This is a genomic window from Wenyingzhuangia heitensis (assembly GCF_011762155.1).
Classification (GTDB): Bacteria; Bacteroidota; Bacteroidia; order Flavobacteriales; family Flavobacteriaceae; genus Wenyingzhuangia; species Wenyingzhuangia heitensis.
Map to the genome: position 1 here is coordinate 403,701 of NZ_JAASQL010000002.1, position 107,256 is coordinate 510,956.

A 107,256-nucleotide genomic window follows, 5' to 3' on the forward strand; every position below is an offset into this window, starting at 1 on the left:
AGTGTTGCCGGTTGGAGGAATTAAAGAAAAAATATTGGCTGCCAAAAGGGCTAATATTAAAGAACTTATTTTGTGCGAAGCGAACAGAAAAGATATTGAAGAAATAAAAGAATCTTACTTAAAAGGTTTAAAATTTCATTACGTTACAGAAATGAAAGAAGTTATAGAAATAGCTTTAACCAAACAAAAAGTTAAGAAAACAGTAGTAAAAGCAGAAGCTTAAAGTCTTTTGTTATAAAGTTTAAACCCGATACTTATTAAGTATCGGGTTTTTTTGTGCTGAATTTTAGGGTTATTATTTCTTTATTTTATAAGAAATCCATAAGGTTAAACTAGATAAAGTAATCCAGAATGCATCTACAAAAAAGAGATGGTATTGTTGGTTTAGTAAGGTGATCCAAAGCCAATTTCCTGTAACTATTCCGTTTGCAATAGGAATACACAAACCTAAATAGCTCCCTAATTTTAAAGTCCAGTTATTGATAAAATAAATGTCCTTTTTTAGTATAAAAAAGATAGAAAAAAGCAACCATCCTATAAAGTAAAAACTATAAATAAAGGTTTGACTTACTTGTATAGCAAATACTTTAACCGCTATAAAAGATAAAGCTGTTATAGGATACATACTTAAACAAATTGCCAAATAAATAACAACCACTCTATGGTTAAAACGTTTTCTTTTTTCAGGAACATTTTTTTTGTCTCTAGCAACCAACCAAATCATAACTCCAGAAATAATAACAAAGCAAGAAGTTAAGCCAAGTAAAAAACTTATTATTTTTAACAAATAACCTCCGTAATCTCCATAGTGGATTCGGAATAAAATATTTTTAACACTTTCTACATACGATGTTGTTTGTGTAGGTTGTTTCTGAGCAATTATTTTATGAGTGTCTACCTTGTAGGTTCTTTTTCCAAAACCATTAAATTTTAGTTTTAAATTGTCATGCCCTTCAAAAGTTAGATGTTCATTGGTGTCTCCATAGTTTTGTATGAGTACTTTAGTTACTTTAAAATTGGGCCAATTAGCAGTAACTTCTTTTAGATAAGCATTGTAATTAATTGTTTTATTCAATTTCTGTTGATCTAGTTGGTAATCAGTTGGAGTATAACCTAAATCTTTAAACAGCTGTTGTTTGTCACCATTATAAAGAACCATAATGTTTGGAGCAATAAGTACGGCTTTTATCATAAAAAAAGCACCAGTAACGGCATATACAAACTGAAAAGGCAAACCAATCATTCCTAGAGCTGTATGCGCATCTGTCCACAATGCTTTAAGTTTGGCCATAGGTCTAAACACATAAAAGTTAGAAACTATCTTTTTCCAATGAACTAAGACTCCTGTAATAATAGCAAACAAGAAAAAGAAAGCAGTAAATCCTGCTAAATAATAACCAATAGGATATTTAATTTGCGCTAAAAAATGCAGTCTGTATAAAAATTCTCCTAAAGAATAAGATTCAATATATTGATGTTTGCTAAAATCTTTGGTATCTAAATAATAAAAAGCTCTGGTATTTTCTTTTTTAGAGACTAAAGTATCTTTACTTGCGGATATGGATACATTTATTCTTCTTTGCGAACTACTTTTTACTAAGGTTAAATCACTCCCATACAGGTTTTTATTTGCTTGAATAGAATCTATAGCTTTGTTTAGGTTTATGGTAATGTTTTCTGAAGTACTAGGACTTTGATTTCTTTCCCAATTGATGATATCATCTCTAAAAAAGGAAAAAGATCCTGCAAAAAAGATAATGTACAATACCACACTAATAATAATACCACTAACGGTATGTGTGTGAAATAAAATGTTATGTTTTCTTTGATCCATAAGTATTGTTAAATAGGAAAGTAAATTTTACTGATGTAAATTATTGCTGAAAATAATAGCGTAATAAAAAGGTATAAGCCCCATATTTTCCATCCGTTTTTGGCTAAAAAAGCCAAGACTAGTAAAGTTGCCCAAAGAATAAAACCTGTAAAAGCAGAGGTAATAATTACGTTTACATGATAGAACCAGTAGGAGAGAGCCAGATGAAAGGTAACGGAGACTAAATAACCTCCTAAAATTCCGGCAGATATTTTAGCAAAACGTTGCCAGTTAGACGTGGTTAAATGTTTTGGATTTGCAGGCATTTTAAATAGGGTTTAAATGATGAAACCATTCAGCTATGAATAATAAAACACAGACGATAACAAGGTTTTTATAAGTAATAAGTTGTAAAGGTGCGAGCATAATTATAAAGCCGCCAAGAGTCATAAGTCCTAAACAGATAAATAAAACACCTACACCCAAACCAAATAAGTAAATGGCCAGTACTGTACTAACTACTAAGAGTAGCATTGCTATGTATTTAGTTAGTTTTATGTTTTTTTGAAGCTTGGTTTCAAAACCTAAAGTAGTATGAACCTTTATTCTATTTGTAATTGTGTAGAGTAGATAAAAACCAAAAAATAAAATAATAAGTAGTATAGAAATCATTCTGTTTTAAAATTAGAAATATCCCTAAACAACAAATATTGCTTAGGGATATTAGATTGGGTTTATAAACTTATAAAATGGTGTAGGTTACACAATGCCAAATAAATTCATAATCTTTTTGGTTGTATGTCCCAGGCACTTCTTCTTTGTTTGTAATTTCTACAATGTATTTTGTATCCCAAGGCATATCAAAAGAAACATAACCGTTTTCATCAGTTTTTAAGGTTTTGGTCCACAAATCTGCTACAAATACTTTTACCTCATTTTTAGCCAAGGCTTTGTTTTTAAATAGTACTTGTAATTTGATCGTTTTTTTGGTTTCAGACACATCTTTAACTGTAATTCCGTTTGCATTTACGGTAGCTGTAGCATTACTTTTTTTACCTACTTGCACTTTGGCTACAGAATGATAGTGTGTTTTAAAAATTCCAAAATCGTATTTGGTATAATCAATCACGTCAATTTTATTGTTGTCTAAAACAACGGTATAAGTTCCTTTGTTTTTTGGAGAAAATTTAGCAACATAAAAGTTTTCTTTAGGGCTTGTTTTTAAGGCTGATTTATTTCCTTGAGCATCTATCACCCAAAGTGTAAAATTTTGTACTTTATGAAAAGCATCACCCTTTACTTTTTCTGTGACTCCGTAAGTGTATTCTCCAAAGTAAACTTTTACTTCTTGAGATTGCCCAACTTTTCCTATGGAATTGGTTTCTATCCACATATAATGCGCAAAACTGTTAAAGCTTGCAAGTAGAAAAATGCTAAATATTAATAATTGTTTTTTCATGATGTTTTTATTTTTAAGGACTAGTTGTTTAACTAGTTTTGTTAAAATTTATAGGCAATAGATAATTTTGCATTGGTACCAGGTTCTGTTTGCCAGTATAAATAATCTCCATATCCAGCTCCAGAATATAAGTATTCATCTAAAATGTTATTTACGTTTAGCCTCACGTTAACTTTATCATTTCTCCAAGAAATTCCACCATCTAATCTAAAGTAATCTGGTAATATTGGGCCTTGTCCATCTGTTGCCCATGCCCAAGAAGAACGGTCTACTAAGTATTGATACCCTAAAGACAGTCCAAAGCCTTTTAATTTTGTTGCTGCATTAAAATTATAGTTAAACCAACCGTTTGTAATATGTTTAGAATGACCAGCAACTTTAGTTCCTACAAGTAAAGGGTCAGTATCTTTGGTAATTTCTACATTGGTGTTAGAGTAATTTAACACAACATTTAATTCTGGAGTAATTTGTCCTTGTAAATCAAATTCTAATCCTTTAGATTGTACTTGCCCTAGTTGAACAGAGAAATTAGCATCTGTAGGATCGGTCACTAAAATGTTGTCTTTTGTAATTTGAAATACAGTTAGAGAGGTATTCAATTTCCCATCAAACCAAGTTTTTTTAAGACCTCCTTCAATATCTGTTGCTATTTCTGCATCAAATGTTTCATTGGTTTTGCTAGCACCTGTTTGTGGTTTAAAAGCTTGGTCATACAATCCATAAACAGTAAAGTCAGATAAAATATCAAAACTAAGTCCAACTCTAGGCGTAAATAAAGAACCTTTGTCTTCTGTAGCACCTTGAGATATGTCTGCATCTGTATACCTACCTGCTAAAGAAAGTCTTAACCTATCTTTAAAGAAACCAATTTCATCTTGTAAATAATACCCTTTTGTAAGTGCTGTATATTTTACCAAACCATCTCTCTCTTTTATGCTTTTGCTTCTGTCAAAATCTGGAAAAACAGCATTTCCATATACGGGATTGTAAATGTTAAAAGGAGTTTCATCAATAACGGCTGATTGACTCCAATCGTGCCAAGAAATTTTATTATTATAATCAACACCTGCTAATATTTTATGGCTGATGTTACCTGTATCAAAACTTCCGTTTACAAATAATTGAGTGGCATTAATTACAATTAAAGCATCAGAACTACTCACATATCTTGTGATATCACCATTTTCTTTTACACTACCCCATACAGCCCAAGGAGACATTCCTTCTTGTTTATAGTTTAAATTTGAATATTGTGCTTGAAGCTCCCAATTGTCATTAAATTTATGCGTAAAGTTTGTGTAAAATTGATTTTCTTTCATATCAGTTTCTTGAAAATCTTCTTCAATAGCTGAAAAATCTCTATCTAAACTAGCAAAGCCAGCAGATGCAGGACCAAAGACATAAGCACCTCCGTAAGGCATTTTTACTTTTTGATAAATATATTCTGCAGATAAAGATGTTTTATCTGTAAATAAATATTTTAAGCTTGGTGCAAAAGAAGTTCTGTCTGTTTTTTCAAAATCACGATGAGAACCTTGTGTACTTTTCATAAAATTAACTCGGTACTGTAGTTTACCATCTACAAGCGTATTTCCATAATCTACAGCTCCTCTATACGTGTTATAACTTCCCACAGAAAAATTAACTTCTGCAATTCTATTGCTGCTAGGTTTTTTAGTTACTACATTATAAAAACCACCTGGCTCACCAGAAGCAAGCATATAAGCAGCAGGCCCTTTAACAAACTCAACACGCTCTACTATACTCATGTCTTCTGCTAACGGTCCCCAAGAAGTGGTTAGGTTCATTCCGTTTCTCATAGGAGCAATTCTAAAACCACGCATGTTTATACGCGAAAAACTTCCCCAATGTTCTATCATTTGAGCACCACTAACGTTACGTGTAATTCCGTCCATCATTGTAAATGATGCCTGATCGCTAATCAATTCTTTATTTACAACTTGAATGTTTTGTGGTATTTTGATTAATGGAGTTTTAAATCGTAAACTTTCTGAAGGTGCTTTTGCTACATAAGTGTTTTTTTTATGTCCTTCTAAAACAACCTCTTTTAAGTTTTCTTGATTCTCAGTTAATAAAATATTTAAGACTGTTGTTTGGTTAGGCTTTACACTAACTTTTTTAGTACTAGGTTTGTACCCTATAAATTTTACAGTAACATTGTATTCACCTGTTTCTAAGTTGTTTATTACATATTCTCCAGATTGATTGCTTAAGGTTTTGTAGTTGCTATCATCAATACTGATGTTTGCATACGCTAAAATAATTCCATTTTTAGAGCTTATTTTCCCTTTTAAATTTCCTTTTTGTGCGTAATTATTTAAAGATGTCAGTAGTATTATTGACAACAGTAATAGTTTTTTCATTTTATAGTTATTTAGATTAGTTAAAAACAAAGCAAATGTATTTACTGTTTTTTGTTTTACAAAACTTATTTAGACTTATTATTGATAATAGGTATTTTGTAATAAAATGAATAATATTTAAAAATATCTATAGTGTTGTAATGGTAATTCAACAGTTAATTCAATAATTACATTAAACCCTTAGAGATTTATAAAGTCCTATATTTTTAATTATTTAAGATATTAAACAAAACACTGTTTATTTTTGCAAACAGAAAGCCTAAAAAAGAATTATATTGAATCCCTCCATTACTACTTACAATAAGATTGCAGCCCTAGAAGATATTAAAATAGAACCTTTTGATGTAAATAAACGATACACCAAACCCCACAGGCATAACAAATATTTAGAGTTAGTTTATTTTACCAAAGGAACAGGATATCATCATATGGATTTAAATAGTTATGAAATAAAGCCGCCAGTGGTGTTTTTGGTTCGTAAAGAAGAGGTGCATCATTGGGAAATAACTACAGAACCTAAAGGATATGTAATTATTATAAAAGAAGGTTTTTTACAAAAAACATTAGACAAGCATATCAATACGCAATTGTTAAAATTAGGCGAAAATCAAAAAATAGATTTGCTTAAAAAAGACAAAACAATTGCGGCTCTTTTTAAGTTGTTGACTAAAGAGGTTAAAGAAAATACAACTCCTATAGAAGTAATAGAAGGAATGTTAAAATCTTTATTTGCTAAAATTCTTACCTATTCACAGGCTCCTAAAAATAAAGAGTTAATTACAGAAGATAAAGTAACTCTGTTTGTAAGTATGTTGGGAGAAACGTTAATGAATAATGTTTCTTATTATGCAGATCAGTTAAACGTTTCTTCTCAAAACTTAAATCAGTTGTGTAAAAAAAAGCAAGGAAAAACAGCCTCTCAAATCATTGCTTTTTACATGGTACAAGAAATTAAAAGATTGCTTATTTATACCGATAAATCTGTAGGAGAAATTGCCTATGATTTACACTTTAAAGATGTGTCTCATTTTGTGAAATATTTTAAAAGACACACAGGTATGACTCCATTGCAATTTAAAAATACTTCGATATAATAATTATACCTTAGCTTTTTCAAATACACCATACTTTAGGGGATAACATAATGTATTATTGTACTATAATTTTTTAGAAACATTAAAAAGAAAATAAATTGAAACAGACTAAAATGAATTTTATGAAAAGTGTTTTTACACTTCTAGTAATTGCAATGTCGTCTAATTTTGCCGCTGCACAAATAACAGGTAAGATTACAGACCAAAATAGCAAAGAAGCTCTAGAATATGCTACTGCAGCATTGTATAATAAAGAAACAGGAAAGTTAGTTACTGGAGTTGTTACAGAGCAAAACGGAGAATTTTTAATTAAAGGTATTAAGGCTGGAGATTATAAATTAGAAGCTTCTTTTATGGGATATAAAACTCAAAATATTTTAGACATTAAGATTCCTAAAAAAAATGCTTTTGTAGACTTAGGAACTATTGAATTGTCTATTAATAGTAGTGAGTTAGATGCTGTGGTTTTAACAGGCGAGGCTGCTACGGTAGTTCATAAAATTGATAGACAGGTTTTTGATACAGATAAATTTCAAAACAGTCAAGGAGGTAGTGCTGTAGATGTTATTAAAAACTTGCCTTCAGTAAGTGTAGGGGCAGAAGGTAATATAAACGTTAGAGGTAGCAACAGTTTTGCGGTTTTATTAAACGGTAAACCAACACAGGGAGATGCTGCTTCTATTTTAGCACAATTACCCGCAAATGCTTTAGAAAAAGTAGAATTAATTACAGCACCATCAGCTAAGTATGATTCTGAAGGAGCAGGAGGGATTTTAAATATAATTACCAAAAAAGGAGCCGTTAACGGAGATTATTTACAAGTAAATGTTCGTGGTGGTTTGCCAGCAATTCAAGATTACGATACCAAAGAATATCCACATAGATACGGTGCCGATGTTACTTACAATACAAGAACAGATAATTGGAATTTTTCTGTAGGAGCTAGTTATCAACGTAACGATATTTCTGGTAGAAGAGAGGGTGGTTTAGATATTATAAACGAAGCAAACAACACACACAGGTATTTACCGTCTGATGGAGAACGTAGTTTTGACGATGTAAGCTACAATGCAAGATTTACAGTAGACTACACACCAAATGATGCTGATGAGTTTACATTAGGATTGTACGGTGGTAAAAAGAAAAAAGATAGGTTGGCAGATATTTATTACGATAATTACACAGTACCTGCCGTGGGTAGTGGAGCTAAAACAAACGAATTTGCATATTACAATCATAACTTAAGAACTCGTAAAGGAGATTTTGCCTTAGCTAGTTTTGATTATGCTCACAAATTTGAAGACAAATCTAAATTAGCTGCTTCGGTTTTATATGAGTATACATTTTTAGGAGGTCCTACAGAAAATGACAACGTAAGTGATATTGATTATACAGAAGTTTATCAACAAGAAAAAAACACCAACGACAACCCATTAAATGGTGTCCGTTTTAATTTAGATTACAAGTGGAAACCAATGAGTTTTGGTACCATAGAAACAGGATATCAGTTTAGACATTTAGACCATACCGGAGATTTTACTTATGAACGTAAAAATGTAACTTTAGGAGATACTCAATTTAATCCTGTACCTGAATTTTCTAGTGATATTGCTTTAAAAAGAACCATACATGCTGCGTATGCACAAATATCTGGCGGGAAAGAGAAATGGAATTATGCAGCAGGAGTACGTGCAGAATCTATGGATAGAGAATATAAAGAGAAATTAGCATCAGATACTAATAAAAACACTTATAAATATGATTATTTTAAATTGTTTCCATCAGCCTCTTTACAATACAAAGTAAACGATAAAACAAACGTAAAAGCAGCCTACAGTAAAAGAGTACAACGTACTACAACTTTTAAAATGAACAGTTTTGCAGAGCGTGAGCACTCAGAGGTTTATGAGCAAGGAGATAACGAATTAAAACCAGAGTTTATTGACTTGGTAGAATTGGGGATTAATAAAAGATTTAAAGGAGGAAATTCTATATATGCAACGGCTTATTTTAGACATACTAAAAACGTAATTAACCGTGTGAATGCATTGGTGTACGAAGATGGAAATACTGATGGAGATAATAACTCTGTAACAAATCCAAACCCAGTTGTTAATGATAGTATTTTAAATCGTGTATATTCTAACGTAGGTAAAAGTAACGCTGTGGGTATTGAGTTGGGAGCAACTTTTAAACCTTCTAAAAACTGGACCAACTTTATTGGAGCAAACATTTACAATTATGCTATTGATGGTGCTTTAAGTTTTGATCACAGAAATGGTAAAGGAGAAAGAATTTACGATATCAACAGTGAATCTACTATTTATTCATTCAACGTAAACTCTACCTATTCTTTCTGGGAAAATGCTTCTATTCAGTTTGCTTTAAATTACATTTCTGATAGAAACACAGCTATGGGAGAGGATTCTAGATTTTACACTCCAAACTTAACGTTTAAAAAATCATTTATGGATGACCGTTTAATGGCAACCCTACAATGGCAAAACATAGATATGGGCTTATTAAAGTCTAACGAGCAACGTATTTCTACTTGGAGACCCGATGAGTTTTATACAACTACCAATTATGTGTATGAAGTAGATATTGTATCGTTAAACTTAACCTATACCTTCAATAAATTCAAAAATAAATCTAAGTTTATCGATAGTGAATTTGGTAAAAGTGAATTTTAAAAATATAGTTTAGTTAGTTTTTTTATTGAAAAGAGCACATTGCTGTAAAGCATGTGCTCTTTCTTTTTTATCAAGATTTAAGAATGTCGATCCGAGTGTTTTAAGGCACTAAAAAGCACATCGAAAATTTGTTTAGAGCTCAAATTCAGAACGTATTATTTATAGCTGTTAGTATGCTAATCAATTAAACCTTCAATCCAATCTCCTACATAGTAAGAAACCAAAGCTGCCAATAAACCCAATACCAATGTTTCTGTAATTCCTTTCCATATGGCTTTGTGGTTAATGTAAGATTTTAAAGAGCCTACCATAATAAAACCAAAACCAGTAGCTAGAGCCGAATATAGAAATACTGATTTGTCTAAAGGGTGTAAAAAATCAATAACGTAAGATAGTAATGGGAAAATCCCTATTAATAAAAAAGAAATATACGTAACAGTTCCTTTGGCAATAGGATTAAAGTCTTGTTCTATTTTTGTTTTATCGTTTTCTGTAATCGCATGTTTTAAAGCATTGTCTTTTTCTGTTTTTGCGGAAAGATAAGCACCAATAGACATGGCAAATCCATCGGCTAATAAATTGGCAAATCCTAAAATAATAATAATAGAACTATTTAAATTTGCTCCTACAGAACCTGCAACTACAGCAAAAGTTGTCACACAGCCATCAATACCACCGTATACAAATTCACCTAAATATTTTTCTGTTTTTTGATATATTTTAGAGGTATTAGCAGCCATGTTTACGTAATTATTCTATTGATTAGGTTAAAATTAATAGAATAAACATTTAGAAACTAACTAAAAAGAGCGGAAATAATTGTTTAAAACAGGATTAGATAAGTTTAGACTTAAACATTTTTGCAGCAGCTGTATAACCACCTTCTGTACCGTCAACAAAATGATTGTGGTTGTCGCTTCTATCTTTTACATAACAGGATAGAATGGAAGCTTTGGTTGTGTGAATTCCGTAAATTAATAAATTGTCTCTTTCTAAGGAGTCTAAAAAAACGATCAATTTTTGAATGTTTTCTTCGGAACCAGAAAACACGGTGTTAATAGTACCATCTATCATTAAGGTGTGAGAAAGTTGACTAATTTCTTTGTAAAACTTTGGCCCTTTTTTAGAAAAGTTTAAATAAAAATTAACAAATACAGTTCCCAGCCAATTTAGGATAAGATACAATCTGCTAAAACGAGTAAGTTTAATTTTCATCTCGTTTTTAATTTTTTGTAAGGTAGTGTCTAAATGTAAGTTTGTAGGAGTAATGGGTTTTCTGTTTTCAAAAGATCCAAATAGCAAGTTTATTTGACTAAGAACACTAGCATACACATTGTTCTGTTTGTTTTCTACGGAACAATGTGCTAACAAACAAACAATTTTTTTCGTTCCCTCTGGAGCTGCTATTTCTTGCCACCTACATTCCATTCCTTGTAAATTTACAGGAGTATGTTTTTTATGTGATGAACTTTCTTTAAATGTTTTTTTAACCAAATCTTCGGCATAATTTAAACCAGTACCTAATATGATAGGAATGGTTAATTGTGCGGTTAATTTATGCTTTGCAATCTTAATTTTTTTGCCTTGTTTGTAAAGTTGTTTAACAGAAACAGAACCTACTCGAAGAATTAAATTAGCATTGTTTTTAATATGAATGCTATAATTGTTTAAAACTTTTAAAATTCTTTTTAAGAAGGTGTCTGGAACAAGAAAAGTACTTCCATCACCACCAAAAAAATAAGGAACTCTTATCTTTTTATCAATTTTTTCTAACTCATTTAAAACAACAATAATACTTCCTGTTGCCGATAAGTTTACATCGTGATGGTAGCCGTTTTGTACAGCAATACTAGAATTTTCAATATCTACATTTACCACGTGCCAATTTTCGGGAACGTTTTTAAACAAAGCAGGATTGATTAATAAATCAGCCAAATCAAGAGTTTGTTTTGGTAGTTTTTTATAAAAATCGGCATTGTTTACCATTGTTAAAAAAAAATTAAAATTTTAGTTAAAAATAGACTAATACGTATCTTGTATTCTTTGAGAAATTATTTGCATAATTCGTTTAGAATATTCTCCCATATTGGTTAAATATACAGCAAATTCTTCATCGGTAAACATTCCAATTATTATTCCTACATATTGATTTCTTAAATGTTGATTTCTTGAAGCTACCGTTTTTAAAAACTCTAATTTTTTAAGGGTGTCAAATTTATGAATGTCAAAATCAGAGTGTTCTAAATAATTATCAAACAAAGCAATAATAGTGTTGTGCTGTAATTTAATAATAGGTCTTATAACAAGGTTCTGAAATTGTTCTTCTGTAGACATTGTATCATCTACTTTGGCAGAAGGAATGTTAGGTCTTAGTTCTTTTTTATTCATACAATTTTAAATTACTAAAGAGATAGTTTTAAATAAGTATTAATCTTTTTGCTTGGGTTCGTAAAATATGATGATTTGTACTAAAATGGCCATTACTACTAAAAATATAATTTCAAGGTGCGTAAATATATTAATAGTTTTCATGGCATTGTTACTTGTAAACATCTGTGTTTTACTCTCATCTAATTGAATTTTAGATAAGTTTTGAAGTTTTAATGTAATCTTTTTAATGTTTTGTAATAACTGATTTTTATGAGTGATAGATTTAGATAGGATGTATTTTTCTTCTATCTCTTTTAGTTGTTTAATATCCTTTTTAAGATCATTAAAAAGGGTATGTTCTTTTTCGGTTAATTTTGTTTGGTCATACCTGGTAATATAGTTTGAAATCTCAAGGTTGTTTGTTCTGTTTTTAATCTTAAAAAAAGTAGAATCTAAAGATATAATGGCAACTTCCTTTTGATGAATTAGCATGACTGTTTCAAAAAGTAAATCACTAGCAATAATTCTATCTTCGTAAATATTTGTTACCGATTCTCTAAGTTTATTGTAATTGTCTTTATCTACCAAATTGGTACTTAACACGATAAAAAACACTAAAAGAATACTGGCAACTTTTTTTATTTTATTAAAATTAATCATAAGGCTAAATTTATTATATCTGTAAAAAACAGTATGAATATATACATTTTATTCGTGAAAAATAAAGGATATTTATAGACTTGTAATTGTTTTTTAGATTTTAACAACTCTGTTACTAGCGTTGTTTTTTACTGTTTTACTTGTTTTGTAAAAAGAGATTTTTTTTGATAAATTCACTATAGAACCACAATTCTTAACTTAGTTTTTCTTTTAGAAATTGCCCAGTATAAGATTCTTTATGTCCTGCTAAAGCTTCGGGGGTTCCCATAAACAAAACATTTCCTCCATTTTTACCTCCATCTTTTCCAATGTCAATAATATAATCAGCACATTTAATAAAATCAATATTGTGTTCTATTACAATTAAAGAATGTCCGTTGTTGATTAGGGCATTCATAGATGTTAGTAATTTTTTAATATCGTGAAAATGCAATCCTGTAGTAGGTTCATCAAAAATAAAAAGTGTTGGCTCTTGACGACTTCCTTTTACCAAAAAAGAAGCTAATTTTATGCGTTGTGCTTCTCCACCAGATAGAGTAGAAGACGATTGTCCTAAAGCTACGTAACCCAAACCAACATCTAACAAAGGTTGTAGTTTTTTGCTGATTTTAGTTTGTTTGTGTGTTTTAAAAAAGTCCAAAGCTTGGTCTATAGATAGATTTAAAATATCATCTATATTTTTATCGTGAAACTTGACCTCTAATACTTCTTTCTGAAAACGTTTTCCGTTACAGGTTTCACAAGGCAAATGCACATCTGCCATAAATTGCATTTCTATGGTAACTTCTCCTTCACCTTTACAAGTTTCACATCGTCCGCCATCTACATTAAAAGAAAAATGTTTAGGTTGATAGTTTCTCATTTTAGCTAAGTTTTCATGCGCAAACAAAGCACGAATATCATCATACGCTTTTATATAGGTAACAGGGTTAGAACGAGACGATTTACCAATAGGATTTTGATCTATAAACTCAACGTTTTTAACCGCATCTAAATCTCCTTTTACGTTGGTAACTTCTCCAATTTTGTTTCCTTGACCAAACAAGTGTTTTTGCAAAGTAGGATAGACAATATCTTTTACCAAAGTACTTTTTCCACTACCCGAAACTCCTGTAATTACAGTTAAACCGTTTAAGGGAATGGTAACATTTATATTTTTTAAATTATTTTCTCTAGCACCAATAATTTCAATTTTATTTTTAGAAATTCTTCTTTTTTTAGGAACTTCTATTAAATCTTTTCCGCTTAAATAATTGGCAGTATGTGTAGTTGCTTTTAAAAGCTCTTTATAGGTACCTTCTGCCACTAATTCACCACCAAAAACACCCGCATCAGGACCAATGTCAAAAATATAATCAGCCTGTTTCATAATGTCTTCATCGTGTTCTACCACAATTACCGTGTTTCCTAAATCTCTTAATTGTTTTAAGACTTCAATTAGTTTTAAACTATCTTTTGGGTGTAAACCAATACTAGGTTCGTCTAAAATGTACATAGAACCCACCAAACTGCTTCCTAAAGAAGTGGCTAGGTTAATTCGTTGACTTTCTCCACCAGATAAAGTGTTAGAGGCTCTGTTTAAGGTTAAGTACCCTAAACCTACATTGTCTAAAAATTCCAATCTATTGTTAATTTCTACCAACAATCTTTTACCAATAACGGCATCGTATTTATCAAGTTCTAACTGTTTCATAAATACAGTTAACTCATCAATAGGTAAATTTATTAGCTCATTAATGGTTTTATTACCTATAAATACATGGTTGGTTTCAGGTCTTAAACGGGTTCCTTTACAGGTAGTACATTTGGTTTTTCCTCGGTAACGAGACAACATTACACGGAACTGAATTTTATAGCTTTTTTCTTCTAAATATTTAAAAAAGTCATGAATTCCATCAAAGTTTTTTGTTCCATTCCAAACCAATTCTTTTTGAGCTTCCGTCAATTCAAACCAAGGTTTGTGTACGGGAATGTCGTACTCAAATGCATAATTTATCAACTGATTTTTATATTCAGAACTACTTTCACTTTTCCAAGGAGCAATACAATCTTCATAAATAGAAAGAGAGGTGTTTGGAATTACCAATTCTTCATCTACACCAATTACATTTCCGTAACCTTCACAAGTAGGACAAGCTCCATAAGGATTGTTAAAACTAAAAAAATGAGTATTGGGTTCGTAAAAAGTCATACCATCTAACTCAAACTTATTGCTAAACTCACGCGTAGTGTTATCTGATAAATTTTCTAACACACACAATCCTTTTCCTTCGTAAAATGCGGTTTGTATAGAATCTGCCAAGCGGTTGTAATAATCTTCATCGTCTTTTACTACAATTCTATCAATTACTAAATTTAATTCAGTTTTAGCAGTAATGTTTTTAGATTCTACCTCTTCAATTCGTAAAGTTTCTTTATCCACTTTAATTCTAGCATAACCTTGCTGTACTAAAATTTGCAAGGCTTTGTCAGCATCTCTATCACCTAAATCATAAGGAGCTAATAGCAGTAACTTAGTTCTTTCTTCTAATTTTTTTAGATGATTGATAACATCAGAAACCGTTTCTTTTTTTACTTGATTGCCAGAAATAGGAGAGATGGTTTTTCCAATTCGGGCATATAACAATTTTAAATAATCATAAATTTCTGTAGTAGTTCCTACCGTAGAACGTGGGTTAGATGAATTTACTTTTTGTTCTATAGCAATAGCGGGAGCAATACCTTTAATATAGTCTACCTTAGGTTTGTTTAGTTTTCCTAAAAACTGACGAGCATATGAAGAAAGACTTTCTACATATCTACGTTGTCCTTCGGCATACAAAGTATCAAAAGCTAAACTAGATTTTCCAGATCCAGATAGCCCTGTAATAACAACCAGTTTGTTTCTTGGAATGGCTACATCAATATTTTTTAAATTGTGTAAACCAGCTCCTTTTATTAAAATATATTCTTTTGTTGATAAACTATCTAGTTCTTTGCTCATAATACATATTGTCTTGCACCGTAAAAATAAATGATTTGTTGTGGTTTTTAGGTTATCTATTCTGTTTTATTATCTAATTGATATTTAGTTTTGATAATGAACATTTTAAACTAAACTTTAAGTTGATGAAATTAAATAATATAAGAGTATTTATAGGATGTATAGCGCTTATTGCTTGTGGAACTACTAAAAATAAAGCTACAGCTACACTAGATGAAAAAGTAAGTAATCATAAACATACTTTGGAATTAATTCCGTTACCCAAGCAGATTACGAATGAAGAAACATGGGAGTTTCAGGCTGATATTTCGGATGATTTTAATTACACATATGAGGCAACAAACTCTTTAACTACATTTGGACAAAATAAATGGAAAAATTTTTATCACGCAGCTTGGGATGGTCCTGGAGTTACGTATTGGAAATATGATAAGATTTCTGTAGATGGAAATGATTTGATTATAAAGACAGACAGATGGAATTCTGAAAAAGAATCGAACCCTGTTTCTAAGAGAGGGGTTAAAATGAATATGCCCAATAGCGGAATTAGTACAGGTTGTATTGCATCTACAAAACCAGTACAATATCCCGTGTTTATAGAATCTAAAGTAAGTGTTACCAATTTAGCTTTGGCTTCGGATGTTTGGTTGTTAAGTCCAGATGCTACACAAGAAATTGATATTATTGAATGTTACGGAGGTAAAGATCCAGGAAACGCATATTTTGCTGAATTTATTCATGTGAGTATTCACTCTTTTATAAGAAAACCTTTTACAGATTATCAGCCTAGAGATAAAGGATCTTGGCTTAAAAAAGAAGGAGTAAAAAGTTGGGGAGAGTATTGTGATGTAAATGGAGAAAGAAAATATGTAACCATGGGAGTGTATTGGAAAAGCCCTGTACATTTTGAGCATTATATGGATGGTGAGCTAATGCGTGTTTTGTATGACAAATCTGTAGCAACTAAAATAAATGGAGTTTGGGAATATGGGTATCCAACCATGACTAATGGAAAGTTAGATGTGAGTAACGGAAAACAAAAAATTACACAAACAGGAACATCATCAGAATATGATTTTAACATGTTAGAAAAAGCAAATAAAATGTCTACGGTTAGTATTGTAGACCCTTATGAATATCAAGGAGGAAAAGGCTTTACCAAAGCTATGGATATTATTATAAATGTAGAAGCACAAGATTGGCATGCCAAAGCAGGAAGAATGCCCAGAGATAGTGATTTAAAGGATCCTACAAAAAATAACGATATGAAAGTAGATTGGATAAGAGTCTTTAAACCAAAAAGCTAAAAAAACATTATTATAATAACTTAAAAACCAATCTTATATAAGGTTGGTTTTTTTGTTTAAAATGTATTTTGTTTTTATTTTGGTATGTTTTTTGTGAAATATTTCTTAACTAAATTAAAACTTTTGATTGCCTATACGTTCTAAAACTACCTAACATATTTAAAAGATTTATAAATGAACTTGTTACAATCAAAAAGCGATGCTCAGTTGGTTTCTGAGTATATAAAAGGAAATGAATCTTGTTTAGCTGTATTAATAGAAAGACATCAACAAAAAATATTTGGTTTTATCCTGTCCAAAACAGGAGATAGAGATTTAGCAAACGATCTGTTTCAAGATACGTTTATAAAAATAATACATACATTAAAGCGAGGGGCGTACAATGAAGAGGGGAAGTTTTTACCTTGGGCAATACGTATTTCTCATAACCTAACAATGGATTTTTATAGAGATAAAAAACGTAAAAAAACAAAATATGCTACAGATACATATGATGTTTTAGACTTTATAGGAATTGAAGATGTTCCTGTAGAGAGTAAAATTGAACAGGAGGAAACTTTGCGAAAAATAATAAGTTTGATTGCAACACTACCCGAAGATCAACAGCAAGTATTAAAAATGCGCATTTTTATGGGGATGAGTTTTAAAGAAATAGCAGATCAAACAGAAGTAAGTATTAATACCTCTTTAGGTAGAATGCGTTATGCTTTAATTAATTTAAGAAAAGTGATAGAGGAAAAAGAAATATTTATTTCTTGATAGTATACTAAAAATAGATTTTTATCGTTTTAGGATAATTAAACGATATACTACATGATAAAAAATTACTCAACGTCTTCTTCTGAAGAAAAACAAATGGAAAAAAATAAACCCAATACAGAAACAATTTCTTTTTTGTTAGCGTATTCAAAATCCTTTCATATTCAAAAAGGAAAAATGATTAAAGAATTAAGGTTTGACAAAAATTAATGTCAAACCTTTTTTATATTTTAAGCCATAGATAATATTAAATTTTAGCAAAATAAATAACAATGCGCGTATATTTGTGATACAGAATAATGGATTATGAGTAAAAAAGTAACTTTTAAAGAGGTAGCAGCATTGGCTGGAGTTTCTACACAAACAGTTTCTAGAGTTACCAACGGAGGAGACAATGTAAATTCAGAAACATTAAAAAAAGTTCAAGCAGCTATAGATACTCTTGGTTATGTTCCTAACAAAGGAGCTCAGTTATTGGTTCGTAAAAAAGCTAAAATATTTGGGGTTATTTCTCTTGAAATGACGATGGAAGGAGCCATGAATATTGTAGAAGGAATTAGATTAGAGAGTAAAAAAGAAGGGTATTCTATATCTATTAGTGTTTTAGAAAATGGAGAAGATAGCTTAGAGCAAACAATAAGAGAGTTATTATCACAACAAGTAGATGCTATTTTAATAAACTTAGCTGTAACAAAAAATATGGCAGAAAGTATTGTAAAAAAATATGCTCACATCCCTTTTTTGTTTATTGATGTTCCTGTAGAAGCTCATGTAAATCAAGTATCAGCAAACCATTATGATGGGGCTAGTAAAATGGCCAAATTATTATTAAGTCAAGGACATTCTCGTTTTGCCTTGCTTAATGGACCTGCTAATTCTTGGGCAGCAAATCAAAGAAAATTAGCTTGGGAAAATGAAATAAAAAAAGAAAATGCTAAAATAGTATTACAGGCAGAAGGAGATTGGAGTGCAAAAAGTGGCTATTTAGAAACCACGAAAATGCTGTTACAACCTATACAAATAGATGCATTGTTGGTTGTGAGTGATCAAATGGCTTTAGGTGCATTACGTGCTTGTTCCGAACAAAAAAAAGCCGTTCCACAGCAAATAGTTGTTAGTGGTTTTGATGATACTGCTGATAGTGCTTATTTTAATCCTCCATTAACAACCGTTAAACAAAACTTTTTAGAAATAGGAAAACAAGCGGTTCAACAAGTATTATTACAACTAAATGATGATACCCTAATTTCTAAACAATTTATTGATGTTGAACTTGTAGAAAGACAAAGTACAATGTTGATAGAAAAAGAATCTAATGCAGTACAAAAAATAGAAAACTTGTTGCAAGAAATTCAGAGTATATTACCCAGTATTCCTGAAAAATAAAATCTATTCCTCTTTTGGATGTGTATATCTATTTTTGAGTTAATAATAGATAATTATGTGTTAATAACGTATAATTTTATAAACACAAATCACCTGTATCTTTGTATTTATAGGTTTTAGTAGCTATTACTTAAATTGTAAAGTGTCTAAATCTATTCCTAAAAAATAAAGAAGATGAATACAAGTGAAATTTCAGATCCGTTTAAAAAGGCACGTATAGAGAGTGGTTGTGGTCATATGGAAGATCAAAATGATCCAGCAACTATGTTGTTACGTTTAAAAGATGTACGTAAAAGTGCTCATAATTGGAAAACTTTTCAATCTGGAGCTGCACCTGGTAGAATTGTAATTCCATCAGAAGTACATATTAGAGAAACAAGACAAATTCCTTTTGAAGTAGATCCACCAGAACATAAAGCTTATAGAAATTTAGTAGAAGCTTGGTTTAAAAGACCTCTAGATGAAGCGTATCAGCAAAAATTAACAACTATAGTAGAAACTATTATTGATGAGGTTTTAACTAAAGATAACATAGAAGTTGTTGAAGATTTATCTTTAAAACTACAATCTAGAGCTTTAACTCTATTATTAAACACTCCTTTTGAAGAGTCTGAGAAATGGATTTCTTGGGGAACGCATGTGTTTAGAAGTGAAGGATCATCATTAGATGGAGATAAAGCAAATATTTTATACGATTATATTGATGCCGAAATTGACAAGGCAATTGCAAAACCAGGATGCGATTTATATTCAGTATTGTTAGCTTCAGAAATTGATGGAAAAAAACTATCAAAAGAAGAAGTAAAAGGGGTGATGATTTTAACTTTTGCAGGTGGTCGTGATACGGTTATCAATGCCTTAACCAATTCGGTAGCTTACTTTGCAGACAACCCAAAATCGATACAATATATTAAAGAAAATCCTGAGTATACTGGAAAAGCTGTAGAAGAGTTAATTCGATATTTTTCTCCATTAACACAAATGGGAAGAGTGGCTACTGAAGATACCGTAGTTTGTGAACATGCAGTAAAAGCTGACACAAGAATTTCTTTGTGTTGGGCATCTGCTAACAGAGATGAAACCGTATTTGAAAATCCAAATGAAGTAGTATTGGATAGAAAATTAAATCCGCATGTAGCCTTTGGTTTTGGAACTCATAATTGTTTAGGTGCAACACATGCTCGTCAAATTATGAATATTTTTTTAACAACAATAGCAAATAAAGTTGCTTCTATAGATATTATTGAAGCAAAAGAAAATATAGAGGATCTAGGAGATTTTAAAAGAAAAGTAGGATATGATAGTTTAACTGTAAAGTTTCACAATCACTAAATAAAACAAAACAACTAAAGAACAATAAAATGGCTAAAATAACTTTTATAACAAGCGATAACGAAAAAATAGAATTAGAAGCAACATCTGGTTCTGTAATGCAATTGGCAGTAGATAATGGAGTGCAAGGAATAGATGGTGATTGTGGAGGTGTATGTTCTTGTGCAACGTGTCATGTACACGTTTTGCCAGAACACGTATCTAAAACAGGAACAGCTAGTGAAATAGAACAAGATATGTTAGAACTAGATGATAATGTAAGTGAATATAGTCGTTTGTGTTGTCAGTTAGATGTGTCTGATGCGTTAGATGGAGTTGTTTTACAAGTAGCTAAATAATATACGTATGTCTGCAAACAAAACGTGTGTAGTTATTGGAGCTAGCCATGGAGGAGTAAATTTTGGAACAGCTTTGCGTAAAGAAGGTTGGGAAGGTAAAATTATTTTGATAGACAAAGATCCTGAAATTCCGTACCACAGACCTCCTTTGTCTAAAGCTTATTTAACATCTCCTTTGGGAATTGAAGCTTATCAGTTAAAGTCTAAAGAAAGTTATGTAAAAGATAGTATTCAGCTAAAATTAGGAGTATCAGTAAATAGTATTGATAAAGAAAAACAGGAATTAACCTTAAGTGATGGTTCTGTTCAGTCTTATGATATTTTGGTAATGGCAACAGGAGCAAGACCTATCATTCCACCAATAAAAGGAATTAAAACAGCTACTAATTTATATCCATTAAGAACGGCAAAAGATGTAGAAAATATTCAGACAGCTTTGTTAAACGCTAGCACTAAAGATGTAGTGGTAATTGGCGGAGGTTATATTGGACTAGAAACGGCAGCTTCTTTAAAAAAAATGGGAGCAGAAGTGACTGTTTTAGAAAGAGAAGAAAGAATTTTAGCAAGAGTTACGGCTCCAGAAATGTCAACTTTTTTTGAGGAGTTACACAGTTCAAATAATGTGAGTGTGTTGACCACTAAAAATGTAGTGGCTATAGAAACAGAAAATGGTATAAATACCGTTGTTTGTGCCGATGGTACTTCTTACAAAGCTTCTGTTATTGTAGTGGGAGTAGGTATTTTGGTAAATACAGAATTAGCTAGTTCTATTGGATTAACGCTAGAAAATGGAATTAAGGTTGATGAAACAGCTAAGACTAGCAATGCTACTATATATGCTATAGGAGATTGTAGTTATCATTTCAATCCGCACTACAATCGCTATATAAGATTAGAATCTGTGCAAAATGCAGTGGATCAAGCAAAAGTGGCTGCTGCTGCTATTTGTGGAAAAAAAACTGTATACAACACAATTCCTTGGTTTTGGTCAGATCAATACAACGTAAAGTTACAAATGGTTGGTTTGTCTCAAGGATACAATCAGGTATTGATGCGTAAGGAAGAAGATTTGAAGTTTTCTATTTGGTATTTTAAAGATGAGACTTTATTAGCTGTAGATGCAGTAAATAATGCCAAAGCTTATGTTGTTGGAACTAAGTTTATTAAAGAAAATGCAACAATAGATAAAGAGAAGCTAGTAGATACTTCTGTGGTATTTAAACCTGCAGAATTATTGAAGTCTTAATATAGTGGAGTAAATCACAAAAAACAGCCTTTTTTCTAGATAAGAAAAAAGGCTGTTTTTTGTGATTCTATATTTCTCTAAAAAAGAACGCTACTAATAGTGAGATCTAAATTCTTTAGCGGTTAATTGTGTGTGTTTTTTAAAAAACTTTTGAAAATTAGTAGGTTCATCAAAACCTAATTGATAGCTAATTTCTTTTACAGTATCTGTTGATGCTACTAAATACCTCTTTCCTTCTAATATAACAAAATTATCTATAAATGCTTTAGCTGTGTTTTTTGTAATTGCTTTGCAAATAGTGTTTAAATGCTTGTAAGATATATGTAAATCACTTGCATATTTTTTAGCATCTCTCGTTTGAGTGTAGTTTTTTTCGACTAGTGCTCTAAACTTATTAAAGACTTCTTGATTTTTATCCAATAAAATTGGATTTACATCTTTGTTTTTAACCAATAATTTTAACAAGTAAATAGAAAGTAATGATGATGTTAAATCTGCAGCAATTTCTTTAGGAGCAGAATTTAACTCAGTATTTAATACATTAATAAGAGTATTGTTTTCTGTAGGAGAATGAAAACTTTTAATTCCAGAAAATGTATCAAAAAGGTACTCTAATTTATGAAGCATAGAGTTTGATAAGTGCTTTAACAAAAAAGCATCTGTAAATACGACCAGATATCCTTGGTAATTAGATTTTTTATCAAAAGCATGTATTTGACCTTTTGAAACTAATAAGCTATCTCCTGTTTTAAGTTGACAAGAATTAAAATCAACCCAATGTTGAACCTCACCTTGAGTAATGATAAAAATAACATAAAAGGTAAGTCTATGGTAAGCGTATGGATCGTGATCTGAGTGTTTGTTTTTTATTTGTAAAGTTTCTAAATCTAATACCTCAAAACCTTCAATTTTACTTGGTTTTAACCTGTTAAATTCTATATTTGGGATATTATTCATCTTACTTATTTAAAAAGAATGAATTTAGAAAAAAGCTTTAAATAATCTTTGGTATATCTATAAAATTAAACAAAAAAATCTGATGAAATTTATAAATTTTATCAGATTTTATGGTAAACAAATACAAATCTAGAAGATAGTATGTTTTATTTAGAGAGAGTTAAATGATCTATGATTCCACTTTTAAATACAGTTCTTAGTTTTCTGTTAGGCTTGTTTTCATAACCAACAATAATAGAACTATGTATTGTCATTTTGTTAAAATCAAAAACAATAGTTAGGTAGTCTTTTATTTCTGTTTCGTGCCAGTTAACCAAATAAATATTGTTTCCTAATTTGCTAGAACGATAAGGAATGTCTTTGTTTCCGTGTCCTTTTCTAGGTCTATTAATCCATTCGTAACTAGCTTTTCCGTCTTTAAATTCCATATGTATAGCTGTACCATTTTGGTACTGATAATTTAAAGAGTAACCATCAATAAAGTGTTCAGGCTCGTTAAAATTAAACTTATAGTCTTCTGCTTTTTTGTTTTGTGCAACACTAATTCCTATGCTAAATAGAAAGGCACAAATAAATGTAATTATTTTTGTCTTCATTTTATTTTTTTTAAATGATTATACCACAAATGTCTAATTTATTTAATCGTATAAAAAGGTAGATGTGTTACTATAAATGGTGAAAAGAGGAAAATTGATTGTTATTTAGAAAAACAAGATGCAACTTGAATTTTAACCAAATCAAAAACATTAGAAAAGTTACTATTATAAGCCAAAGAAAGTTCTGTACAGGCTAGTATTACATTTGTTTTAGTTGCATGTTTTTTAACAATTGTGTTAAAATTATTTATAGTATCTGGAGTCGCTGTTTTGTTATAAACGGCTATTCTATATGTTTCAATTTGTTGATAATCTTTTGTGGTTGGAAAGCTACATTTTATTCCGTAATTTTCTAGTAAACTAGAAATATAGCCTGGTTGCATGGTGTGTTTAGATCCAAAAATAACTACTTTATTTTGATCTACTTTTTTTAAATCATGAACCAGTTCTATAATAGGATGTATTAATTTAAACTTAAAAGTTTGTTCTTTAAACAGTTCATCAAGAGTTTGATGAATGGTAATATTAGGAACTATTAAATAATTTACATCTTTAATTTTGTCTAAATAGTTGACTAATAGTTTTTTTAATTCTTTTGAAGGATGGGGTAGTAAATTGTTGATTTCATCAAAATAGGTTGGGTAGAAGCTAAAATTAGTAGTATTAAAATTACAATGATTAGAAAGCATATTTAAATACAAATTATTAGAGTCTTTAGACATTTCTAGTATTCCTATTTTACCCAATCCCATTAGCTTTTTTTTTCTAGAATGTAGTCGGCAAAATACTCGCGTTTGTCCATTAATTTTCCAATAGTTTTTAAGCCTGTATTGGTACAGATTTTTTCCAAAATTACATCATCATATTTTCTAGAAATTTCTGTATGAATTGTTTCTTTTTCTTTAAATGATACTGTTAAATTAAGACTGTTTATAGGGATTTTTTGGTCTATTTTACTGCGGATTCTACTTTTGGCAATTCCTTCTAATTCATCATATTCAGGCACGTGTTCAAATTGGTTAATATCAAAATTTGCATCCAATTCTCGATTAATCCTTTCTAATAAATTTAAGTTAAAATCTCTTGTAATCCCTTTGCTATCATTGTAGGCAGGTAATACGATGTCTTTTTCTTTTTTTAAATCTGTACCTAAAATAATTTTATCTCCTTTAGATAAATTTTTGCTTAGTTTTTTTAAAAAAGAATTCGCCAAAGCATCTTCCATATTACCAATATTAGATCCTAAAAACAAAACAACTTTAGGAAAAGGAGAGTTTTTTAGCTCGTTTAATATTTGAAAATAATCGCCCTTTTTAGGAGTTATTTTTTTATTAGGTAATTGTTGTGCAACAGTATTTTCTATTTGATCTAAGGCTTTTTGAGAAATATCAATAGGTAAGTATTGGTAATGATAGTTTTCATGTTCTAAAACCTTAAGTAATTCTATGGTTTTAGATCCATCACCAGCTCCTAATTCTATCAACTCAAAATAACTAGTCTTGTGTATTTCCAATAACTGTATAATGTCTAAAGGTTGATTTTTAAAAATATCAAACTCCGCATTGGTTAAATAATACTCGGGTAATTTCATGATTTCAGAAAATAGAGTAGAGCCTTTTTCGTCGTAAAAGTATTTAGATGATAAATTTTTAGGAGTTTCACTCAACCCTAATTTTACATCTTTTGCAAATTGTTTGTTCATTTTACTAATCGTATTCCGGTGAATTGCCATTGTTCTTGGGCGTGAAAAAAGTTACGGTAACTAGGTCTGCTATGGTTTGATGATGTGGCTATAGAGGCACCTCTAAGCACCATTTGATTGATCATAAACTTTCCGTTATATTCGCCTATGGCACCTGCTGCTTTTTTAAAGTTAGGGTAGGGTAGGTAGGTACTATTTGTCCACTCCCAACGTTGTCCCCAGTTTAATTTAGATGATGCTATTTCCCATTCAAACTCTGTAGGCAATCTCATCCCTTTCCATTCTGCAAAAGCCATAGCTTCGTAAAAACTAATGTGTTTTAAAATATTATTAGGATCTACTTTTTTAAATCCTTTTAGGGTGTAATAAAACCAATCATTTTTTATTTTATGCCAATATAAAGGAGCGTTCTTCTTGTTTTTTTGTACCCATGACCATCCTTCATCTAACCAAAGATTAAAATTGCTATAACCATTAGCTTCTATAAATTCTATATATTCTTTGTTGGTAACTAAGCCTTTTGAAATTTCAAATTTATGGAGATATACTTTGTGTACTCCTAACTCATTGTCAAAGCAAAAGTCTTTGTTTTTGTATCCAATTTTATAAACACCTTCCTCTATTTTCACATATCCAGATTCTGTGTTTTGTTCCTGATCTAATAAAGTTGTTTCTGTATTATATGGAGGGAAAAGAGGATTTTGTCCAAACATATATTTAATGTCTGTTAACAATAATTCTTGATGTTGTTGTTCGTGATTTAATCCTAGTGTAAGTAAATTTTGAATTTCTATTGAAATTTTATTTTCTAACAATTGAATCATAGAATCATCTACATATTTTCTATAACTATAAACTTCATCAACAGTAGGTCTGGTCATGTTTCCTCTATTGGCACGCAAAACTCTATCTCCAGCATTGTTGTAGTAGCTATTAAACAAAAAAGAAAAATCTGAATTGTAAAGTGTGTAGTTTTCTAAATTTGGAATGAGTATAAAAGTTTCAAAAAACCAAGTAGTGTGTGCTAAATGCCATTTGGCAGGGCTCGCAAAATCGGCTACTTGCACTACATAATCTTCTGTTTTAAGAGGTTTGCAAATGTGTTGAGTGTAGGAACGAACTTCCTGATATTGTTGTTTTAATGATGTCATTTATTCAAGTCCTTTTTTATTGGGGTTCCAAAAAGGTTTTGTTTTTATTTGTTTGGTATCCCACTGTAATTCTTTTCTAAAGTATTGATTTAAATCAAGACAAATTCTGCTATCTCCTGCTAAATAAACCATTTTTTTACCATTCATTTTAGAAGTAATTTTTTTTACTTTTTCTAGAATATCTTCTTGTGGGTTTTGAAGCATTTCATAAAAATTAAAAGGAGTTGTTCCATCAATATCAGTAAATAAATCTTTTTTGTTTTGACTATAAATAATACTTTCTACCTTTTTATTGCTAGCAAGACTTCTGTTTATTATATACAAGTGAGACAATGCAGATAAATCACCAATCATTAAATAAGAATCAGCAGTATTGTCTACTAAAAAAGTTCCTTTTTTCCATTTATAGTAAATAAGTTCTCCAATTTTACAGTTTTTTACCCATTCTGCTCCAATTCCGTTACTGTGGGTTGCTATTGCTAAATCTAATGTTCCCTCTTTTTTGTTAATATTCCAAACACTATAACTCCTTATTTTGTCTTTAAAAGAAATATCTTCTTTTCCTATTCCAATTCCTAAGCGTAAAAAAGAACCCGGAATAAAAGGGGTGTTGGTTATGTTTTTACTCTGTAATTTAACTTTATAAACTGAACTAGAAAGTTGTGTTTTTTCTAGTATAGTTGCTTCTTGAAGTACTACTTTTTTTAATATGTTTTCAATAATTCCCATTTAATTCATTTTTTGTAATTCAATTCATTTACTGTATAGGGATTTAGAAGTCTATTTTTCTTCGTTCTTTTTTATTTCTTCAACAATTTTTAAAGTGCTTTTGTGTGGTCTTCCAGCTGCTTTTTCATAATCTGAAACAAGGTCGTATGCACCAATTTTAATTCCCTCATAAATTCCTGCAATTACAGTTCCTAAAAAATCACCTAGAGCTTTTTTTCTAGCTTCTTCATAAGCCGCAACAGTTAAAGAGGTGTAAGTAAGTTTAGTATTGTAAACTTGGTTGATGATTTCTGCCAATTCAGTTTGAGTAATTGCTTTTCCTGTTAAATTATAAACTTTTCCATTGTGTTTCTCTTCTATCAACATTTGTGAATAAGCGTAGGCTAGTTCTGGTCTACTTGTGTAACCACATTTACCATCACCTGCAGAATTACGAATACCGTCTTCTTTGATGTAATTGTCTATATACTCAATATCTGGTTCAATATAAATTCCGTTTCTACCAATTGCCCATTGCAATCCAGATGCGATTACATCTTTTTCTGTTTGTCTGTTACTTTGTACTATTGGGCTAAATGCAGAGTTTTCTTCATGACCAACAATACTAGTGTATACAATTTTTTGAACTCCATTTTGTTTCGCTGCTTCAATTACGTTTCTGTGTTGTTGAATTCTATTTTCGGGTTTGTCCATACCAGATACCAAAAGAACAGCATCAACACCTTTTAATGCAGTGTTAAATTGTTCCCGATTGTTGTAGTCTCCCTCTCTAATTTCTACACCTAAATGGGTTGCTTTAGAGGTGGTTCTGGCAATACCAATTATGTTTTCTTTGCCAATTTCTTTAATTAATTGTTTTACAATAGCAGATCCTAATTGTCCGCTAGCTGATGTTACTGCAATTTTCATAATTGTTATTTTTGATTCAATTTAAGGTCTTCTAATTCTTTTTCCAACTTTTCTGCTTTTGTTTTAAATTTTTGCATGGCTTTTTTTAGTTGTTCTATTTTTTTAAAAGCCTCATCATCTTGTACGGCTTGATAAGTGGTTTGTCCGTTGGTTTCTTTTATTTTGGATTTGCTACCACAAGTTGGGCAGCTAGCTATGGTACTCATTTTATTTTTGTTTTAAACAAAGTTCAATACAATTTAATTTTAACAAAAGGTAAATTAGTCACTAATAAAGGTAAATATTGAACCTTTTGTGGATTGAGTATTGTTAATTTTGTATGGATTTGTTGTGGTAAGTCTTATTTGTGGGTAATTAAGAACACTTTTCCGTTGTACTTAGAGTTAAGATGGTATTTTGGATCTTGACGAACTTTTTGTAAAAAATCTTGAGTATCATTCATATCTGCATTATCTACATAAACAAAAGTTTTTTTATGAAAATTAGGTTCAAGCAATTTAAATAGAGGGAAATATAAATCTTTCCATCCATCTAAAAACAACAAATCTATAGGTTCTGAATGGTTTTTTAATGTGTGCATAGCATCACCAACTCTAAGATCTATTAGATGATTTACTTCTGCTTTTTTAAAATTATCAACAGCTTGTTTTGCTTTTGATTCAATTAATTCTGTAGTAATAATTTTTCCCCCCGTTTTAAGTATGCCTTGAGCTAAAAATAATGTTGAAATACCAAAAGAAGTTCCAAACTCAATAATATTTTTTAGATTGTGATCCTGAATAATTTGTTTTAAATATGTTCCTTGTTTTGAAGATATAGAAAGAAAAACATCTTTAAAATCCATAGGCTGTATTGGTCTAATTCTACTTTCGGCTAAGCTTTTTATTATTTTATAACGATCATTTTTAGCTTCTTTATATAGTAGATTTAAAACGTTGTCTATTTGGTTTTGTTGAGTTGTCATGATTGTTTTCTTTTTAAATGTTCATTACTAGTTATTTTATCATAAGCAACAATCACACCTAAATAATTTATGAATTAGATGCATAATAAATTAGAATATGATTGCTGCTTAAAAATTATAACTAAATATTAAAACCAGTCTGCACCTGTGTCTCCTGGAAAAAAAGCATCGGGTAATGATAATAAAAGACCTCCCTCTTTGTAATTAGGATACAGTACTTGTAATTCATCAATAACTTGTTGATGTGTAGTTACTGTTCCACCACTAGTAAGGGGTTTAGTTCCGTTAATAATGTTTTTTGCGTTTTGTAAATACGTTATGTTTTCATTAATTACGGTTCCAATATCTGTACGAGAATTGTTATGACCTACAAATATGTGATTGTACCCAGAAAAATTAGTCTTTAATTCATTTAGGCCTGTAATCCAGTTGTCTAATTCGTTTTCAGAATCTTTAGGTGTGTATTCTCTTAAATAAGGATGTGCTAAATTGTAAACAAGATCTCCTGCAAAAATCACTTTGTGTTCTTCATTGTAAAAGTATCCGTTTTCTCCAGTTTCTGCGTTAGATACTTTGTCAAAGGTAAAAGTTAAATCACCTATAACTTGTGTATTGTTCACTCCATTAACTTTTTTAGAATACAAACTTGTAAAATCATCAGTATTGTTTAATTGATTGGCAACTTCACTTTGGGCATAAAAATCTAGATCAGTAAAATTTGTAGCACCTCCATAATGATCTCCGTGGTTATGTGTAATAATTACAGTCCCCGGTTTGTTAATAGCATCTATATAGGTTTCTAATTCTGCGGCAAAAGTAGGAGCAGGCCCTAAATCTACAATAACAATATTGTTTTCTGTTTCTACAATAGTAACGGTGTAAGGTCCTGAACCAAAATCAATCGTGTGATATCTTACCGTGTTTTCTGTTATAACCTCTACAACTCCTGTTGTAATTATAGAACTAGCAGGTGCGGTTTCAAACTCTACGACAGTTTCTTTTGGGGTATTGTCATCATCATTATTACAAGAAATAATTAATGTTGATGTGAAAATAACTGCTAGTAAAAATTTTAATTTTAAATACTTCATTGTTTTATATTTTAATTTATTTAATACAACAAAAGTATTTTAAATGTGAAGTTTAAAGATTATCCAAATAAGTCAAAAAAGGGTAAAAGTGTAACCGTATGAGTTAAGAATGTTTTGTTTGTGAATTTTAGCTTTTTAAGAAATTATATATCGATAATTATCCTTTTAAACTTAGTAAAAGAAAAAAGATAGGATTGATAAAAACTTTAGATACGCATAAAATAGAAATGATTTAATCGTATTACTGTTTAAAACAATAAATAGAGTTTAATAAACTAAGCTTTGTAAACAATAAAAATATATGCTATTTCCCAATACAGTAAGTGTTAAAACACTATTTATTAGTTGTTTTATGTAGTTGTTAGTGTAGTATAGGTGTAGTTTTTATTTTTAAGAAGTTTATAAAAACGAACCTTGTGTATATTAAGTGCCTAATAATACACTTTTTCCCTCTAGTACAATGATATTAGTGTAAACTAGTACTATTTATTAAGTCTAATGATTATACTTTCAATGTTTGTAGATTGACAAACGTAACATTTAGAATTAACTTAAAAATAACTATTTTTAAAATATTGAAATTAAGACCTTGTTTGATTACAAATATAAAGATGCAATTACCACCAGAACAAAACATATCAATCTCTAAACTTACATCTGTATTTAAAAACACCAGTGCAACTTATAAATTTTATTGGTTTTGGGCAATACTAGAATGTGTTGATGAAGGAAAAATTGAAATTAATAAGAAGGAAATTTTTGCTAGAATGCTAACTTTATCTTGGTATACTGTAAATTATTTTCATGTGTCATTTGGAAAACAGGATTTGATACAGGATGCCGTTAGAACAATAAAGAATGTTGAAAATCTTAATGTTGACTCTAAGAAAAGTATAATCTTAGATAAACTATTAAAATCAAAAAATACAACGACTAATTCAATACTACATCATTTTGACAAAAACGTACCTCATAAATTCTTGAGTCCATGGCTTGGTACAGGGTCTAAAGCTGAAGTGTATAATAAATCGCTGGATAAAAATGTTAATGCTCCTTATATACTTCTAAAGGATTCAATAATTATATTAGATAGTTGGTCTGAATATTTTAGGGTAAATAGTGGTTTATTGAAATCTTTCTGTTATTGGAACTTAACCTTGTTTTTACAAGCAAGAAATCCTAATGTACCAGATATTCCAAATAAAATACAAAGACCAATTGTAAGAGGTAGTTTAAATAATCACAAAAAAATGTTTTGGGATTTGATCCTAAATGAATTGGGATATATTAATTGTATTTATACTGGAGAAAAATTAAAAGTTGGAGGTTACATTATTGAACATTTTATTCCACATCAATTTGTTGCTCATGATTTAATGTGGAATTTAATACCTGCTGAGTCTAGTTTTAATTCTAGTAAAAGTGATAAGCTTCCTAGTTTTGATATTTACTTTGATGACTTTTATAAACTTCAGAAAGAAGGTTATAAAATTATCAAAACAATTAGACCTAAAAATAAATTTCTTCAAGATTACTTACCAATATTTCCTAATCAAGAGTTTAGTAAATTGAAATATGAAGAACTTATAAAACCAATGCTTACTATTGCCCATAATAATGGTTTTCAATATATGAACTCATGAAAAATTTTTTGAATATTCCTGAATCTGTAATTATTTTTAAAAATAAATTCTTCTTTATCATAAAAGATTCTTTTCCTGTTTCTCCTGGACATCTTTTGATTATTTCTAACGAACTAAGAAAAGATTACTTTGAACTATCTAAAGATGAAAAAGATAACTTGTCAGAAGTTATAAATCAGGCAAAATTATTAATTGAAAAGAATAATTCTCCAGATGGTTATAATATTGGAATGAATTGTGGAAAATATGCAGGACAAACCATTTATCATTTTCATTGTCATGTGATTCCTAGATATAAAGGAGATATAGAACATCCAGAAGGAGGAGTAAGAGGTGTAATTCCTAATATGATGAAGTATTAAGTTATGTTTTCTAAATATAGAAAAACATTTAATTTTGAATAAAATTATACCCAATAGGGTGTTTTTTTGCTTATAAGCATATGAATATACCCTATTGGGTGTATTTATGTTTTATTTTAGTATATTGCACCCATAAAGGTATAATTATGGAGGAGCGAAATAGAAATAATGACATTGCTTTGTTTGTAAGAGAGAGTCGTAAAAAAGTAAACTTAACTCAAGTTGAATTAGCAGATATAACAGGAGTTGGTTTGCGTTTTTTACGAGAACTAGAACAAGGAAAACCTAATTTAATGACTGATAAAATCAATCAAGTATTATTGTTTTTTGGTCATACATTAACTATCAAACCTATAAGCGATGAGACAAGGAGAAGTATGGGTTCATAATCAACTAGCAGGGATGTTAATTGAAAACGAAGATGGTTATGTGTTTTGTTATGATGCAGATTATCTAAAAAATGACTCAGCAAAAGCTGTTAGTCTAACACTTCCTTTGCAATCTAAACCTTTTGAAAGTAGATATATGTTTTCTTTTTTTGATGGACTTATACCTGAAGGTTGGCTATTAGAAATTGCTCATAAAAATTGGAAGTTAAACCCTAGAGATAGAATGGGCTTACTATTAACCACTTGTAGAGACTGTATAGGTAATATAAGTATAATTCCTGTTGACTTATGATTTGTTTAGCTTGTTTAAAGAAAATAGAACCAAATACTGGAATTGCTAATTACCATAAAAAGTGTTTAAAAAAATTTTGGCAAGAAGATGAACCTGTGTTTAATTTAGATTATGAAGTTTCAGAGATTGAAGACCTAGCGAAACAAAATGTTGCTCAAAGGGTTATTGTAACTGGTGTACAGCCTAAATTATCTTTAGGATTTACAGAGGGTCAAAAAGAATCTAGACTAACTATTGTGGGAGCTTTGAATGGAAAGTATATTTTAAAGCCACCTTTCCATTTGTATCCTCAAATGCCCGAAATTGAGGCTTTATCTATGTTATTAGCTAAAGCTTGTGGTGTTGCTACCGTTCCCTTTTTATTGATTCCTTTAAAAGATGGTACGTTGGCTTATTTAACCAAAAGAATTGATAGAGGATTAGGAAATATTAAATTTCCTATGGAAGATGCCTGTCAGTTTACTGATAGACTTACAGAACATAAGTATAAAGGATCTTACGAGCAAATAGCCAAAGGAATTATAGCTTATACACAAAACCCATTAATTCATGTCGTTAAATTTTATGAGCAAGTACTGGTTTCTTTTTTAATAGGAAACAATGATATGCATTTAAAGAATTTTTCGGTAATAGCTTTAGATCAACAAAAATATCAATTAACTCCTGTATATGATATGGTTGCGGTAAATCTTCTAATTCCTGAAGATGAAGAAGAATTAGCTTTAAATTTAAATGGGAAAAAAAGGAAATTAAAAAGGAGTGATTTTGAAACTGCAATGAATAAAGCTCATATCCCCACTAAAGCTATAAGTAACTTATTTAAGCGTATAGAAAAAGGAATGGAAAAATGGAATGAGTTGATAGATAGTAGTTTTTTAACAAAAGCTAAGAAAGAGCAGTTAAAAAAAGTAATTGAAGATAGAGCAAAACAAATTGAGATGATACAGTATTAATCTTTTAAAAGTGTACTCTAACTACACAAATGAAAACAAATACAATTAAATGAAAACAAAATATAGAGTGTATTTGTATATTTAATCTTTAAAAAAAGCTATTTCCCTTAATCCTACATAAATTTTATGAATAATTCTGTACACAATAAATTGGTGTCTTTTATTTGGTCTATTGCAGACGATTGTCTTAGAGATGTTTACGTACGTGGTAAATACCGTGATGTTATTTTACCCATGATTGTTTTACGTCGTTTAGATGCCTTGTTAGAACCTACCAAAGAAGCCGTTTTAGAAGAAATCATCTTTCAACGAGACGAAGCAGGCTTTACAGAATGGGACGAGTCTGGATTGCGAGATGCTTCTGGATTTGTATTTTATAACACGAGTAAATGGACTTTGCAAAAAATAAAAGACACAGCTACTAACAGTACTCAAATTTTACAAGCCAATTTTGAAGACTATTTAAACGGATTCAGTCCCAATGTAAAAGAGATTATAGAAAAGTTTAATTTGGTGAGCCAAGTTCGCCACATGGCAGCTAAAGATGTGTTGTTAGATGTGTTAGAAAAATTTACATCACCAAACATCAACCTAACACCTTATGACAAAGAAGATACAGAAGGTAGAAAACTACCTGCTTTGTCTAATTTAGGAATGGGATATGTGTTCGAGGAATTGATACGTAAATTTAACGAAGACAATAACGAAGAAGCAGGAGAGCACTTTACACCTCGTGAAGTAATTGATTTGATGACACACATTATTTTTGATCCCATCAAAGAAAATTTACCTCCAGTCATGACCATTTACGATCCTGCATGTGGTAGTGGGGGAATGTTAACCGAAGCGCAAAACTTTATCAAAGATGAAGAAGGAGCAATAAAGGCATTAGGTGATGTGTATTTATATGGAAAAGAAATCAACGATGAAACTTATGCCATTTGTAAAAGTGACATGATGATCAAAGGAAATGATCCTGCCAACATACGTGTAGGTTCTACTTTATCTACAGATGAATTTGCAGGAACTACTTTCGATTTTATGCTATCCAATCCTCCTTATGGAAAATCTTGGGCCAGTGAACAAAAATTTATCAAAGATGGAAAAGAGGTAATAGACCCTCGTTTTCAAATAAAATTAAAAAACTATTGGGGACAAGAAGAGGAGGTAGATGCCATTCCACGTTCTAGCGATGGACAATTGTTATTCTTAATGGAAATGGTTTCTAAAATGAAACCCGTAAATGACAAAACAAAAGGGTCTAGAATTGCCAGTGTACACAACGGGAGTAGTTTGTTTACAGGAGATGCCGGTGGAGGAGAAAGTAATATCCGTAGGTATATTATAGAAAATGATTGGTTAGAGGCCATTGTACAATTGCCTAACAATTTGTTTTACAACACAGGAATCACCACTTATATATGGATTCTAAACAACAACAAAGCCAACAACCGTAAAGGAAAAGTACAGTTGATAGATGCAGGACAACTGTATAGAAAACTAAGAAAAAACTTAGGAAACAAAAATTGCGAATTTGCTCCTGAACATATTACAGAAATAGTAGATGTGTATTCCAACATGGCAACCCAGCCAAAACAAAAATTGGTAGCTGAGCCTGTCGAAGCTCAGGTGTTTGACAATACAGATTTTGGGTATTACAAAGCCAGTATAGAACGTCCTAAACGTTTAAAAGCACAATTTACAGCAGAACGCATAGAAACCTTACGTTTTGACAAAGCGCTATTAGAACCTATGCAATATGCCTACGAAACCTTTGGAGATAATATATACACCAATACTCAAGAACACGAACAAGATATTTTAGATTGGTGCGAAAAAAATGAAATCAATCTATCAGCAGCCAATAAAAAGAAATTAACAAAGGCAGATACATGGAAAAAGCATCTAAACTTGGTTCAAACTGGAACTACCTTGTTAAAGATCATTGGAGAAGATGAGTACAACGATTTTAACCAATTTAAAAAGTTAGTAGATGCTGAAATCAAAAAGCAAAAATTAAGTATTAGTGCCACTGATAAAAAAGCCATTTTAAATGCGGTAAGTTGGTACAGTGCCGATGCTGAAAAAGTGATTAAAAAAGTTGAAAAATTGTCGGGTGATAAGCTTGCAAAACTACTAATGCATTTAGATTGCGAAGAAAAAGACTTGGCAGACTTTGGGTATTACCCTTGTCATCCTGAACTTGTTTCAGGATCTGCTAATAAAGGAGAATACATTACCTACGAAACCGAAAGTGACTTACGCGATACAGAAAACGTACCTCTAAAAGACAACATACATAGTTATTTTAAACGTGAAGTACAACCCCATGTATCAGAAGCTTGGATAAACTTGGATGCTACCAAAATAGGTTACGAAATTAGTTTTAACAAATATTTTTACAAGCACACACCGTTACGAAACATAGAAGACGTAACCAAAGATATTTTGGAGCTAGAAAAACAAAGTGATGGTTTAATTACTGAAATTTTAAACCTTGTGTAATGGAAAAAGCTGAAAACAAAACAAAATCATCTAGCGAAGTCACTAATCATAGTCAAAGTGAAGTCGAGATAGGGTTATCGAGCGGAGTCGAGATACAACAATACCCAAACTACAAACCCTCAGGAGTAACCTGGTTAGGAGAAATTCCTGAACATTGGGGCGTGAAGAAATTTAAGTTCGTGTTAAATCAAAGTAAAGGTTTGACAATTACCAAACATAATTTAGGAAATGAAGGAGTTTGTTGTGTTAACTACGGAGAAATACATTCAAAGTATGGATTTGAATTAGATATCACAAAACATAAATTGAAATGTGTAAATAAAGAATATTTAAAAACAGATTCCAATTCACTTTTAAATAAAGGAGATTTTGTTTTTGCTGATACATCAGAAGATATTGAAGGTTCGGGAAATTTTACTCATTTAAAATCAAGTGATAAAATTTTTGCTGGATACCATACAGTTATTGCAAGACCAAAAATTGAAATAGAATCACTTTTTTTAGCGTTTGTATTTGATTCAACTTCATTTAGAAATCAAATAAGAAAAAAAGTAAAAGGAGTTAAAGTATATAGTATAACTCAATCTGTTTTAAAAGAAACTAATATTTGGATTCCACTCCTCCAAGAACAAATCGCCATTGCCCATTTTTTAGACGATAAAACCACCAAAATAGACGAGGCTATTGCTATTAAAGAACAACAAATAAACTTACTTAAAGAACGCAAACAAATTTTAATACACAAAGCTGTAACTCGTGGTGTTGGGTCATCGAGCGGAGTCGAGATGAAGGATTCTGGTGTTGAATGGATTGGTAAAATTCCTGCGCATTGGGAGGTGAAGAAGCTATTTGGTATATGTGATTTCGTGAGAGGGAATTCACCTTTCAGTAAAGATGAATTATTGAGTACAGGAGATTATGTTGCTCTGCAATATGGGAAAACTTATAAGGTTGATGAAATAGATGATAAATATAATTTTTATGTCAATGATGAATTTTACAAGGAAAGCCAAATTGTAAACTTTGGTGATACAATTCTTGTTTCAACATCTGAGACAATAGAAGATTTAGGTCATTCTGCTTATTATAATAGGAGTGATTTAGGTCTATTAGGAGGTGAACAAATGGTATTAAAACCAAAAAAGGAAAAATTAGATGGTCATTACTTGTACTTTATTTCTAAAATATTCTCTAAGGAATTAAGAAAGTATGCAACTGGAATTAAGGTTTTTAGATTTAATGTTAACAATTTAAAAACTATTTATGCTTCTGTTCCACCACTTTCAGAACAAAAAGAAATTTCAGCCTATATAGAAACTGCTTCCAAAAAAATAGAAACTGCTATTGGCTTAAAACAGCAAGAAATTGCCAAGTTAAAAGAATACAAGAGTAGTATCATAAATAGTGTGGTAACGGGTAAAGTAAAGGTTTGTTAAAAAAAAAGAAAAGCTATGAATCAGTTAATTGACCCAAATGACATACATACAGCAGCTGCTACTTGGAGTGGTTTTATTTATCAAGGAAAAGTAGCACTATATCACGTATTAAATTTATTAAACACAGATGCCAACGCTCTAAATTATTCTTTACAATTAGATTCTTTAGAAGATTTTGCAATAGTTGATGCAGACATAAAGCCAATAACTTTACATCAAGTTAAAGCTATGAAGAGTAATTTATACTCAACGTATAAAGATGCTTTTGATAAATTAGAACAGAGGTTAATTACTTTTCCATGTAGTGGTGCTTATTTTCATATCTCCACTCAAAACGAAAAAACAGATGCACAAATTAAATCTCTTCATCCTACAATTAATATTTATAATTATGGAGCTAATTCTTTCTGTCAATTAAAAGATATAAATAGGCTTTGTGAAGAACAGATAGCTTTATATTTAAATAATAATCTATTACAACATCATAATAATGTAGAGAATGTAACAGCTTTACGTAATAGTTTAGAGTCTATTGTTTGTTCTCAAATAATTGATATTCATGCAAATAATCACGCTATTAACGGTTTAACAATCTCTGAGGGGGCTTATTATTTTATTATACCTTTTGAAAATTTTAGAGAGATATTAGTAAGTGATCCAACAACAATTTTAAATGAAGATTACTTTCTGTTTTTGTCTAAAGAATTAATTAATCATTATTATTTAGAATTCTGTCATGAGATTGAAGATGAAAGAGCAATTACTGAAGAAGAGAAAAATAAACTAGCAATATATTTAATGCAAATTAATGGACTCAATAAGGCTTCACTTATCAAGTTTATTCAGTCAATTTTACCTCATAGGGAAGTAAAATTAAATTCAATATTAGATTTTAAAGATTATAACATTCAAAATGAAGAGTTTAAAGATGCTTTTCTTCAAATATTACATGAACTTTCAGCTTCAGACGGTAAAATTGGAAGAAATTTCACTTGGAAGGGATCTGATAATTTAACCTATACAGCAACAGCAATAAATAATCCAGAGCAAGGAAAAAAAAAAGTTTGTAAAAGGATATTTGAAAACATTACTCAAATAGATATTGAAGTACCCTATGAGAGTGACAAACTAATAACAACAGCACTAGAAGTGGAATCAATTGAAAAAGAGCTTAACCACCAGACTCAAGTTGAAGGCAATTTAAATAATGTTAATAATGTTACTAAATGGTCTAAAATTTCATTGACAACTTTAGAAAACGCAAAAAAAAATATTAAATGAAAAATTTAATTAGAAGTATTTTTAATATACATGATTTCGAGCTAAGTGAATTGGATTTTGGTGATTTATATATCTCGAATGGAGACAGGAAATATTACTGGTTAGTTGTTGAGCAAAATAACATATCTAGAGTTTTGGAATTACAAGATGAATGGTTTGAAAAATCTAAAGAGCACATAGATACAAAGGAGTTTGTTAAAAATACATCATTATTAGTTTTAGCGAATAATGATAAAAATGAAATTAAAAAGAAAGAAATTTTATTAATAGAAGAAGACCCTTTTCAGTTCAAAAAATATGTGTTGTTGTTTACATCAGATATTATGAAACAACTTTTAGAACAAACTGAAAAAGGAAATCCAGAAAAGATATTAGAGTTAATAGTAAATGAAAGTGTATTCAATAATTATAAGAGTAACTATTCAGAACCTAGTTGGAGACATTTACTGTATAACCTTGCTCATAAATTACCTTTTCTTAAAATTAATGTAGAAGTTAATCAAACCTTAGACAATCTTTTTGAAGAAGCAGAAAAAACTTTAGTAGAAAAAGAATTATTAGAATATAGCGAACTTATTGAAAAGCAACATAAAGAGGGTGTTTTATCTGAGTTAGATAATCTTGATTTAGATGAATTAATTGAACTTTTAGATAATAAGACAGACAATGGGAATTAAAATAAAAAAACTTTATATAAAAAACTTCAAAGTTTACAAGGAGGAAACTTTTAATTTTGAAGACAAAAGCCTAATTGTTTTTGATGGTCCCAATGGATTTGGTAAAACGACTATTTATGATGCTATTGAATTGTTATTTACAAATCAAATAAAACGCTATAAGAGATTAGACCATTTAATAGATGGTAGAGAAAGAAGAAATGAAAACCCACTATATAATGCAGAAGGTGCAGATGGTACAATTATTTTAAAATTACAATTTAGTTTTGATGATGTAGATTATTTTATTGCTGTAAAAAATGCTCAAGCATTAGAGCCCGTAATAAATTTTAACCATTTTATATTGTATCGCTTAAATAATTTTGAAGATGTTATCGATGATTCAAAAGAAGTTAACGATAGCTTTCTTAAGGAAATACTGGGTTTAAATTATAAGCATGATTTTGAATTTATTAATTATGTAGAGCAAGAGGATACTTTTCATTATTTAAAATCTAAAGAACAAGAAAAGAAGCAAAATATTGGCTATCTGTTTAATACGCATGATTTTAATTTGAAATTAGATAAATATTTAAACTTAAATGATGCTATTGAAAAACAACTAAAAGGAGAGTATGGTTTACAATCACAAATCCAGTTACTTAATGAGTCTATTAAAAAAATTAAAGAATCTTTAAAAAAAGCCGATTCTATTTCATTCAAAAAAATGTTTGTAGATAAGGATTTTGAATGGGATAAAGAGAAAATTGATTTTAACAGAATTAGCTATAATCAATTATTTAATGATGACGATAATACTTTTCAACAACTAGAAAACCTAATAATAAATAAAAGAGATTTTATAAATTATCTTCATAATAATAGTATTGATAACCTTTTAAGCAATGAGGATATTTTACAAAATTTCTACTATTATCAAAATTTCAGAAAAGAGGAAGAAAAAATAGAAGAGGAGGCTGATTTTCTAAATGATGTTATTGATTTTAAAAAGTTATTCGAAGAATTTGAAATCGATGAGATAATTGAAAATGATTTCAATATGCCTGATATTATTCTTGATAAATATAGGGATAATGAGGTGATAGTTAAATATCAGCATATGTTGGATGAATTAACTATGGATTTAAAGAATTCTAATTCAGCTGAAAAAATATATTCAAGAATCTTATCATCTAGAGATGCTTTAAAATCGCACTTGCTTGATTATCATAAAAAGCTAAATGACAATGGTATTTGTCCATTATGTGGTAAAGATTACAATTCTAGTACAGAACTAATAAAAAATATAGAAGCACAAAAAACAGAAATTGAATTATTAAATAATAATTTAGGCCAAAAGCTTGTTGATGGTTCTAATACCTTTTTAACTTTCGTTAAAGACAGTTTGTTTGCCGAATTAGATAAGTTTACCAAAGATTTTGTTTATAATCCAGAATATTTCAAATCAGACTTTTTTGAAATTGAAACGAATAGAAAGCTTGATAGAATTGAAGATAAATTAGAAAGACTTGGCATTGATTATTCTGAAAGTACTTCAATTGAAATAAAAGAAAATATATTTGGTTTTGAGGCTTTTGAAAGTATAATTGAGAATCAAAAACTAAAATATAATCAAGAAAATATTGATTATTATTTTAGCGAGATTTTCGGGGGTTTCTTTTCTTCCAATCAAAAACTTCTTAAAGAAATAAGTTTAGATGACTTGAAAAGTAAAAGAAAATACATTGAATGGCAATACTCAATTTATCAAAATAAATTACTTGGAGAGAAAAAAGAAGAGTTAACTGTTCTAGATAAAAAAAACAAAAAATTATCTAATTATCAAGCTCAAATAAAAGCTATTATAGATGTTCTAGATGAATCTCTAAGGAAATATAGTAGCCAGTTAATTAAGGATATAGAATTGCTGTTTCATATATATTCTGGTAGAATTGTTCAAGATTTTCAAGGAGGATTAGGACTATTTATAATAGATAGGGGTGATAAAATAAAATTTGTGTCTTCACCATCTAAAACTTATGATGCTATTTTTTCAATGAGTACAGGTCAATTATCAGCACTTATTTTATCATTTACACTCGCTTTAAATAAAAAGTACTCAAAAAGTAAATTACTGCTAATTGATGATCCAGTTCAAACAATGGATGATATTAATACCGCTGGATTTGTGGAATTATTAAGAAATGATTTTTCGGATAGACAGATAATCCTATCTACACATGAACAAATGTTATCTAATTATGTAAGATATAAATTTAAGAAATTTAATATTGATGCATTAAGTCTAGACTTAAGTAAAATAAAGAATAATTAATATGCATAGCCAAACCAACGAACAAGCCTTAGAAGCTGCCATAGAAAAACACCTAACAGGAACCTGTTTAGAAGAGCTAAAAGCACAAGGAACTACGGTAGATGCAGTAAACGAAAGTGCAGAACTATACCAAACAGGTAAGGGATATTATATAGGACAGGCTAGTAATTTTAATACACGTTTTGCCATAGATGAGCAGTTTTTTTGGTCTTTTTTAGAAAGTACACAAAAAGAGGAGTTGTCTAAATTGCAAAAACAAACCGATTGGAAATTAAAAATTCTGAATCGTTTGGATAGATTGGTGAAAAAATATGGAATCTTACACTTGTTAAACAAAGGTTTACAGGTAGATGATGCCAATTTTACCTTGTTGTATCAATTGCATTTGGCAAGCAGTAGTCAAACCATAAAAGACAGGTTTCAACAAAATTGTTTTAGTGTAACTAGGCAAGTACGTTACAGCATAGACAATCCTAGAGAAGAAGTGGACTTGGTATTGTTCATCAACGGTTTGCCTTTGGTAACTATGGAATTAAAAAATGCATGGACAGGGCAAACAGCCAAAGTACATGGGCAACATCAATACAAAACACAAAGAGACACCAAACAACCTTTGTTGAATTTTGCTCGTTGTATCGTTCATTTTGCTGTAGATACTGATGAAGCTTACATGACCACCAAGCTAGATGGTAAAAACACCTTCTTTTTACCTTTTAACAAAGGAAACAAACATGGAAAAGGGAATCCAGAATTACCTGCCGGTACTACAGGCCATAGAACACAGTATTTGTGGGACGAGGTATTTACCAGAGAAAGTTTGGCAAACATCATTCAACACTTTGTGCGTTTAGATGGTAAGAAAAAAGACTCTTTACAAAGTAAAACCTTATTTTTTCCTCGTTATCATCAAATGGATGTGGTACGTAAAATTATTGCCGATGCTAGTAAAAAAGGAGTAGGTCAAACCTATTTAATTCAGCACTCTGCAGGTTCGGGTAAATCTAATTCCATCACCTGGGCGGCTTATCAACTCATAGAAACTTATCCAGAAAACCAAAATGTTCCTGGAGGTACGGACATAGAAAAACCTCTGTTCGATTCTGTCATAGTAGTCACAGATCGTAGATTGTTAGACAAACAAATACGTGAAAACATTGCTAGTTTTTCCGAAATAAAAAACATCATTGCACCCGCTTTTTCATCCAAAGAATTAAGAAGCAGTTTAGAGCAAGGAAAAAAAATCATCATCACCACTATTCAAAAATTCCCATTTATTATTGACGGAATAGCAGATTTAAGTGACAAGCGTTTTGCCGTAATTATTGATGAAGCCCACTCTAGCCAAAGTGGTGCTGCACATGATAGCATGAACACAGCCATGGGACAACAAGCAAACGAAGAGAACGAGCTAGATGCACAAGATAAAATTGTACAAGCCATGGAGTCTCGTAAAATGCGTGGAAATGCGAGTTATTTGGCTTTTACTGCCACACCCAAACCCATTACTTTAGAAAAGTTTGGAGTACAGCAAGAAGATGGAAGTTTCACTCCTTTTCACTTGTACTCTATGAAACAAGCCATCGAAGAAGGGTTTATTTTAGATGTACTGTCTAATTACACCACTTTAAAGAGTTATTACGAAATTGAGAAGTCTATAGAAGACAATCCTTTGTTTGATACTACCAAAGCACAAAAAAAATTACGAGCTTTTGTAGAACAACATCAAGAAACCATACAGACCAAGGCAGAAATTATCTTAGATCATTTCATCCCAAACATTATCAATAAGAAAAAGTTAAAAGGGAAGGCCAAAGCCATGGTTATTACGCAGAGTATAGAATCGGCCATCAAATATTACAAAGCTTTACAACGTATTTTAGAAGAAAAAGGACAGCCTTTTAAAATAGCCATAGCTTTTTCGGGAACTAAAAAAGTAGATGGGATAGACTACACCGAAGCTGAAATGAATGGTTTTGCTGAAAAGGACACCAAAGATAAGTTTAATGAGGATGATTACAGAATTTTAGTAGTAGCTAACAAATACCTAACAGGTTTCGATCAACCCAAGTTATGTGCCATGTATGTGGACAAAAAACTACAAGGGGTGTTGGCGGTACAAGCTTTGTCTCGTTTAAATAGAGCAGCCAATAAATTAGGAAAGAAAACAGAAGACCTTTTTGTACTAGATTTTTTCAATACTACGGAAGATATTAAAAATGCCTTTGATCCTTTTTACACAGCAACTTCTTTAAGTGGAGCTACAGATGTAAATGTATTACACGAATTAAAAGAAGTGTTAGACGATGTAGGAGTGTATGAATGGAATGAAGTGGAAGATTTCAACCATAAATTTTTTAGCAAAGTAGATGCACAAATTCTAAGCCCAATTATAGAAAGAGCTTCTGAACGTTTTATACACGAGTTGGAGTTAGAAGATGATGAAAAAGCGGATTTTAAAATTAAAGCCAAACAGTTTGTAAAAATTTATGGACAAATGGCTGCCATTTTACCTTTTGAAGTATTAAACTGGGAAAAACTATTTTGGTTTTTAAAATTCTTAATTCCAAAACTACCTGTAAAACCAGAGGGAATTGAAGGTTTAGACGAATTGTTAGAATCGGTAGATTTATCTACCTACGGACTAGAACGTGTAAAATTAAATGAATCGATTGGTTTAGATGATACGGATAGCGAAGTAGATCCACAAAACCCAAATCCTAGAGGGGCTCATGGTAGAGAGGAAGAAAAAGATCCTTTAGATTTGATTATCAATAGCTTTAACGAACGTTGGTTTCAGGGTTGGGAAGCCACACCAGAAGATCAACGAGTAAAGTTTGTAGGCCTAACAAAATCTATACAAGCGCATCCAGATTTTCAACCTAAAGTAGTAGAAAATCAAGATGAACAAAACAAAGATTTAGCCTTCAAGAAAATATTAGATGAAGTCATGTCTAAACAAAGAAAACAAGAGTTAGACTTGTACAGACTCTATGCAAAAGACGATAGTTTTTACAAAGCTTTTTTTGATACCATGAAACGCATGTCAAATATTTCTACAAATTAAACAATATTTAATTCAGAAAACACCTGTTATTTCTAATAGGTGTTTTTAAGTGATTTCTACTTACAACCATTCTTGGCACAAGTAATCTTTTCATTAGAATTCACCCAATGATTAGAGTGTTCATTGGTGTTAAAACCACAACCTGTAGTCCCTCCTTTTACTCCTTTGTGTACTTCTTGTGTTGGTGTGTGCTTTACAGCCATAATAATATAAATTTAGAATTAGACCTGAAAGTAATTACAATGTGTGTGCTGTATCTGCATTTTTGCTTTATAATTAGCTTTTTAAACTAATGATTAAATAATGAACAAAATCATTATTTAACTGTAAGTGGTTGTTTTTAAGTCATATAGGTAATGATTTTTAATGAATCAATCATTAATAATTATTGAGATCAAATCTTGTTATTTATTTGCATCTGTTAACAACAATTACAAGTGCATTTGTTTATTCATTAATTACAAAACCTTAAAATGATGAACAAAAAGGAATTTAATTTAGAACATAAAATTGACAGAATTGAGAAATTACTATTATTATCAGGAACTAGAATCCTAAATTTAGAAAATGCTTGCCTGATAACTGGCTTTAGTAAAAGTAAAATGTACAAATTAACTTCTAATCAAGAAGAATCTGGTATTCCTGCAAAGAGACCCACAGGAGGAGCTATACTTTTTGATAAAAAAGAGTTAGAAGATTGGTGCTTAAGATCTGATTATTCAGATCAAAGCAGTAAGCAAAAAGCTTTGGACTATGTGTTTAACTCAAAAAGATAATAGAAAATGAGTTTAAACAAAAAATCCCCCATTACTTCAGAAAGTAATAAAGGAGATCTTTGTAATTCGCAAAACAAATATACAGAAAAGAATGGAATTATTGATTTACAAGATTTAGAATTTGATAGTATTAAATTAACGAATGAAGAAGATAATGTTTTTCCAGTTGATGTTTTTCCAAAAGCTATTCAAGAAATTATTTTTAAAGTTTCAGATATTTACCAATTTTCAATCGATTATTTAGGATCTGGTATTTTGTCTGCTGCATCTACGGCAATTGGCAAGAGCTATAAAGCAAACGTAAAAAAAGGATGGGAAGAAAAATGTAATTTATTTATGGTTATTGTTGGGAGACCAGGAGATTCTAAAAGCCACGCTTTGAGTTTTTGTTATAAACCTATTCAAAATCATGATAAAAAATTATTTGTTGATTATGAAAATGAAATAAGTGTTTATGAAGAAGCCACAGAAAACAAACCTAAACGACCAATTCTGAATAAGTTATTAATTTCTGATTTTACTCCAGAAGCATTGTTGCTTTCACATTATCATAACAAACGTGGATTAACTATTTATGCTGATGAACTATTATCATGGTTAAAGAATTTTAATAGATATTCTAGCAGTGGTGAGGCTGAAACATATTTAAGTCTCTGGAGTGGTACTACAGTGTCAATTGATAGAGCTACCTCTAAGAGTATTAGAATTGATGATACCTTTATTGGTGTTGTTGGAAGTACACAGATAGGTGTTTTAAAAGAGTTTTCTAAAGAGGGTAGAAACGTTAATGGATTTATTGATAGGTTGTTATTTGTATATCCAAGTAATCCATTGAGAATTAAATGGAATAACACTAAAATAGATCCTAGACTATTTAGTAATTACAATGCCATTCTAGATAAATTAATAAATAAAAGTGAGGAACCAAAATTAATACCTTTTAATAAAGATGCTCAGGAGTTTTTATTTGCATGGCAAAATAATAGACCAGAAGATTATTTATTTGATTATGAAAGGGGAATAGATATTAAACTTCAACAATATGTTATCCGTTTTGCCATTATCATACAGCTTTTACACCATGCTAGTGATGGTGAATCTGATTCAATAATAAGTTTAAAGAATACAAAGAAAGCCATATTGTTATTTGATTATTTCTTAAAAACAGCATTGAGGGTTAGAGAAGAAACAACTCAACGTAATTACTTAGAGAGCCTAACAAAACTTCAGTTAGATATCTTAAATGATTTACCCAAAGAATTCGGAACGGGTCAAGGAGTTAAAATTGCATGTAAAAAAGAAAACGGGAAACCAAGAATTTCTGAAAGGCAATTTAAAACGTATCTCAATGATAGAAAATTATTTACAAAATTAGAACGAGGAAAGTATTTAAAGAAGTTATAGGGTACTGCACTAACTTCATTAACTGCATAAGTGATGTTAATCTTTTGAAAAAAAGTCAGTTGATGTTTTTTGTTTGTGCAAAGTTTATGCAGTGTCTTGCACAAGTTTGTATTGTGAAATATGAGCTTGTGCAAATTAGTGCAGTTATTGTGTAGTCTTATATTATTCTGTAGCCCTTGATTATAAAGGGTTGTGAACTAAATGAACTAAATGAACTAAATGTAAAGCTTATGTATAAATACAGTTTAGATAAATCTCCTAAAAAATTTGAATGCCCTCAATGTTTAAAAAAAAGATTGGTTCGTTATATAGATACTGAAACGGATGATTATGTAGATCATAAAGTTGGTAGATGTGATAGAGAAATCAATTGTGGATATCATTATACACCTAAAATGTATTTTGAACAGAATAATGTCAGTTTTAAAAATTATTACATCCCTAACAATGTAAAAAAAGAAATTGTTACTAGTTACCATTCTAAAGAAGAATTAAAATTAACCTTGGATAATTTTAAGAAAAATAATTTTGTAAAATTCTTAAATCAAATTTTTAATAAAGAGCAAGTATTGTCAATTATTAATAATTATAAAATTGGAACAGCTTCTTATTGGTACAACGGAACGGTTTTTTGGCAAATAGATAATGATCATAAAATTAGAAGTGGTAAAATAATTTCATATCAAGAAAGTGGTAAAAGAACCCAATACGTCTATTGGGTTCATTCTTACCAGATTAAGAAGGGAATTAAAAGTCATTTTAATTTGAAACAATGTCTTTTTGGAGAACATTTGGTGAAAAGTAAGAATCAAACAATCGCAATTGTAGAATCTGAAAAAACAGCTTGTATCATGAGTCAAATATTTGATAAATACACTTGGCTTGCTTGTGGAAATTTATCAGGGTTGTTAGAAGAAAAATTAAGAGTAATTAAACAACATAAAATTATTTTATATCCTGATTTAGGTTTGGACAAAGGAAATGGTTCTCCCTTTTTAAGGTGGAGCTTACAAAAAGATAGATTGAATAAGTTAGGTTATCATATAAGTATTTCTGATTTACTTGAAGAAAATGGAACAGATAACCAAAAAAGAAAGGGTTTTGATATAGCTGATTATTTTGTGAATCAATCTCAAAATGAAGAAATCGTAATTAAAACTACAGAAGATTTAATCTATCAAAAAATTAAAAAAAGAAGTCCTAATATTGATTGTTTACGTTCCGTTTTTGATATTGATATAAAGGAGATAATTATTAACACGTGTGAGTAGAGCAAGATGGATGCACGTACGTACATATCTTGCTTTTTCGCCCGAAGGTTGCAAAAGATGAAAAATTATAGAATAGAAATTAGAGTCTCTCTTTATGAGAGAAAACTCATTAAAAAAAACGCAAAATTATGCGGATTAACAGTTAGTGAATTTTGTAGAAGAAGTGTAAATAATCAAAAAATTATAGAACGTTTTACAGATGAACAAATAGAATTGTATAAATCTCTTATACAATACCATCATCACTTTCAGAGAATAGGTAATATGTTTTCTAAAAATAACCCAAAACTAAGTTTAGAAGTAAGAGAGTTAGCTAATAAATTTAAAGAACATTTAAAAGGGTTTAACTAATGATAGCCAAAGGCAGTAGTCTCTCTAATACTAAAGCAGCGTTGCTTTACGGAGATGACTTAAATAAATCTGCAAAAATTGTTTACAGTAATTACTTGCATAGTGAAACGCCAAGTGAAATATCCAAAGAATTTAAACTGTTTCAGGATCAGAACACAAACTGTAAGCAGAATACGTTTAGTTTTATTATTAGTCCAACAATAGAGGATGGAAAGAAAATGAATGAAGCTAGTTTTGAAAAAGTTTGCAAGCTTTTTTTGAAAGAATTAAAACTGGATCAACATCAAGCAGTTGGTTATATCCATAATGATAAAAATCACAAACACGTCCATTTGTACGTCAATAGAATATCATTTGAAGGTAAAGCTTTTGATGCCTGGAGGATAGGAAAAAGATCTCAAGTAGCTGCAAAAAATGTGGCTTTGCAAATGGGTTTAACCACTGTTGATCAGGTTAGAGAACAAAAACAAAAAAGCACAAAATTAATAAGAGGAGAAATTAAATCTATTCATGATTCAATCATGAAACAAAGACCAAAATCAGTAGATGATTACATCAAAAAAATGAAAAACATCAATGTTACTGTAAAATCAGTAATAAACAAGCAAAACAAACTTCAAGGGTTTAGGTATGAGTATAATGGGCATAGTTTTAAAGGCTCAGAAGTGCATAGAGATATGTCGGTCAATAAATTGAATTTTGTAGCTCCTGGAGAGCAGAAAATGGAGTTAAGTAGTAATAAAGAACAATTTAATTTCAATAATTTATTATTTGACTATTCAGGAGAGTATGAACCAAACAGAAATAAAAAAAGAAAAAACACATGGCAAAGATAGAAATCATTACTGAGCTTATAGTTGATGAAATCAATCATATGGAGACTTTGGTAAAAGAGTTTAAACAAGAAAAAGAAGCTCTTAAAAAAATTAAGATAGAGCCTAATACAGATAGGTTAAAAGCAATTTTAAGTAAACATATTGAGCATAGCAATAAGCAAAACGAGGAACACACAAAGCTTTTTAACCAATCTATTGTAGAGTTAAAACATCAGAATAAGCGTTTTCTAATGTTTACAATAGTTATATTACTTAGTGTGGTGTTATTGTTCATGGGGTTATTACTAAATAGGTAGTGGTTTTTATATTCTTTACAAGAATATAAAAGGCTAATTATACCCTCTGTTCAAAAAGCTAAACAAAACCTTAAAAGTCATAAAGTAAATTTACTTTATGACTTTTATATGTTATACACAACATAACCATGGGTTTTAAGTTTTGTAGTGGGTTTAAGAACATTATAATCTTTGTAATTTCCCAAAAATAGTTAGGTCTATTATTCTATAAATACCTAATTTTACAAACAGAAAATAACATATAATAATATAAAGCGTTTAGCTTTTGATTTGGTTTTAGAAACTCGCCAGGTTTTGTAACCCTCCAATGTCAAAGTTAAGATGCCCACGTTCTGCGTGGGCTGTTCTTACTTGGGGGGAAGGTTTCTGGCGAGACCACTAAAACCAGTGAGTTCAGTTCCACGCTTTTTTAATACGTGAAAAATGGAATACAATCGCCAGTTCAATCTTCAAGAAGTCTTAGTAAAAGAATTCAATTTTACCAAAATAGACATAGACCGTTATCAGCATGTAATAGACAATCCAAAAATCAGTACTCAACTGATGAAATTGGTGTTCGCTATACGTTCTAATCCTCGTAATTACCAATCAGAACTACACAAAAAGAACACGCTTTTAAAAGCATGTAAAAATTGTAATAGCAACAATTACAAACCTAAATCTACTTCTAATCGTAGTTACCCTCAAAGTATTGGTAGTCTTCTCAAGAAAAATTTTTAAACAATAAATAAATATGAAAAGAAAAATGATTTTAGGTATAGTCTTGATGACTATGCTTGTAACTGGATGCTCAAAAGATGATTCAGACTCCATTGAAAATGAAAAGATAACAGATGTAATAACTTCTGAAAAAAGCAAATTTAAATTTGTTTTTACTCAAACAGGAGAAGTTGAAAATTACACAGGAATACTAGCTGTTTCGGGTTTATCAGATAATGTATATGATGTCAATACTTTAGAAATAATAAATGGAAAAGAAATTAACTTAGGAAGGACTGCTTTTGTGAATGTACATGAAAGAGAAGTAGGTAGTTATACGTTTGTCACTGCAAATAAGACTAAATCTTTACATGTTGTAATTACAACGTCAGGGTATTCTTTAACAGATGTTGGAGTACATTATAATTTTACAGTGTATAAAAATGACAAAGAGATTTTTAATCAAGATTTTGATGTAATCAAAGGATCTGGACCAGCTACTAAATCTTATGTTTTTTAATATCCATAAATAAAGAACACAACATAAATAACATAAAAATAAAGTATGAAAAAGAAAATATTTACAATAGTATTATTTACCGTTTGTTCATTGTCAAATGCTCAAACGATAGAAAAGCAAGCTGTTAAGGATTATTTAGAAACTGTAAAAGGAGTACACTATGACCTTAAAGTGAATTACACACATTTTGAAGTGTCAACCATTACAGTTCAAGATAGTATTACTTTTCTAAAAGAAAATTTTGAAAATTACAAAGCCAGTAAGTTAGCTTCGTTGACCAAATCAATAGCATCATTAAATGATAGAATCAAAAAGCAAGAAGGGAAAACGGGTTTTGATGCTGTAGTAGCAGGGTCTTTAAAGAAAAGATTTACTTACGATAGAGATAAGCTTCAAAAAAAGTATGACGAAATTACTTTATTAGAATTCAAATTATATGAACCTTATAAAACACAAGAACCTAATAAAGTCTTATGCAAAAAAGCAGATGTACATTTTACAGCCATTAAACCAGGAGAAACAAAAGCATCCGCATATACGGGTGATTTTATTTTAAACCGAGTAGGAGACAAGTGTCTAAAAGGTAAAAACATAAAGAAAATTGAAATGAAATTTTAGGGGTTGATATAATTAATCCCTTACAATTATATGTTGCGTACTATGTTAAAAGGCCATAAAATCAGTTTAGTTTTATGGCCTTTTAGGTTTTTTATAGCTTATGAACAAGTGGTATGATTAACTTTGGCACTAAGCCATAAAGTGTGTAAGTTTTAAAAACTCAGGATTGAATTCAATCCTGAGTTTTTTTTATTTATTAATTTTAAATTTTACGCATTTATGAAACCAGAAGATTTATTAAACGACGATTTTTTAAAGCAATTTAAAAACGGAGCAGAGTTAACCAATTTTTTAGAACAACTTCACAAACGAGGCATCGAGAAGATTTTAGAGGGAGAGTTAGATGCTCATTTAGATTATGATAAGCATCAAAAAAGAAAAGAGCAAAATCTACGTAACGGTTATTCTAAAAAGAAGTTAAAAACAACTTTAGGAGAAACAGAGATTCAAGTTCCTAGAGATCGTGATAGTTCTTTCAATCCTATGATTGTTAAGAAACGAGAAAGTACAACAGAAGGCCTCGAAAACATTATTATATCTTTTTATGCCAAAGGGATGAGCAATAGTGATATAGAAGAACAAATACGTGAACTCTACAATTTTGATATTTCTACATCAACTATCTCAAGAATTACAGATAAAATCACAGAAGATGTTATTGCCTGGAGAAACAGACCTTTAGAAGCCACTTACCTAATCGTTTGGATGGATGGCATTGTATTTAAAGTCAGAGAGAACTCTAAAGTAATAAATAAGACGGTTTATATTGCAGTGGGATTGAGAACTGATGGAAAAAAGGAAGTATTAGGATTATGGTTAGGTAAAAATGAATCTTCTGCCTTTTGGATGAGCGTTTTAACAGATATAAAAGCCAGAGGAACTCAAGATATCTTAATCACTGCTACTGATAATTTAAATGGATTTACAGATACTATTAAAACCATTTTCCCTAACTCTACGACACAAATCTGCGTGGTACATCAAATAAGAAACTCCTGTCGCTACGTAGTCTGGAAGGATAAAAAAGAATTTACTCGTGACATGAAGCAAATCTATACGGCTCCTACAAAAGAAGCCGCTAAAGCTGCCTTAAAAGACTTCAAAATTAAATGGGAGTCCAAATATTCTTATGCCATTAAAAGTTGGGAAAATAATTGGGATGAGCTTACTGTATTCTTTGATTTTCCTATTGAAATAAGAACCATTATTTACACCACAAACCTTATAGAAAATCTAAATGGTAAAATAAGAAAATACACCAAAAACAAACTCTCATTCCCAACAGATGATGCAGTTATGAAATCAGTATTTCTTGCGCTCAGAGAAAGTACTAAAAAATGGACAATGCCCATCAGGAACTGGGGAGTGATACTAAATCAATTTTTAGCTATATTTGAAAACAGGATTAAACTATAAATAATTTAACCCTGAGTTTTAGTTACACACTTTTTAGGATAGTGTCTTAACTTTGAAATTTATTATTATTATTATATATACCATTTTTAATTGTAATGTCTAATTCCTAAGTAAAAAATCTTCTAAATATGTTTCAGTAGTTTTAACAGATTGATACCCTATGGGATGTTTAATCATTACAGTCCGCAAGGTATTTTTAATGATAAAGACGTAATAGTTACCATAGTCATTATAAAGCATAGTTATATATTGTTAATTTTTAACAGACTTAATATTATTTCTTATTATTAACTCTAAAGTGGAATTAAATTTATTGTAGTTGCCTTTTTTTTGATTACGTAAAAAATCTTTTTGTTTAAACTCAGAAAAATATTTAGTTAGATTCTCTTTTTTACTATTATCTATCATAACAAATTTATATATGTCTAAAGCTTCCTCCTCAGCGGTACGAGCATTATCACCAAAGATGTTGTTTTTACATAGTTTAAATAATATAAAACAAAACCATTTTTCACTTACGTAAAGTTTTAATCCGTTTTTGATTTCATTTTTGTTAAGTAATAAGTTTATAAAGTCTTCTTCTCTTGAATTTGTTTTTTTAAAGAAATATTGAAACTTATTAGCTGTTTGCTCTATTATTTTAGATCTAATTTCAAAAGACAGTATTTCTTTATTTATGGTTTTTTCTTTCTTTTCATAAAAAGAGTTGTAAGTATTGTTTATTTCTTCTAAGTTATGGTTATTATTAGTATTAATGAATGATGTATGATTGTAATTATTTTCAATATTGGTTTTTTCATTATGACGATGATCGTTAGTTACTTCATTAAATTGAGAATAACTAACTTTATTAAAGTTGATAACATGGGGAATATCATTTATATTAACTCTATTTTTTTTGTCAATATTTTTTATTTCTAAACTTTTATTATTCAGGATTATATTTTCTTTAGAAACATCATTAGGCTTAATTTTAAATACATAGTTAAAAAATATAAGCACTGATATATATAAACAAGTAAAGATTGATAAGCTTATAAAAGAGGTTGCAGATAAATGATATTTCTCTGTATTAAGTAAAAAAAGATACTTTAAAAAACTTGTAAAGTATTCATAATAAATTTCAAGAAGTGTAATTATTGCTAAGCCAGATATAAGAAGAGGAAATATTAATATTTTATGTTTTTTGAAAATTATAATAGGTTTAACGATTAGAAAAAAAGTTAATTTGTTTATTACAATAAAAGTATTTTTTAATGAGTTTACTTTTTTCATAATTGTAAATTAGGTATTAAACTTGCAGCTTCTTTCATTTTTGAATCTATAATTTTTGCGTAAATTTCTGTAGTCCTTAATTCTTTGTGTCCAAGTCTTTTAGATACGGTGTATATGTCTGCTCCGTTTTCTAATAATAGGACTGCATTTGTGTGTCTTGCACTGTGAAATGTTATGTGTTTTGTGATACCTGCCCTCATGCACCATCTTAAAATTTCGGCATTAAAATGAGCTCCATATTTTAATCCTTTAAAAACTTTATCACTTGCGTTTCTTCTATGCCCTAACAGATTTCTTGCTTGATCAGAAATGTATAAATATTCAAGTCCATCGGTTTTTTTCTGTTTAAAAATAATTCTAAATGTATCATCTTCATCTCTAACTTCAGACCATACCATTTTATCAATATCACTCCAACGAATCCCCGTTAAACAACTGAAAATGAATGCGTTTTTTAATATTGGATATTTACATTCTGCATTTGTAAGATTTTGCAACTCATTATAAGTAAGATATTCACGAGTAGATTCAGCCATAGCAAAACTTTTAATTCTTTTAAGAATATTTGTCTCTATATAACCTTCTTCATAAGCGCTTTTTATAACTGCTTTAAATTTGTTAAAATATGAATACTTTGAATTTTGTGATAATGGAGTTCCACTTTTGGTTAAAGCATTTTTGTCTAAGTATTTTCTAAATCCTTTAACAAACTCCTCATCTACATTTTCAAAAGTTAGAGATTGATTACAATAACGAGAAATATGCTTTTCTGCAGCATCCCAGTTATCATAGTTACTTTTACTATCGTAGCGCTCTTCTTTTAACTGATTGTAATAATTAAGAAAGCTTCTGTTACTTTTGTGAGAACTTTTTAAATTGAATTTACCTTGATAATATTCGGCTTTTCTAATCGCGAATATCTGTTCTGCTGTTTCAAGTGTTTCTTTATTTTCCTTCTTCTCTTTTTGAGTTTTAGGATCTAAAGTCAAATACATATCTAAATGTTCAAATTTACGATCATGTTTTTGTTTACCATGCTCATCTGTAATAGTCCCGTTGTAATATTCAATTGAAAGACTCTCTCTTCCTTTAAGTTTTTTTCTTCGTAAATGTATTTTCATATAAAATTTCTTTTATCAGGTGTAATAAATTACACCTGATAATGTTATTGGGTGTAATTCAAGAGTAACAAAAGTAATAATAAATGAAAAAAGATGAAAAACAACAATGGGTAAATATATTTAAACTACTGTTTTTTAGGTGTATGTTTTCATTTATTAATATTTGTCTTCATGTATTTGTACAGATTACTTCCCAATACAAAAATTCGCGAAAATATTCCCAAGCAAATCATCGTTAGTAACTTCACCAGTAATTAGTCCAAAATAGTATAAGGTTTCGCGAATATCAATTGCCATTAAGTCGCTAGAAACGTTATTTATAATAGCTTCATCAACTTTGTTAATTTCATTCAAAGCTTTTAGTAAAGCATCATAATGACGTGAATTGGTTACAATAGTATCACTATTATTTAAAGCACCAATATTTACCATTTTAGTCAGCTCGTTGGTTAACGTTTCAATACCTAGTTTAGATTTTGCAGAAATAGAAATCAATTCAGGAATTTCTATTTTCAACTTTTCTAATTCTTCTTTAGATATGGTGTCAGCTTTATTTCCAATTACAACTAATTGTTTTAATGGAAACTTATTTTTAATAGATGCCAACTCCGTTTTTATACTATAGATTTGATATTTTGTATCGGATAAATCAAACAAATAAATTACAACTTGTGCTTGTGTTATTTTTTCGAATGTTTTCTGAATACCAATACTTTCCACTACATCTTTAGTTTCTCTAATTCCAGCAGTATCTATAAAACGATAAGCAACACCGTCAATAATAATTTCATCTTCAATAGTATCGCGTGTAGTACCTGCAATGTCTGATACAATGGCACGTTCTTCATTTAACAATGCATTTAAAAGGGTAGATTTTCCTACGTTAGGTTCTCCTACAATAGCTACAGGAATCCCATTTTTAATAACATTTCCAACAGCAAAAGAGTCTATCAATCGTTTTAAAACTAGCTGAATTCTTGCTACCAAATTTTTAAATTCAGTTCTATCGGCAAATTCAACATCTTCTTCAGCAAAATCTAATTCCAATTCTATCAAAGAAGCAAAATTGATTAATTGATCTCTTAACAACTGAATTTCGTTAGAAAAGCCACCACGCATTTGTTGCATAGCTACTTGGTGAGAGGCTTCTGAATCTGAAGAAATTAAATCTGCTACAGCTTCTGCTTGACTTAAATCTAATTTTCCGTTCATAAATGCACGTAAAGTAAACTCTCCAGCATCAGCCATTCTAGCTCCTTGTTGTAAAAGAATCTGAATAATTTCTTGCTGAATATATAAAGAACCGTGACAAGAAATTTCAATAGTGTCTTCTCCTGTATATGAATGTGGATTTTTAAAAACAGACACCAATACTTGATCAATAATTCTACTTTGATGTACAAAATGTCCTAAATGTAACGTATGAGATTTTTGTTCTAGCAAAGATTTATTTTCTTTAATAGAAACAAAACAATCATTTGCAATTTTAATGGCATCAGGTCCAGACAAACGAATTACAGCAATAGCTCCAACTCCAGAAGCGGTTGCTAAAGCAACTATGGTATCTTTTAAAATCATACTACAAATGTAGGTATAGTTCTTAAAGTTTCAAGCATTCACTTTAAATAATCAATAAGGTAAAAGCTGAATAAATCTTGTTCTTAATTTAAGTTTTATATGTTTTAAGGTTGTTTTTATTGGTAAAAAAATAATGTTAAGTTGTTTTTTTTGTGAAATATGTGTTTTTAGCCTTGTTTTGGTCAAATTAGTATTTATATAAAAAAGGAATATCATTTATTTTTGCCTGCTATACAGGTGTATACGCTAAGTTGTAATGACACAACCTAATTATAGACCTGTTTTAAAGTCAAAAAATGTAAAAATGATTAAAAACACTTTTATAATTTCCTGCTTAATAGCTTTAAGTAGTTCTATGTACGCACAAACAAACAATACAAGACCTAATGTGGTGGTTATATTGGCTGATGATTTAGGTTATGCTGATGTTGGATTTAATAGAGCAATAGATTATCCATCAGAAAAGGGGATTATACCCACACCGCAATTAGATGCTTTGGCAAATAATGGAATTATATGTACCAATGGTCATGTTGCTCATCCATTTTGTGGTCCTAGTAGAGCTGCTTTAATGACAGGAGTACAGCCCAATAGAATTGGAGCGCAGTACAATTTGCCTAATGATATTACTTCTCCTTTAGGTATTCCTGTAGAGGAAACTTATTTTTCGACCATTTTACAAAACAAGAATTACAATACTGCAGCTTTTGGTAAATGGCATTTAGGATTTACCGAAGGAAAATATCAACCTTTAGATAGAGGATTTGATGAGTTTTTTGGTTTTTTAGGAGGAGGAAAACCCTATACACAAAGGCAGTATGATAATACATTTTACAAATGGAGTCATTCAAATTCTAATCATGCAGATAAATACAACGATCCAAATCAATGGAACGAAGCAAAGGGAACAATTACCAATGAATATCAAGATCCTTTGCAGAGAAACAGGGCTTATGTAGATAGAAAAGAATTTGGATTAGATGAATATTTAACGGATGTTTTAACAGACGAGGCAATTAGCTTTATTGCTGATAAATCTACACAAACAGCTCCTTTTTTTGTTTATATGGCCTACAATGCACCACATACTCCTTTAGAAGCTCCTGCAGATGAAATTGCACAATTTAAAATAGACAATCCTAATTTTGAAACTTTGGTTAGAAATAGTGATTACTTAAAAGAAGCAGGAGGGTATGAGTTAGATAAAGTGGAAGGAGAATTGAAAAAAGAAACGAGCTACAATTATAATTCTTTATCTCAACAAGAAAAAGATGAGAAAGTTGCTGCTTATAGAAATAATCTGTTAGACGAATACACAGAAAATAGAATTATATATGCTACCATGGTTGCTAATATGGACAGAAATATTGGTAGAATTGTAGCAGAATTAAAAAAAGATATGGATGTGTTTAACAATACCGTTATTATATTTTTAAGTGATAATGGAGGTTATACATATAGCAAGGGTGCAGTAAATCATCCACTTTTTGCATTAAAAGGAAGTATTTTTGACGGTGGACACAAAGTGCCTTTCTTTGTGCATTGGCCTAATAAAATAAGAAGTAATAGTCATTATAAATACCAAATAAGTTCTTTAGATTTATATCCAACATTGGTAGATCTAGCAGGTGGTTCTATTCCATCGGGTAAAAAATTAGATGGAAAATCTTTTATGGATAAGTTAATTGCTGGTGAGGAGCTAAGACCCAATGATCCATTATATGTATTAAGACCTTTAAATGGATTTCATGCAATTTCTATTCATTCAAACCCATATAAAGCTGTAAAAAGATCTAAAAACTCTAAATGGGAACTGTATAATATAGAATTAGATCCTGGAGAAACAACTAATATTGCAAATAGCGAACCCAATGGTGATGGTATTTTAGAAGGTTTAAAAAACAAAGGAATTACTTATGTAAAAGAATTTAAAGATGTAAAACCTTCTTGGTTTGATCATGAACGTAACGGAGGACATCCGCACAGAACTTTGTGGTTTGATACCCAAGAACTACCTCAGTACGATGCTGCTTTTGGTTCTGATGAATTGGTCTTAGGATTGGATCAAGTTTTTAATGATTTGTTTCATGTTTACCCTAATCCTACAAGTAATTATGTACATGTGAATTTTGATATTTCTGTAAAAAAAATAGAATTAGAAATTTTATCTATAGATGGAAAATCTATTAAAAAAGTAGATGTTTCTAATCATTTGTTACCTAAAATAGATGTATCAGATTTGCAAACAGGGAGCTATATTTTAAGAATTAAAACAAGTGATAATTTTGCTGTAGAAAAAATTGTAAAATTATAAAGTTCCCAAAAAAGAAACTACAAAATAATCTGTTTACTTACTGCTACTAGGCGTAAAATAATAATAGTTTGGTGTTTTTTAACTTATATAAAGTCAAAATAATACTACGTAAATAAAAGGTTATATTTTAGTTTTGTTTCCTAGTTTGCAAGCTATATCTCATAAAAATTAGAATCTTTATTTATATAAAAACACAAAGTTATGTTTCATAAAAAATTAACAATCCTTTTAGTATTACTTACTGCTATTACTTCTTTTTCTCAAACAAAAGGTACAAGACCTAATGTAATCGTTATTCTTGCAGATGATTTAGGATATGGTGATGTGGGATTTAATAGAACAGCAGATTTTCCAAAAGATAGAGGTGTCATTCCAACTCCTGAATTGGATAAACTAGCAAATCAAGGAATTATTTGTAAAAATGCTCACGTAGCTCATCCTTTTTGCGGACCAAGTAGAGTGGCTTTGTTAACAGGTATGATGCCTCACAGAATTGGAGCACAATACAATTTACCTAATAATATTAAATCTCCATTAGGAGTTGCAACAGATCAAACTTATTTTGCAAAAGTACTGCAAGATGCAAACTACAATACTGCAGCTTTTGGAAAGTGGCATTTAGGATTTGCTGAAGGAAAATATCAACCTTTAGACAGAGGTTTTGATTATTTCTTTGGGTTTTTAGGAGGAGGAAAAAATTATTTTGAGCGTGAGTATGAAGATGCTTTTTACAGAAGACAAGATTCTAAAAATCCTGTAATAAATGAGTATCAAGATCCATTGCAAAGAAATAGAACTTATGTTGATAGAAATGAATTTGATAAAGATGATTATTTAACAGATGTATTAACAAATGATGCTATAAATTACATTCAAAAAAACAAATCAAAAGAAAACCCTTTTATGATGTATTTGGCATACAACGCACCACATACACCTTTACAGGCTCCTGCTGATGAAATAGCAAAATTTAAAGAAAACAATCCAAACTTTGAAAAACTAATTAGAAATAGTCCATATATTTTAAACTCTAGAGCTGTAGAAAAACAAAAGAATCCAGAAAAAAAAGCTGCATTGATAGAAAAGTTTGTACAGGCTCGTATTACCTATGCAACTATGGTCACAAATTTAGATACCAATGTAGGAAAATTAGTTGCTGAATTAAAAAAAGATAAAGAAGTATACAACAATACTATCATTGTGTTTTTAAGCGATAATGGAGGATATACATATAGTAAAGGAGCTGTTAATTATCCGTTATATGCTTTAAAAGGAAGTGTTTTTGAAGGAGGACACAAAGTGCCTATGTTTGTACATTGGCCTAATAAAATTAAAAAAACAAGCATATATCCTTATCAAATTAGTGCTTTAGATTTGTATCCTACATTGTCTCAATTAGCAGGAGCTAAAATACCTTCTAAAAAAGTGTTAGATGGTTCTTATTTTATGGATGCTATAATTGCAAATAAAGAAATTAGACCAAATGATGCACTGTTAATTTTAAGACCTCAAAACGGATTTCATAATGCATCTGTAATAGCTTACCCTTGGAAAGTTGTAAAAACTGGAGGAAATGGTAAATGGAAATTATTTGATATTGAAAAAGATCCAGGAGAACAGCATGATAAAAGTGAAACAGGTGCTAATGCAACTAAAACCATAGAAAGTTTAGCTAGTAAGGGATACAATTTAGTAAAAGAATTTAAAGATGTAAAACCCGCTTGGTTTGATCATGAGAGAGGAGAAGGACATCCACATAGAAAATTGTGGTTTACAACACAACAATTGCCTCAATATGATAAAACATTTAAAACAAATTAATTGTTTACATTAACCATACAACTAACTTATTCTAAAAAAAGGAACAGCTATTTAAATAGCTGTTCCTTTTTTTAGAACTTGTGTATAGGTAATTTTATTAAAATAATTTTTCCTGTTTTAATTCTATTTTTAGGCTTTTAGGACATTGTCAATTAAAACAATTTCATCTTTGGTAAAAAATGTATTTTGAGTGGCTAGTACATTTTCTTCTAATTGACCTGGACTACTTGCTCCTACCAAAACTGTTGTTACTGCTGGCTGAGTTAAAATCCACGCAATTGCCATTTGAGATAATTTTTGACCTCTGTTTAATGCAATTTCATTCAGTTTCTGAATGGTATCAATTGTTTTAGGAATTGCATCTGCCTGTAAATAGGTGTTGTTTTTAGATGCTCTAGAACCTTCTGGAATCCCTTTTAAATATTTATCTGTTAACAAACCTTGTGCTAAAGGAGAAAAAACAATGGAACCTATTTTTTGTTCTAAAAGTGTAGGGAATAGTTCTTTTTCTTCTGCACGTTCTAGCATAGAATATTTAGATTGATGAATTAACACAGGAGTTCCTAAATCTTTTAATATTTTTTGTGCTTTAATAGTATCTTGGGGAGAATAGCGAGACAAGCCAATATACAATGCTTTTCCTTGTTTAACCATCAAATCTAAGGCATGCATTGTTTCTTCTAATGGAGTATCTGCATCAGGTCTGTGGTGGTAAAAAACATCTACATAATCTAAGCCCATACGTTGTAAGCTTTGATCTAAACTAGCTGTTAAATATTTTTTAGAACCATTGTTTCCATAAGGACCTGGCCACATATCAAAACCAGCTTTAGAGGCAATAAATAATTCATCTCTATGGTCGGCAAAATCTTTTTTAAGAATACGTCCAAAATTTTCTTCGGCACTACCATAGGGAGGTCCGTAATTATTAGCCAAATCCAAATGAGTAATCCCTAAATCAAATGCCTTTTTTAGAATGTTTCTAGCGTTTTCAAAAGAATCATAAAAACCAAAGTTATGCCAAAGCCCTAAAGATATTTTGGGTAATAAGATTCCACTGTTACCACAACGATTGTATTCCATTGTATTATATCTTTCAGGATTGGGTAAATAGGGAGTGGGATTAGATTTGTCGTTAATGTTCATATAAAAAATGAGTTTTAAAGTTTAAAAGTACAAAAGGATCTATAGAAAACGATATACTATTTGCAATCAATTTAGGAGACTTGTTTAATTTTTAAATATGCTTTTCCTATATTTTTAATAAGATCACTAGCAGTTAAAGAAATTTGACCTGTTTTTGTACTAGCCAAATCTCCTGCGAATCCATGTATGTAAACCCCTAAAATAGCAGCCTCTATAGGTTTGTGTTTTTGAGCTAATAAACTTGTAATAATTCCTGTAAGTACATCGCCACTACCTGCGGTTGCCATACCTGGATTTCCTGTACTATTAAAATAAATTTGACCATTGGGACTGCAAATAGCAGTATTAGCCCCTTTTAAGACTATAATGCAATTATAGGTTTCTGTAAATTCTTTTAGTTTTTCTAATTTTTCAAAATCATTATTAAAAGAACCTACTAAACGTTCAAATTCTTTAGGATGTGGGGTTAAAATACTGTTTTTAGGAAGGTCTTTAAGCCATTCTTTGTTTTTAGCCAATATATTAATAGCATCTGCATCTAAAACCATAGGAGTACTAGTTGCTTTTATAACCAAATGTAAAAAAGCTTGTGTTTTTGGATGAACTCCCAATCCGGGTCCCATACCTATTGTTTTAGAGGTGTTGATATAATTTCCTTCTAAATAAAAATCACAAGGTTGATTTCCTGTCCACATGGCTTCGGGAACTGTAGTTTGTAATATTTGCATTCCGCAATTGGGAGTATAGGCAGTAACCAAACCAACACCTGCTTTTAAACAAGCTTTGGTTGCTAAAACTATAGCTCCTATTTTACCGTAAGCACCACCAATAATTTCAGCATGTCCAAAAGTTCCTTTGTGAGAAAATTTAGCTCTGTGTATATTTATTTTTTGAATATCAGCTAATGTTGTGTATTCATATTCGGTAGCAATATTGTGTTTGTAATGACTAGATAAATTAATTGATAAAACTTTCCAATTTCCAATATGTTTTGCCATAGATGGCATTAAATAAGGAAGTTTAGGGGTTTCAAAAGTTAATGTAGTATTTGCATTTAAAAGAGTGTGTTCAGTAGAATAGTTTTCTAATTCACAAAACAAACCTGTAGGAATGTCTATCGCTATCTTAAAATTAGGAGCTGTATTGATGGCATCAACTAAAACTTTACACAAACCGTCTAAAGGTCTATTAATTCCTACACCCAAAATAGCATCTATAATAACAGTGTTGTTAGGAATAGGAGGAATGTGTTTCTCGGATATAATAGTTCTTAACGTAGTAATTTTTTTTAGCCGTTCTATATTTTCGTCAAAATCTAAAGAGGTATTAGCACTGTATTTTACTACATAAACGGTTACATTGTATCCTTTTTTTAATAACAATCGGGAAACAGCCAAACCATCTCCACCATTATTACCTAAGCCACAATAAACAGTAAAGTTTTGTGTTATTGCATAGTTAAGAGTTATATGATCTACAATTTTATGAGCAGCTCTTTCCATTAAATCAACAGAAGAAATAGATTGTTCTTGAATTGTATATTGGTCTAATTCTTTAATTTGTTGTGGATTAAATATCTTCATACAAAGTTCATCTTTTGGTTAAAATTATGGATTTCTTTTCAATAATCAATTTTAGATTTTTTTGAATACAATTAAATATTGCTTAGTATATTTGAAGTTATGATAGCTACTAAAAATGTAAAACTAATAGAATGTCCTAGAGATGCCATGCAAGGTATTAAGGAATTTATTTCTACAGATTTAAAAGCTAAATACATTAATGCTATTTTACAATGTGGTTTTGATACCGTTGATTTTGGTAGTTTTGTATCTCCTAAAGCCATTCCTCAAATGGTAGATACTGCTCAGGTATTGTCTAAATTAGATTTATCATCTACTAAAAGCAAATTATTAGCCATTGTAGCCAATGCAAGAGGTGCAGAAGATGCTTGTGCTTTTGATGAAATCACGTATTTAGGTTATCCGTTTTCTATTTCCGAAATTTTTCAGGTTCGTAACACCAATAAGACCATTTTGCAGAGTTTTGAAGAGTTGCAAAAAATCATCAACATAGCAAACAAACACAATAAACAGGTGGTAACTTATTTATCTATGGGCTTTGGTAATCCTTATGGAGATCCTTGGAATGTGGATATAGTAGGGCAGTGGGTAGAAAAACTGTACAATATTGGAGTGAACATTCTTTCTTTGTCAGACACTGTAGGAAGCTCTACACCAGAAAGTATTCATTACTTGTTTTCTAATTTAATTCCTGCCTATCCAAAAGTTGAATTTGGGGCACATTTACACACAACACCTAGCAAATGGCACGAAAAAATAGATGCGGCCTACAAGAGTGGTTGTCTTCGTTTTGATGGTGCTATAAAAGGTTATGGTGGTTGCCCTATGGCTACAGATGCTTTAACGGGAAACATGCCTACCGAAAAAATGTTGTCTTACTTTACACAGCATCAGATTAATACCAATGTAAATTCTTTACGTTTTGAAAGTGCTTACAACGTTGCTTTACAAGTCTTTTAAAGTCCATTTATTTAAACGAAAAGCTTTTTGTAAATTTATTTATAATAAATTAAAATAAACTTTGCTTATTTAGAATTGGTCTGTATATTTGTAGCCAAATTTAAACACCCTATTAAAATTAGGTCTAAATAAATAGCAATGAGAATTACCAAATTAACTTTAGCAGTATTAGTAGCTACAGGAACTTTATTTACATCATGTTCTAGTGATGATAATAACAAAATTGAAGACGTACTTAAGTTTACCAAAACTTTAGATGATATTGATACATCTGGGTTAACAATTCCTACAAACTACGAGTTTACAAGAAACCAAGAAACAACAGTTAATTTTTCTGGACAAACTACTAGGTTGAATCAAGTTGTAGAAATAGGTGCATTGATGACTACAGTAGATCCAATTCCAACACAAACAGATTTTACAAATAGATTTAATCAAGCGACTGAATTTACAGATACTTCTTTAAATGGATCTAAAAATGTAAGAAGTAAAGTAGCTGCATCTGTAGGTCTTTTTTCAGATAATACAAGTGCTTCTGATGCTATAAAAGCAGATTTTGATGGATATTTAACCAACCAATTAACTGTATTAGCTAGTAAAGAAGAAGCTGCACAGGGAGTTGCTGGTATTTACGATGGAAAGCGTTTTTTAAACGAAAAAGGGCTAGAATATAACCAAGCTTTTTACAAAGGATTGATTGGTGCTTTGGCAATGGATCAAACTTTAAACCATTACTTTAACAGATTAGATGATAATTTTGATGGAACAAATGCTTATAAAACAGCAAACGATGCAGGAACTTTAGTTTCTGAGGCTAATTATACAACTATGGAACATCATTTTGATGAAGCTTATGGGTATGTATATGGTGCAGGTGATGCTGATAAATTATTAGGTCATTACTTAGAAGAAATTACAGGACAATCTTATTTTGCTAACATTCCAGAAATTGTTAAAAACGCATTTATTATTGGTCGAGCTGCAGTTGTTGCTAAACAATATGAAGCTAGAGACGCTGCTATAGAAGTGTTAAGATACCAATTATCTAAAATTCCTGCTGCCAGAGGAGTATATTACCTACAAAAAGCAAAAGGAAGTATTGATGGTGAAGATTCTAGAGCTGCCTTTCATGCATTGTCAGAAGCATATGGATTTATCTATTCATTGCAATTTACATACAACCCATTAACAAACGAACCTTATTTTACTAAAGCAGAATCAGAAGCTTTAGTAAACAAGTTATATGGTAGTACAAATGGTTTTTACGATTTAACTGCTGAAAAGTTAGAAGAATTATCTGAAGAAATTGTTGCTAAATATGACTTTACTATTGAGCAAGTAAATCAATAAAACATATTTAAATAAAATCTAAATTGAGGTATTGTGTCTATTCAAATAGCATAATCCTCAATTTTCTGTATTTTTGAACCTCATTTTTTAATTATAACATCAAATGAAAAAACTTTTAAGTTTCATAATAATTATATTACTAGTATCTTCTTGTGTAAAAGTAAAAGATAGAGATATTGCTACTACTACAGACAATTTTAATAGACAGCTTATTTTAAACAACTGGGTAAACAACTTAGTTATTCCTGCATATGCAGATTTTAAAATAAAAATGGACAATCTAAAGTTAGAATCAACTGCTTTTGTAAACACTCCTACTACAGATACACAACAAGAATTACAAGTAGCAATGTTTGAAGCTCAAAAAGTATGGCAACATGTGGCTATGTTTGAACTGCAAAGTTCAAATGGAACACGTATTTATATGAATACATATCCTATAGATAGAGAAACTAGCACAAACCCTTCTCCAAATTCTAACGAAGATGATAGAACTTTAGAAGCAAATTTATCGGAATCTCTAACAGAGATTAATAATATTAGTTTTGAAAATACTTCTGGAACTATTGATGAACAAGGTTTTCCTGCATTGGATTATTTAATCAATAAAGAAAATTCGCTGTCTAAGTTTACAGACAATGAAACCGCAGAAAACTACAAAACTTATTTAAACAAAGTGGTAGACAGAATGGTTGATTTAACTAATAGAGCTAATACTTATTGGACAACCAATGCTAGTACTATAATAGCAAACAGTGGTTCTTCTGCAACAGCTTCTTTTGATAAAATGGCCAATGATTATATTAATTATGTTGAGCAAGGGTTTAGAGAAAACAAAATAGCCAATTCATCAGGTAAAAGAGATGGGATTGAAAACATACTAGCTGTAGAAGGGTATTACAGCTCTGAAAATTCTAAAATTTATTTTAACGAGGCTTTTAAGGCAGTTAAAAACTTTTACTATGGTACTTCTTATGATGGTACTAAAACCAACGAAGGAATTAAAGATTATTTAGATTATTTAAATGCTGAAGTTTATATATCTAGCGAAAATAAAGATGTAAAAATTTCAGAACAAATAGATGCTAAATTTAGTGAGATAGAGAATACTGTAGCAACTTTAAATGATGATTTTGTAATTCAGGTAACAGAAGATAATAGTAAAATGTACAATGCTTTTAATGTTGTACAAGAATATGTTGTGCTGATTAAAACAAATACATTTCAAGCTTTAAATGTAAAAATAGATTATGTAGATTCTGACGGAGACTAAAAATGAATACAATTAAAGATTACATACAAAACAATACAACAAAAGCAGCTTCTTTAGCTGCTTTTCGTATTCTATTTGGAGTTTTAATGCTTACCAGTCTTATCCGTTTTGTGGCTATGGATTGGGTAGAACAATTATATGTGTTACCAAAGTGGCATTTTACCTATTATGGCTTTGCTTGGGTACAAACGTTAGGAATGTATACCTACGGATTGTTTGCTTTGGCAATGTTGGCTTGTGTGGGTATTGTTTTAGGTTACAAATACAGATTGTCCATTATTTTATTTTTTTTATGTTTTACTTATATAGAACTAATAGACAAAACCACTTATTTAAATCACTATTACTTTATTAGTGTTTTAAGTTTTTTGCTGTGCTTTTTGCCTTTAAATGCTACCTTTTCTTTAGATGCTTTAAAAAAAGGAATTCAGTACACTTATGTTCCTAAATGGACGGTTGATAGCATCAAATTGGTTTTAGGAATTGTTTATTTTTATGCAGGTTTGGCCAAATTAAATTCAGACTGGTTGTTAAGAGCACAACCTTTAAAAATTTGGTTGTCTACCAAAACAGATTTACCCATTGTTGGGCAGTTTATGAATCAGAGTTGGTTTCATTACGCCATGAGTTGGAGTGGTGCTTTGTACGATTTAAGCATTCCTTTTTTATTATTAATTCGTAAAACAAGACCTTTTGCTTTTGTAGCCGTGGTTGTTTTTCATGTGTTTACCAGAGTTCTTTTTAACATAGGAATGTTTCCTTATATAATGATATGTGCAACGCTTATTTTCTTTGACAGCAGTTTGCATCAAAAATTATTAAAACACATTCAAAAAACGTTAATAATTCCAACAAACGTTAAGGTTTCTGTACAAGAAAATTACCGATACAAACAGCCTAAAAATATCTTATTTGTAATTAGTCTATTTTTAATAATTCAACTATTTTTGCCGTTCAGAAATTTGTGTTACCCTGGTGAGTTATTTTGGACAGAGCAGGGGTATCGTTTTTCTTGGAGAGTGATGTTGATGGAAAAAGCGGGGTATACCACTTTTACCGTAAAAGATAGTGTATCGGGAAAGCAATTTCACGTAAAAAACTCCGATTTTTTAACTTCTTTTCAAATCAAACAAATGAGCTTTCAACCCGATTTTATATTGGAGTACGCACATTTGTTAGGAGATCATTTTAAAAGTCAAGGACATCAAAATATTCAAATTTTTGCAGAGAGTTATGTGGCTCTAAACGGACGATTGAATCAGCTTTACATCAATCCTAAAGTTGATTTATACAAAGAAGAAGAAGGCTTTCATAACAAAACATGGATTTTACCCTTAAATGATGAAATTAAAGGATTTTAGTATACTCGTTCTATTATTGTTGTTTGTACAACTAAGTTATGCTTATCAAATAACGTTTAAATTGATAAACGCTGAAACTCAGAAACCTGTAGAAGGAGTACAGGTTGTAGAGGGAACAAAAAACTATTTAGGAAACACCAATCAAAAAGGAATTTTAAAAGCCAATTTTAACAAAAATAAAGTTCGTTTAATGTTCTTTTATTACGGTTATGCTACGGTAGAACAAGATTATAACTTTGCCAAATCACAACAAATTACAATTTATTTAGCTCCTTTAAAAGAAGAATTGTCTGCCGTAGTTTTAAATGCTAAAAAAAGAATCAACTACGGATTAACTACTTTAAAACCAGTAGAAGGAACACATATTTATGCGGGTAAAAAAACAGAGGTTGTTAATTTAGACCTGGTAAGTGGTAATAAAGCGAGTAACAATCCCAGACAAATATTTGCCAAAGTTGCAGGATTAAACATTTACGATAGCAATGACGGTGGTTTGCAATTAAATATTGGAGGTAGGGGATTAGATCCTAACAGAACCGCCAATTTTAATACTCGTCAAAACGATTATGATATTAGTGCAGATGTATTGGGATATCCAGAGAGTTATTACACACCGCCAACAGAAGCGTTGGAACAAATTCAAGTAATTCGTGGAGCAGCATCTTTGCAATATGGAACTCAATTTGGAGGATTGATTAATTTTATCACTAAAAAACCAGTAGACAAACCTATAGAATTAATTACACGTAATACAGTGGCTTCTTTTGGTACGCTAAGCAATTTTACCTCTGTAAGTGGAACGGTAAATAAGTTAAATTATTACGCGTATTACAACGGAAAACAAGGAGATGGTTTTAGACCCAATTCAGACTATGAATCTACCAACTTTTTTGCGCACGTTGGGTATCAGTTTACTGAAAATACCAAAGCTAGTTTAGAGGTTTCTTCTTTTAATTATACAGCCCATCAACCTGGAGGATTGTCAGATGTTCAGTTTATAGAAGACCCAACTCAAAGTTATTTAGAACGTAATTGGTTTGATGTAGACTGGAAATTATACAATTTTAAGCTAGAGCAACAAATTACCGATGCTTCTAAATTAACGGTGAGTTTATTTGCTTTAGATGCCTCTAGAAAAGCAGTTGGATTTAGGGGAGATCCTACGGCAGAAAAACCAGCTATTTTTAATACTAATGGAGATGAACAAAATACTGATGGTACCTATGTATTTAACAGAGATTTAATTGTAGGAAATTTTAAAAATTACGGTGTAGAAACTCGTTTTTTATCTAGTTATGAGTTAGGAGACACTACCAATTATTATTTGTTAGGAGGAAAAATTTACAAAGCTAATAACAATCAAAGACAAGGTGCAGGTAGTAAAGGAACAGATGCTGATTTTAGTTTTGCGGATGCAGATCAATATCCAAATCAAAATAATTTTGACTTTCCTAACTTTAACGCTTCTTTGTTTGGAGAACATATTTTTAACATCAACAAACATTTAAGTATTACTCCAGGGTTTAGGTTTGAACATATTAGTACCAAATCTGATGGAACGTATTATGTATTTAATAAAAACAATTCTAATTTAAGTGAACATATAGAAGACAATAATTCTTTTGTAAGAAATTTTGTGTTGTTAGGTTTAGGAATTAGCTACAAACCCAATTCATTTTTTGAAACATATGGAAATTTTTCTCAAAACTATCGTTCTGTTACTTTTTCTGATATTAGAACCGTAAACCCATCCTTTATTATTGATGAAAATATTACAGATGAAACTGGTTTTACAGCAGATATAGGAGTAAGAGGAAAAGTAGACAAGGCTTTTTCTTATGATTTAAGTGCTTTTACCTTGGTCTATGGAAATAGAATAGGGCAGGTGTTGAATAAAAGAGCACAGTGGGTTCGTAAAAATATAGGGACTGCTTTTATTTATGGTTTGGAATCTTTGTTACAATGGAATATTAAAGAAACCTATTTTAAAAATAACGAACATTTAAAATTAGATGTTTATACCAATATTGCAGTTACAAAATCGGTGTATTTAGATTCAGAAGAAAATAATGTAGCAGGAAATGAAGTAGAGTTTATTCCGTTAATGAATGTAAAAACAGGAGCTAGTTTTGGTTGGGATAATTTATTAGGAAACATTCAATACACCTACCTAAGCGAACAATTTACAGATGTGACCAACTCTCCTTATGATGCTAACAATGAACAAAATGTTATAGGAGCCATTCCTAGTTACGATATTTTAGATGTCTCTCTATCTTATAAATTTTCTAAACATTTTCTTTTAGAAACAGGAATTAATAATATATTAGACAACAGTTATTTTACACGTAGAGCCACTGGGTATCCTGGACCAGGTATTATTCCTGCAGAACCTAGGTATTTTTACGGTACTTTAGAAATTAAGTTTTAATAAAAAGAGAAAAAATATGTTAAAAAAAATAGGAATTGCAGTTGCAATTATTTTGGTGGGAATTCAATTTGTTAAAGTTGATAAAAATGAAGCTGCTATAAGAGATATTGATTCATTTGTTATAGATACAAAAGCAAATATAGAAGTTCAAAATATTTTAGCAGCTAAGTGTTTTGATTGTCATAGTAACAAAACAGCTTATCCTTGGTATGCTAAAGTAGCACCTGTTTCTTTTTGGATCAACCATCATGTAGAAGAAGGAAAGGAACATTTAGATTTTTCTAACTGGTCTAACTATAAAACCAAAAGAAAAAAACACAAATTAGAGGAACTTGTGGAAGAGTTAGAAGAGGATAAAATGCCTTTAGAATCTTACGAAATTTTACATGGAGACCTAACAGAGTCAGAACAAAAATTATTAATAGATTGGGCAAAAGCTACTATTTTAAGTTATTAATGGTTACCAAATACATTTATAAAAAAAACGGCTTGAAAAATTTCAAGCCGTTTTTTTATGTTTAATTAGGAATCAATCTAATGTAATTGATAAATCCTTTACCACTTATTTTTTGATTATAAATACTGTCATTTAAAATAAATTCTACATCATCTTTGTAGTATTCTTGATCTTCTACGGCGGTTTCAAACCTAATTTTGTAACCTTTATTTAGTTTATCCGTTTCAATTTCTAACATACTCATACCTCTAGTACCTCCACTTAAAGTTGCTCCAGTAATGGCATCAATATTTGGTCTGTGTTTTCCGTAATAACTCCACCATGCATCAATATCAAAAAACCAGTCATCATCATTACCATTTACATACAATGTTTTGTCATAAGAACCATCTGGTTTTAGTAAAGAGACAATAACGTATGCACCTTCTCCTGTATAATCTTGCATTTGTATCAAACATTTGTATTTGTTTGTAGGATTAGGAGCAAAACCTATTAAGGATAAAGACAAGGTTATTAAAGCAAAAAATAATGTGTTTTTATTAATTTTCATGTAAAATTACTTTATAAAATCGTCAACAATAGCATTAATTTTTTCTTCAGATTCGTAATCCTCAGAAAATAAATATTTGTACAACAATTTGTTGTTTACTTTAGCATGTAACGATAAATCTTGATTTTTAGCATAGACTTTGTTCCACTTGTTACGCACTAATTCCCATTTACCCTGATTTTTAGCCCACCATTCTTGTGCAGCTTTACATTTACTATCGTCTAATTTGGTATAAGTATTGTATCCTTTTTCACGAGCTAGAATTACATCTTCTTTGCCATTTTCACGAATCACTTTTGCATTGTCTTGATCGTGTAACCAACCGTATTGAGTAACCTCGTGTCGGTTTCCTCTAAGTGTTAAATTGTAGTCGTTACGTTTGGTGTATTCTCTTCTTGGTAATGGAGCAGTGGTTGTGTTTTCCCAGTAACTTTTTCCGTCTACGTGTACCCAACTAGCAGATCCTTCGTATCTAGGACTGTCATCAACCTGATATACTTTTTGTGTCCATTGGTTGTTTACTTCTTTTTTATTTTTTTCTTCATAATTCCATTGTCTATCTCCATTAAACATATAAAAATCTCTGTTTTCATACAACCAATCTTGTCTCCAGTGTTTTACAATAAAAGGTTTATTGGGTGGCCCCACTTGTAATAAATGCTGAATAGAAATATGTTCTTTGTCATCTATAACTAATTGTGCCCATTCTATAGCAGTTTGATCTTGTTTTGTTTTAGAAGGTCTGTACAAAGAATCGTTGCTATAGTTAAAGGTTTCGGCAAAATTAAAACTCACCTCAAAACAACCACACATTTCTTTAATGGCTTCTCTGTCTTTCTTTTTTTGTGCTTTTACACTACTCACAAAAGTTAAACTCAGCACTAAGCTGGTTATCATAAACTTGTTCATTTATCTGTTTTTTAAAATTTTTATGTTGCGACAAATTTATAAAATTTATTTAGATTGATTTAAAATAGTTTATATATTTGCATAAAATTTATTTATAATGAGTTTAAATAAACTTAGTGTTGTTGCCTGTTTTATACTATCAAAAGCAAATGTGTTTGCTCAACAAAACCTTTTTCCTAAAGATACTATAAAAGCACAAAATCTAGAAAAAGTGGTTCTAGTTCATAAAGACAATGTAATGTCTTTAAGTAAAAAACTGTTTTCTGTTGCTGTTATTTCTAAAAAAGATATAGAACAGACAGCAGCAAATAATTTAGCAGATGTATTGACTCAAAATTTAAATATTACGGTAACTCCAGATGCATCTACAGGAAAATCTACAGTTAGTATGTTTGGTTTAGATGGTCAATATGTAAAAATATTAATAGACGGAATTCCTATTGCTAGTGACAATGGAATGGGAAACAATATAGATATTTCTCAGATAAATTTAGAAGACGTAAACCGAATTGAAGTAGGAGAAGGTGCCATGGGAGTCTTGTATGGAGACAATGCTGTAGCAGGAGTTATTAATATTGTAACCGAGCGTAGACAAAGACATAAATGGCAAATACAAGCCTCTGTACAAGAAGAAAGTATTGGTAAAGAATACAATATATCGGACAAAGGTCGTCATATTCAAAATTTTAAAGTGTCTAATAATTTAAATGAACATATCAATTATACACTGGGAGTTTCTAGAAATAATTTTAATGGATTTTACAACGGATACCAAGGAAAAGATTATGTAAATATTGTTGATGGAGCTGTAAAGAATGATACTTTAAGAGGTACAGAATGGAATCCTAAAGAGCAAATAACTTATTTTGCAAATGCCAATATTAACATAGGAAAACATAACATTTTTTACAAGTTTCAATACTTTGATGAATCTGTAGATGTGTACAATAGATTTGTTACAGGAAGAAAACAAGAAGATGGAAGCTTAAAGGCAACTGCTGTTGATGAAACTTTTGATACCAACAGAATTGTAAACAATGTTACCATTACAGGACCTTTAAAAGGAGAGACAAATTACAATCTGTTTTTATCACAGCAAAATCAGAAAAGATATTACCAACAATATACGTACAATATATTGTTACAAGGTATAGAAGGATACAATACAGATGCTATAAGCCAGTCTAGTGATGTCTGGTTTTCTAAAGGATTTATTAGTAATATTGTGCCTAATTCTACCTTTTTTAATTTACAAGTAGGGTATGAGTTTTCTTGGCAAGAAGGTTTTGATGCCATTGCAACGGGAGATTATTCAAACGATGTTGTTGTAAATACCTTAAACAATTACGACTTTTTTAGTGTTGCAGATTTTTATATTAACAAAAGACTTTCTTTATATCCTGGAGCAAGAATTACAAACAATTCTCAGTTTGGTAACAAGTTCATTTGGTCTTTATCATCCATTTATAAAATTACAGATAGCTTTAACACAAAAGCCGTATTTGGATCTGCATTTAGAGCTCCAAACTTTACAGAGCTTTTCTATTATTTTGTAGATGCCAATCACAACGTACAAGGAAATAAAAATTTACAGCCCGAAGATGGAATCTCTATTTTATTAAACTTTAATAAAAGTACTCGTCTTACAAAACAAAGCACTCTAAAAACAGCTTTAAAAGGGTATTATTTTGATATAGATAATAAAATTGGAGACATTACTATTGTAGAAGAAGATGGAAGTAACTTGTTTACCTATGCAAATATTGACAATTCTAAAATAGCAGGAATTTCTTTAGACAATACCTATTCTTATAAAAACCTGTCTTTAGGTTTAGGAGCAACTTATATGGGTGAATCTACCACCATTAGTACAACAGACACTAGTAACAGTGATTACTTATGGAGTTACAATATACAATCTAATATTAATTATAAAATTCCCTCTATTAAAACCACGTTCTCTGGACAAATAAAATATACAGGAAGAACGCAAGTATTGTTGGGAGATAATACAGGTTCTGGAGCAATAAACATTGGCCAAACAGATAGTTTTACTTGGTTAGATGCCTCTGTAAGAAAAGATATAACCCAAAACATAAATCTAACTTTTGGAGCAAGAAATATATTAGATGTAGTTACAGTTAACGCATCAGATGTAGCAGCAGAAGGTCATTCTAACCCAGCAAACAACAGATTGTTTGGTAACGGAAGATCTTATTTTTTAAAATTATTAATCAATTTAAACCTTAATTAAAAATCAATCAAAATGAAAAAACAACTATTCATAAAGCTACTATGTGCACTATTTGTCTTTAGTTCTTGTAGCAATGATGATAGCACTAATTTAATAGACTTTACCGTCTCTTTTAAAAACACAACTACCAGTATTATAGAAGGTGAATCAGAAGCAGCTATCGATTTAAATTTTTCTAGAGCTGCCGCTACCTCTGGAGTTATTGATCTATCTTATTCGGTAGAGAATGCTGTTTATGGAACCGATTTTACAACCAATCCTTCTGGAGAAAACGGAACTATTTCAATTCCTGTAGCTTCAGGGGATAGTAAAGCAACTGTTACGTTAACTAAACTTACAGATCCTATTGAAGGAACTTCTAGAAGTATTGATTTTACGATTGCCTCATTAGAAAGTTCAGGGTGGGATTATGGAGCCAACAAAACAATTAATGTTAGTTTTACACCCGTAGCATCTACAGGAGCTGTTATAGATTTATTAACTGGTGGTTCTACACAACCTAACCAAAGTTATATAGATTTAAGTACAGGTAAGCAAACTCCTGTTAAAAGAGATACTTGGGAAATAGCAGTCTACAATGGTACAGAAAACAGGGTGTTTTTAAATTCTTCTTTATTAGTAGCCGCGGCAGAGTTAAAAGGGAAAACAGATCTTTTATCAGTCACAGAAACCAGCAATTTAACAGAAACATTAACGTTAAATTCTTGGGGAGCACCTACGGAGGTAGCTACGGTTTCAGAATTATTGGTGAATTTACCTGTGGGGTACTCTCAGTTTAGCAATGTAGAACAAGGAATTGTATTTACAGACTCTAAAGAAGGGAATATAGACGAAACTGCTTTTTCTGAAATATCTACCACAGCTAGTGAAAACAATGTATATATAGTTTCTTTAGGGAATGAAATTCCTACAGATGCAGCCGCAGCAGGAGCTTTAAACACAACAGGAGAACATAGAGGTTATGTAAAAGTAAGAGTGTTAACAGATGGTAACTCATACACGATTCGTTATGCTGATTTAAATGAAACAACTACTTATAAAGAGCTTGTAGTACAAAAGAACAGTAGCAAAGTTAAAACAGCAATTAGTTTAACAAATGATGGTGTAGTAGAAGTAGAGCCAGAGTCATCTAAATGGGATCTTAATTTTTCAGGTGTGTTTTCTTATAGTTCAGGAGGATATGGATTGACATATTCTGATTACGGATTGCACAACACTTTAGGAAACGTAGGATTGTACCAAGTGCTTACTTACAAAGTTGAAGATGATGTTAGAACAGACTTAGAGGTGTCAAGTTATATAGATTTTCAGTTAAGCAATGTAGATGATGCTTCTTTTATATATGATAATCAAACGGTAATAGCTAGTGATTGGAGAAACAGTGGAGATGGAATAGCCAAAGATGATAGATATTATATTATAAAAGACAATGAGGGAAACTTATATAAATTACGCTTTACGGCTTTGTTAAGTAGTAGTGGAGAAAGAGGTTACTCTCAATTTGAGTATAAAAAATTAAACTAATAAAAAGAAAGTATTTGTTTAAGTTGCACGTGTTTTGTTTAGTAGAGAAAAGGCTGTCTATTTATAGACAGCCTTTTTATATGTGTATTATATTCACTAAAACAAGAGAGATTTTTTATACTTTGTTAGGAATATGGCTTTCTAAATTTTTAAAATCATACAAATCACGATCTAGTAAATGAGAAGGATATACATTTTGTAAAGCATTCATCATAATAGAACTTCTGTCCGGAAAGTCTGCTTCCCAATCCTCTATCATTTGTTTTACTTTTTTACGTTGTAAATTTTCTTGAGAACCACATAAGTTACAAGGAATAATAGGAAACTGCATATGTTGTGCATATACTTCAATATCACTTTCTTTACAAAAAGCAAGAGGTCTAATAATAACTAAATCACCCGCATCGTTTAAAAATTTAGGAGGCATGGTTTCTATTTTTCCCGAAAAGAAAAAGTTTAAGAAAAAGGTTTCCAAGATATCATTTCTATGGTGTCCTAAAGCTAGTTTGTTACAACCTAAATCTTTCGCGGCTTCATACAAAGTTCCTCTTCTTAATCTAGAACACAAACTACAGGTAGTTTTACCTTCGGGAGTTTTCTCCATTACTACTTTATAAGTGTTTTTTTCAATAATTTTAAAATCTACTCCCAAGTTACTTAAATAAGTAGGTAATACATCTTCGGGAAAACCGGGTTGTTTCTGATCTAAATTTACCGCAATAATATCAAAAGAAATAGGAGCTACTTTTTTAAAATGCAACATCATATCTAACATTGCATAACTATCTTTTCCCCCAGACAAGCATACCATTACTTTGTCTCCCTCTTCAATCATTGTAAATTGCTCTATGGCTTCACCCACAGCTCTATGCAATTTTTTAGTTACTACTTTCCTGTTTTCCATAAATGCAAAAATAGTGTTTAGATGTGTAGTATTAAAAAAATAGTGTAGCGTTCTATCATCAATTTTTAGGCTGTTAGTTTTTAGAATTATTTCGTCTAAAAATGCATGAATACAGATGCTTTAGAAATAGATTTAATATACGACATTATTTGCCCTTGGTGTTATATTGGACACCAACGATTAACCAATGCTATTCAAAAAACAAAGGCAAAGGTTCAAATACGTTTGGTTCCTTTTCAAATACGACCTAATTTGCCAGAGCAAGGAATTTCTATAAAAGAATATTGGAAAAGTAAAGGGATTGATGACCCTATTTTGGCTTATAAAAAAGTGTCAGAAGCTGCTTTAGCGGAAGGTTTAGAAATCAATCCAGAAAAATTTACCACAATTCCTAATACCTTAAAAATTCATCAGGTAATTTTAAAAGCAGAAGACATAGGTGTGGGGTTACAAGTTTTACACGCAATACAAACGGCTTATTTTTCTAAAGGAGTTGACATTTCTCTGTTAGAAAACATTCTTAAAATCACCAAAAATTATTTATTGACAGAGGTGGTTACAAAAGCATGGAATAGTGAGTTAGACATTTACAAAAATTTAGTGCTTGCTAAAGAAAAATCAGCTAGAGACTTACACGTAAATGCTGTGCCTACTTATATTGTGGATCATAAACATAGAATTTCTGGAGCTGTTTCTAATTTTACGTTGATGGATATGTTACAGCAATTAGCACCCAAAGAAATTGTAGGTGATTTTTGTGATATTAAAACAGAAAATTGTTAAACTTAATTTTTATAAAACAGAGATATAATGAAATTTTTAAACGCAATACAAAATAGATATACCACCAAGTTGTATAAGGATGATAAAAAAATTGATACAGATAAAATTGAAGCTTTAAAAGAGGTGTTAAGATTAAGTCCATCCTCTATAAACAGTCAGCCATGGGAATTTGTGTTTGTGTCTGATGTAGATACAAAAAACAAATTATCAATGGTTTCTCAGCACAATACAGATAAAGTTAAAAACTGCGATACTGTTGTGGTTTTTAGAAGTGTAGATAATTTATCAAAATTTAAAGAAGAACTAGCGAATAGGTTGCCAGAATATGCCTTTGGTTTTTACCAAGATTATATCAATCAGCATTCTGAAAATGAAACAAAAACATGGATGGACAAGCAATTGTATATTGCTTTGGGTACTTTTTTAAGTGCTTGTGCTACTATGCAAATAGATTCAACTCCCATGGAAGGTATAGAAGCAGAAAAGTATGATGCTATTTTAGGAAATGATGATTATAGAAGTGTTTTTGCCGTAGCAATTGGTTTTAGAGATGAGAATGATTTGAATCAATTAAGTGAAAAACCAAAATCTAGAAAACCTTTAGAGGAGGTGATTAGAACAATCTAATTTATAAAAGACTAATTTCTACAAGATCACCAATCGTGTATTTACTCGTTTTAATTTGACTCTTTTTTAATAAGATTTGTTGCACACCAATTAACACGGTTACTGCTTCTTGATTTAAATCTAGCACAGTGCCTTTAAGTATATTGTTTGGGTTGCTGTCTAGCAAAATACTAGGATTTCCTTGGTCTATTACTTCTCCATAATTCATAACACACACATGGTGAGCAAGTTTTAAAACTTCTTGCAAACTGTGTGTTACCATAATTACAGTAAATTCATATTTTTTTTGCAAAGCAACTAAATAGCTTTGTAATTTGTGTCTTAAAACCTCATCAATAGCAGTTAAAGGTTCATCTAATAACAACAAATCTGGTTCTTGTACCAAGGCTCTAGCTAAGGCAACTCTTTGTTTTTGACCTCCAGAAAGCTCCGTAGGTTTGGTCATTAACAAATGTTTTATTTCTAAAGTAGCAATCACATCATTTAACAATTCTTGATTTAGTTTCTTTTTAACAAATTTTAAATTGTTTAAAACTGTCATATTAGGAAATAAACCATAATCCTGAAACACATATGCTATGTTTCTTTTTGCAAGTGGTATGCATTTTTTTTTAGTGGTGTTTTCCCAATAGGTATGATTTACTTTTATAATTCCTTCGTCAATTTTGTCTAAACCACTAATCAAACGTAATAAAGAAGTTTTTCCAGCTCCCGAAGGTCCAAAAACCACATTGATAGCCTTATGTTTAAAAGAGGTTTTTATATTTAAATAAAAAGCTCTTTTTCCTGTAATATAGGTTTTGTTAAATTCACAATTAATCATCTTATTACACGTTTTAAGTAGCCACCATTTATTAAATAAACACAAAGTAAAACAGCAAAAGAAATCCCTAATAATATTAAAGAATATTGATTGGCTGCGGTGTAATTTAAAGCTTCTACCTCATCGTAAATAGCAATAGAAGCAACTTTTGTTTTTTGTGGAATGTTACCACCAATCATTAAAACCACACCAAACTCTCCAATGGTATGAGCAAAGGTGAGTACAATTCCTGTAAGAATTGCAGGTTTGATATTGGGTAATAACACTTTTTTTAAAATTAAAAACCTTGACTTTCCCATTAACTGAGCAGTTTCGGTGTATGATTTTGGCAAGGCAGACAATCCTGCTTGAATAGGGTGTACCATAAATGGAAGACTATATATAACTGATGCCACAACCAATCCTGTAAAAGAAAATACCAATTGAATTTCAAAAGTATTTTGCAACCAAGCTCCTATAAAATTGTTAGGTCCCAAAAAGATTAAAAAATAAAAACCTAAAACTGTAGGAGGTAACACCAAAGGCATTGAAACAATAGCTTCTATAATAGGTTTTAATTTAGAGCGAGTTTGTACCAACCAATAAGATATGGGCATAGCAATAAAAAACAACAAAAAAGTTGTAATTGCTGCCAATTTAAAGGTTAAGTATAAAGGTTCTAAGTTCATCAAAAGTCTAATCTAAATCAAATATCTATAAATTAAAAGGATTATCAATGATTTGAATTTACGGATTTAAAAAAGGAAAACCTCTATGCTAAACATGTTTAGCATAGAGGTTTGTATATCTGGGGTTTATATGCAGTTATAGAGTTTTAAATCCCATCAATAAAACTTTCAAAAGTATCTTTAAAACCATAACCTTCACTTAATTCTACTTTGCTTAGTTTTTTATATTCTACCATAGCCCACAACACAAATTCTTTAAAAAAATGAATGTCTTTTTGATCTAAATCAGGCTGATATTTTATAAGTAAATCCGTTAATGGCTGAATATAATCTAATTGTTGTATGTGTTCTTTGTTTGTTAAATCGTTAGCCAATTCAAAATCTGTTCCTTCTATAAACCATTTGATCAATTCATCATAAGGAGTCGTTGCATCTTTACGAACTAACTTTTCTATAGCAGGAAAATAAGTTGGAAATAACGTTTTAACGGCATCGTTAATTAAGTTTTCGGCAACCGATGCAGCTCCTTCTTGTTCACCTTCATACACCAATTCTATTTTTCCGTTAATAGCAGGAATAATTCCGATAAAATCACTCAATCTAACACTTGTGTTTTGTTCTTCAGAAGCTAACATTCTTAATTCTGCAGTACTCATTAAATTCTCGTAAGCAGATATACTTAAACGAGCACTTACACCACTTTTTACATCTACAAATTCACTTTCTCTAGCTTCAAAACCAATTTGTTCTATAAGATCTTTTGCCAGCTCTGGAACGTAAATATTATCTGCTTGGTTTTTTTCTAGTTTGGCTTCTTGTTGCGTAATGGTTTTTGCAATTTGTATACTATCTGGGTAGTGTGTTAAAATTTGCGAACCAATTCTATCTTTTAAAGGAGTAATAATACTTCCTCTATTGGTGTAATCTTCGGGATTTGCAGTAAATACAAATTGCATATCCAAATCAAAACGTAATTTAAAACCACGAATTTGAATGTCTCCTTCTTGCAAAATATTAAACAAAGCTACTTGAATTCTGGCTTGTAAATCGGGTAATTCATTAATAACAAAAATACATCTGTTTGCTCTAGGAATCATTCCGTAGTGAATTACTCTATCATCGGCATAAGACAATTTTAAATTGGCTGCTTTTATAGGATCAATATCTCCAATAATATCAGCTACGGTAACATCTGGAGTGGCTAACTTTTCCGCAAATCTTTCTGAGCGATGTAACCAACTAATAGGGGTGTGGTCATCTTTTTCTGCAATTAATTCTTTGGCAAAACGAGAAATAGGTTTTAAGGGATCGTCATTAATTTCTGAACCACTAACAACAGGAATATACTCATCTAATAAATTAGTCATTTGACGAGCCAAACGTGTTTTTGCTTGTCCACGTAATCCTAATAAATTAATGTTATGTTTAGATAAAATAGCACGTTCTAATTGAGGAATTACCGTTTTTTCATACCCATGAACTCCTGTAAAAGTTTCCTTTTGTTCTTTTTTAAGGTTGATTAAATTACTTCTTAATTCTTCTTTAATACTTTTATAAATGTAACCAGAGGCTTTTAATTCTCCTAAAGTTTTTATGGCTGTTTGTTTCATATTATCCTTTAATTCTTTTTTTTCTGTTTTGTTCATAATCTTCAAAAATCATTTCTCCTAAACCTTGCAATCTTGTATAAAATGCTTTTCCCTGATTGGCTTGAGTAAACGCTCTTACAAATTGCATTAAATACGGATCTTGAGCAATCATAAAGGTGGTAATGGGAATGTGGAGTTTTCTGGCTTGGCTAGCTTTATCGTAACACTTACTTACAATGTGTTTGTCAAGACCATTACTGTTTTTATAATAGCGACCATCGGGCAAACGCAAGCAACTTGGTTTTCCATCAGTTATCATAAAAATTTGTTTGTTGGTATTCTTTTTTCGTCTTAGTAAATCCATAGCCAATTCTAAACCAGCAACGGTATTTGTATGATAAGGACCTACTTGCAAATAGGGGAGTTCCTGAATTGATATTTTCCAAGAATCATTACCAAACACAATAATATCTAGGGTGTCTTTTGGGTAGCGAGTGGTAATCAATTCGGCCAAAGCCATGGCTACTTTTTTGGCAGGAGTAATTCTGTCTTCTCCATACAAAATCATGCTGTGGCTAATGTCTATCATTAACACAGTACTCATTTGCGATTTATGGGTGGTTTCATTCACCACCAAATCATCTTCAGTTAATTGAAAACCATTAGCAACTCCATTGTTTACTTGTGCGTTTTTAATGCTTTCAGTCATAGATACATTGTCCAAACTATCACCAAATTGATAAGCTCTGGTTTCTCCTGTAATATCATCACCAGCACCAATTTTTTTAGTACTGTGGTTTCCAGAACCTGATTTTTTTAGTTTTCCGAAAATTTGATTTAAGGCTCTTTGGCGAATGGCACGTTCTGTTTTGGCTGTAATTCCGGTTCCAGAATTTCCATCGGGTTTTATGCGTTCTTGTATAAAACCTTTGTCAAATAAATCACGTTTAAAATCTTCTAATGTATATTCTGCAGTGGTTAATTGATAGGTTTTGTCTAATTCCTCTAACCAGTTTAAGGCTTCATCTACATCTCCAGAGGTGTGCGTAATTAATTCTTTAAATATTTCTAACAGTTTGTCAAAAATAGAAAGTACTGGTGCTTCATATTTTTTAAAGACAAAACCTGTATATGCTGCATCTCTTTTGTTCATAAGCGCTGTTGTAAAAGTTACTACTAATTTAAGGGAATAAAACTAGTTTAGGCTTAGTCGTAAAAGAATGTTGATTATTAAAAATAATTTTAAATATTACAAATCGGTAAATATAGCAGAGTCAAAAGTTTGTTTTGCTTCTACATTTTTAGGACCAAAATCACTTCTATCAAAAGATAATAATACGTTTTCTAACTTTTGATAATTGTCCCAAGGTTTTGTGAATTTTGGTTTTTCATCTTTATAATTAGCAAAGAAAGCCCATTGTTTTATTAAGTTTTCTTTAGTATCTACATAAACGTAATATTTATTGTTAGGAGTAACCCCCACTTTTTCAAACGTCATTTGCAAAATATCTGCTTTGTGTCCGTTTTTTAATTTAGTTGTATCAATATATTTTAAAGTAACTCCTGGATCTAATAATTTCCATGGCATGGTTAACCAATAAGAATCATTAATCCACCATTTTTTTGCTTTGTTTACTAGTTTTTCAGATTCTTTAGTATCCGTAATCAATTTGCCATTTTTAAAAGCTTTTCCTTTGTTAGTATTAATATTTACTAAAATAACCAATGTTTCTTTAGGAGATTCTACACGAACATTACCAGACCATTTGTTCCAATGTAAAATTCTTTTCCCAAAATTCCATTTTAAGTAATGTACATTATTCCAGTTTTCTTCTCCTCCCATAGTTTCCATCACTTTGTTTGCAATCTTAATGGCTTTTTGATCACTTTGAGCAGAGATGTTAAAAATAAATAGGAACGAGAATAAAAATGTAATGAGTGTTTTCATGATTTTAAAATATAATTAATGTATTGAAAAATTAATATTAATGTAAAAAAGTTAAACTGTCTTTTTAAAATTAAGATACCAATCCGCTAATTTGTTCTAACCAGTAATTGGTCTTTGCTCCAATTTTACCTGTGCTATAAGTTTGTTTGGTTTTGGTAAGTAAATCACCAATAATAGAAGCTATTAATGGTTGTTGTACATGTTCTGGATACGGAATGTCAAATTCTTTTTGGCTTCCATCAGCAAGTGTTAAAATAATAGGATTGTCGTTAAAACAAGTCATTTTAATATTTCCTTTGGTTCCGTTTATAATTAGTTCATCACGTTTGGTAGTTATGCCATTGTTAAAAGCCCAAAAACAAGAACCTACCACATTATTTTTAAATAAAATATTGGCAGCAACTACATCGTTAGACTTGTATATTTTAGATTGATTAATTGCCAAGCCTTGAACGTGTTCAATATCTCCAATTAAAAACTCTAGAATATTTAATTGATGAGAACCTAAATCATAAAAATAACCATCACCCGCTATTTTAGGATCTACTCTCCAATTGTGAGCCTCATAATTTTCATCTTTAACATCTAAAGGTTTGGTTAGGTTTAATTGTACGTTCAATAAATTACCTAGTGTTCCGTTGGTTATTAATTCTTTTGCCTTTAAAAAATTAGGCAAACAAGTTCTGTAATAAGCAATGTATAAAGGCAAGTTTTTAGCTTTAAATGCTTTTTCAATCTCTATGCATTCTTGATGAGTAATAGCCATTGGTTTTTCTATGTAACAAGCCTTACCAGCTGCAGCAACTTTTAAGGCATATGCTTTGTGATATTTTGGAGGAGTAGCAATATAAACAGCATTAACCTCTGGATGATTGATAATATCATCTGCATTATTTGTCCATTCTTCTATATGGTGTCTTTTTGCATAATCTTTAGCTTTGTCTATATCTCTACGCATTACAGCAATCACGGTTGAGTTGGGGGTTTTATACATAGCAGGTGCACTTTTAACCTCGCATACATTTCCTACACCAATAATTCCCCAATTAACTTGTTTCATAAACTTAATTTTATACGGTATTAAAAGTAAACTATTCTTAGTTAGAAAAGAAATAAGAAAAGGGGAAGAAATACTATTTAACTGAAAAATATTTTATTTATTTGCAGTCCCAACAGAGAGAGGTGCCAGAGTGGTAATGGAGCAGCCTGGAAAGCTGTGGTCGAGAGATCGGCTCCAGGGTTCGAATCCCTGTCTCTCTGCTTTTAATCCCATTCTTATTTTATAAGAATGGGATTTTTTTATGAAAACAAAAATAGCCATCAGAATTTCTGATGGCTATTTGGTTTATAACTAAGTGTAATAGAATTAAATTCCTAATATTTTTTTCAAGGCTTCTTGATCGTCAGAGCTTCCTGCAAAATCATCAAAACCTTTTTCAGTAGCATCAATTAAGTGTTGTGCAATAAAAGGAGCTCCTTCTTTGGCACCTTGCTCGGGAGATTTTAAACAACATTCCCATTCCATAACCGCCCAAACATTACAGTTGTATTGGGTAAGTTTAGAAAAAATGCTTTTAAAATCTACTTGTCCATCACCTAAAGATCTAAATCTACCAGCACGGTCTTTCCAGTCTTGATACCCTCCATAAACTCCTACTTTTCCAGAAGGATTAAATTCGGCATCTTTAACATGGAACATTTTTATGTATTCATGGTAGTAATCTATGTACTTTAAATAATCTAATTGCTGTAATACAAAATGACTAGGATCGTATAAAATATTAACTCTTTTATGATTGTTAGTTGCTTTTAAAAAACGTTCAAAAGTAACACCATCGTGCAAATCTTCTCCAGGATGAATTTCATAACAAACATCCACACCATTTTCATCAAAAGTATTTAAGATTGGCATCCATCTATTGGCTAATTCTTTAAATCCCATTTCTACCAATCCTTTTGGAGCTTGAGGCCAAGGATACATGGTATGCCACATTAATGAACCAGAGAATGTTGCATGTGCCGTAATACCTAAGTTTTTACTAGCAACGGCCGCTTTTTTTAATTGGTCAACAGCCCATGCAGTTCTTGCTTTAGGGTTGTTTCTATAGGTTTCAGGAGCAAATCCATCAAACATAGAATCATACGCGGGATTTACAGCAACTAACTGCCCTTGTAGGTGTGTAGAAAGTTCTGTGATTTCCAATCCGTACGAAGCTACTTTTCCTTTTAATTCATCGCAGTAGGTTTGACTGCTAGCAGCCAAATCTAAATCAATCAATCCTGTTTCCCAGGTAGGGATTTGTATTCCTTTGTACCCTAAAGAGGCTACCCATCCGCACATTCCATCTAAGGTGTTGTACGGAGCTTCTGAGCCAACAAACTGAGCTAAAAATATAGCGGGTCCTTTTATTATATTCATGTTTTTTTGGTTAGTGGTTGGTTAATTATTTTGATTTATTTAATTCTTTTAAGGTCCAATAATCTTTTCTGTCTTTGGTTTGATTTCTTACTTTTCCTACAGCCCAAGCTTGTAAAGCTTCTTCATCATTCATTGCTCTTACATAACTTAATACATCAGCAATCCAAAAATTATCATTGTCTTTTAAAGACATCATAACTCCATATTCTTTTCCATCAACTTCACCAATCAATCCATTTAATAATATTTTAATTAATTTTTTAGGATCGCCTTTTACTCTTGGGCTTCCTAATAATGGTGGTGCTACTAAAGAGCCGTCTTCATTCTGAACTCCTTTTAAATCTGGACCATGACAAGTAATACATAATTGATTGTAAGAGTCATATCCTCTAAGAATATTACTAATATGATTGTTGTTTCTATCTTTTATTTTATCTTTTAAAGCAACCAATCTTTCATCGTCCTTTTTTAAACTCTCTTTGGCAGAATGTGCTATAATTTGATGTTCTTGGTGTTTCCTTTGGATAGATTTTAACATAGAGGTTGCTTTTTTAGAATCACTAAAACGCAAACTTAAAGCCAATTGATTGATTACTTCCGTAGAAGGGTCTAACGCTAATTTTTCATAGTTTTGAAACAAATCAGTAGCTCCTTTTTTAAGAAAATTTTCACTAATTCTAATAGCTGTCATTCTTACTCTAGGGTCTTCATCTTTAAATTTTGATATTATTAATTCTTTATCAATAGCTTCTAATCCTTCTAAAGTCCATAAAGCATGAATTCTTTCTAATCCATAATCTTTATCATCTTCTCCAAACCACTTAGACCAGGTACTTTGATTGTTTAAAGCAATTTCTTTTAACATTGGAATTACAGTAGCATCTGCTCTTAAAATAATTAATTTTTGAGCTGTATTTCTATACCATCCATTTCTGTGTCCTAAATAAGAAACCAGTTCTTTAGATGTTTTGTCTAATAATTTAGGCTGTTTGTCTGGAGTAAAATCTTTGTGAACAATACGGTAAATTCTACCTCTACCAATATTCTTATCTAATCCCTTACGTTTAATAACAGGTCTAATAGCACTTCCTTTTCTAGTCCAGTTACTTTCTTGAATAATTCCTCTATACATATCTACTACATACAAAGAACCGTCAGGTCCTGTTTCAGACCAAACAGGTCTAAAGTTTAAATCTGTAGATGCTAAAAACTCAGTTTGATAATATGGGTTAGATAACACTTTTAATCCATCTATATTATTCACCTTAGCTCTTCTAATTAATCTACCTACAGGTTCTGGAATAAATAAATCCCCGTACATACTAGATGGCATTTTGTGTCCTCTAAAAATAGTTTGACCAGCAACTCCTGTAAAATGATTTAAGGTTCCATCTTCTTTAAGTCTTTTGGGACCACCTTGTACATCGGGAGTTCCTACAATAGGAAAGGTCTCCATAAATCCTTCTTCCAATCTTTCTTTTGGACTGTAATCTCCATAAACAGGGGGATGTTGAAATCCATAAGCAGGATTTTCTCCACCCGCAGTAGCGTAAAAGATATTTCCTAAATCATCTTGAGTTAATCCCCATTGTCCAGCTGGCATATTGGCTACAGTATCTGCAACGACCTTATCTTTGGTAAATTTAAAACGTATAGGGTTGTAGGTTGTGTATGTCCAGTTATCTAAACTCCATAACAAACCACTTTGTTGGTGTTCTAAATTCCCACCTCTTCTTTTTGGAATGTGAAAGACTCTCTTTTTAACATCAGCAACACCATCATTATTTGTATCTGTGTACTTCCATAAATCATAAGAGTAGGTTTCGTTTACAATTAACTCTCCATTATCTAGTGGTAATATCATCCTAGGCAACATTAAGCTGTCTATAAAAACGGTGCTTTTGTCCATTTTACCATCTCCATCAGTATCTATTAATTGTTTAATTTTACTAATAGACCTGTTGGTTCCTGTACCATCAACATCTTGCATGTAAGTATTCATTTCTGCTACATACATACGTCCGTTTCCATCCCAGGCAATGGTTACAGGCTCATCTACCATAGGTTCGCTTGCTACTAATTGAATTTCGTAACCTTCAGGTAAATAAAAACTGTTTAAACTTTCTTTTGGAGATTTAAAATCTGAGGAAGCTTCTTTTACAATTTCAGGTTTGGTGTACTTTGTATCAAAGTATTCCTTTTCTTTTTTACCACAACTTACGGCTAGTATTGCTGTAGTAAGTAAAGTAAGTTTAATGTTGTTTTTAGTTCTAAATTTTAACATTGGTTTTGTTTCTTATAAAGTTGTCCAGGCAGCGTTGTTTTTATCACTTTCTACCGCTGCATAAATAAATTTCATTCCTCTAATTCCATCTTTAACCGTAGGATAGTCTGGGTTTTTTATTGTTTTTCCGTTAGAGATAGCAATAAGATGATTGGCAAAATTCTTATAAACAGTTGCAAAGGCTTCTAAATATCCTTCTGGGTGACCCGCTGGAATTCTAGCAATTTGAGCTTCTGCATACAGTTTATTTCCGTTTGGAGTGTAAATTTTAACAGGCTCGTCTAACCAACGTGTAATTAATTGGTTTGGATTTTCTTGATGCCATTCTAAACTTCCTTTGGTTCCATATATAAGAATTGCCAAATTGTTTTCTTCTCCCAAAGCAATTTGAGAAATAGACATCGTTCCTTTGGCACCGTTTTCTAAACGTAATAACATATTACCGTCATCATCTAAAATACGACCTTTACCAAATCGACCTAAATCTGCAGCAATTTCTGTAATTTTTAAGCCTGTAATATATTCTACTAAATTTTCGGCATGGGTTCCAATATCACCCAAAGCTCCTCCAATACCTGATTTTGTTGGATCTACTCGCCAAGCAGCTTGTTTTTGCCCCGTAGCTTCTAAATCTGTAGACAACCAACCTTGTAAGTATTGTACTTGTACTTTTCTAATGGTTCCAATATCACCATTATCTACCAAAGCTTTGGCTTGTTTTACCATAGGACTAGCAGGATAATTATGTGTTAAAGCAAATTGTTTTTCAGAGGCTTTTATAATCTTTTCTAACTCAACAGCTTCTTCTAAAGTCAACGTCATCGGTTTGTCACAAACTACGTGAAATCCGTTTTCTAAAGCCATTTTAGCAGGAGGGAAGTGCATGTGGTTTGGAGTTACAATAGAAACAAAATCCATACGTTCGTTCTCTGGAAGTTCTTTTTCTTTTAAAATCATTTCCTCATAACTACCATAACATCTGTTTTCTGGTAAAAACAAATCTTTTCCTGATTGGATTGATTTTTCTGCTGTGCTACTAAATGCACCACAAACTAGTTCAATCATTCCATCAATTGATGAAGCTTTTCTGTGTACATCTCCAATGAATGATCCGGTTCCACCACCAATCATCCCCATTCTTAATTTTCTATTCATGTTTATGCTTTGCTTGTCTTTTTCATGTATATATTTAAGCCTATAAACGCTACAATTAAAATTGCAGGTAAAATAGACATTGTTCTTAAAGCTTCAGTTGCATTTGCATTGTCCATTAATTTACCCATAATAGGCAATACCAAAGAAACAGAAAACATTCCTGCACCTCCCATTATAGACAATCCTAAAGCTCCTGTTTGTGGTAAATATTCGGCTACAAAACCTAACATAGTTGGCCAGAAAAAAGTAACACCAACGGCAAATACTGCTGCTGCTACAAAAGTCATACCTCCGGTTGTAATGGTTAATAACCAAAGACCAATTAAAGTAAATATTGCTGAATATAAAAGCATTCCGGCTGGTTTTAGTTTGTGAACAACTTTTCCTGCTGACAATCTACCTAATGCCATAATTCCGTTTATAAATGCCAACACTAATAACGGTGATGACACAGATGTTTTTAACAAAGATTCTATTCTTTGTGTGGTTCCTAATTCTGATGCTGCTGTTAATAACATACAAAATACCATAAAAAGAAAAAGAGGTTTGGTTACACTAGCAATCATTTGCTTATTGCTAATTCCTAATTTTACACGTTCAGTAACAGGTATTTCTTGGCCAAAAAACAAAACACCATAAATAACCAAAGGAATAAATAAGGTAGCTACCATAAGTTGCCAATCCAATCCTAAAATATCCATAATAAACCAACCTACTAAAGATCCTATTACAATTCCACCAGGAAACCAAACATGAAATCTGTTTAGCATTTTAGTTTTTTGATCTGAATACATAGAAGCAATTAAAGGATTTAAAGCTGCTTCTACCATACCATTACCAATACCAATAAATAAGGTTGCTAAAAATAAAGAGGTCATAGAATCTGCCATAATTGTCCACACAATACCAATAGCGTGTGTTATAAAAGCAATCCATGTTATTTTTTTGATGCCTAACAAATCCACCAAAGGTCCCCCAAAAATCATGGCAAGTGTAAATCCAAAAAATGCAGGTGTAAAAGCGTATCCTATTTGTTCTAAAGTTAGTCCAACTCCTTCTGGTCCAAAAACGGTTTCTAATCTTGCTCTAATAGCAAAAGTCATTGCTGTTGTGATTAATGCTAGACAGCTAGCAATAAACAATCTATTCTTATTCGCTTTTTCCATTGAATGTAATTATATAGTTATTAATCAGTATAGTTTCTATTGTATAGTGGTGAAAATTGTGAAATAATCACAAAATACAATTATTGATTGATAAATATATAGATTTACAAATAAGATGATGTTTATAATTTTTCAGTGAAGAAAAATATACTTATTGGTTGTTTTGAATACGAAACTCGTTAGGAGTATAGTTTTCGTGTTTTTTAAAAACGGTAGCAAAATATTGGCTTGTAGTAAAGCCACACATATAAGCAATTTCTGACACAGAAAGTTCTTTGTTATCTAACAATAAATGTTTGGATTTTTCTATACGTTTGTAGGCTAAATATTGCATAGGAGTAAGGTTGGTAATTTGTTTGCAATGATGTGTGAACCTAGTTAAACCAACTCCTGCAGAGTCTGCCATAGATTGAATTGTCCAGTTTTCTGATATGTTATTGTCCAATTCTTTTAAAAAGAATTTTACACTTCTAGAACTGTCTGTAAGAGATTCGTTTAAAACAATTTTTTCTTCGTTTAAACTATCTAATAATAATAATAGAAGTTGATTGATTAAGATTCTTATTTTAGAGGCATTGTTATTATCAACATCTTCATCAACGGCTTTTCCTATTTTATGAAAGCACTCTTTGTAATTGTGATTTGTTTTAATAATAGATTTTTCATTCTGTCTTAACAGAATCGTTAATCGCTCTAAATCTTGTTGTGTTATGTTGATCCATTCTGGCCAAATCCAAGGTTGATGCGGTCTTCTAACCCCTAAATCTATTATAATCCAATAAAATTTACCCACACCAATTGTTGGGTTTCCTACTTTATGTGCTTCCCAGGGTCTTGTAATTGTTAAAGTATTAGGCTCTAATACAACTTCTTTGTTTTCTTGAGCATATGGCATTAATCCTGATTCTAAAAAATGAAACTCTATTCCTTCATTTCTGTGCCAATCTAATCCCCAGTCTTGTGGTGTATTGGCATCCCAATAACCAATACTGTTTAATCCTAAAGTGTTCTCATCTAACCGATCTCCTGGATAGGAATGTCGAGCCAAAGCTTTAAATTTTACTTTTTTTCGCTCGTGTGCATCTGTTAAAGGCAAACAAGTGTCTGCATGATATACAATTCCTTCAGCAGCTTGAAATGGTTCAATATTAAAAGAGTCTTTCATAACAGTTGAATTGGTTTTAGAATATTATTTGGTGTTTGTTATTTTTCAGCGATGAATAATAAACATCAAGTAGTTCTTTTAATAATTTTATAAATTGATTTAAAAATTTTAGCAAATATATAATTCAATCCTTAGTTTTTTGTGAATAAATAGAGGATTAATGAGTTTTATTTTTTATCATATGGTTTTTAAATAGTAATCTAATCGTTTTTCTAATTCCTGATAATCTGCATAGCCATTACTTAAAACTCCTTTTTTGTTCTTGTGCTCTATCAACAATGTTGGCATTCCACCCAATTGTTTTTTAACAAAAGAATCAAAATCTGCCATAGCTAATCTTTTGTATTTTTCATCTGTAACCTTTTTATTAAAAGTAACGATGTTAAAATTAATTATTGTTAAATATGGTTTGTAAGCTTCAAAATTATTTAAGTCAACACCGTCTTTATAAGCAGCTTTTAATAATAATTCTGCAAATTCAACAGATTTTTCTGGTTTGTTTTCTTTTACAATACTTAAAGCAATTGCAGGAGGTAATGAGTTTAGTAGAATATCACCTTCTCCAAATATTTTATCTATAAATTTCTTTCCAAAAAGCACCCCTGTAACTTGTTCTACATTTTTGTAGGCACCCTGTTTAATGTAAGGAGCCACGTTATTAATATAGCCAACTCGTCCTCCGGTAAATAAACCACCGCTAACAACTTCAAAATCTATGTCTTGTGAATGTGCTTCTTTAAATTGTTTAAAGGCATTGGTAAATCCGTAACACCATCCACATAAAGCATCATAATAATAAGTGATTTTTATTTTAGCAGTTGTTTCTTTTTGTGATTCTATTAATGTGCTTTGCGAAGATGTTACTTCGCAAACTCCTGTTTCTGTATTGCAATTATAATTGGTTTCTGACATTTTTATTTCTTTAGTATCAAATGTAGAGAAAAGCTTACAGAACACTATTCTCTATAATGTGATAAAAGGCTTATTTTTAATATAGACCTATCTTTGTAAAATAGTCTGTATATATTTGTTTTTGATACGATAAATAATGACTGTAGAAAATAAATCTAAAAAAGTAAAAAAGCCTTGGCCTACTAAAAAAGCTATGGAGCAGGTGTATGAAATGAAATTATGGGGAGGAAACGAATTTGATTTTTATTCAGGATCAGGTTCACATGATTCTGAAATTGTGATGCCGTATATAGAAACGTTGATTTCTTTTTTTACTTCTTTTAAAACACCTATTACTGTTTGTGATTTAGGTTGTGGTGATTTTAACGTAGGAAAACAGTTACTTAAATACACCCAAAATTATATTGCTGTAGATATTGTAGAGAATCTTATAGAGCGTAATAAGCAAAAATTTAAACTCCCAAATTTATCGTTTTATTGTTTAGATATTGCTGTAGACAATCTTCCTGTAGGTGATTGTGTTATTTTAAGACAAGTATTGCAACATTTGTCTAACAACGAGGTATTAAATGTGATGAAAAAATTAACGAACTTTAAATATATTGTTTTAACCGAACACTTGCCTTGTGGAGATTTTATACCCAATAAAGATATAATTTCTGGACAAGGAATTAGGATTAAAAAACAAAGTGGAGTACACTTATTAAGTCCACCTTTTAACTTTAACATAAAAGAAGAAAAAGAATTACAATCTATCAATTTAAAAAACAATAAAGGAAAAATAGTAACTACTTTGTACCGTGTTTTTTAAGATACCGCTTCTAAAATACTTAAGTGCTTTTTTAAGACTCCAGAAGGGCTTTGTTTGGTTTCATCAAACACCCGAGTGTCTCCAAACAAAATAAAACTATCTTTAGCTCTAGACACTGCTACGTTTAGCATATTTGGTTTGTTGTCTTTGTCAAAAAACAATGTACCTTCATCTAAATTGCTATACACAGAACTAAACAAAACAATGTTCCTTTCGGCTCCTTGTAAAGCATGTACAGTTCCAAGTTTGATTAAATTTATATTGTAACCAGCATCTAATAAAGCTTTAGAAAGTTCTGTTTTTTGACTAGCAAAAGGAGTAATAATACCTAATACTTTTTCTATAGCAGTTACATCATAAGCTTCTTGAATATTTTCTTCGTGTTGACGTAACCATTTAATTATTGCGTTTACTTCGTTTAAATTACAACGACTATTGTATCTGCGTTCACTAACCCCTTCTATATGATAAGCCAACATGGAAGGGAATATTTGATCTTCGGATGCTTTTCCCTTCATGGGTTTTAAAATACCTCCGTATGCCAATTCGTTGCAAAATCCAATAATTTCATCATTACACCTACGGTGTTCTAATAAAATCATTCCTGGTTGTGTACCTGTAGGTAATAAGGTTTCAAACTCGCATGCGTTTTGAGCCATTTTCATAATACTCCCGCTAGAAGCCAAAAACCCTAAATTATGTAAAATTTCACTTTCTTGATAATTGCTGATGATATTTTGATTGGCTAAGTTTCCTTGATCAATTTTAGGAGGAATAGACCAAATAGGTTCTATTTGTTGTAAATCACCTACTACAATTGCTTTTTTAGCTAAAGAAAACAAAGGAATACTGACCTCTGGAGTAACCTGACCTGCTTCATCAATAATTAATAAATCTATAAAATTAAAAAGCGGTAGATATTCAAAAATGGGTTTACCCTCTGGGTTTTCTCCCTGAAACTGACTGTAAATAAAATGAGGTGGAGCCATATAAAACGTAGCTACAAAACAAGGGGTTAGCATAGCTCTTCTTTTCCATTTAGCGCTAATTACTTTTTCTCCTGTTCCTTTTTCAGTTTCGTTTTCCAATGCATCTAGAGTGGCTTCTAACCAACGAGCTTCCCAGTAATGCGTAGCCAATAAAAATGATTTATGACGTAGATTTAGATCCAATTCATCATAAAAATATTGATGACTTTTTGTGGTAGAATTCAATTTTTGGTATTCAAATTCCCACATTTGTTCTTCGGACACAAAAGGATACCCTTTTATGTTATTTTTTAATTTCCAGTTGTTTAATTTGATATTGGATTGTAAGGCAATATTTAAATTTGTTAAATGCTCTTTTATATAATCTAGTGCTTTTTTTTCATCGTATAAAAGTTCCGAAGGGATTTTAAAAATACAATCTGTAGTATTTATAGCATCAGAATTTTCGCTAAAAACAGTTTTAATTAACTCTATAAAGTTTGAACTTTTAGCTCCAGATTTTAATTTATTTAGTTGATCTCTCCAGTTTTTTAAATTAGAAATCTGAATTTTGTCTTTTTCTATTTTGTTCTTAGGATCTATTAGAATGGTATTAATTTTATCAATAGAACTAATATAATCGCTGCAAATGCGAGTTCCGTTGATTAATTCATCATCTAGTAATATAATTTCTTTTTGTAAATGATTATATACATCTTCTAAAGATTCTAGCTCAAAACCATAATATTCTTTAAATTGATTAAAAAAGTAGGCTTCTGCTTCAAAAATATATTGCTCTGTTTCTAGTTCACACAACGTACCTTCGTGACCAAATAGATTTCCTTTTAAAAAATTAATATTTTCTAAAGATTTTGGACTTTTAGAATTTGAAGGTAGATAGGTTGCGTATCCGTTAAAATTAGGAATCCACCTTTTTGATAAATCTTTTAAAGTACTTTCAGAATTTATAAAACTATCTATAATATTTGTAACGGCTTGGTTGTTGCTAGAGCAGGCCAATATAACTGGAGCTTCATCTCCTAAAATAGCAGATTTTACAAACTCGGTTGCAACTACACTTTGTAACAAGGTAGTTTTACCTGTTCCTGGAGGTCCATTTACGGCAGTAACAGCATTTTCTTCGGCTGTTAAATAAGATAATAAAGTTTTTCGCTGGCTAATAGATAAAGGAAATTGATTAGACATTTGACCAGCATGAAAATGATTGTAGTTTAAAAAACCTTGGTCTGTAATTGTATTTTTTCGGTCTCTATTTATTGGGTTGATAATTTTAGAAAGTAGTGGCAATTCCTCTATTTCATTTAAAATATTATCATATAAAAACAAAATACTTTTAGCTGTGGCAATTTTAGAACTGGTAGCAAAATACATTACCTGATGAATGGTTTGATATTCTTCTATTCTGTAATTGTGGATGTTTCTATACGTTATGCTTTTAAAAACTTCATTGGCGTAATTCCAATACTCATCCCAAGATATGGGAGTTTCTTCATCTTCGGTATAGGGTTGCTCTATTTCTTGTGCATGGATAATTTTTTCGGTAGATGAAAAAATAAAATCATTTTGAGTATCTGCAATAGGAGCTAGATAATTTCTAACAATTAAAGGAAATAATTCTTTAGAAACAGACAACTGTCCAGAACGGTTTACCTTAGCAGGCACCCAAAAAGGTCTAATTACATTGTTTTTCTGTGAGGTGTTTTGTGTAGCAAATTCTAAGTAAAATGGAGCTATTAAAATTTCTGTTTCATTAATTTCTCTCCAATTTGTACTGTCTTTTTTACGAATTCCTTTTAGTCTGTTAATTCTACGTTCTTCAGCATCTAGCATTTCTGTAGCATGCTTTGCATTTAGCATACCGTTTCCTATTATGCAATTCTTTTCTTCGTATAAGTTTTTAATTCTACTAATGTCTACAGCTAAGTTTTCACTATCAGATAAGCTGTTTTTATAATAATGTAACCAGTTTTTTTCGTTTGACATAGACTTGTGTAAGTAGCAAAATTTTAAGGCTAGCTAAAATAAATTTTTACTATTTGATACAAGATTAATTTTAACCGAAAAAAATATATTTATGAACAATTGAATGTGAATTATAAAGTATTTAAATAAATCTTATTTTTTAAACTGTTTCATTTTTATAATTTTCTAAATTATATAGTAATTTTAATATATTTGTGATTATATGGTAAAAAGCATATATTTGTGATTATATGGTAAAAAGCATATATTTGTGATTATATGGTAAAAAGCATATAAAATTATTTTATGAAAGCAGTAATTACGGCAGATATTGTAAACTCTAGAAAAGTGTCTCCAAATATTTGGTTAACATCCTTAAAAACAATGTTATCTAGTGTTGGTGCCGAATATAGTGTTTGGGAAATATACAGAGGAGATAGTATTCAGTTAATAACAGAGCCTGCTAAAGCATTAAAAATAGCTGTTTTGTTAAAGTCTGTTATCAAACAAATTCCTAATTTAGATATTAGAATAGGAATAGGAATTGGTAATGTTAGTTATTATTCAGAAAAAGTAACCTCTTCTAATGGGGCTGCTTTTATAAACTCAGGAGAAGCTTTTGATGGTTTAAAGAAAAACACATTGGCTATTCAGTCTGATTTTAAGAAGTTTGACGAAGTGCTAAATATTATGTTAGGTTTGGCAACATTAACACTAGATAATTGGAAACCTGCCATGGCAGAAGTGGTGCAGAAACAGTTAGAAAATCCAGATTCTAAACAAATAGAAATAGCAGAAATGTTGCAAAAAAAACAAAGTAATGTAAGTTATAGTCTAAAAAAAGCGGGATATGATGAGATTATGAAGTGCATACATTATTATGAAAAAGAAATACAGAAATTATGCTTGCTTTAAAATTAATATTGTCTCACTTTTTAGGTGACTTTGTACTTCAGTTTGATGGTTGGGTAAAAGACAAAGAAAAAAATAAATTAAAATCTAAGTTTTTGTATTTACACACTTTTGTACATGCATCACTTATGTTTTTACTGTTAGGTTTAAAAAAAGAATATGTAGGAATTGTTATCATAATTTCCTTGTTTCATTTACTAATCGATGCAGTTAAATTGTTAAAACCTATAAAGAATAAAAGAATTTTATTTTTTGCAGATCAGTTAGCACATTTGGCAGTAATTGGTGTTGTGGTATTTGTTTATCAAGGTTTAAAATTTAGGATACCTACTTTAATTACAGAAAAAAGCTTGCTGTTAGCCATTGCTATACTAATAGTTACCGTAGTAAGTTCTATTGTTTTAAAAGTTGTGTTTAGTTTGTGGGGAGATGCTCTAAAAAAAATAAACAAATCAGATAGTTCTTTAAAAAATGCAGGAAAATATATTGGAATGCTAGAGCGTTTGTTGGTGTTTGTTTTTATTGTTTTAGACAAATGGGAAGCTATTGGTTTTTTATTAGCTGCTAAATCTGTTTTTAGATTTGGAGATTTAACCAATGCAAAAGATCGTTTGCTAACAGAATATGTGTTGATAGGTACTTTGTTAAGTTTTGGAATAGCAATTGCAACAGGACTTTTATACCTAAAGCTACTAACGTTTATTTAGTTGTTATTACTTTTCGTTCTCTATAACAACCAATGCCATTTTTATAGCGGCATAGTCTAATTGCTCATTAAAATAATCAAAATAACTTTTTAACGCTTTGGGGTTTTCTACTTTAGTTTGTGCATCTCTAACTGCTTCTATTTCTTTTGCAGAGACAAAATCACTCAAATCTATTTTAATACCATCGTTGTATAATTTTACAAAATGACTTTGAATAGTATTGGGTGTCAATCCTCTTTCTTTCGCAATTTCTTCTATAGATAATCCTTTTTTATAAAACTCATATGTTTCTAAATGAGAGTCTGATTTTCCTCTTTTTTTCTTTACAGGTTTTACTACTTTTTCTTTATTGAACTTAATGATTTCTGTAATAAAATCATAGCCATAATCTTGTAGTTTTTTTTGTCCAACACCTTCAATCTCTAAAAAGTCTTCATCGGTAACAGGACGTTCATTTGCTATTGCTTTTAATGTTGCATCTGTAAATACATGATATGCAGCAAGCCCTTTGGCTGTTGCCAACTCTAAACGTAACACACGTAAGCGTTCAAATAAATTGTTTTCGGGTTTGCTATTTTTTTGTGGAGTTTTGGTATCTGCTTTTACAAAATCAACTGGTTTGGTTAAAGATACTTTCATACCGTTAAACAAAACTTCTTTTGAAAGTTCGTTTAATTTTAAGGTATTGTTTTGATGAAAAGCAATTTCGAAAAAACCTTGATTAATCAACTGTATCATGTATTGTTGTAAATCTTTCCAGGCAATGTCTTTTGCAACTCCGTAGGTTTTTAGTAGTTGATAGTTTTTGTCTAAAATAGCAGCATTTTGAGAACCTCTTAAAAAATCTACTACCACATTTAAGGGTTCGTTTTCTTGCAGTCTAAAAATTCCAGACAATACTTTTTGAGCAATTACAGTTCCATCAAAAAAAGTAGGAGGGTGGTTACAAACATCACAATTTCCACATTTTTCAGTAGCTGTTTCTCCAAAGTAACTTAACAATATGTTTCGTCTACAACTGGTAGCTTCTGCATATTGTAGCATTCTGTCTAATTTTGCCAATTGTACTTCTTGTTGCCCAGAACCTTCGGCAAACCTTCTTAACTGAATTACATCTGCATAAGAATGAAATAAAATAGTTTCAGAATCTAGTCCGTCACGACCTGCACGACCAATTTCTTGATAATAACCTTCAATGTTTTTAGGTAAGTTGTAGTGAATAATCCAACGTACGTTAGATTTATCTATTCCCATACCAAAAGCAATAGTTGCACAGATAATAGGAGTGGTGTCGTGAATAAAATTTTCTTGAGTTTTACTTCTTACATCGGCAGGTAGTCCCGCATGATAAGCTGCTGCTTTAAATCCGTTCTTTTTTAAACGATCTGCCAATTGTTCTGTTTGTTTTCTACTTAAGCAATATACAATTCCAGATTCTTTAGGTTTGGATTTTACAAAGTCTACAATTTGTGTAACACGATCTTGTGCCGGACGAACTTCTAAACTTAAATTTGCTCTGTTAAAAGAACTAATATTTCTTTTGGCATCTGATATGTCTAATTGGTTGGCAATATCTTCACGTGTTGCTTTATCGGCAGTAGCGGTTAAGGCAACTAGCGGTGTGTTGGGTAAACGTTTTTTTAAGAAAGATAATTGTGTATAGGCAGGTCTAAAATCGTGTCCCCAAGAAGAGATACAGTGTGCTTCATCTACCGCTATTAAACTAATTTTACAAACCTGGCTTAACTGCTCAAAAAAAGCCAAACTCTCGGGAGCTAAATACAACAATTTAATGGCTCCTTTTTTTACACGCTCAATAATATCAGTGTTTTCTGTAGTAGATTGTGAACTGTTTACAAAAGCAGCTGGAATACCATTGGCATTTAAGGCATCTACCTGATCTTTCATTAAAGCAATTAAAGGAGAAATAACTAAGGTTAAACCTTCTAACAAAATGGCTGGTAGTTGGTAACAAATAGATTTTCCTCCACCAGTAGGCATAATGACCAAGTTATCTTCACCATTAATTAAACTGGTAATAATTTCCTTTTGCAAAGGCCTAAATTGCTCGTAACCAAAATAATCTTTTAAGGTTTTGTGTAAAAGGATATCTTGATCTGTCATAACAATTAATATAGTTTTAGAGCTTCTTCTAGAATTTCTGTAATTAAATCCACATCAATATCTTTATTTGGGTTGATGGGGAGTATTTTAAATATTTTTCTATCTCCCTGAATTAGAGCAGGATGATTCATTTTAGAACCTTTGGCAAAACTTAAGTAGGGTTCGTTGGTTTTTTTATCTTTCCAAATATAACACAAAGGTTTTTCTTTGTAATACAAATAGGGCAATCCCCATTTTTTGTACAGTGTTATGTTTGAATAGTTTTGAGTAATGAAGTTTTTAATAAATAAAAACACACTTTTATTGGGCTCTTCTAATGCATCAAAAAAGTGTTCTACTTCGTTCATATTATTTTTTTACATCTCGACTACGTTCGATGATCTCATTTTAACTCAGATATTCAAGCGTAGTCGAGAAATTTTTAAATTACAGCAAATAATAATCTAAAGATTCTTGAATCAAATCAACAGATACTTTACAGTCTATTTTACAAGTTTCAATACTTTCTAGCAATACAAAATTTACTTGTCCGTTTACGTTTTTCTTATCGTGTTTCATTAAATCAATCACAGCAGGATAATCTGTTTTTAAAACGGGAACTTTTCCAAAAATTCGGGTAATTGTAGTTTTAATAATTTCTAAATCACTTAATGGAAAATTAAATAGTTTAGAAGATATGTAAGCTTCGGTAATCATACCTAAAGCAATGGCTTGTCCGTGTGTTAGTGTCTCTTTGTCATCAGATTCTAAAAAATGAGATTCTACAGCGTGACCAATAGTATGTCCGTAATTTAATATTTTACGTAAGTTGGCTTCTAAACGATCTTCTAAAACTACTTCATTTTTTATTTCAATAGAACGATGTATCATTCCCACCAAATCAACTTCTTTTGTTTCATCTGTAAACTGTTTCCACAAAGAAGCATCGTAGGTCAATCCGTATTTAATAATTTCTGCCATACCTGAAGTAATTTCTTTTTCAGATAAAGTTTTTAAATACAATGGATCTATAATCACCATTTCAGGATCTGCAAACAATCCTATCTGGTTTTTTAAAACTCCTAAATCTACTCCAGTTTTACCACCTACAGAGGCATCTACCATGCTTAATAAGGTGGTTGGAATGTTAATGAATTGAATTCCGCGTTTGTAAGTAGAAGCTACAAAACCACCCATATCGGTAATTACTCCACCACCAATATTAATTAGCAAGCTTTTTCTATCAGCACCTAAATCGGTTAACGCATGCCAAACACTCATACAAGTACCTAAGTTTTTGTTTACCTCACCAGATTCAATTTCTATGACCTCAAAAACAACATCAGCTGTAATTTCTTGTTGTAAAATTGGCAAACAGTGTTCATGAGTATTCTCATCAACCAAAATAAAAACCGTTTTAAAAGCTTTAGATTTTATAAAATCGTTTAAGGTATTGTAGCCATTTTCCTGAAAAAGAACAGGGTAGCTAGTAGATTGTATGGTTTGCATTCTAATTGATATTTGATTACAAAATAAGGTCAAAAAATTTAAAAAATAAAAATATTTTGATTTTAAAAAAATAAAAAAACAATCACTCTTTATGTTTTAGAAATAAACATTTGTTAGTAAAACATTGTTTTTATTGAGTAATTAGTAGTTTAACCTTGTAAAATAGTCCATTTATCTATTAATATCTAATGAATAGAAGAAATTTGATATTATTACGCGTTAATTAATAAGCAGAAACTAAACTTATATATGAATAAATTATTAACTCTAATCTTTTTTGTTAACATTGCTATGTTTTCACAAACACCTGGGGGGGTGTCTACAACCAATATGTCTATTTGGTTGTCTGGAGATAGTAATGTTACAGATTCAGGAACTTTAACATGGGGAGATAAAAGTGGTGTTGGATACGATGTATACCAAGCAATAGCTGCAAACAAACCTACACAGTCCGTATTGTTTAATTATAATGAGACTTTTACGTTTGATGGAGTAGAGGATTATTTAGCTGTTCAAGCCTTAAATTATACCAACGGATCTAGTATTAGTGATTTGTATGCGTTTGTAGTTTATAGAACAGGCTATTCTGGAAGTAGTACTTCTAACTGGGCTTTTTTAGATTTTGACCGAAGTGAATCTTATAGTTTAAGTGTTGGAGGTAGCGGATTGTTACGTATGTCATATCAAAGTGCAGGAGCTATTATTGATGCTGATGCAAGTACTGTAACCAATAACAATTCTCCACATATAGGAACCTTTATTTTTGATAACTCTCTAACTAATGAGACTCAAATGAGGGCGGATGGAAAGTTAGATTATAATCAAAATAGAGTAAGTACAGATATTAATATCAACGCAAATAGATATGGTTTTGTAGGAGATGGTTCTGAAGCTACAAGCGAAAATGGAACAAGAAACGATATTTATTACGATGGAGAAATTGCAGAAATTATTTTATTTGACAAAGGGTCAATAACAGCTACAGAAGTTTTAAAAATAGAAAGTTACTTAGCGCTTAAATATGGAATAACATTAGATCCTTCTACAGCAACTTATTTAAATTCAAGTGGAACTACTATTTGGGATAACACTACGTATTGGAACAATGTTGCGGGTATTATAAATGATAGTAGTACTGGAACTATTCATCAAAAAATAGCCAAGTCAGAAAAATCTAACCTAATTGTAGCTACAGATAATGATTATACATCATCTAACAACAGTGGTTCTAGAACAACGTTATCATCTGGAGCATATTTATTGTTTGGAGAAAATGGTTTAGCTGGTTATGATGTTTATGACATGGGAGCTAACGAAAATATTCTTAGAACAAACTGGTTGTTTAAAGAAGGAGGAACAGATACTGGTACTGTTTATGTTGCTTTTCCAAAATCAGAATTACCCACAGGTACAAGTGTAGATTTAATTGTAAGTTCTGATGATGCTTTTGACGGTACAGATACAAGATATACCATGACGGATGATGGAACTTATTACTACAGAGCTATTAATATTTCTGATGGAGATTATGTAACATTTATAGTTACAGATGCAAAAATTGCAGGAGTATCCGTTTCTAATTTTGATATTTATTTAAGAGCTGACAACACAACCACTAGTGGAGGTGATTTAAGTTTAACAGACGGAAGTTTTAACAATGCACATGCATACCAAAGCAATACATCTAACATTCCATCAACTAGTAGTTTAATGAATTTTAATCCAACTTTAGACTTTGATGGGAGTAGTGATTATATGTACATTAAAAATAAAAAATACACAACAAGTCAAGCGATTACAGATTTGCATGCGTTTGCTGTATATAGTACTTCTTTTGAAAATGAATCTTACAATTCTAACTGGGCTTTTTTAGATTTTGATAGAAGTGAATCGTATAATATGTATATTCATGGAGATGGTCGTTTGGCTTTTTCTTACCAATCTAGTGGAACCAAAGATTTATATAGTAATTCTTTAGGAAACGACGGACTGCCTCATATTGCAGAGTATATTTTTGATGCTAGTTTAACCGATGAAACTTTTATGAAGTTTGATGGAAACACTGAATACAATTCTAATTTAACCACGGGTAATATTGTTGTAAAATCAAATAGATATGGTTTTATTGGTGATGGATCAGAAGCAAGTTCTGAAAACGGTAGTAAAAATGGAATTTATTATGATGGACAAATTTCAGAAATTATTTTAGCAGATAGACAATCTTTTACTGCAACAGAATCTTTAAAAATAGAAACTTATTTAGCTTTAAAGTACGGAATCACATTGCATAATTCGTTGGTAAATTATTTAAGTGCAGACGGAACTGTTTTGTGGAATAATACCTCTTATTGGACTGGAATTGCCGGAATTGTAAAAGATGATATTGAGAGTGATTTGGATCAAAAAGTTTCGCAATCTACTTCTGCAAAAGATTTAATTTTATCAACTACGTTAGATTTTAGCTCAAGCAATCTAGACGGGTCCAGAACTTCGGTTACAGAAGGAAGTTCTTTATTATTTGGTAACAATGGGTTGAGTACAGGTATTGAGGTTTTTAATTTAGGAGCCAATGAGTACATAACCACCAGAAAATGGTTGTTTAAAGAAGTAGGTACAGATACTGGAAACATATATGTAGCTATTCCTAAATCTTATTTTAGTGATGATGTTACCATGGTAGAGTTGTTAGTAAGCACAGATGATACTTTTGATGGAACCGATACAAGACTTTCTTTAACAGATGATGGAACTAATTATTACATAAACCAAAATATTGTAGATGGAGATAGAATTGCATTTATAGCTACCATTCCCTCTTTACCTGCTCCTGGTAATGTGAGTAATGGGTTGTCTATGTGGATAAAAGCAGATAACAATGCGGTTAGTTCTAACGGAATTTTAACTTCTATAGGAGGTTCTACTACTAATGGTTATGGGGTTTCTCAAACAACCAATATTTTAAAACCTAGTTATGAAACCAATGCAAACTACAACCCATCTGTAGAATTTGATGGTACCAATGATTATTTGGCTGTAGAGAATTTAAGTTATAGTACTTCTGGAGAAATAACCAAAATGTATTCTTGGGTCGTTTATAAAACAGATTTTAGTGACACACCTTCTGGAGGAGGGTATGACACTAGCAATTGGGCTTTATTTGATTATGATAGAAATGAATATTTTAGCACTTCTATTGGAGGTGATGGAAAATTAGGTTTTTCTTATACGGCAAGTGGAGCTACTTATGATGGCCAAGGAACAACTACGGGGACTAATAATGGACAAGCACATTTGGGAGGTTTTATTTTTGATACAGCTCTAGGAACTAATGAAACCGTGATTAGATTGAATGGTGCAGATGATTATACGGGGAATTTAAATAACAATGCAATTGGTTCTGGAACCACAAGATTTGGAATCGTTGGAGATGGTTCCAGTGCGACTACTTTTGATGGTGGTACCACGGGTAATTATTATCAAGGTGAAATTTCAGAAATTGTTCATTATACAGGAGCAACTTTATCCTCTACAGAGATTTCAAGAATAGAGAGTTATTTGGCAATAAAGTACGGAATTACTTTAGATGCAAGTGGAGGAGGAGTTTCAGGAGATTATTTAAACAGTTTGGGAACTACTATTTGGGATGCTTCAGCAAATTCAGTTTATGGTTATGGAGTTGCGGCCATAGGTCAAGATGATGAATCTGAATTGTATCAAAAGCAATCAAAATCCGAAGTAGCCAATTCAATATTAACCATTTCCATAGATACCAGCATAGCAAGTAGCAACCAAATTAATGCAGGAAGTTTTGATGATGATTTGGACTTTTTATTTTGGTCTAACAATTCAGGAGGGAGTTTGGTAACTATTGTAGATGCAGATATTCCTACAGGAACATGTTTGCGAAGTACTAAAAAAATAAATAGAGATTGGAAAGCACATAATATAGGGTTTGTAGGAGCGGTAACTTTGTCTTTTGACATGTCTAGTATTCCAGATCCCGACAATTATGATTTGTTGATAGATGAAGATGGCGATGGAGATTTTGACACAGGAACTGTAGAGAGTATTACTACGGGGGTCTTAACAGGCAACAATTTAGTATTTACAGGAGTTACTTTGTTAGATGGAGAAGGATTTACCTTAGAGAGTAAAACAAGAACAGGTTTGGCTATTTATGGAAATGGAGTTTGGTATGGAGGAACAGGAACAAGCAATGCTATATCAATATCAGATAGTAGTAAATCGGTACAAATATTAGAAAATGTAACCTTGTCAGAGAATGCAGTTTGTGATTGTATGAATGTAGCTAGCGGAAGTGTGGTTACAGTTCCAACGGGTCAGTATATAGAAGTTATCAATGCCTTAGAGCTAGACGGAGATTTATATTTAGAAGGAACATCAGAATTAATTCAAACAGGAGCGACCAATGCTAATTTAGGAAGTGGACAAGTTTATAAGATTTTAAACGAAGCTACAAGTTCTATTTTTAGATACAATTATTTTTCATCTCCGGTACATACCTCTGGGACGTTTAGCATAGGAGGGGATTTAAAAATAAACACAGGAGCTACTTTGGGAGACAATACAGATCCTAGTTTTATAACCAATGATTTGGATGGTTTTGGAACCACATTTAGTACAAGATGGTTTCATACGATGATCAATGATTATGACTTTACAGAAATAGACGAGAATACCACTATGATTCCAGGGATCGGGTTTACGATGAAAGGAACAGGTCAGAGCAATGCTTATAACTTGATCGGAACTCCAAATAATGGAAATGTAGATATTGTAGTTTCATCGGGTAGGTTTTTATTAACAGGAAATCCGTATCCATCAACCATTAGTGCCAATGCATTTAACACGGCTAACAGTTCTTCA

92 protein-coding genes and 1 tRNA gene (1 of these 93 cut by a window edge) are annotated in these 107,256 nt (G+C 30.8%); 48 read left to right on the forward strand and 45 right to left on the reverse strand.

The window, feature by feature from the left end:
* Nucleotides 1-223: the 3' end of an endopeptidase La gene (lon, locus tag FHR24_RS10345; RefSeq protein ID WP_167187982.1), read on the forward strand. The gene continues 2,237 nt to the left of window position 1, outside the view; only the last 223 of its 2,460 coding nucleotides appear in the window; its start codon lies off the left edge, out of view; its stop codon occupies nucleotides 221-223.
* 72 nt (nucleotides 224-295) lie between these two features.
* Here lon and FHR24_RS10350 read toward each other — a convergent pair whose 3' ends face one another.
* From FHR24_RS10350 to FHR24_RS10370, 5 genes are all read right to left on the reverse strand, one after another.
* On the reverse strand, nucleotides 296-1,834 hold the full coding sequence (locus FHR24_RS10350; protein WP_167187985.1) for a PepSY-associated TM helix domain-containing protein: 1,539 nt from the start codon (nucleotides 1,832-1,834) through the stop codon (nucleotides 296-298).
* A gap of 8 nt (nucleotides 1,835-1,842) precedes the next feature.
* Nucleotides 1,843-2,139 (reverse strand): hypothetical protein, encoded by a 297-nt coding sequence (locus FHR24_RS10355; RefSeq protein WP_167187988.1) that lies wholly within the window; start codon nucleotides 2,137-2,139, stop codon nucleotides 1,843-1,845.
* A 1-nt stretch (nucleotide 2,140) separates the two neighbouring features.
* Complete coding sequence (locus FHR24_RS10360; RefSeq protein ID WP_167188023.1) at nucleotides 2,141-2,485, reverse strand: hypothetical protein; 345 nt, start codon at nucleotides 2,483-2,485, stop codon at nucleotides 2,141-2,143.
* Nucleotides 2,486-2,555: 70 nt separating this feature from the next.
* Nucleotides 2,556-3,272: a DUF4198 domain-containing protein gene (locus FHR24_RS10365; RefSeq protein ID WP_167188026.1), complete on the reverse strand. Its 717-nt coding sequence runs from the start codon at nucleotides 3,270-3,272 to the stop codon at nucleotides 2,556-2,558.
* Nucleotides 3,273-3,313: 41 nt separating this feature from the next.
* A complete protein-coding gene (locus FHR24_RS10370; protein ID WP_167188030.1) occupies nucleotides 3,314-5,656 on the reverse strand; it encodes a TonB-dependent receptor in 2,343 nt (780 codons plus the stop codon).
* Nucleotides 5,657-5,931: 275 nt separating this feature from the next.
* Here FHR24_RS10370 and FHR24_RS10375 point away from each other — a divergent pair, with 275 nt between their 5' ends.
* Nucleotides 5,932-6,750, forward strand: a complete 819-nt coding sequence (locus FHR24_RS10375) for an AraC family transcriptional regulator (RefSeq protein ID WP_167188033.1) — start codon at nucleotides 5,932-5,934, stop codon at nucleotides 6,748-6,750.
* 122 nt (nucleotides 6,751-6,872) lie between these two features.
* Nucleotides 6,873-9,443, forward strand: coding sequence for an outer membrane beta-barrel family protein (locus tag FHR24_RS10380; RefSeq protein ID WP_208412331.1), 2,571 nt, complete (start codon nucleotides 6,873-6,875; stop codon nucleotides 9,441-9,443).
* A 176-nt stretch (nucleotides 9,444-9,619) separates the two neighbouring features.
* On the opposite strand, the gene FHR24_RS10385 is transcribed toward FHR24_RS10380, so the two are convergent.
* The 5 genes from FHR24_RS10385 to uvrA form a co-directional block, all read right to left on the reverse strand.
* Complete coding sequence (locus FHR24_RS10385) at nucleotides 9,620-10,183, reverse strand: VIT1/CCC1 transporter family protein (RefSeq protein ID WP_167188036.1); 564 nt, start codon at nucleotides 10,181-10,183, stop codon at nucleotides 9,620-9,622.
* 94 nt (nucleotides 10,184-10,277) lie between these two features.
* Complete coding sequence (locus FHR24_RS10390; protein ID WP_167188039.1) at nucleotides 10,278-11,429, reverse strand: DUF3095 family protein; 1,152 nt, start codon at nucleotides 11,427-11,429, stop codon at nucleotides 10,278-10,280.
* Between the two features lie 36 nt (nucleotides 11,430-11,465).
* On the reverse strand, nucleotides 11,466-11,831 hold the full coding sequence (locus tag FHR24_RS10395) for a glyoxalase (RefSeq protein WP_167188042.1): 366 nt from the start codon (nucleotides 11,829-11,831) through the stop codon (nucleotides 11,466-11,468).
* Between the two features lie 39 nt (nucleotides 11,832-11,870).
* The gene (locus tag FHR24_RS10400) at nucleotides 11,871-12,473 is read right to left on the reverse strand and encodes an MCP four helix bundle domain-containing protein (protein ID WP_167188045.1); all 603 of its coding nucleotides are present in this window, start codon (nucleotides 12,471-12,473) and stop codon (nucleotides 11,871-11,873) included.
* Between the two features lie 193 nt (nucleotides 12,474-12,666).
* Complete coding sequence (gene uvrA, locus FHR24_RS10405; RefSeq protein ID WP_167188048.1) at nucleotides 12,667-15,456, reverse strand: excinuclease ABC subunit UvrA; 2,790 nt, start codon at nucleotides 15,454-15,456, stop codon at nucleotides 12,667-12,669.
* A gap of 125 nt (nucleotides 15,457-15,581) precedes the next feature.
* Here uvrA and FHR24_RS10410 point away from each other — a divergent pair, with 125 nt between their 5' ends.
* The 7 genes from FHR24_RS10410 to FHR24_RS10440 all read left to right on the forward strand — a co-directional run bounded on the left by FHR24_RS10410 (nucleotide 15,582) and on the right by FHR24_RS10440 (nucleotide 21,824).
* Nucleotides 15,582-16,763 (forward strand): LamG domain-containing protein, encoded by a 1,182-nt coding sequence (locus tag FHR24_RS10410; protein ID WP_167188051.1) that lies wholly within the window; start codon nucleotides 15,582-15,584, stop codon nucleotides 16,761-16,763.
* Nucleotides 16,764-16,937: 174 nt separating this feature from the next.
* Entirely contained in the window at nucleotides 16,938-17,522 is a 585-nt protein-coding gene (locus FHR24_RS10415; protein ID WP_167188056.1) for an RNA polymerase sigma factor, read from the forward strand.
* Nucleotides 17,523-17,576: 54 nt separating this feature from the next.
* Nucleotides 17,577-17,732: a hypothetical protein gene (locus FHR24_RS10420; protein ID WP_167188058.1), complete on the forward strand. Its 156-nt coding sequence runs from the start codon at nucleotides 17,577-17,579 to the stop codon at nucleotides 17,730-17,732.
* A 96-nt stretch (nucleotides 17,733-17,828) separates the two neighbouring features.
* Entirely contained in the window at nucleotides 17,829-18,908 is a 1,080-nt protein-coding gene (locus tag FHR24_RS10425; protein WP_167188061.1) for a LacI family DNA-binding transcriptional regulator, read from the forward strand.
* A gap of 174 nt (nucleotides 18,909-19,082) precedes the next feature.
* Nucleotides 19,083-20,240 carry a cytochrome P450 gene (locus tag FHR24_RS10430; RefSeq protein WP_167188064.1) on the forward strand — a complete coding sequence of 386 codons (1,158 nt, stop codon included), beginning with the start codon at nucleotides 19,083-19,085 and terminating at the stop codon, nucleotides 20,238-20,240.
* A gap of 29 nt (nucleotides 20,241-20,269) precedes the next feature.
* On the forward strand, nucleotides 20,270-20,578 hold the full coding sequence (locus FHR24_RS10435) for a 2Fe-2S iron-sulfur cluster-binding protein (RefSeq protein ID WP_167188068.1): 309 nt from the start codon (nucleotides 20,270-20,272) through the stop codon (nucleotides 20,576-20,578).
* Nucleotides 20,579-20,585: 7 nt separating this feature from the next.
* Nucleotides 20,586-21,824: an NAD(P)/FAD-dependent oxidoreductase gene (locus FHR24_RS10440; RefSeq protein WP_167188071.1), complete on the forward strand. Its 1,239-nt coding sequence runs from the start codon at nucleotides 20,586-20,588 to the stop codon at nucleotides 21,822-21,824.
* A gap of 93 nt (nucleotides 21,825-21,917) precedes the next feature.
* Here FHR24_RS10440 and FHR24_RS10445 read toward each other — a convergent pair whose 3' ends face one another.
* The 10 genes from FHR24_RS10445 to FHR24_RS10485 form a co-directional block, all read right to left on the reverse strand.
* Entirely contained in the window at nucleotides 21,918-22,781 is an 864-nt protein-coding gene (locus FHR24_RS10445) for an AraC family transcriptional regulator (protein ID WP_167188074.1), read from the reverse strand.
* Nucleotides 22,782-22,927: 146 nt separating this feature from the next.
* On the reverse strand, nucleotides 22,928-23,377 hold the full coding sequence (locus tag FHR24_RS10450; RefSeq protein WP_167188077.1) for a MoaF-related domain-containing protein: 450 nt from the start codon (nucleotides 23,375-23,377) through the stop codon (nucleotides 22,928-22,930).
* Nucleotides 23,378-23,478: 101 nt separating this feature from the next.
* Entirely contained in the window at nucleotides 23,479-24,129 is a 651-nt protein-coding gene (locus FHR24_RS10455) for an aspartate/glutamate racemase family protein (RefSeq protein ID WP_167188080.1), read from the reverse strand.
* A complete protein-coding gene (locus FHR24_RS10460; protein WP_167188083.1) occupies nucleotides 24,129-25,079 on the reverse strand; it encodes an L-histidine N(alpha)-methyltransferase in 951 nt (316 codons plus the stop codon). Before FHR24_RS10460 ends, FHR24_RS10455 begins: the two co-directional genes overlap by 1 nt.
* On the reverse strand, nucleotides 25,076-26,230 hold the full coding sequence (gene egtB / locus FHR24_RS15560; protein ID WP_208412332.1) for an ergothioneine biosynthesis protein EgtB: 1,155 nt from the start codon (nucleotides 26,228-26,230) through the stop codon (nucleotides 25,076-25,078). Before egtB ends, FHR24_RS10460 begins: the two co-directional genes overlap by 4 nt.
* Nucleotides 26,231-26,959 carry a siderophore-interacting protein gene (locus tag FHR24_RS15565; protein ID WP_208412333.1) on the reverse strand — a complete coding sequence of 243 codons (729 nt, stop codon included), beginning with the start codon at nucleotides 26,957-26,959 and terminating at the stop codon, nucleotides 26,231-26,233. It lies immediately after the preceding gene.
* Nucleotides 26,960-27,010: 51 nt separating this feature from the next.
* Nucleotides 27,011-27,868: an SDR family oxidoreductase gene (locus FHR24_RS10470; protein WP_167188086.1), complete on the reverse strand. Its 858-nt coding sequence runs from the start codon at nucleotides 27,866-27,868 to the stop codon at nucleotides 27,011-27,013.
* Between the two features lie 5 nt (nucleotides 27,869-27,873).
* Nucleotides 27,874-28,074 carry a hypothetical protein gene (locus FHR24_RS10475; protein ID WP_167188089.1) on the reverse strand — a complete coding sequence of 67 codons (201 nt, stop codon included), beginning with the start codon at nucleotides 28,072-28,074 and terminating at the stop codon, nucleotides 27,874-27,876.
* A 134-nt stretch (nucleotides 28,075-28,208) separates the two neighbouring features.
* Nucleotides 28,209-28,832: an O-methyltransferase gene (locus FHR24_RS10480; RefSeq protein WP_167188092.1), complete on the reverse strand. Its 624-nt coding sequence runs from the start codon at nucleotides 28,830-28,832 to the stop codon at nucleotides 28,209-28,211.
* 128 nt (nucleotides 28,833-28,960) lie between these two features.
* Nucleotides 28,961-29,923, reverse strand: a complete 963-nt coding sequence (locus tag FHR24_RS10485) for an MBL fold metallo-hydrolase (RefSeq protein ID WP_167188095.1) — start codon at nucleotides 29,921-29,923, stop codon at nucleotides 28,961-28,963.
* A 611-nt stretch (nucleotides 29,924-30,534) separates the two neighbouring features.
* Between FHR24_RS10485 and FHR24_RS10490 the strand changes: the two genes are divergently transcribed.
* The 11 genes from FHR24_RS10490 to FHR24_RS10540 all read left to right on the forward strand — a co-directional run bounded on the left by FHR24_RS10490 (nucleotide 30,535) and on the right by FHR24_RS10540 (nucleotide 44,839).
* Nucleotides 30,535-31,566 carry an HNH endonuclease domain-containing protein gene (locus FHR24_RS10490; protein ID WP_167188098.1) on the forward strand — a complete coding sequence of 344 codons (1,032 nt, stop codon included), beginning with the start codon at nucleotides 30,535-30,537 and terminating at the stop codon, nucleotides 31,564-31,566.
* The gene (locus FHR24_RS10495) at nucleotides 31,563-31,928 is read left to right on the forward strand and encodes an HIT family protein (RefSeq protein ID WP_167188101.1); all 366 of its coding nucleotides are present in this window, start codon (nucleotides 31,563-31,565) and stop codon (nucleotides 31,926-31,928) included. The genes FHR24_RS10490 and FHR24_RS10495 overlap by 4 nt, the downstream gene beginning before the upstream one ends.
* A gap of 146 nt (nucleotides 31,929-32,074) precedes the next feature.
* Nucleotides 32,075-32,317: a helix-turn-helix domain-containing protein gene (locus tag FHR24_RS10500; RefSeq protein WP_167188104.1), complete on the forward strand. Its 243-nt coding sequence runs from the start codon at nucleotides 32,075-32,077 to the stop codon at nucleotides 32,315-32,317.
* Complete coding sequence (locus FHR24_RS10505; RefSeq protein WP_167188107.1) at nucleotides 32,289-32,609, forward strand: HipA N-terminal domain-containing protein; 321 nt, start codon at nucleotides 32,289-32,291, stop codon at nucleotides 32,607-32,609. Before FHR24_RS10500 ends, FHR24_RS10505 begins: the two co-directional genes overlap by 29 nt.
* Nucleotides 32,606-33,562, forward strand: coding sequence for a HipA domain-containing protein (locus FHR24_RS10510; protein WP_167188109.1), 957 nt, complete (start codon nucleotides 32,606-32,608; stop codon nucleotides 33,560-33,562). Before FHR24_RS10505 ends, FHR24_RS10510 begins: the two co-directional genes overlap by 4 nt.
* 126 nt (nucleotides 33,563-33,688) lie before the next feature.
* Nucleotides 33,689-36,067 (forward strand): type I restriction-modification system subunit M, encoded by a 2,379-nt coding sequence (locus tag FHR24_RS10515; RefSeq protein WP_167188112.1) that lies wholly within the window; start codon nucleotides 33,689-33,691, stop codon nucleotides 36,065-36,067.
* Nucleotides 36,067-37,503 (forward strand): restriction endonuclease subunit S, encoded by a 1,437-nt coding sequence (locus FHR24_RS10520; protein WP_167188115.1) that lies wholly within the window; start codon nucleotides 36,067-36,069, stop codon nucleotides 37,501-37,503. The genes FHR24_RS10515 and FHR24_RS10520 overlap by 1 nt, the downstream gene beginning before the upstream one ends.
* A 15-nt stretch (nucleotides 37,504-37,518) precedes the next feature.
* On the forward strand, nucleotides 37,519-38,784 hold the full coding sequence (locus FHR24_RS10525; protein ID WP_167188118.1) for an ABC-three component system protein: 1,266 nt from the start codon (nucleotides 37,519-37,521) through the stop codon (nucleotides 38,782-38,784).
* Nucleotides 38,781-39,461: an ABC-three component system middle component 1 gene (locus tag FHR24_RS10530; RefSeq protein WP_167188121.1), complete on the forward strand. Its 681-nt coding sequence runs from the start codon at nucleotides 38,781-38,783 to the stop codon at nucleotides 39,459-39,461. The genes FHR24_RS10525 and FHR24_RS10530 overlap by 4 nt, the downstream gene beginning before the upstream one ends.
* On the forward strand, nucleotides 39,451-41,775 hold the full coding sequence (locus tag FHR24_RS10535) for an AAA family ATPase (protein ID WP_167188124.1): 2,325 nt from the start codon (nucleotides 39,451-39,453) through the stop codon (nucleotides 41,773-41,775). The genes FHR24_RS10530 and FHR24_RS10535 overlap by 11 nt, the downstream gene beginning before the upstream one ends.
* Nucleotide 41,776: 1 nt before the next feature.
* Nucleotides 41,777-44,839: a type I restriction endonuclease subunit R gene (locus FHR24_RS10540; protein ID WP_167188128.1), complete on the forward strand. Its 3,063-nt coding sequence runs from the start codon at nucleotides 41,777-41,779 to the stop codon at nucleotides 44,837-44,839.
* Nucleotides 44,840-44,895: 56 nt separating this feature from the next.
* Here FHR24_RS10540 and FHR24_RS10545 read toward each other — a convergent pair whose 3' ends face one another.
* Nucleotides 44,896-45,042 carry a hypothetical protein gene (locus FHR24_RS10545; RefSeq protein WP_167188131.1) on the reverse strand — a complete coding sequence of 49 codons (147 nt, stop codon included), beginning with the start codon at nucleotides 45,040-45,042 and terminating at the stop codon, nucleotides 44,896-44,898.
* A 273-nt stretch (nucleotides 45,043-45,315) separates the two neighbouring features.
* On the opposite strand from FHR24_RS10545, the gene FHR24_RS10550 reads away from it, so the two are divergent.
* The 10 genes from FHR24_RS10550 (at nucleotide 45,316) to FHR24_RS10595 (ending at nucleotide 53,026) form a co-directional block, all read left to right on the forward strand.
* Nucleotides 45,316-45,615, forward strand: coding sequence for a helix-turn-helix transcriptional regulator (locus FHR24_RS10550; RefSeq protein WP_167188134.1), 300 nt, complete (start codon nucleotides 45,316-45,318; stop codon nucleotides 45,613-45,615).
* Between the two features lie 6 nt (nucleotides 45,616-45,621).
* Nucleotides 45,622-47,019: a DUF3987 domain-containing protein gene (locus tag FHR24_RS10555; protein WP_167188137.1), complete on the forward strand. Its 1,398-nt coding sequence runs from the start codon at nucleotides 45,622-45,624 to the stop codon at nucleotides 47,017-47,019.
* Between the two features lie 230 nt (nucleotides 47,020-47,249).
* Entirely contained in the window at nucleotides 47,250-48,290 is a 1,041-nt protein-coding gene (locus FHR24_RS10560; protein WP_167188140.1) for a DUF6371 domain-containing protein, read from the forward strand.
* A gap of 57 nt (nucleotides 48,291-48,347) precedes the next feature.
* On the forward strand, nucleotides 48,348-48,641 hold the full coding sequence (gene mbpA, locus FHR24_RS10565; RefSeq protein WP_167188143.1) for a mobilization protein MbpA: 294 nt from the start codon (nucleotides 48,348-48,350) through the stop codon (nucleotides 48,639-48,641).
* A complete protein-coding gene (locus FHR24_RS10570) occupies nucleotides 48,641-49,477 on the forward strand; it encodes a relaxase/mobilization nuclease domain-containing protein (protein ID WP_167188146.1) in 837 nt (278 codons plus the stop codon). The genes mbpA and FHR24_RS10570 overlap by 1 nt, the downstream gene beginning before the upstream one ends.
* Complete coding sequence (locus FHR24_RS10575) at nucleotides 49,465-49,773, forward strand: DUF6730 family protein (protein WP_167188149.1); 309 nt, start codon at nucleotides 49,465-49,467, stop codon at nucleotides 49,771-49,773. Before FHR24_RS10570 ends, FHR24_RS10575 begins: the two co-directional genes overlap by 13 nt.
* Nucleotides 49,774-50,196: 423 nt before the next feature.
* Nucleotides 50,197-50,493 (forward strand): hypothetical protein, encoded by a 297-nt coding sequence (locus tag FHR24_RS10580; protein WP_167188152.1) that lies wholly within the window; start codon nucleotides 50,197-50,199, stop codon nucleotides 50,491-50,493.
* A gap of 13 nt (nucleotides 50,494-50,506) precedes the next feature.
* A complete protein-coding gene (locus tag FHR24_RS10585; RefSeq protein WP_167188155.1) occupies nucleotides 50,507-50,992 on the forward strand; it encodes a beta-barrel fold lipoprotein in 486 nt (161 codons plus the stop codon).
* 45 nt (nucleotides 50,993-51,037) lie between these two features.
* Entirely contained in the window at nucleotides 51,038-51,610 is a 573-nt protein-coding gene (locus FHR24_RS10590; RefSeq protein ID WP_167188158.1) for a hypothetical protein, read from the forward strand.
* Between the two features lie 219 nt (nucleotides 51,611-51,829).
* The gene (locus tag FHR24_RS10595) at nucleotides 51,830-53,026 is read left to right on the forward strand and encodes an IS256 family transposase (protein WP_167188161.1); all 1,197 of its coding nucleotides are present in this window, start codon (nucleotides 51,830-51,832) and stop codon (nucleotides 53,024-53,026) included.
* Nucleotides 53,027-53,278: 252 nt separating this feature from the next.
* Here FHR24_RS10595 and FHR24_RS10600 read toward each other — a convergent pair whose 3' ends face one another.
* The 3 genes from FHR24_RS10600 to mnmE form a co-directional block, all read right to left on the reverse strand.
* Nucleotides 53,279-54,301, reverse strand: a complete 1,023-nt coding sequence (locus tag FHR24_RS10600) for a hypothetical protein (protein WP_167188165.1) — start codon at nucleotides 54,299-54,301, stop codon at nucleotides 53,279-53,281.
* Complete coding sequence (locus FHR24_RS10605) at nucleotides 54,298-55,422, reverse strand: site-specific integrase (RefSeq protein ID WP_167188168.1); 1,125 nt, start codon at nucleotides 55,420-55,422, stop codon at nucleotides 54,298-54,300. The genes FHR24_RS10600 and FHR24_RS10605 overlap by 4 nt, the downstream gene beginning before the upstream one ends.
* 186 nt (nucleotides 55,423-55,608) lie before the next feature.
* Nucleotides 55,609-57,000 (reverse strand): tRNA uridine-5-carboxymethylaminomethyl(34) synthesis GTPase MnmE, encoded by a 1,392-nt coding sequence (gene mnmE / locus FHR24_RS10610; RefSeq protein ID WP_167188171.1) that lies wholly within the window; start codon nucleotides 56,998-57,000, stop codon nucleotides 55,609-55,611.
* A gap of 304 nt (nucleotides 57,001-57,304) precedes the next feature.
* On the opposite strand from mnmE, the gene FHR24_RS10615 reads away from it, so the two are divergent.
* Nucleotides 57,305-59,314, forward strand: a complete 2,010-nt coding sequence (locus FHR24_RS10615; RefSeq protein ID WP_167188174.1) for a sulfatase-like hydrolase/transferase — start codon at nucleotides 57,305-57,307, stop codon at nucleotides 59,312-59,314.
* Between the two features lie 201 nt (nucleotides 59,315-59,515).
* The gene (locus FHR24_RS10620) at nucleotides 59,516-61,135 is read left to right on the forward strand and encodes a sulfatase-like hydrolase/transferase (protein ID WP_167188177.1); all 1,620 of its coding nucleotides are present in this window, start codon (nucleotides 59,516-59,518) and stop codon (nucleotides 61,133-61,135) included.
* A gap of 129 nt (nucleotides 61,136-61,264) precedes the next feature.
* On the opposite strand, the gene FHR24_RS10625 is transcribed toward FHR24_RS10620, so the two are convergent.
* Both FHR24_RS10625 and FHR24_RS10630 read right to left on the reverse strand, forming a co-directional pair.
* Nucleotides 61,265-62,281 carry an aldo/keto reductase gene (locus FHR24_RS10625; protein ID WP_167188180.1) on the reverse strand — a complete coding sequence of 339 codons (1,017 nt, stop codon included), beginning with the start codon at nucleotides 62,279-62,281 and terminating at the stop codon, nucleotides 61,265-61,267.
* A 71-nt stretch (nucleotides 62,282-62,352) separates the two neighbouring features.
* Nucleotides 62,353-63,864, reverse strand: a complete 1,512-nt coding sequence (locus FHR24_RS10630; RefSeq protein ID WP_167188183.1) for an NAD(P)H-hydrate dehydratase — start codon at nucleotides 63,862-63,864, stop codon at nucleotides 62,353-62,355.
* Nucleotides 63,865-63,963: 99 nt separating this feature from the next.
* Between FHR24_RS10630 and FHR24_RS10635 the strand changes: the two genes are divergently transcribed.
* The 6 genes from FHR24_RS10635 to FHR24_RS10660 all read left to right on the forward strand — a co-directional run bounded on the left by FHR24_RS10635 (nucleotide 63,964) and on the right by FHR24_RS10660 (nucleotide 71,696).
* A complete protein-coding gene (locus FHR24_RS10635) occupies nucleotides 63,964-64,824 on the forward strand; it encodes a hydroxymethylglutaryl-CoA lyase (RefSeq protein WP_167188186.1) in 861 nt (286 codons plus the stop codon).
* A gap of 138 nt (nucleotides 64,825-64,962) precedes the next feature.
* Entirely contained in the window at nucleotides 64,963-66,174 is a 1,212-nt protein-coding gene (locus FHR24_RS10640; RefSeq protein ID WP_167188189.1) for a DUF4856 domain-containing protein, read from the forward strand.
* Nucleotides 66,175-66,277: 103 nt separating this feature from the next.
* Nucleotides 66,278-67,447 (forward strand): imelysin family protein, encoded by a 1,170-nt coding sequence (locus FHR24_RS10645; protein WP_167188192.1) that lies wholly within the window; start codon nucleotides 66,278-66,280, stop codon nucleotides 67,445-67,447.
* Nucleotides 67,448-67,449: 2 nt separating this feature from the next.
* The gene (locus FHR24_RS10650) at nucleotides 67,450-68,808 is read left to right on the forward strand and encodes an HTTM domain-containing protein (RefSeq protein WP_167188195.1); all 1,359 of its coding nucleotides are present in this window, start codon (nucleotides 67,450-67,452) and stop codon (nucleotides 68,806-68,808) included.
* The gene (locus FHR24_RS10655; RefSeq protein ID WP_167188198.1) at nucleotides 68,789-71,239 is read left to right on the forward strand and encodes a TonB-dependent receptor family protein; all 2,451 of its coding nucleotides are present in this window, start codon (nucleotides 68,789-68,791) and stop codon (nucleotides 71,237-71,239) included. The genes FHR24_RS10650 and FHR24_RS10655 overlap by 20 nt, the downstream gene beginning before the upstream one ends.
* A gap of 16 nt (nucleotides 71,240-71,255) precedes the next feature.
* Nucleotides 71,256-71,696 carry a heme-binding domain-containing protein gene (locus FHR24_RS10660; protein ID WP_167188201.1) on the forward strand — a complete coding sequence of 147 codons (441 nt, stop codon included), beginning with the start codon at nucleotides 71,256-71,258 and terminating at the stop codon, nucleotides 71,694-71,696.
* 61 nt (nucleotides 71,697-71,757) lie between these two features.
* Here FHR24_RS10660 and FHR24_RS10665 read toward each other — a convergent pair whose 3' ends face one another.
* Both FHR24_RS10665 and FHR24_RS10670 read right to left on the reverse strand, forming a co-directional pair.
* Nucleotides 71,758-72,246 (reverse strand): DUF2271 domain-containing protein, encoded by a 489-nt coding sequence (locus FHR24_RS10665; protein ID WP_167188204.1) that lies wholly within the window; start codon nucleotides 72,244-72,246, stop codon nucleotides 71,758-71,760.
* Between the two features lie 6 nt (nucleotides 72,247-72,252).
* Nucleotides 72,253-73,155 (reverse strand): DUF6607 family protein, encoded by a 903-nt coding sequence (locus FHR24_RS10670; RefSeq protein WP_167188207.1) that lies wholly within the window; start codon nucleotides 73,153-73,155, stop codon nucleotides 72,253-72,255.
* Between the two features lie 97 nt (nucleotides 73,156-73,252).
* Between FHR24_RS10670 and FHR24_RS10675 the strand changes: the two genes are divergently transcribed.
* On the forward strand, nucleotides 73,253-75,409 hold the full coding sequence (locus tag FHR24_RS10675) for a TonB-dependent receptor plug domain-containing protein (protein WP_167188210.1): 2,157 nt from the start codon (nucleotides 73,253-73,255) through the stop codon (nucleotides 75,407-75,409).
* A gap of 12 nt (nucleotides 75,410-75,421) precedes the next feature.
* Entirely contained in the window at nucleotides 75,422-76,933 is a 1,512-nt protein-coding gene (locus FHR24_RS10680) for an HmuY family protein (protein WP_167188213.1), read from the forward strand.
* Between the two features lie 115 nt (nucleotides 76,934-77,048).
* Here the strand turns inward: FHR24_RS10680 and ttcA are convergent, their stop codons facing one another.
* Nucleotides 77,049-77,837, reverse strand: coding sequence for a tRNA 2-thiocytidine(32) synthetase TtcA (gene ttcA / locus FHR24_RS10685; protein WP_167188216.1), 789 nt, complete (start codon nucleotides 77,835-77,837; stop codon nucleotides 77,049-77,051).
* Between the two features lie 105 nt (nucleotides 77,838-77,942).
* On the opposite strand from ttcA, the gene FHR24_RS10690 reads away from it, so the two are divergent.
* Both FHR24_RS10690 and FHR24_RS10695 read left to right on the forward strand, forming a co-directional pair.
* Nucleotides 77,943-78,620, forward strand: coding sequence for a DsbA family oxidoreductase (locus FHR24_RS10690; protein ID WP_167188219.1), 678 nt, complete (start codon nucleotides 77,943-77,945; stop codon nucleotides 78,618-78,620).
* 27 nt (nucleotides 78,621-78,647) lie between these two features.
* Nucleotides 78,648-79,247 carry a nitroreductase family protein gene (locus FHR24_RS10695; RefSeq protein ID WP_167188222.1) on the forward strand — a complete coding sequence of 200 codons (600 nt, stop codon included), beginning with the start codon at nucleotides 78,648-78,650 and terminating at the stop codon, nucleotides 79,245-79,247.
* A gap of 1 nt (nucleotide 79,248) precedes the next feature.
* Here the strand turns inward: FHR24_RS10695 and FHR24_RS10700 are convergent, their stop codons facing one another.
* The 6 genes from FHR24_RS10700 to FHR24_RS10725 form a co-directional block, all read right to left on the reverse strand.
* Nucleotides 79,249-80,070, reverse strand: coding sequence for an ATP-binding cassette domain-containing protein (locus FHR24_RS10700; protein ID WP_167188225.1), 822 nt, complete (start codon nucleotides 80,068-80,070; stop codon nucleotides 79,249-79,251).
* Nucleotides 80,067-80,738: a molybdate ABC transporter permease subunit gene (gene modB / locus FHR24_RS10705; RefSeq protein ID WP_167188228.1), complete on the reverse strand. Its 672-nt coding sequence runs from the start codon at nucleotides 80,736-80,738 to the stop codon at nucleotides 80,067-80,069. The genes FHR24_RS10700 and modB overlap by 4 nt, the downstream gene beginning before the upstream one ends.
* 146 nt (nucleotides 80,739-80,884) lie before the next feature.
* The gene (locus tag FHR24_RS10710; RefSeq protein ID WP_167188336.1) at nucleotides 80,885-82,348 is read right to left on the reverse strand and encodes a magnesium chelatase; all 1,464 of its coding nucleotides are present in this window, start codon (nucleotides 82,346-82,348) and stop codon (nucleotides 80,885-80,887) included.
* A 1-nt stretch (nucleotide 82,349) separates the two neighbouring features.
* Entirely contained in the window at nucleotides 82,350-83,480 is a 1,131-nt protein-coding gene (locus FHR24_RS10715) for a vWA domain-containing protein (protein ID WP_167188231.1), read from the reverse strand.
* Between the two features lie 96 nt (nucleotides 83,481-83,576).
* Nucleotides 83,577-84,275, reverse strand: a complete 699-nt coding sequence (locus tag FHR24_RS10720) for a hypothetical protein (protein ID WP_167188235.1) — start codon at nucleotides 84,273-84,275, stop codon at nucleotides 83,577-83,579.
* 70 nt (nucleotides 84,276-84,345) lie between these two features.
* Nucleotides 84,346-85,335 carry a Gfo/Idh/MocA family protein gene (locus tag FHR24_RS10725; protein WP_167188238.1) on the reverse strand — a complete coding sequence of 330 codons (990 nt, stop codon included), beginning with the start codon at nucleotides 85,333-85,335 and terminating at the stop codon, nucleotides 84,346-84,348.
* Between the two features lie 116 nt (nucleotides 85,336-85,451).
* Between FHR24_RS10725 and FHR24_RS10730 the strand changes: the two genes are divergently transcribed.
* Nucleotides 85,452-85,535 (forward strand) — tRNA-Ser (locus FHR24_RS10730).
* Nucleotides 85,536-85,641: 106 nt separating this feature from the next.
* Here the strand turns inward: FHR24_RS10730 and FHR24_RS10735 are convergent.
* From FHR24_RS10735 to FHR24_RS10760, 6 genes are all read right to left on the reverse strand, one after another.
* Nucleotides 85,642-86,694, reverse strand: coding sequence for a sugar phosphate isomerase/epimerase family protein (locus tag FHR24_RS10735; RefSeq protein WP_167188241.1), 1,053 nt, complete (start codon nucleotides 86,692-86,694; stop codon nucleotides 85,642-85,644).
* Between the two features lie 25 nt (nucleotides 86,695-86,719).
* Nucleotides 86,720-88,978: a DUF7133 domain-containing protein gene (locus FHR24_RS10740; protein WP_167188245.1), complete on the reverse strand. Its 2,259-nt coding sequence runs from the start codon at nucleotides 88,976-88,978 to the stop codon at nucleotides 86,720-86,722.
* Between the two features lie 12 nt (nucleotides 88,979-88,990).
* Nucleotides 88,991-90,133: a Gfo/Idh/MocA family protein gene (locus FHR24_RS10745; RefSeq protein WP_167188248.1), complete on the reverse strand. Its 1,143-nt coding sequence runs from the start codon at nucleotides 90,131-90,133 to the stop codon at nucleotides 88,991-88,993.
* A 2-nt stretch (nucleotides 90,134-90,135) separates the two neighbouring features.
* Nucleotides 90,136-91,299, reverse strand: a complete 1,164-nt coding sequence (locus FHR24_RS10750) for an MFS transporter (protein WP_167188251.1) — start codon at nucleotides 91,297-91,299, stop codon at nucleotides 90,136-90,138.
* A 151-nt stretch (nucleotides 91,300-91,450) separates the two neighbouring features.
* The gene (locus tag FHR24_RS10755) at nucleotides 91,451-92,464 is read right to left on the reverse strand and encodes a helix-turn-helix domain-containing protein (protein ID WP_167188255.1); all 1,014 of its coding nucleotides are present in this window, start codon (nucleotides 92,462-92,464) and stop codon (nucleotides 91,451-91,453) included.
* A 177-nt stretch (nucleotides 92,465-92,641) separates the two neighbouring features.
* Complete coding sequence (locus FHR24_RS10760; RefSeq protein ID WP_167188258.1) at nucleotides 92,642-93,376, reverse strand: DsbA family protein; 735 nt, start codon at nucleotides 93,374-93,376, stop codon at nucleotides 92,642-92,644.
* Nucleotides 93,377-93,512: 136 nt separating this feature from the next.
* Between FHR24_RS10760 and FHR24_RS10765 the strand changes: the two genes are divergently transcribed.
* Nucleotides 93,513-94,187: a class I SAM-dependent methyltransferase gene (locus FHR24_RS10765; protein ID WP_167188261.1), complete on the forward strand. Its 675-nt coding sequence runs from the start codon at nucleotides 93,513-93,515 to the stop codon at nucleotides 94,185-94,187.
* On the opposite strand, the gene FHR24_RS10770 is transcribed toward FHR24_RS10765, so the two are convergent.
* On the reverse strand, nucleotides 94,184-97,159 hold the full coding sequence (locus FHR24_RS10770; protein WP_167188262.1) for an AAA domain-containing protein: 2,976 nt from the start codon (nucleotides 97,157-97,159) through the stop codon (nucleotides 94,184-94,186). The genes FHR24_RS10765 and FHR24_RS10770 overlap by 4 nt on opposite strands.
* A 285-nt stretch (nucleotides 97,160-97,444) precedes the next feature.
* Here FHR24_RS10770 and FHR24_RS10775 point away from each other — a divergent pair, with 285 nt between their 5' ends.
* On the forward strand, nucleotides 97,445-98,053 hold the full coding sequence (locus tag FHR24_RS10775; RefSeq protein ID WP_167188263.1) for a SatD family protein: 609 nt from the start codon (nucleotides 97,445-97,447) through the stop codon (nucleotides 98,051-98,053).
* On the forward strand, nucleotides 98,041-98,757 hold the full coding sequence (locus FHR24_RS10780) for a DUF3307 domain-containing protein (RefSeq protein WP_167188264.1): 717 nt from the start codon (nucleotides 98,041-98,043) through the stop codon (nucleotides 98,755-98,757). The genes FHR24_RS10775 and FHR24_RS10780 overlap by 13 nt, the downstream gene beginning before the upstream one ends.
* Before the next feature lie 6 nt (nucleotides 98,758-98,763).
* Here FHR24_RS10780 and recQ read toward each other — a convergent pair whose 3' ends face one another.
* The 3 genes from recQ to aroB all read right to left on the reverse strand — a co-directional run bounded on the left by recQ (nucleotide 98,764) and on the right by aroB (nucleotide 102,369).
* Nucleotides 98,764-100,881, reverse strand: coding sequence for a DNA helicase RecQ (gene recQ, locus FHR24_RS10785; protein WP_167188266.1), 2,118 nt, complete (start codon nucleotides 100,879-100,881; stop codon nucleotides 98,764-98,766).
* 5 nt (nucleotides 100,882-100,886) lie between these two features.
* Nucleotides 100,887-101,228, reverse strand: a complete 342-nt coding sequence (locus FHR24_RS10790) for a DUF1801 domain-containing protein (RefSeq protein WP_167188269.1) — start codon at nucleotides 101,226-101,228, stop codon at nucleotides 100,887-100,889.
* Nucleotides 101,229-101,307: 79 nt separating this feature from the next.
* On the reverse strand, nucleotides 101,308-102,369 hold the full coding sequence (aroB, locus tag FHR24_RS10795; RefSeq protein WP_167188272.1) for a 3-dehydroquinate synthase: 1,062 nt from the start codon (nucleotides 102,367-102,369) through the stop codon (nucleotides 101,308-101,310).
* 249 nt (nucleotides 102,370-102,618) lie between these two features.
* Here aroB and FHR24_RS10800 point away from each other — a divergent pair.
* The coding region (locus tag FHR24_RS10800) for a beta strand repeat-containing protein (RefSeq protein ID WP_394352393.1) at nucleotides 102,619-107,256 on the forward strand (4,638 nt) is incomplete at its 3' end.

Excerpts from the sequence above, each read along its gene's own strand:
- FHR24_RS10725 (WP_167188238.1), bottom strand. The coding sequence starts at position 85,335 with ATGAAACAAGTTAATTGGGGAATTATTGGTGTAGGAAATGTATGCGAG.
- FHR24_RS10455 (WP_167188080.1), bottom strand. The coding sequence starts at position 24,129 with ATGGGATTGGGTAAAATAGGAATACTAGAAATGTCTAAAGACTCTAAT.
- FHR24_RS10740 (WP_167188245.1), bottom strand. The coding sequence starts at position 88,978 with ATGTTAAAATTTAGAACTAAAAACAACATTAAACTTACTTTACTTACT.
- FHR24_RS10530 (WP_167188121.1), top strand. The coding sequence starts at position 38,781 with ATGAAAAATTTAATTAGAAGTATTTTTAATATACATGATTTCGAGCTA.
- FHR24_RS10365 (WP_167188026.1), bottom strand. The coding sequence starts at position 3,272 with ATGAAAAAACAATTATTAATATTTAGCATTTTTCTACTTGCAAGCTTT.
- FHR24_RS10395 (WP_167188042.1), bottom strand. The coding sequence starts at position 11,831 with ATGAATAAAAAAGAACTAAGACCTAACATTCCTTCTGCCAAAGTAGAT.
- FHR24_RS10555 (WP_167188137.1), top strand. The coding sequence starts at position 45,622 with ATGAGTTTAAACAAAAAATCCCCCATTACTTCAGAAAGTAATAAAGGA.
- FHR24_RS10600 (WP_167188165.1), bottom strand. The coding sequence starts at position 54,301 with ATGAAAAAAGTAAACTCATTAAAAAATACTTTTATTGTAATAAACAAA.
- FHR24_RS10760 (WP_167188258.1), bottom strand. The coding sequence starts at position 93,376 with ATGTCAGAAACCAATTATAATTGCAATACAGAAACAGGAGTTTGCGAA.
- FHR24_RS10410 (WP_167188051.1), top strand. The coding sequence starts at position 15,582 with ATGAAATTAAATAATATAAGAGTATTTATAGGATGTATAGCGCTTATT.
- FHR24_RS10615 (WP_167188174.1), top strand. The coding sequence starts at position 57,305 with ATGATTAAAAACACTTTTATAATTTCCTGCTTAATAGCTTTAAGTAGT.
- FHR24_RS10500 (WP_167188104.1), top strand. The coding sequence starts at position 32,075 with ATGGAGGAGCGAAATAGAAATAATGACATTGCTTTGTTTGTAAGAGAG.
- FHR24_RS10750 (WP_167188251.1), bottom strand. The coding sequence starts at position 91,299 with ATGGAAAAAGCGAATAAGAATAGATTGTTTATTGCTAGCTGTCTAGCA.
- FHR24_RS10400 (WP_167188045.1), bottom strand. The coding sequence starts at position 12,473 with ATGATTAATTTTAATAAAATAAAAAAAGTTGCCAGTATTCTTTTAGTG.
- uvrA (WP_167188048.1), bottom strand. The coding sequence starts at position 15,456 with ATGAGCAAAGAACTAGATAGTTTATCAACAAAAGAATATATTTTAATA.
- FHR24_RS10505 (WP_167188107.1), top strand. The coding sequence starts at position 32,289 with ATGAGACAAGGAGAAGTATGGGTTCATAATCAACTAGCAGGGATGTTA.
- FHR24_RS10625 (WP_167188180.1), bottom strand. The coding sequence starts at position 62,281 with ATGAACATTAACGACAAATCTAATCCCACTCCCTATTTACCCAATCCT.
- FHR24_RS10470 (WP_167188086.1), bottom strand. The coding sequence starts at position 27,868 with ATGAAAATTGCAGTAACATCAGCTAGCGGACAATTAGGATCTGCTATT.
- FHR24_RS10720 (WP_167188235.1), bottom strand. The coding sequence starts at position 84,275 with ATGAAAACACTCATTACATTTTTATTCTCGTTCCTATTTATTTTTAAC.
- FHR24_RS10620 (WP_167188177.1), top strand. The coding sequence starts at position 59,516 with ATGTTTCATAAAAAATTAACAATCCTTTTAGTATTACTTACTGCTATT.
- FHR24_RS10550 (WP_167188134.1), top strand. The coding sequence starts at position 45,316 with ATGAACAAAAAGGAATTTAATTTAGAACATAAAATTGACAGAATTGAG.
- FHR24_RS10670 (WP_167188207.1), bottom strand. The coding sequence starts at position 73,155 with ATGAACAAGTTTATGATAACCAGCTTAGTGCTGAGTTTAACTTTTGTG.
- FHR24_RS10415 (WP_167188056.1), top strand. The coding sequence starts at position 16,938 with ATGAACTTGTTACAATCAAAAAGCGATGCTCAGTTGGTTTCTGAGTAT.
- FHR24_RS10700 (WP_167188225.1), bottom strand. The coding sequence starts at position 80,070 with ATGATTAATTGTGAATTTAACAAAACCTATATTACAGGAAAAAGAGCT.
- FHR24_RS10635 (WP_167188186.1), top strand. The coding sequence starts at position 63,964 with ATGATAGCTACTAAAAATGTAAAACTAATAGAATGTCCTAGAGATGCC.
- mbpA (WP_167188143.1), top strand. The coding sequence starts at position 48,348 with ATGAAAAATTATAGAATAGAAATTAGAGTCTCTCTTTATGAGAGAAAA.
- FHR24_RS10630 (WP_167188183.1), bottom strand. The coding sequence starts at position 63,864 with ATGAAGATATTTAATCCACAACAAATTAAAGAATTAGACCAATATACA.
- FHR24_RS10775 (WP_167188263.1), top strand. The coding sequence starts at position 97,445 with ATGAAAGCAGTAATTACGGCAGATATTGTAAACTCTAGAAAAGTGTCT.
- FHR24_RS10430 (WP_167188064.1), top strand. The coding sequence starts at position 19,083 with ATGAATACAAGTGAAATTTCAGATCCGTTTAAAAAGGCACGTATAGAG.
- FHR24_RS10580 (WP_167188152.1), top strand. The coding sequence starts at position 50,197 with ATGGAATACAATCGCCAGTTCAATCTTCAAGAAGTCTTAGTAAAAGAA.
- FHR24_RS10755 (WP_167188255.1), bottom strand. The coding sequence starts at position 92,464 with ATGAAAGACTCTTTTAATATTGAACCATTTCAAGCTGCTGAAGGAATT.
- FHR24_RS10765 (WP_167188261.1), top strand. The coding sequence starts at position 93,513 with ATGACTGTAGAAAATAAATCTAAAAAAGTAAAAAAGCCTTGGCCTACT.
- FHR24_RS10710 (WP_167188336.1), bottom strand. The coding sequence starts at position 82,348 with ATGAAACAAACAGCCATAAAAACTTTAGGAGAATTAAAAGCCTCTGGT.
- FHR24_RS10745 (WP_167188248.1), bottom strand. The coding sequence starts at position 90,133 with ATGAATAGAAAATTAAGAATGGGGATGATTGGTGGTGGAACCGGATCA.
- FHR24_RS10560 (WP_167188140.1), top strand. The coding sequence starts at position 47,250 with ATGTATAAATACAGTTTAGATAAATCTCCTAAAAAATTTGAATGCCCT.
- FHR24_RS10360 (WP_167188023.1), bottom strand. The coding sequence starts at position 2,485 with ATGATTTCTATACTACTTATTATTTTATTTTTTGGTTTTTATCTACTC.
- FHR24_RS10355 (WP_167187988.1), bottom strand. The coding sequence starts at position 2,139 with ATGCCTGCAAATCCAAAACATTTAACCACGTCTAACTGGCAACGTTTT.
- FHR24_RS10655 (WP_167188198.1), top strand. The coding sequence starts at position 68,789 with ATGAAATTAAAGGATTTTAGTATACTCGTTCTATTATTGTTGTTTGTA.
- FHR24_RS10595 (WP_167188161.1), top strand. The coding sequence starts at position 51,830 with ATGAAACCAGAAGATTTATTAAACGACGATTTTTTAAAGCAATTTAAA.
- FHR24_RS10780 (WP_167188264.1), top strand. The coding sequence starts at position 98,041 with ATGCTTGCTTTAAAATTAATATTGTCTCACTTTTTAGGTGACTTTGTA.
- FHR24_RS10370 (WP_167188030.1), bottom strand. The coding sequence starts at position 5,656 with ATGAAAAAACTATTACTGTTGTCAATAATACTACTGACATCTTTAAAT.
- FHR24_RS10420 (WP_167188058.1), top strand. The coding sequence starts at position 17,577 with ATGATAAAAAATTACTCAACGTCTTCTTCTGAAGAAAAACAAATGGAA.
- FHR24_RS10425 (WP_167188061.1), top strand. The coding sequence starts at position 17,829 with ATGAGTAAAAAAGTAACTTTTAAAGAGGTAGCAGCATTGGCTGGAGTT.
- FHR24_RS10525 (WP_167188118.1), top strand. The coding sequence starts at position 37,519 with ATGAATCAGTTAATTGACCCAAATGACATACATACAGCAGCTGCTACT.
- FHR24_RS10445 (WP_167188074.1), bottom strand. The coding sequence starts at position 22,781 with ATGAATAATATCCCAAATATAGAATTTAACAGGTTAAAACCAAGTAAA.
- recQ (WP_167188266.1), bottom strand. The coding sequence starts at position 100,881 with ATGACAGATCAAGATATCCTTTTACACAAAACCTTAAAAGATTATTTT.
- FHR24_RS10605 (WP_167188168.1), bottom strand. The coding sequence starts at position 55,422 with ATGAAAATACATTTACGAAGAAAAAAACTTAAAGGAAGAGAGAGTCTT.
- FHR24_RS10450 (WP_167188077.1), bottom strand. The coding sequence starts at position 23,377 with ATGAAGACAAAAATAATTACATTTATTTGTGCCTTTCTATTTAGCATA.
- FHR24_RS10680 (WP_167188213.1), top strand. The coding sequence starts at position 75,422 with ATGAAAAAACAACTATTCATAAAGCTACTATGTGCACTATTTGTCTTT.
- FHR24_RS10380 (WP_208412331.1), top strand. The coding sequence starts at position 6,873 with ATGAAAAGTGTTTTTACACTTCTAGTAATTGCAATGTCGTCTAATTTT.
- modB (WP_167188228.1), bottom strand. The coding sequence starts at position 80,738 with ATGAACTTAGAACCTTTATACTTAACCTTTAAATTGGCAGCAATTACA.
- FHR24_RS10695 (WP_167188222.1), top strand. The coding sequence starts at position 78,648 with ATGAAATTTTTAAACGCAATACAAAATAGATATACCACCAAGTTGTAT.
- mnmE (WP_167188171.1), bottom strand. The coding sequence starts at position 57,000 with ATGATTTTAAAAGATACCATAGTTGCTTTAGCAACCGCTTCTGGAGTT.
- FHR24_RS10480 (WP_167188092.1), bottom strand. The coding sequence starts at position 28,832 with ATGACAACTCAACAAAACCAAATAGACAACGTTTTAAATCTACTATAT.
- FHR24_RS10510 (WP_167188109.1), top strand. The coding sequence starts at position 32,606 with ATGATTTGTTTAGCTTGTTTAAAGAAAATAGAACCAAATACTGGAATT.
- FHR24_RS10675 (WP_167188210.1), top strand. The coding sequence starts at position 73,253 with ATGAGTTTAAATAAACTTAGTGTTGTTGCCTGTTTTATACTATCAAAA.
- FHR24_RS10640 (WP_167188189.1), top strand. The coding sequence starts at position 64,963 with ATGAGAATTACCAAATTAACTTTAGCAGTATTAGTAGCTACAGGAACT.
- FHR24_RS10545 (WP_167188131.1), bottom strand. The coding sequence starts at position 45,042 with ATGGCTGTAAAGCACACACCAACACAAGAAGTACACAAAGGAGTAAAA.
- FHR24_RS10735 (WP_167188241.1), bottom strand. The coding sequence starts at position 86,694 with ATGAATATAATAAAAGGACCCGCTATATTTTTAGCTCAGTTTGTTGGC.
- FHR24_RS10390 (WP_167188039.1), bottom strand. The coding sequence starts at position 11,429 with ATGGTAAACAATGCCGATTTTTATAAAAAACTACCAAAACAAACTCTT.
- FHR24_RS10770 (WP_167188262.1), bottom strand. The coding sequence starts at position 97,159 with ATGTCAAACGAAAAAAACTGGTTACATTATTATAAAAACAGCTTATCT.
- aroB (WP_167188272.1), bottom strand. The coding sequence starts at position 102,369 with ATGCAAACCATACAATCTACTAGCTACCCTGTTCTTTTTCAGGAAAAT.
- FHR24_RS10495 (WP_167188101.1), top strand. The coding sequence starts at position 31,563 with ATGAAAAATTTTTTGAATATTCCTGAATCTGTAATTATTTTTAAAAAT.
- FHR24_RS10650 (WP_167188195.1), top strand. The coding sequence starts at position 67,450 with ATGAATACAATTAAAGATTACATACAAAACAATACAACAAAAGCAGCT.
- FHR24_RS10460 (WP_167188083.1), bottom strand. The coding sequence starts at position 25,079 with ATGAACAAACAATTTGCAAAAGATGTAAAATTAGGGTTGAGTGAAACT.
- FHR24_RS10385 (WP_167188036.1), bottom strand. The coding sequence starts at position 10,183 with ATGGCTGCTAATACCTCTAAAATATATCAAAAAACAGAAAAATATTTA.
- FHR24_RS10660 (WP_167188201.1), top strand. The coding sequence starts at position 71,256 with ATGTTAAAAAAAATAGGAATTGCAGTTGCAATTATTTTGGTGGGAATT.
- FHR24_RS10490 (WP_167188098.1), top strand. The coding sequence starts at position 30,535 with ATGCAATTACCACCAGAACAAAACATATCAATCTCTAAACTTACATCT.
- FHR24_RS10485 (WP_167188095.1), bottom strand. The coding sequence starts at position 29,923 with ATGAAGTATTTAAAATTAAAATTTTTACTAGCAGTTATTTTCACATCA.
- FHR24_RS10790 (WP_167188269.1), bottom strand. The coding sequence starts at position 101,228 with ATGAACGAAGTAGAACACTTTTTTGATGCATTAGAAGAGCCCAATAAA.
- FHR24_RS10440 (WP_167188071.1), top strand. The coding sequence starts at position 20,586 with ATGTCTGCAAACAAAACGTGTGTAGTTATTGGAGCTAGCCATGGAGGA.
- FHR24_RS10435 (WP_167188068.1), top strand. The coding sequence starts at position 20,270 with ATGGCTAAAATAACTTTTATAACAAGCGATAACGAAAAAATAGAATTA.
- FHR24_RS10475 (WP_167188089.1), bottom strand. The coding sequence starts at position 28,074 with ATGAGTACCATAGCTAGCTGCCCAACTTGTGGTAGCAAATCCAAAATA.
- FHR24_RS10535 (WP_167188124.1), top strand. The coding sequence starts at position 39,451 with ATGGGAATTAAAATAAAAAAACTTTATATAAAAAACTTCAAAGTTTAC.
- FHR24_RS10590 (WP_167188158.1), top strand. The coding sequence starts at position 51,038 with ATGAAAAAGAAAATATTTACAATAGTATTATTTACCGTTTGTTCATTG.
- FHR24_RS10520 (WP_167188115.1), top strand. The coding sequence starts at position 36,067 with ATGGAAAAAGCTGAAAACAAAACAAAATCATCTAGCGAAGTCACTAAT.
- FHR24_RS10350 (WP_167187985.1), bottom strand. The coding sequence starts at position 1,834 with ATGGATCAAAGAAAACATAACATTTTATTTCACACACATACCGTTAGT.
- egtB (WP_208412332.1), bottom strand. The coding sequence starts at position 26,230 with ATGACATCATTAAAACAACAATATCAGGAAGTTCGTTCCTACACTCAA.
- FHR24_RS10690 (WP_167188219.1), top strand. The coding sequence starts at position 77,943 with ATGAATACAGATGCTTTAGAAATAGATTTAATATACGACATTATTTGC.
- FHR24_RS10540 (WP_167188128.1), top strand. The coding sequence starts at position 41,777 with ATGCATAGCCAAACCAACGAACAAGCCTTAGAAGCTGCCATAGAAAAA.
- FHR24_RS10575 (WP_167188149.1), top strand. The coding sequence starts at position 49,465 with ATGGCAAAGATAGAAATCATTACTGAGCTTATAGTTGATGAAATCAAT.
- FHR24_RS15565 (WP_208412333.1), bottom strand. The coding sequence starts at position 26,959 with ATGGGAATTATTGAAAACATATTAAAAAAAGTAGTACTTCAAGAAGCA.
- FHR24_RS10585 (WP_167188155.1), top strand. The coding sequence starts at position 50,507 with ATGAAAAGAAAAATGATTTTAGGTATAGTCTTGATGACTATGCTTGTA.
- FHR24_RS10570 (WP_167188146.1), top strand. The coding sequence starts at position 48,641 with ATGATAGCCAAAGGCAGTAGTCTCTCTAATACTAAAGCAGCGTTGCTT.
- FHR24_RS10515 (WP_167188112.1), top strand. The coding sequence starts at position 33,689 with ATGAATAATTCTGTACACAATAAATTGGTGTCTTTTATTTGGTCTATT.
- FHR24_RS10645 (WP_167188192.1), top strand. The coding sequence starts at position 66,278 with ATGAAAAAACTTTTAAGTTTCATAATAATTATATTACTAGTATCTTCT.
- FHR24_RS10715 (WP_167188231.1), bottom strand. The coding sequence starts at position 83,480 with ATGAACAAAAGAGATGCAGCATATACAGGTTTTGTCTTTAAAAAATAT.
- ttcA (WP_167188216.1), bottom strand. The coding sequence starts at position 77,837 with ATGGAAAACAGGAAAGTAGTAACTAAAAAATTGCATAGAGCTGTGGGT.
- FHR24_RS10665 (WP_167188204.1), bottom strand. The coding sequence starts at position 72,246 with ATGAAAATTAATAAAAACACATTATTTTTTGCTTTAATAACCTTGTCT.